Source organism: Paenibacillus sp. CMAA1364, from assembly GCF_054373195.1.
The window spans coordinates 57,672-144,734 of sequence record NZ_JBITNB010000007.1; the positions used below are offsets into that span (position 1 = coordinate 57,672).

The 87,063-nt window shown below is 40.1% G+C and carries 83 protein-coding genes, 1 pseudogene and 2 riboswitches (1 of these 86 cut by a window edge); of the genes and pseudogenes, 64 read left to right on the forward strand and 20 right to left on the reverse strand.

Going from position 1 to position 87,063, the window contains the following annotated elements:
* The 3 genes from ACH8E3_RS07095 to ACH8E3_RS07105 form a co-directional block, all read left to right on the forward strand.
* Positions 1 to 890 carry the 3' portion of a phosphodiester glycosidase family protein gene (locus tag ACH8E3_RS07095; protein ID WP_458631918.1) on the forward strand. The gene continues 226 nt to the left of window position 1, outside the view, so the window shows 890 of its 1,116 coding nt (coding positions 227–1,116); its start codon lies off the left edge, out of view; it ends in the stop codon at positions 888 to 890.
* Between the two features lie 20 nt (positions 891 to 910).
* Positions 911 to 1,792: an ROK family protein gene (locus tag ACH8E3_RS07100; protein WP_458631919.1), complete on the forward strand. Its 882-nt coding sequence runs from the start codon at positions 911 to 913 to the stop codon at positions 1,790 to 1,792.
* Between the two features lie 172 nt (positions 1,793 to 1,964).
* Complete coding sequence (locus ACH8E3_RS07105) at positions 1,965 to 2,975, forward strand: HRDC domain-containing protein (RefSeq protein WP_458632001.1); 1,011 nt, start codon at positions 1,965 to 1,967, stop codon at positions 2,973 to 2,975.
* A gap of 79 nt (positions 2,976 to 3,054) precedes the next feature.
* On the opposite strand, the gene corA is transcribed toward ACH8E3_RS07105, so the two are convergent.
* Positions 3,055 to 3,990: a magnesium/cobalt transporter CorA gene (gene corA, locus ACH8E3_RS07110; protein WP_458631920.1), complete on the reverse strand. Its 936-nt coding sequence runs from the start codon at positions 3,988 to 3,990 to the stop codon at positions 3,055 to 3,057.
* Between the two features lie 477 nt (positions 3,991 to 4,467).
* A riboswitch (SAM riboswitch) is annotated at positions 4,468 to 4,595 on the forward strand.
* Between the two features lie 113 nt (positions 4,596 to 4,708).
* Here corA and metA point away from each other — a divergent pair.
* From metA to ACH8E3_RS07210, 20 genes are all read left to right on the forward strand, one after another.
* The gene (gene metA / locus ACH8E3_RS07115) at positions 4,709 to 5,644 is read left to right on the forward strand and encodes a homoserine O-acetyltransferase MetA (RefSeq protein WP_458631921.1); all 936 of its coding nucleotides are present in this window, start codon (positions 4,709 to 4,711) and stop codon (positions 5,642 to 5,644) included.
* 21 nt (positions 5,645 to 5,665) lie between these two features.
* Positions 5,666 to 6,850 carry an aminotransferase class I/II-fold pyridoxal phosphate-dependent enzyme gene (locus tag ACH8E3_RS07120; protein ID WP_458631922.1) on the forward strand — a complete coding sequence of 395 codons (1,185 nt, stop codon included), beginning with the start codon at positions 5,666 to 5,668 and terminating at the stop codon, positions 6,848 to 6,850.
* Positions 6,847 to 8,031: a trans-sulfuration enzyme family protein gene (locus tag ACH8E3_RS07125; RefSeq protein WP_458631923.1), complete on the forward strand. Its 1,185-nt coding sequence runs from the start codon at positions 6,847 to 6,849 to the stop codon at positions 8,029 to 8,031. Before ACH8E3_RS07120 ends, ACH8E3_RS07125 begins: the two co-directional genes overlap by 4 nt.
* A gap of 109 nt (positions 8,032 to 8,140) precedes the next feature.
* Positions 8,141 to 9,274, forward strand: coding sequence for a cyclic dehypoxanthinyl futalosine synthase (gene mqnC, locus ACH8E3_RS07130; protein WP_458631924.1), 1,134 nt, complete (start codon positions 8,141 to 8,143; stop codon positions 9,272 to 9,274).
* Between the two features lie 112 nt (positions 9,275 to 9,386).
* Positions 9,387 to 10,289: a putative sporulation protein YtxC gene (locus ACH8E3_RS07135; protein WP_458631925.1), complete on the forward strand. Its 903-nt coding sequence runs from the start codon at positions 9,387 to 9,389 to the stop codon at positions 10,287 to 10,289.
* 388 nt (positions 10,290 to 10,677) lie between these two features.
* Positions 10,678 to 12,618, forward strand: a complete 1,941-nt coding sequence (gene thrS, locus ACH8E3_RS07140) for a threonine--tRNA ligase (protein WP_458631926.1) — start codon at positions 10,678 to 10,680, stop codon at positions 12,616 to 12,618.
* Positions 12,619 to 12,753: 135 nt separating this feature from the next.
* Entirely contained in the window at positions 12,754 to 13,404 is a 651-nt protein-coding gene (locus ACH8E3_RS07145) for a 3D domain-containing protein (RefSeq protein ID WP_458631927.1), read from the forward strand.
* A gap of 154 nt (positions 13,405 to 13,558) precedes the next feature.
* Positions 13,559 to 13,747, forward strand: a complete 189-nt coding sequence (locus ACH8E3_RS07150) for a hypothetical protein (RefSeq protein WP_458631928.1) — start codon at positions 13,559 to 13,561, stop codon at positions 13,745 to 13,747.
* A gap of 203 nt (positions 13,748 to 13,950) precedes the next feature.
* Complete coding sequence (liaF, locus tag ACH8E3_RS07155; protein ID WP_458631929.1) at positions 13,951 to 14,904, forward strand: cell wall-active antibiotics response protein LiaF; 954 nt, start codon at positions 13,951 to 13,953, stop codon at positions 14,902 to 14,904.
* 4 nt (positions 14,905 to 14,908) lie between these two features.
* On the forward strand, positions 14,909 to 15,967 hold the full coding sequence (locus ACH8E3_RS07160; RefSeq protein ID WP_458631930.1) for a sensor histidine kinase: 1,059 nt from the start codon (positions 14,909 to 14,911) through the stop codon (positions 15,965 to 15,967).
* A 2-nt stretch (positions 15,968 to 15,969) separates the two neighbouring features.
* Positions 15,970 to 16,620 (forward strand): response regulator, encoded by a 651-nt coding sequence (locus ACH8E3_RS07165; RefSeq protein WP_458631931.1) that lies wholly within the window; start codon positions 15,970 to 15,972, stop codon positions 16,618 to 16,620.
* Between the two features lie 153 nt (positions 16,621 to 16,773).
* Positions 16,774 to 18,330 (forward strand): S1C family serine protease, encoded by a 1,557-nt coding sequence (locus ACH8E3_RS07170; protein WP_458631932.1) that lies wholly within the window; start codon positions 16,774 to 16,776, stop codon positions 18,328 to 18,330.
* A gap of 146 nt (positions 18,331 to 18,476) precedes the next feature.
* Positions 18,477 to 19,166 carry a response regulator transcription factor gene (locus tag ACH8E3_RS07175; RefSeq protein WP_458631933.1) on the forward strand — a complete coding sequence of 230 codons (690 nt, stop codon included), beginning with the start codon at positions 18,477 to 18,479 and terminating at the stop codon, positions 19,164 to 19,166.
* Position 19,167: 1 nt separating this feature from the next.
* The gene (locus ACH8E3_RS07180; RefSeq protein WP_458631934.1) at positions 19,168 to 20,628 is read left to right on the forward strand and encodes a sensor histidine kinase; all 1,461 of its coding nucleotides are present in this window, start codon (positions 19,168 to 19,170) and stop codon (positions 20,626 to 20,628) included.
* A gap of 45 nt (positions 20,629 to 20,673) precedes the next feature.
* Positions 20,674 to 21,630, forward strand: coding sequence for a 4-hydroxy-3-methylbut-2-enyl diphosphate reductase (locus ACH8E3_RS07185; RefSeq protein ID WP_458631935.1), 957 nt, complete (start codon positions 20,674 to 20,676; stop codon positions 21,628 to 21,630).
* A gap of 270 nt (positions 21,631 to 21,900) precedes the next feature.
* Positions 21,901 to 22,959 carry a 3-deoxy-7-phosphoheptulonate synthase gene (gene aroF, locus ACH8E3_RS07190; protein ID WP_458631936.1) on the forward strand — a complete coding sequence of 353 codons (1,059 nt, stop codon included), beginning with the start codon at positions 21,901 to 21,903 and terminating at the stop codon, positions 22,957 to 22,959.
* A gap of 288 nt (positions 22,960 to 23,247) precedes the next feature.
* Positions 23,248 to 24,336, forward strand: a complete 1,089-nt coding sequence (serC, locus tag ACH8E3_RS07195) for a 3-phosphoserine/phosphohydroxythreonine transaminase (RefSeq protein WP_458631937.1) — start codon at positions 23,248 to 23,250, stop codon at positions 24,334 to 24,336.
* A 122-nt stretch (positions 24,337 to 24,458) separates the two neighbouring features.
* On the forward strand, positions 24,459 to 24,923 hold the full coding sequence (trmL, locus tag ACH8E3_RS07200) for a tRNA (uridine(34)/cytosine(34)/5-carboxymethylaminomethyluridine(34)-2'-O)-methyltransferase TrmL (protein ID WP_458631938.1): 465 nt from the start codon (positions 24,459 to 24,461) through the stop codon (positions 24,921 to 24,923).
* A 149-nt stretch (positions 24,924 to 25,072) separates the two neighbouring features.
* Positions 25,073 to 25,324: an AbrB/MazE/SpoVT family DNA-binding domain-containing protein gene (locus ACH8E3_RS07205; RefSeq protein ID WP_458631939.1), complete on the forward strand. Its 252-nt coding sequence runs from the start codon at positions 25,073 to 25,075 to the stop codon at positions 25,322 to 25,324.
* A gap of 323 nt (positions 25,325 to 25,647) precedes the next feature.
* On the forward strand, positions 25,648 to 26,877 hold the full coding sequence (locus tag ACH8E3_RS07210) for an aminotransferase-like domain-containing protein (protein WP_458631940.1): 1,230 nt from the start codon (positions 25,648 to 25,650) through the stop codon (positions 26,875 to 26,877).
* On the opposite strand, the gene ACH8E3_RS07215 is transcribed toward ACH8E3_RS07210, so the two are convergent.
* On the reverse strand, positions 26,874 to 27,614 hold the full coding sequence (locus ACH8E3_RS07215) for a DUF2161 family putative PD-(D/E)XK-type phosphodiesterase (protein WP_458631941.1): 741 nt from the start codon (positions 27,612 to 27,614) through the stop codon (positions 26,874 to 26,876). The genes ACH8E3_RS07210 and ACH8E3_RS07215 overlap by 4 nt on opposite strands.
* A 215-nt stretch (positions 27,615 to 27,829) precedes the next feature.
* On the opposite strand from ACH8E3_RS07215, the gene ACH8E3_RS07220 reads away from it, so the two are divergent.
* Positions 27,830 to 29,725, forward strand: coding sequence for a PrkA family serine protein kinase (locus ACH8E3_RS07220; RefSeq protein WP_458631942.1), 1,896 nt, complete (start codon positions 27,830 to 27,832; stop codon positions 29,723 to 29,725).
* A gap of 120 nt (positions 29,726 to 29,845) precedes the next feature.
* Here the strand turns inward: ACH8E3_RS07220 and ACH8E3_RS07225 are convergent, their stop codons facing one another.
* Positions 29,846 to 31,255 carry a SpoVR family protein gene (locus tag ACH8E3_RS07225; RefSeq protein ID WP_458631943.1) on the reverse strand — a complete coding sequence of 470 codons (1,410 nt, stop codon included), beginning with the start codon at positions 31,253 to 31,255 and terminating at the stop codon, positions 29,846 to 29,848.
* 188 nt (positions 31,256 to 31,443) lie between these two features.
* Here ACH8E3_RS07225 and ACH8E3_RS07230 point away from each other — a divergent pair, with 188 nt between their 5' ends.
* Positions 31,444 to 32,400 carry a 3'-5' exoribonuclease YhaM family protein gene (locus ACH8E3_RS07230; RefSeq protein ID WP_458631944.1) on the forward strand — a complete coding sequence of 319 codons (957 nt, stop codon included), beginning with the start codon at positions 31,444 to 31,446 and terminating at the stop codon, positions 32,398 to 32,400.
* 77 nt (positions 32,401 to 32,477) lie between these two features.
* Positions 32,478 to 32,975 (forward strand): CYTH domain-containing protein, encoded by a 498-nt coding sequence (locus ACH8E3_RS07235; protein ID WP_458631945.1) that lies wholly within the window; start codon positions 32,478 to 32,480, stop codon positions 32,973 to 32,975.
* Between the two features lie 69 nt (positions 32,976 to 33,044).
* On the opposite strand, the gene ACH8E3_RS07240 is transcribed toward ACH8E3_RS07235, so the two are convergent.
* From ACH8E3_RS07240 to ACH8E3_RS07255, 4 genes are all read right to left on the reverse strand, one after another.
* On the reverse strand, positions 33,045 to 34,061 hold the full coding sequence (locus ACH8E3_RS07240; RefSeq protein ID WP_458631946.1) for a polysaccharide deacetylase family protein: 1,017 nt from the start codon (positions 34,059 to 34,061) through the stop codon (positions 33,045 to 33,047).
* A 304-nt stretch (positions 34,062 to 34,365) separates the two neighbouring features.
* Entirely contained in the window at positions 34,366 to 35,067 is a 702-nt protein-coding gene (locus tag ACH8E3_RS07245; RefSeq protein WP_458631947.1) for a hypothetical protein, read from the reverse strand.
* Positions 35,068 to 35,198: 131 nt separating this feature from the next.
* A complete protein-coding gene (locus ACH8E3_RS07250; RefSeq protein ID WP_458631948.1) occupies positions 35,199 to 36,131 on the reverse strand; it encodes an L-lactate dehydrogenase in 933 nt (310 codons plus the stop codon).
* Between the two features lie 63 nt (positions 36,132 to 36,194).
* Positions 36,195 to 37,373 carry a MalY/PatB family protein gene (locus ACH8E3_RS07255; RefSeq protein WP_458631949.1) on the reverse strand — a complete coding sequence of 393 codons (1,179 nt, stop codon included), beginning with the start codon at positions 37,371 to 37,373 and terminating at the stop codon, positions 36,195 to 36,197.
* 112 nt (positions 37,374 to 37,485) lie between these two features.
* On the opposite strand from ACH8E3_RS07255, the gene ACH8E3_RS07260 reads away from it, so the two are divergent.
* From ACH8E3_RS07260 to ACH8E3_RS07290, 7 genes are all read left to right on the forward strand, one after another.
* On the forward strand, positions 37,486 to 38,112 hold the full coding sequence (locus tag ACH8E3_RS07260) for a TraX family protein (protein WP_458631950.1): 627 nt from the start codon (positions 37,486 to 37,488) through the stop codon (positions 38,110 to 38,112).
* Positions 38,109 to 39,488, forward strand: coding sequence for an ATP-binding protein (locus ACH8E3_RS07265; RefSeq protein WP_458631951.1), 1,380 nt, complete (start codon positions 38,109 to 38,111; stop codon positions 39,486 to 39,488). The genes ACH8E3_RS07260 and ACH8E3_RS07265 overlap by 4 nt, the downstream gene beginning before the upstream one ends.
* A gap of 60 nt (positions 39,489 to 39,548) precedes the next feature.
* A complete protein-coding gene (locus ACH8E3_RS07270) occupies positions 39,549 to 41,483 on the forward strand; it encodes an ATP-binding protein (RefSeq protein WP_458631952.1) in 1,935 nt (644 codons plus the stop codon).
* Between the two features lie 115 nt (positions 41,484 to 41,598).
* Positions 41,599 to 43,635 carry a peptidoglycan D,D-transpeptidase FtsI family protein gene (locus ACH8E3_RS07275; protein ID WP_458632002.1) on the forward strand — a complete coding sequence of 679 codons (2,037 nt, stop codon included), beginning with the start codon at positions 41,599 to 41,601 and terminating at the stop codon, positions 43,633 to 43,635.
* A gap of 52 nt (positions 43,636 to 43,687) precedes the next feature.
* The gene (locus tag ACH8E3_RS07280) at positions 43,688 to 44,434 is read left to right on the forward strand and encodes an HAD family hydrolase (protein WP_458631953.1); all 747 of its coding nucleotides are present in this window, start codon (positions 43,688 to 43,690) and stop codon (positions 44,432 to 44,434) included.
* A 5-nt stretch (positions 44,435 to 44,439) separates the two neighbouring features.
* A complete protein-coding gene (locus ACH8E3_RS07285; RefSeq protein WP_458631954.1) occupies positions 44,440 to 44,925 on the forward strand; it encodes a DUF456 domain-containing protein in 486 nt (161 codons plus the stop codon).
* Between the two features lie 60 nt (positions 44,926 to 44,985).
* Positions 44,986 to 46,620, forward strand: coding sequence for a putative polysaccharide biosynthesis protein (locus ACH8E3_RS07290; protein WP_458631955.1), 1,635 nt, complete (start codon positions 44,986 to 44,988; stop codon positions 46,618 to 46,620).
* A gap of 14 nt (positions 46,621 to 46,634) precedes the next feature.
* On the opposite strand, the gene ACH8E3_RS07295 is transcribed toward ACH8E3_RS07290, so the two are convergent.
* Positions 46,635 to 47,963 (reverse strand): DUF2515 family protein, encoded by a 1,329-nt coding sequence (locus ACH8E3_RS07295; protein ID WP_458631956.1) that lies wholly within the window; start codon positions 47,961 to 47,963, stop codon positions 46,635 to 46,637.
* 118 nt (positions 47,964 to 48,081) lie between these two features.
* On the opposite strand from ACH8E3_RS07295, the gene ACH8E3_RS07300 reads away from it, so the two are divergent.
* The 7 genes from ACH8E3_RS07300 (at position 48,082) to ACH8E3_RS07330 (ending at position 54,039) form a co-directional block, all read left to right on the forward strand.
* Complete coding sequence (locus tag ACH8E3_RS07300) at positions 48,082 to 48,420, forward strand: thioredoxin family protein (protein ID WP_458631957.1); 339 nt, start codon at positions 48,082 to 48,084, stop codon at positions 48,418 to 48,420.
* Positions 48,421 to 48,564: 144 nt separating this feature from the next.
* Positions 48,565 to 49,482 carry a COX15/CtaA family protein gene (locus ACH8E3_RS07305; protein WP_458631958.1) on the forward strand — a complete coding sequence of 306 codons (918 nt, stop codon included), beginning with the start codon at positions 48,565 to 48,567 and terminating at the stop codon, positions 49,480 to 49,482.
* Between the two features lie 28 nt (positions 49,483 to 49,510).
* Entirely contained in the window at positions 49,511 to 50,248 is a 738-nt protein-coding gene (locus ACH8E3_RS07310) for a Cthe_2314 family HEPN domain-containing protein (protein WP_458631959.1), read from the forward strand.
* 73 nt (positions 50,249 to 50,321) lie between these two features.
* Positions 50,322 to 50,466: riboswitch (SAM riboswitch) on the forward strand.
* A gap of 109 nt (positions 50,467 to 50,575) precedes the next feature.
* Entirely contained in the window at positions 50,576 to 51,598 is a 1,023-nt protein-coding gene (locus tag ACH8E3_RS07315; RefSeq protein ID WP_458631960.1) for a methionine ABC transporter ATP-binding protein, read from the forward strand.
* Positions 51,598 to 52,266, forward strand: coding sequence for a methionine ABC transporter permease (locus ACH8E3_RS07320; RefSeq protein ID WP_458631961.1), 669 nt, complete (start codon positions 51,598 to 51,600; stop codon positions 52,264 to 52,266). Before ACH8E3_RS07315 ends, ACH8E3_RS07320 begins: the two co-directional genes overlap by 1 nt.
* Before the next feature lie 89 nt (positions 52,267 to 52,355).
* Positions 52,356 to 53,147 carry a MetQ/NlpA family ABC transporter substrate-binding protein gene (locus ACH8E3_RS07325; RefSeq protein ID WP_458631962.1) on the forward strand — a complete coding sequence of 264 codons (792 nt, stop codon included), beginning with the start codon at positions 52,356 to 52,358 and terminating at the stop codon, positions 53,145 to 53,147.
* A gap of 127 nt (positions 53,148 to 53,274) precedes the next feature.
* Positions 53,275 to 54,039 (forward strand): SDR family oxidoreductase, encoded by a 765-nt coding sequence (locus ACH8E3_RS07330; RefSeq protein WP_458631963.1) that lies wholly within the window; start codon positions 53,275 to 53,277, stop codon positions 54,037 to 54,039.
* A gap of 90 nt (positions 54,040 to 54,129) precedes the next feature.
* Here the strand turns inward: ACH8E3_RS07330 and ACH8E3_RS07335 are convergent, their stop codons facing one another.
* On the reverse strand, positions 54,130 to 54,375 hold the full coding sequence (locus ACH8E3_RS07335) for a NifU family protein (protein WP_458631964.1): 246 nt from the start codon (positions 54,373 to 54,375) through the stop codon (positions 54,130 to 54,132).
* 82 nt (positions 54,376 to 54,457) lie between these two features.
* Between ACH8E3_RS07335 and ACH8E3_RS07340 the strand changes: the two genes are divergently transcribed.
* Positions 54,458 to 54,718: a YuzB family protein gene (locus ACH8E3_RS07340; RefSeq protein ID WP_458631965.1), complete on the forward strand. Its 261-nt coding sequence runs from the start codon at positions 54,458 to 54,460 to the stop codon at positions 54,716 to 54,718.
* Here ACH8E3_RS07340 and ACH8E3_RS07345 read toward each other — a convergent pair.
* Positions 54,715 to 55,776: an NAD(P)/FAD-dependent oxidoreductase gene (locus tag ACH8E3_RS07345; protein ID WP_458631966.1), complete on the reverse strand. Its 1,062-nt coding sequence runs from the start codon at positions 55,774 to 55,776 to the stop codon at positions 54,715 to 54,717. The two genes, ACH8E3_RS07340 and ACH8E3_RS07345, sit on opposite strands and share 4 nt — an antisense overlap.
* 40 nt (positions 55,777 to 55,816) lie before the next feature.
* A complete protein-coding gene (gene mqnE / locus ACH8E3_RS07350; protein WP_458631967.1) occupies positions 55,817 to 56,923 on the reverse strand; it encodes an aminofutalosine synthase MqnE in 1,107 nt (368 codons plus the stop codon).
* Positions 56,924 to 57,157: 234 nt separating this feature from the next.
* Here mqnE and ACH8E3_RS07355 point away from each other — a divergent pair, with 234 nt between their 5' ends.
* Entirely contained in the window at positions 57,158 to 57,520 is a 363-nt protein-coding gene (locus tag ACH8E3_RS07355) for a HesB/IscA family protein (RefSeq protein WP_458632003.1), read from the forward strand.
* Positions 57,521 to 57,637: 117 nt separating this feature from the next.
* On the opposite strand, the gene ACH8E3_RS07360 is transcribed toward ACH8E3_RS07355, so the two are convergent.
* On the reverse strand, positions 57,638 to 57,841 hold the full coding sequence (locus ACH8E3_RS07360) for a hypothetical protein (RefSeq protein WP_458631968.1): 204 nt from the start codon (positions 57,839 to 57,841) through the stop codon (positions 57,638 to 57,640).
* A 148-nt stretch (positions 57,842 to 57,989) separates the two neighbouring features.
* On the opposite strand from ACH8E3_RS07360, the gene ACH8E3_RS07365 reads away from it, so the two are divergent.
* Together ACH8E3_RS07365 and sda are read left to right on the forward strand one after the other, a co-directional pair.
* A complete protein-coding gene (locus tag ACH8E3_RS07365; RefSeq protein ID WP_458631969.1) occupies positions 57,990 to 58,652 on the forward strand; it encodes a YheC/YheD family protein in 663 nt (220 codons plus the stop codon).
* 230 nt (positions 58,653 to 58,882) lie between these two features.
* On the forward strand, positions 58,883 to 59,005 hold the full coding sequence (gene sda, locus ACH8E3_RS07370) for a sporulation histidine kinase inhibitor Sda (RefSeq protein ID WP_458631970.1): 123 nt from the start codon (positions 58,883 to 58,885) through the stop codon (positions 59,003 to 59,005).
* Between the two features lie 156 nt (positions 59,006 to 59,161).
* Here sda and ACH8E3_RS07375 read toward each other — a convergent pair whose 3' ends face one another.
* Positions 59,162 to 60,163 carry an NAD(P)/FAD-dependent oxidoreductase gene (locus ACH8E3_RS07375; protein WP_458631971.1) on the reverse strand — a complete coding sequence of 334 codons (1,002 nt, stop codon included), beginning with the start codon at positions 60,161 to 60,163 and terminating at the stop codon, positions 59,162 to 59,164.
* A 326-nt stretch (positions 60,164 to 60,489) separates the two neighbouring features.
* Here ACH8E3_RS07375 and ACH8E3_RS07380 point away from each other — a divergent pair, with 326 nt between their 5' ends.
* On the forward strand, positions 60,490 to 61,683 hold the full coding sequence (locus tag ACH8E3_RS07380) for an NAD(P)/FAD-dependent oxidoreductase (RefSeq protein WP_458631972.1): 1,194 nt from the start codon (positions 60,490 to 60,492) through the stop codon (positions 61,681 to 61,683).
* 1 nt (position 61,684) lies between these two features.
* Positions 61,685 to 61,921 carry a hypothetical protein gene (locus ACH8E3_RS07385; RefSeq protein ID WP_458631973.1) on the forward strand — a complete coding sequence of 79 codons (237 nt, stop codon included), beginning with the start codon at positions 61,685 to 61,687 and terminating at the stop codon, positions 61,919 to 61,921.
* 80 nt (positions 61,922 to 62,001) lie between these two features.
* Here the strand turns inward: ACH8E3_RS07385 and hemQ are convergent, their stop codons facing one another.
* On the reverse strand, positions 62,002 to 62,751 hold the full coding sequence (gene hemQ, locus ACH8E3_RS07390; RefSeq protein WP_458631974.1) for a hydrogen peroxide-dependent heme synthase: 750 nt from the start codon (positions 62,749 to 62,751) through the stop codon (positions 62,002 to 62,004).
* A 207-nt stretch (positions 62,752 to 62,958) separates the two neighbouring features.
* Between hemQ and ACH8E3_RS07395 the strand changes: the two genes are divergently transcribed.
* From ACH8E3_RS07395 to dnaI, 3 genes are all read left to right on the forward strand, one after another.
* Entirely contained in the window at positions 62,959 to 63,252 is a 294-nt protein-coding gene (locus tag ACH8E3_RS07395) for a YuiB family protein (RefSeq protein ID WP_458631975.1), read from the forward strand.
* 156 nt (positions 63,253 to 63,408) lie between these two features.
* Positions 63,409 to 64,917 carry a DnaD domain protein gene (locus ACH8E3_RS07400; protein ID WP_458631976.1) on the forward strand — a complete coding sequence of 503 codons (1,509 nt, stop codon included), beginning with the start codon at positions 63,409 to 63,411 and terminating at the stop codon, positions 64,915 to 64,917.
* Positions 64,918 to 64,960: 43 nt separating this feature from the next.
* A complete protein-coding gene (dnaI, locus tag ACH8E3_RS07405; RefSeq protein WP_458631977.1) occupies positions 64,961 to 65,917 on the forward strand; it encodes a primosomal protein DnaI in 957 nt (318 codons plus the stop codon).
* Positions 65,918 to 66,011: 94 nt separating this feature from the next.
* On the opposite strand, the gene ACH8E3_RS07410 is transcribed toward dnaI, so the two are convergent.
* The gene (locus tag ACH8E3_RS07410; protein WP_458631978.1) at positions 66,012 to 66,170 is read right to left on the reverse strand and encodes a YqzM family protein; all 159 of its coding nucleotides are present in this window, start codon (positions 66,168 to 66,170) and stop codon (positions 66,012 to 66,014) included.
* Positions 66,171 to 66,414: 244 nt separating this feature from the next.
* Between ACH8E3_RS07410 and trxA the strand changes: the two genes are divergently transcribed.
* Positions 66,415 to 66,732 carry a thioredoxin gene (gene trxA, locus ACH8E3_RS07415; RefSeq protein WP_458631979.1) on the forward strand — a complete coding sequence of 106 codons (318 nt, stop codon included), beginning with the start codon at positions 66,415 to 66,417 and terminating at the stop codon, positions 66,730 to 66,732.
* A 112-nt stretch (positions 66,733 to 66,844) separates the two neighbouring features.
* Positions 66,845 to 68,758, forward strand: coding sequence for an excinuclease ABC subunit UvrC (gene uvrC / locus ACH8E3_RS07420; RefSeq protein WP_458631980.1), 1,914 nt, complete (start codon positions 66,845 to 66,847; stop codon positions 68,756 to 68,758).
* Between the two features lie 22 nt (positions 68,759 to 68,780).
* On the opposite strand, the gene ACH8E3_RS07425 is transcribed toward uvrC, so the two are convergent.
* On the reverse strand, positions 68,781 to 70,400 hold the full coding sequence (locus ACH8E3_RS07425; RefSeq protein WP_458631981.1) for a CPBP family intramembrane glutamic endopeptidase: 1,620 nt from the start codon (positions 70,398 to 70,400) through the stop codon (positions 68,781 to 68,783).
* A gap of 344 nt (positions 70,401 to 70,744) precedes the next feature.
* On the opposite strand from ACH8E3_RS07425, the gene ACH8E3_RS07430 reads away from it, so the two are divergent.
* Complete coding sequence (locus ACH8E3_RS07430) at positions 70,745 to 72,085, forward strand: TrkH family potassium uptake protein (RefSeq protein ID WP_458631982.1); 1,341 nt, start codon at positions 70,745 to 70,747, stop codon at positions 72,083 to 72,085.
* A 41-nt stretch (positions 72,086 to 72,126) separates the two neighbouring features.
* Entirely contained in the window at positions 72,127 to 72,795 is a 669-nt protein-coding gene (locus ACH8E3_RS07435) for a potassium channel family protein (protein ID WP_458631983.1), read from the forward strand.
* A gap of 40 nt (positions 72,796 to 72,835) precedes the next feature.
* Here ACH8E3_RS07435 and ACH8E3_RS07440 read toward each other — a convergent pair whose 3' ends face one another.
* On the reverse strand, positions 72,836 to 73,741 hold the full coding sequence (locus ACH8E3_RS07440) for a LysR family transcriptional regulator (protein WP_458631984.1): 906 nt from the start codon (positions 73,739 to 73,741) through the stop codon (positions 72,836 to 72,838).
* A gap of 243 nt (positions 73,742 to 73,984) precedes the next feature.
* On the opposite strand from ACH8E3_RS07440, the gene ACH8E3_RS07445 reads away from it, so the two are divergent.
* The 6 genes from ACH8E3_RS07445 (at position 73,985) to ACH8E3_RS07470 (ending at position 79,590) form a co-directional block, all read left to right on the forward strand.
* Positions 73,985 to 74,647 (forward strand): succinate dehydrogenase cytochrome b558 subunit, encoded by a 663-nt coding sequence (locus ACH8E3_RS07445; protein ID WP_458631985.1) that lies wholly within the window; start codon positions 73,985 to 73,987, stop codon positions 74,645 to 74,647.
* A 19-nt stretch (positions 74,648 to 74,666) separates the two neighbouring features.
* Positions 74,667 to 76,412, forward strand: a complete 1,746-nt coding sequence (gene sdhA, locus ACH8E3_RS07450) for a succinate dehydrogenase flavoprotein subunit (RefSeq protein WP_458631986.1) — start codon at positions 74,667 to 74,669, stop codon at positions 76,410 to 76,412.
* Between the two features lie 93 nt (positions 76,413 to 76,505).
* Positions 76,506 to 77,270, forward strand: coding sequence for a succinate dehydrogenase iron-sulfur subunit (gene sdhB, locus ACH8E3_RS07455; protein WP_458631987.1), 765 nt, complete (start codon positions 76,506 to 76,508; stop codon positions 77,268 to 77,270).
* 80 nt (positions 77,271 to 77,350) lie between these two features.
* Positions 77,351 to 78,166: an AAC(3) family N-acetyltransferase gene (locus ACH8E3_RS07460; protein WP_458631988.1), complete on the forward strand. Its 816-nt coding sequence runs from the start codon at positions 77,351 to 77,353 to the stop codon at positions 78,164 to 78,166.
* Positions 78,163 to 79,017: a metallophosphoesterase gene (locus tag ACH8E3_RS07465; RefSeq protein WP_458631989.1), complete on the forward strand. Its 855-nt coding sequence runs from the start codon at positions 78,163 to 78,165 to the stop codon at positions 79,015 to 79,017. The genes ACH8E3_RS07460 and ACH8E3_RS07465 overlap by 4 nt, the downstream gene beginning before the upstream one ends.
* A 6-nt stretch (positions 79,018 to 79,023) precedes the next feature.
* Entirely contained in the window at positions 79,024 to 79,590 is a 567-nt protein-coding gene (locus tag ACH8E3_RS07470; RefSeq protein ID WP_458631990.1) for a GNAT family N-acetyltransferase, read from the forward strand.
* Positions 79,591 to 79,746: 156 nt separating this feature from the next.
* Here the strand turns inward: ACH8E3_RS07470 and ACH8E3_RS07475 are convergent, their stop codons facing one another.
* Positions 79,747 to 80,559: a histidinol-phosphatase gene (locus ACH8E3_RS07475; protein ID WP_458631991.1), complete on the reverse strand. Its 813-nt coding sequence runs from the start codon at positions 80,557 to 80,559 to the stop codon at positions 79,747 to 79,749.
* Between the two features lie 28 nt (positions 80,560 to 80,587).
* Positions 80,588 to 81,490 (reverse strand): LysR family transcriptional regulator, encoded by a 903-nt coding sequence (locus tag ACH8E3_RS07480; RefSeq protein WP_458631992.1) that lies wholly within the window; start codon positions 81,488 to 81,490, stop codon positions 80,588 to 80,590.
* A 348-nt stretch (positions 81,491 to 81,838) separates the two neighbouring features.
* Between ACH8E3_RS07480 and ACH8E3_RS07485 the strand changes: the two genes are divergently transcribed.
* The 5 genes from ACH8E3_RS07485 (at position 81,839) to ACH8E3_RS07505 (ending at position 86,630) form a co-directional block, all read left to right on the forward strand.
* Positions 81,839 to 82,297, forward strand: a complete 459-nt coding sequence (locus tag ACH8E3_RS07485) for a chemotaxis protein CheX (protein ID WP_458631993.1) — start codon at positions 81,839 to 81,841, stop codon at positions 82,295 to 82,297.
* Between the two features lie 40 nt (positions 82,298 to 82,337).
* Complete coding sequence (locus tag ACH8E3_RS07490) at positions 82,338 to 83,111, forward strand: SDR family NAD(P)-dependent oxidoreductase (RefSeq protein ID WP_458631994.1); 774 nt, start codon at positions 82,338 to 82,340, stop codon at positions 83,109 to 83,111.
* Between the two features lie 101 nt (positions 83,112 to 83,212).
* On the forward strand, positions 83,213 to 84,598 hold the full coding sequence (locus ACH8E3_RS07495) for a DEAD/DEAH box helicase (protein ID WP_458631995.1): 1,386 nt from the start codon (positions 83,213 to 83,215) through the stop codon (positions 84,596 to 84,598).
* 65 nt (positions 84,599 to 84,663) lie between these two features.
* The gene (locus ACH8E3_RS07500; protein WP_458632004.1) at positions 84,664 to 85,410 is read left to right on the forward strand and encodes an ABC transporter ATP-binding protein; all 747 of its coding nucleotides are present in this window, start codon (positions 84,664 to 84,666) and stop codon (positions 85,408 to 85,410) included.
* Between the two features lie 2 nt (positions 85,411 to 85,412).
* A complete protein-coding gene (locus ACH8E3_RS07505) occupies positions 85,413 to 86,630 on the forward strand; it encodes an ABC transporter permease (RefSeq protein ID WP_458631996.1) in 1,218 nt (405 codons plus the stop codon).
* Between the two features lie 110 nt (positions 86,631 to 86,740).
* Here ACH8E3_RS07505 and ACH8E3_RS07510 read toward each other — a convergent pair.
* A pseudogene (locus tag ACH8E3_RS07510) lies at positions 86,741 to 87,063 on the reverse strand (transposase); the annotation flags it as partial.

Genomic DNA, 87,063 nt, shown 5'->3' on the forward strand with positions numbered 1-87,063 from the left:
AGCGGAATGTTGGTTTCACTGATAACTTTAACTCGATTGTGAAATCCTATCGAGCAGAGGCAGCCATTAATGGTGCATTCTTTGAAGCTTATAATGGTGCACCAGATCCGTACGGACATCTCATTGTGGACGGAAAGGTCGCTAATATTGCTAATAAGGGAACAACAATTGGTTTCTTAGCAGATGGCACTGCCATAATGGATAGTCTTAGAATGAGTCTTACAGGTACGGTTAGTAGGGCAAATAAGGGACCTATCGGATGGTATGTTACTTTTATCAACCGTACGCCATCACCTAATGCGAATGTAGGTATTCTTTATACAGAGCATCGTGGTAGCCATGTGGGGTATAAGGGCGGCATTGCAGTAGTCATTGAAAACGGAGTAGTTACGAAGAAGTTAGTTAATGATAATATCGCTATTCCGAAGAATGGTTATGTTCTTGTATTTAGTGGAGGAGAGAAATTAACAGCGGATCGCTTTGAAGTTGGAGCCGAGGTTGAAATGAATCTTACGTATAAAGATGACAAGAACCAAGCACTTCCTTGGGAAGATATCGTTACGGCAGTAGGAGCAGGTCCACGGCTTGTGAAAGATGGGAAAGTATCATTATCACCAGCTGCTGAAGGATTCAAGGATCCAAAGATTCTAACGAGTGCTGCTGGACGAAGCGGGATAGCTATCATGCCGGATGGCTCTGTAATGATAGCTACAGTATCAGGTGCTACCATGAAACAATGGGCAGAAGTGATGCAGAAGCTAGGTGCCAAGCAGGCTATGAATTTAGATGGTGGTGCTTCCTCAGCGCTTTATGGCAACGGGAAAGTAATGACACCAGCTGGACGATTATTAAGTAATACGTTAGTATTTGGAAATAATCTGAATAGATAAACAGAAGGGATGATTACAACATGAGTATGTTGGGAGCAATTGAAGCAGGTGGTACTAAATTCGTATGTGGCATAGGGACGAAAGAAGGGAAAATCGAAGAAAGAATCAGTTTTCCGACAACCACACCTGAAGAGACGATGGCTCAAGTCGATGCCTTCTTTGCGGGGAAAGAAGTAGAAGCGATCGGCGTAGGTTCATTTGGCCCTATCGATCCAATTAAAGGAAGTCCAACCTATGGTTATATTACAACGACACCTAAACCACATTGGAGCCAATACAATATCATTGGACATATGAAATCGAAATTCAATGTGCCTATTGGATTTGATACGGATGTAAATGGAGCAGCGCTTGGTGAACATTTATGGGGTGCTGGACAAGGGTTGGATAGTTGCTTATATATCACCGTTGGAACAGGTATTGGAGCGGGTGCTGTTGTTAACGGACAAATGCTGCATGGTCTATCACATCCGGAGATGGGGCATATCATCGTTCGTCGTCATCCGGAAGATTCATATGAGGGAACATGTCCTTATCATGGCGATTGTCTAGAAGGGCTTGCTGCTGGACCTGCGATCAGTCGTCGCTGGGGTTTACAGGGTGTTGAATTGGGTGCTGATCATCTAGCGTGGAAGATGGAGGCCTATTATTTAGCACAGGCTTTAATGAACTATATATTAATTCTTTCTCCACAAAAGATTATTATGGGTGGTGGAGTTATGAAGCAAGAACAACTCTTTCCTCTCATTCATCGTGAGCTTCGAACGTTATTGAACGGCTATGTTCAACATCCAGCTATTCATAGTAATATAGAACAATATATTGTTTCTCCGCAACTAGGTGATAATGCTGGACTAAGTGGTGCTTTAGCACTTGCCAGGTTAGCATTGGAAGAGGCTTAATTGAAAAAAATAACATTAGAATGCAAGAAAATTATTGACGCTATGGAATGATATGGTATTATAGTGTCAACAGCACAACTATATTTATCAGGGGAAGCACCTCTCTTACAATCATGTAAGAGGGGTGCTTCCTTTTTGTATTGTGCTGATTAGACTGGAGGAATGATAGATGATGCAGATCGTGTTTATGAATCGCCTGATCAAAGGATCTGACAATGATGACGCAAGTGCACAGGTGTGGATAGGTGAGGAAGAAGGCGTGTGGCATTTGGGCTGGAGAAATTTATGGATGGATGGACAGACGGAAGATGTCTCATGGTATGAAGGCATTTCGTGGCAAGAGTTAATCTGTATTTATCGTCATAATCTTGCAATGAAGCTAGGTGAGGGATATCAACCCCTGATAGAAGGTATATTTCATGATAACGATAGTGTGCACATGCGTGGACAATCGGTTCAGATGTTATATTGTTATAGTGAACTGCATTCCAAAGAGGAGGTATTTGTAGAATTATGTGCTTGGAGACGTCGAAGAGCACATGCAGAACGAAAGGCACCGTATCTTATCGCCAGTAATAAGTTGTTACGATTAATTAGTGCCTACCTTCCTCATCATGTGGACGAATTGATACAATTGCCTGGCGTCGGTCAGAATAAGGTTAGTGATTATGGTGCTGATCTATTGGAAATTACAGCAAAAGTTGAACGTCACCATACATTCCCATTGAATTGGGTATATGGACAATTAAATGAAGAAGCATATAGAGCTTGGTTGTATAAGCAGAAAGAACAGAAATACAAACAAGAGCTTCATCAGTTCAAATTGCAACGAGTGATCCTAGAAGGTATATCAGAAGGAAAGAACATCGAACAACTACTTAGAGAATGTGAATCAACACGTAAGGAAATCATTGAAGTACTAGAACAACTCGAGAAGGACGGATACAATACAGAGCCATTGATCGAAAGTGAATTACAAGCGATCTCTCATGCTGAGCAGGAAGCCATTTGGACTGCATTCAGGGAGTTAGGAGACAGTTTATTGAAGCCCATTCTACTTAAGGTATATGGTGAGGAGAAAGATGCTGATTCACTGAAGAATATAGATATGCTATATGAAGGCATACGGTTCATACGTATCCAATTTAGACGTAATAAGTCGTTGGAGCGAAGTGTTAGCTAAATAAATGTGTAACATATCCATCTAAAAAGGACGAAAGATTCTCTACATACAGAGATTCCTTCGTCCTGATATGAATTCATTAAATCCAATCCTTTTTACGAAAAATCAAGAACATCCCAAAACCTAAAGTTGCCATGATTGCGATAATCATAAAGTATCCATATTTCATATCTAATTCAGGCATATTAGTAAAGTTCATACCATAGATCCCTGTTATCAATGTTAATGGGATGAAGATCGTGGTAATCGCTGTAAAAACTCTCATAATCTCATTCGCACGATTAGCAATACTCGATTGATATGCTTCACGTAAGTTCCCCATAAGATCGCGATACGTTTCAAATGTTTCAGCAATCTTCACTGCGTTCTCATAGATATCGCTGAAATACTTTTGCAATTGATCATCAATTAAGCGAAGGTCTTTCTTGTTCAGTATGTTAATCACTTCTTTTTGTGGTCCAAGGACTTTCTTCAGCCACAATATTTCGCTTCGAAGTCCAATGATCTCAATGAGATGAGATTTCTTCGTATGCATGAGAATATCTTCTTCTAATTTCTCTATTTTGGCTTCAATTCGATCACCAACCGTAAAATAATTATCGACAACTAAATCAATAAGCAAATATAAGAAACGGTCAGGTTCACTCACTTCTTGCTCCAAAAGAATAGGCTTGAGTATGCGTAGTTCATTTATTTTTTGGTTCGTTACTGTAATAATATAATTTCTACCTAAGAATACGCTAAGGCCACGCAGAAAAATTTCTTCATCATCAAATCGAATGCTGTTAACCACAATGAAATAATGGTCTTCATATATTTCAATTTTGGGACGTTGTTCCTCTTCGCTAAGACAATCCTCTACAGCTAAGTCATGTAATGAGAACAAGGGCTGTAAAGTAAGTAGGTCTTCTGCATCGGCGTCGATCCAGTAGAAACCTTCTGCAGCGGGAATTAAAGTTGTTTGAATATCATCAATAGGGGTAAAGATCCCCGAATTAACCAATCGAATCTTCATCTAGGTTCACTCCTTCATCCTGGGTAACGTAAGTTATACGCATTGGAAAGAGATCAGCACTGTCAGAGTAGTCTATTTACTAGAAAGAGGATTTGCTCTTGAGATCGGATGATTGCACCGTTCCCCTCATCAACAGGCTGGTATAAATCCTATGCAATTTTATTTCAAGTGTATTGAGTTGGGTACTCGGGTCACCGTCCATCTACCGTCTCACCTCTTCATTCATTATTGGCTATAACACTTGTCTAGTATAACTGTCCACTTAATTCCTTTCAAGAAGAAAATAAGGTGTATTCTTATTAAATACAGCATATGGTAATCTCTTGTTATAGGTGTGAGTTGAGGATTTTTTTAATTTAAGCTTGTCCTTTATCTTGCTAAAGTAAATAAAACATGTATAATAATGAACATATCCAAAATATTCAATGTTCGATAACTAAATATTCTAATTAGCAATATGTCTAATTAAACAGTTTTTTCTTATCAAGAGCAGGTGGAGGGACAGGCCCGATGAAACCCGGCAACCGGCGTTAATAACGCACGGTGCTAATTCTTGCAGGAAGTGTTGCTTTAAGTTATAAGCGATTCGTTCCTGAGAGATGAGAAGGGCGCATAGATTGACGATGATGACCTTTCTCCAGTGGATGATTTCCTATGGGATAGGTTATTTTTGTTAGCATAACAATGATCGGCTTTAAGCCAAAGGAGTGAAATTAGAATGCCAATTAAGATTCCAGACACGTTACCAGCAAAGGAGATTCTCACAAGTGAGAACATATTTGTTATGGACGACAGTCTCGCTTATCAGCAGGATATACGTCCACTTCGTATTGCAATTCTAAATTTAATGCCTACGAAAGAAACGACTGAAACGCAATTATTACGATTGCTAGGTAACTCACCATTGCAAGTTGATATCGTACTGCTCCATCCAGATTCGCATGTATCTAAGAATACACCAGAAGAATATCTAAGAGCATTCTATAAAACGTTTGACGAAGTGAAGAACAGTAGATTTGATGGTCTGATTATCACGGGAGCTCCAGTGGAAAAGATGGAGTTCGAAGATGTGAATTATTGGGATGAGTTACTGGAGATATTTGAATGGAGTAAGACGCATGTAACATCAACACTTCATATTTGCTGGGCAGCTCAAGCCGGGTTATATCACCACTTTGATGTTCCGAAGTGGGACTTGGACGAGAAAATATTCGGTGTGTTTAAACATACCGTTAACCAAGAGAATGTAAAGTTGTTAAGAGGGTTTGATGAAGAGTTTCAAGTTCCACATTCACGTCATACCGAAGTTCGTCGGGAAGATATCGAGAATATTGCCGAACTTGAGATACTATCCGAGTCAGATGAAGCAGGGATATACCTTGTTGCAACGAAAGACGGTAAGCAGATCTATGTTGCTGGTCATTCCGAATATGATCCATTCTCATTAAGATGGGAGTATGAGCGGGATGTTGACAGAGGAATGGAGATTAAGATTCCATCGAATTACTATCCCAATGATGATCCTGATCGGGTACCTCCTTCCACATGGCGATCACATGCTAATTTATTGTTTGCGAATTGGTTGAATTATTATGTATATCAAGAAACACCTTATGATATTGGGGATACACAAGAGATATGGCCGCAAATATAAAGGGATGAGGAGAAATTGAATATGGAGAAGAAAGCATTACGAATCGAGAGTAGATTAGCACAGATTGGATCCATCGAAGAACCAGTGACTGGGGCAGTTAATTTCCCGATTTATCAAGCGACAGCTTTTCGTCATCCTCAATTAGGAAAGAGTACTGGTTTTGACTACTCCCGTACCAAGAATCCGACACGTCAAGTGTTAGAGGACGCTTCTGCACAATTGGAATCGGGCGATGATGCTTTTGCTTGTAGCTCAGGAATGGCTGCGTTGCAGACCGTGTTTGCCTTGTTTGGACAAGGGGATCATCTTATTGTTTCGTTAGATTTATACGGTGGAACGTACCGATTGATAGAACGAGTCCTATCTAAATATGGCATTAGTGCATCGTATGTGGATACGAATGATATGGATGCGTTAGAGACTCACAGACGGTCCAATACCAAAGCCGTATTTATTGAAACACCAACCAATCCACTTATGATGATTACAGATATTCGAGCGGTATGTTCATGGGCACGTCAGCATCAATTACTGAGTATTGTTGACAACACGTTGATGACACCGCTATTCCAACGACCATTGGAATTAGGCGCAGATATTGTAGTTCATAGTGCCACAAAGTATTTGGGCGGACATAATGATGTGTTGGCCGGCCTAATTATTACCAAAGGTAAAGCATTGTCGGAAGAGATGTTCTTTTTGCATAATTCGATGGGTGCAGTACTTAGTCCATCGGATTCCTATCAATTGATGCGAGGAATGAAGACGTTAGCACTTCGTATGGAACGTCATGAGAGCAATGCGATTTCCATTGCTAAGTACTTAACGACACATCCTGCTATTGAGGCAGTATACCATCCGTATCTAGAAGGGCATCCGGGACGAGCTATTCAAGCGGAACAGTGCAGTGGCAACACAGGGATCTTCTCATTCAAAGTGAAAGATGCCCGCTACGTCGAGCCCATACTTAGACATATTCAATTAATTGCCTTTGCCGAAAGTCTTGGTGGCGTAGAATCCCTAATGACATATCCCGCCGTACAAACGCATGCTGATATTCCACTTGAGATTAGACAAGCTGTTGGCGTGGACGATAAGTTACTACGTTTCTCTGTAGGGATAGAGCATGTGGAAGATTTGATTGCAGATCTTGCAGGAGCATTAGAGGCGGCACGCGTAGAAATAGAAGGAGGGGAAAGCGTATGAGTGACCAACGGGATTCTGGAAATGAACAACCAACGAAGAAATTAAACTTTGCAACACGCTTGCTTCACTTTGGATCAGAAATCGATCGTACGACAGGTGCTTCCAGTGTTCCTATTTATCAAGCATCAACATTTCACCATGAGGATATATATAATCCACCAGAATATGATTATAGTCGATCAGGTAACCCTACACGTCAAGCGCTAGAAGATTATATCGCTGTGCTAGAGGGTGGAGTTCGTGGATTTGCATATTCATCGGGCATGGCAGCCATCTCAAGCACTTTTATGATCTTATCATCAGGAGATCATATTATTGTGACCGAGGATGTATATGGCGGCACATACCGTCTATTAACCTCTATTCTAAATAGACTTGGAATCGAGACTACTTTTGTAGATATGACGGATATAGAACTTGTTAAGAAAGCAATCAAGCCGAATACAAAAGCTGTATATATGGAGACACCTTCTAATCCGACGCTAAAGATTACAGATATAGCGACCATCACAGAATGGGCGAAAGAACATGAATTAATAACGATACTAGATAATACATTTATGACGCCATATTATCAACGACCGATTGAAATGGGTGTAGACATCGTATTACATAGTGCTACTAAATTTCTGAGTGGTCACAGTGATGTGTTAGCGGGTCTTGCCGTAGTTCGAACAGAAGCACTTGGGGCTTCGTTGAAGCAACTTCAGAATGGGCTGGGTACGGTGTTAGGTCCACAGGATTCATGGCTTCTTATTCGCGGAATGAAGACTTTGGAAGCTCGAATGAGACAAAGTGAGATCAGTGCAGGTCTATTGGCAACATGGTTGAGTGAAAGAACAGATATTACCAATGTATTCTATCCAGGACTAGCTGGACACCCAGGACGCGAAATCCATGAGACACAGTCTACTGGGTATGGTGCGTTGGTGTCCTTCGATGTAGGTTCAGGCGACCGAGCTAAACGAGTGCTTAACAAAGTTCAATTGCCATTAGTTGCGGTAAGTTTGGGTGCTGTCGAGAGTATACTTTCTTACCCAGCCATGATGTCACACGCCGCTATGCCTAAGGACGTTCGAGCAGAACGTGGGATCACAGATGGGTTATTACGATTCTCGGTAGGATTAGAGCACATAGACGATTTGATTGATGATCTCAATCAAGCACTTCAAGAAGAATAACAGTTTACAGCATCGCTCATAGTGGTGCTGTTTTTTCTTGTTATGAGTATGTTAATATATAGTAATGCACTAACATGTAGCTTAATTGAAATTAAAGGAGGTATCCTTCATGAATACGGTGGACCGTATCCTGGATAAAGCAATACAAGGCGAGCGTCTTAATCTCGAAGAAGGTGTAAGGTTATTTGAAAGTGACGAAATTGAGAAGTTGGGACATACCGCAGATATACTGATGAAGCGGATACATCCTGAACCCATTACGACCTTTGTTATCGGTCGTAATATTAACTATACGAATTTTTGTGATACATATTGTCGATTTTGCGCTTTTTATAGAGCCCCAGGTTCAAGTGAAGGGTATGTGCTATCTGATGATGCCATCTATCAGAAGATTCAAGAGACGCAGGATGTTCATGGTACAGAAATTCTAATGCAAGGTGGAACCAATCCAGACCTTCCGTTCGATTATTATACAAATCTTCTTAAAGGTATTAAACAACGATTCCCTAATATTACAATGCATTCCTTCTCACCTGCTGAGATTCGTAAGATGCAAGAGGTGTCTGGACTATCCTTAGAAGAAGTTGTTCGTGAACTACATGAAGCTGGACTTGACTCTCTTCCTGGAGGAGGTGCTGAAATTCTAGACGATCGTATTCGTAAGAAGATCAGCCGACTGAAAGGAACTTGGCGTGATTGGATGGACGTCATGCAAGTTGCCCATAAGCAAGGTATGAACACGACGGCAACGATGGTAATCGGATTCGGCGAGACGATGGAAGAACGAGCGTTACACATGTTGCGTATTCGTGATGCGCAAGATGAATGTATACACAATAAGTATAACTCCAAAGGCTTCACGGCATTCATTCCCTTTACTTTCCAACCGGATAATACGAACTTTGTAAGAGAACGTGAAACACCAGAGGCTTATCTCAAAACAGTTGCTGTAGGTCGTATTTTACTCGATAATGTACCGAATCTACAGTCATCATGGGTAACAATGGGCCCTGAAATTGGTAAGTTATCTTTAAGTTATGGCTGTAATGATTTCGGTAGCACGATGATGGAGGAGAATGTGGTGTCATCCGCAGGTGCAGTCCATAAAGTCAATATTGAATCCATCATTGGACTCATTCGTGAAGCAGGTAAAATACCAGCACAACGTAATACGAAATATGATATTTTGAAAATATTTGAAGAAGGAACTAAAGTCGATCGTGATTTCGTTATGCAAAATTAAGTAGTAACTTCACACATTTGAGAAATGTTAGCTTGTTTTCCACTAACCCCTTCCGTATAACCTTTGTTCTGGCACCATATACTTAACAAGGATAACGAAAGGAGTGATCTCCATGATTTTCAGCATATCAGCTTCGACAGTGACATCAGATGAGGAAATGACATTCCAACGGATAGTAACAAGATTCAATGAAGAATTACATAAGAAATACAAATCATTACAATTGAGTTGTGTTTCTAATGGAGGAACTTCATATTGGAACTGCATAGGAAATGGACAGAGATCATTCAAGGGTGAAAGTCTACTCTATATTTATCAACAAGCGGCAAAAGCTACTGCCGAACTTGTGTTAGAAATAAAGGAACAACACATCATTAGATCCTTGATTCGCAATGAGTTCAAGTTCTCGGAGAAAGAGGATTGTGAACAAATTGTTCAACATTGTATAGCTCAATTAGAGAAAGGCACGGATTCCTGGAATCCTTCATGGAACCGGCGATTCCTAATGTTAGCGAAGAGTCTGCAGAAATGCCTGCTTGAGAATAATGAATTAAATATTGATGGGTTTGTTTCGTTTCGACTTCAGGAATATGGTAAGGAACTAAGGGAAGTCGTGGAATATTCAGTGGATGAGTTCTTAGTGGATCAACAGTACGAAGAATTTGTTGGATTGCTTAAATATTATGTTTATTTTCAACAACCTCAAATACCTATGGCTCATGTTGTTTATACAGGTGGAAGAGAACTGTTGTTGTTCGACGAGAAGATGAATCCGCTGGAGTGTAACAATGATGAATCCGTGTTTCTAGAAAGAATAAATCAACAGGATATGGAAATGGAAGATGCTGTTGTGAATACACTGATATCTGTATCGCCTGCAAAATTAGTCATTCATACTCGAGATGTGCAAATGCCTGTTATTCAAACAATCATTCATATTTTTGAGAAAAGAGTGAAGATCTGTCACTATTGTCCCAAATGTCATGCTTTCTTTAAGGAGAAGGAGAAGATTTAACTTGACGTTCGGTGTAAGCTAGCACTATAATAATTGTTAAATTCATTAATGGCTTTGAGAAAGATATGGATGATCGAGATATGGACTGTTCAGAGAGAGGGAACATAGGCTGCAATTCCCTTCAGTAACCGACGATCATTTACCCCTTTGGAGCCGCGATTATGAACTTCTTCTTGAAGGAATGAGAAGAATAGTAAGAATCGCCGGATCATTACCGTTAAATAATGCTGATGAAGGACACGACTTTACATTCACATTTAATACGAATGTATATTCAACTGTTAAATTAGGGTGGAACCACGGGTATAAACACTCGTCCCTTGACCGGGATGGGTGTTTTTTTTGTTGTCTTTTTTTGAAGTCTAGAAAGAACTTAGGAGGAATTGAAATGGCAGTAAATATCAAGTTGCCGGACGGTTCAGTTCGGGAATACGCCGAAGGTAGCAGTATTGAAGATGTAGCATCATCGATTAGTAGCGGTCTGAAGAAAAGTGCCGTAGCGGGTAAACTTAATGGCGTTGTTGTGGATTTATCGACAGTATTAGAAGAAGGCGCACTTATTGAAATCGTGACGTTGGATTCGCCAGAAGGAATAGAAGTGATGCGTCATAGCACGGCACACGTGATGGCACAAGCTGTGAAGCGTTTGTACGGTAATAAAGAAGTACAGCTAGGTATTGGCCCCGTCATAGAGGATGGCTTCTACTACGACATGGATTTGGAACATGCCATTAATCCAGAGGATTTACAAAAGATAGAGAAGGAAATGGATCGCATCATTGGTGCGAACTTACCTATCACACGCAGAGAAGTTAGTCGTGAAGAAGCATTACAAATCTTTGGTGAACTTGCTGATCCATACAAGATTGAACTCATTAACAATCTGCCTGAAGATAGCGTCATTTCTATTTATGATCAAGGTGAATTCTTTGATCTATGTAGAGGTCCACATCTTCCATCGACAGGAAAGATTAAAGTATTCAAATTAATGAATGTTGCCGGGGCATATTGGCGCGGTGATAGTAAGAACAAAATGCTTCAACGCATATATGGTACAGTGTTTCCGAAAAAGGCTCAATTGGATGAGTATTTACACTTCTTAGAAGAAGCCAAAAAACGTGATCATCGTAAATTGGGGAAAGAACTTAAAATCTTTACCTTCTCACCATTAGTAGGTCAAGGTCTTCCAATGTGGTTGCCAAAAGGGGCAAAACTTCGCCGGACGCTTGAACGTTATATTGTTGACATGGAAGAAAGCTTAGGATATCAACATGTCTATACACCGGTGTTAGGTAATGTCGATCTTTATAAAACATCAGGACACTGGGAGCACTATCAAGACGATATGTTTCCTGCTATGGAGTTAGATAATGAAGAATTAGTTCTTCGTCCGATGAATTGTCCTCACCATATGATGATCTATAAGAGTGATATGCATAGTTACCGTGATCTACCGATCCGAATTGCAGAGCTTGGTACACAACATCGTTACGAGATGTCCGGAGCATTAACAGGTCTACACCGTGTTCGTTCCATGACACTGAATGATGCCCATATCTTCTGTCGTCCAGATCAGATTAAGGACGAATTCAAACGTGTCGTTACATTAATCCAAAAGGTATATGAAGATTTCGGAATCAAAGAGTACCGTTTCAGATTGTCATATAGAGATCCTCAAGATGTAGAGAAGTATTGGCCAGATGATGCTATGTGGGAAAATACACAACGAATTCTTCGTGAGGTTGTGGAAGAAATGGGTCTTCCTTTTTATGAGGCAATAGGTGAGGCAGCGTTCTACGGGCCTAAACTCGATGTACAGGTTAAAACAGCACTAGGCAAGGAAGAGACATTGTCTACAACACAGATTGATGTGCTATTACCAGAACGATTTGAATTAGAATATGTTGGTGATGATGGACTGAAGCATCGTCCTGTCGTTATTCACCGCGGTATCCTTGGAACGATGGAACGAATGACAGCATTCCTATTGGAGAATTTCGCAGGTGCGTTACCACTGTGGTTATCTCCTGTTCAGGTAAAGGTCATTCCGGTATCTACTGCCTTTGATACTTATGCGAATGAAGTTGTTGACAAGCTGAAGCTAAGCGGAGTTGCTGTTGAAGCGGACTTACGTAACGAGAAGCTTGGATACAAGATCCGTGAGAGCCAATTGGAGAAAACACCATATATGTTCGTTGTTGGTGAGAATGAAATGAACAGTCAAAGCGTTTCTATCCGTAAACGTGGCGAAGGTGACATTGGAGTTAACGCTTTGGATGAGGCTATTGCCATGCTGAGAGATGAAATAGACAATCATCGAATTTCTTAATTATTGAATAAGAATCACCGATTATCCTCTGTTATATGATGGACATTTGAAGCTGAACGTTCAATTTGTGAGTCCATCACATGTATAGTTATCTGTTTATTTGGGAACTCTCCATAGTAAGGGGGAGATTTTCAAATGAAACGGGTAACAACATGGCAGAGGATTTTGTTATGTGTAATGTTGATAAGTTTGTCTGTGGGGGAGCAGAGTTTGTATGCCTTGAGGAGTTATGCATCATGTTATGAGCTAGGTATACCTACGAATGTATGTTATGAGTACCAGCCAACCGAAAATGTAAAAGTGAAAACCAACACAACGATAGATAAGAAAGCCGTTTCCGTATCAGCACCTAATCAAGAGCAGGTTATTCGTACGGTAAAGGTTGTAGCTACGGGGTATACTGCTGGTTATGAATCAACGGGTAAAAAACCAAATCATCCGCAATATGGCATCACCTATTCGGGAGTTAAAGTACAGCGCAATAAGAACAAAGTATCTACTATTGCCGCAGATCCTAAAGTATTCCCTTTAGGAAGTATTCTGTATATTCCAGGTTATGGTTATGGCATCGTGGCAGATACCGGTTCGGCAATCAAAGGTCATAAGATAGATCTGTACTTTGCAACTACCAAACAGGTATATAAAGAGTGGGGAAAAAAGGATGTTCATGTGCAAGTCATTAAACGCGGGAATGGTAAATGTACTGAGACAATGATCAAAAGACTTGGGGCAGCCATTGAGACATATAAATCATTACCGGCTTCTGTGTTAGAAGAGGCTGTCTAATATAACGAAAAGGTTCTACCCAAGATCCACTCATGATGTGAGGAAATATAAATGAATAATCTTCTATGAGAATGACATACTAAGGACTGGGAAATGACACAAACCCAATTGAAGGTATCCATTAACACAACTCATCAGGAGGTGAATACTCATTATGAAAGATCAAAACCAAGGAATGAACTCGAAATCAAAAAAGGTTCAAGAGAACTACAAAACACCAAATGAAAAGTTCAATGCTGAATTTGCTGAAGAAAACGGAAAGATTCAGAAGAAAAGTAAAGTGCAAGAAAATTACAAAACTCCAAATGAAAAGTACAATGCGGAGTTCGAGTCTCAAAACTAAATGCTATGAATTGAAATGAAACATATTTAGTGTTGTAGCGGAAAATGTCCTGTCGGTTTACCGGCATGGGCATTTTTTGTTGTTATCCGCTTGTGTCTCCGTCTATAGACGGAGAACAAATCATACTTTGGCATGTTTGCGAAATGATGCGTCTATTGTACACTTGAAATAACAAACAACAAATGAGAAATGGGGAGTTGAATATGAGAAAAGGATGGTTCGATCAATTCTTCGGTGGTTTTGTACTTATTGCGATTGGAATCCTGTTTATTCTTCAACAAATGGATATCATAGATATTAGTATTGGGTCTATTGTTTCGACGTATTGGCCGCTTCTATTGATCTATGCAGGTATCAAACATCTAATGCCAAGTCGCAAGGAAGGAAATTCGATGTTGCTTGGATTTATATTTATTGCGGTTGGAGGTTATTTTCAAGCACGAGCATTGAATTGGATATACCTAACGCCAGGCGACTTTTTTAAATTTCTTGTTCCATGCTTTTTAATTATGGCTGGCCTAGTTGTCATGTTTAAGCCACAACATAAGGGTGCCAATGCAAAGAGATCTCCAGTTGATCGCTATATGGAGCCTCCTGAACCGAGTGAATTACCTAGTCTATCTTATATAACAGATCTACCTAAAGGAGAATCCCAATCATCCCTAGATCAGCAATTTGAGGAAAAGTTCGGTAAGTCCTTTGGAAATGATGATGCAGATACCTATCATGGGGATAACGACCCAAAACGTAGTTCTACAAATCATAGCGATGATAATGATAAAGTGAATAAGTCGACTTTTATTGGAGATATTCAAATGGGTCATGAATACTTCGAGCTGAAGCCTACGAATATATCCCAGTTCATTGGTGACACGGTACTTGATCTAACAAAAGCTCAGATCCCTTATGGTAAGACCAAGATTAACATTTCTGCATTCATTGGAGATATCAAAATATATATTCCAGACGATATGGATCTAGGTATCCGAATTAATGCCAGCTCATTCATAGGTGATATGTCCATCTTGTCTGAGGCGAAAAGTGGATTTATTAGCAACATCTCTTCTACCACACCTTATTATAAAGAAGCCAACAAGAAAATCGTTATTAATATTAGTGCTTTCATAGGTGATATTAAAGTGAATACGGTGGCTTAAATACATGATGAAAATAATGAGAAGCACGAAATGGTTACTATTGTTGTATTTCTTATTAAGTGGAATTGTGATGGCTGGAGTTATCTATGCTTGTAGTTATATGGGATATATTGTGATCAAGGATAGCAGGATGTGGATATATTATTTAATGGGAACGATTCTGTTCACGGTTATTATTGGTTATATGGCTGGACGACGTATTCAACGTGCGATTGATATATTGGAGCTTCATATGCTGCAAGTGGCGAAAGGCAACTTATCTATGCGTATGCCGCTTGCGGAAGATTACTCTTTTGCAAGGGTATATCACGAATTCAACATAATGATGGATGCCGTGGAGAAGAAGATGAGATTATTACAACGATTAGGTGAAAGAGAAGTGATGGAGAAGGAAAAGGCAGCAGAGAATGGCGTGATAGAAGAACGTCGTAGGATGGCGAGAGACCTTCATGATACGGTGAGTCAACAGCTGTTCGCCATACATATGTCGGCCTCTGCGCTACCAAGAGTCTTGGAACATAGCGAGGAACAGGGAAAGATGGTTCTGGCACAACTTATAGAAATGTCGCATATGGCGCAGAAACAAATGAGGGCGCTCATTGCTCAGCTCCGTCCTGTTGAGCTTGAAGGTAAGAGTCTTGCTGAAGCGCTTGAGAAGTGGTTCCCAGACTACTGTCGTCAGAATGGACTAAAAGGCATGAAGGAACTTGAGATGATAGGGAATATGTCGGAAGCGATTGAACATCAATTGTTCCTCATTATTCAAGAGGGTATGGCTAATATTGTTAAGCATGCCCAAGCGGATTTAGTGAGTATGTCCATACGTGAAGGCGTGAACCAAGTGGTTCTCAGTCTTAGTGATGACGGTCAGGGATTCCAGGGTGGCATACAGAAGCAGGGCTCCTACGGCCTAATTACAATGCGTGAAAGAGCTGAGAAGTTGGGCGGTCATGTAGATATCATTAGCAAAGAGGGCGCGGGTACAACGATTAGAGTACATATACCTAAATTCGCAACAACGCAAACAGAACTCGAAGATATTAAGATGAGGGGAGACGCGTGAGCATGGGAGAGAAGATTACAATATTGCTTGTTGATGATCATGATATGGTTAGAATGGGACTGAAGACATATTTAATGATGGATCCTAAATTCGAAATTGTAGGTGAAGCGAAGGATGGACAAGAAGCTCTTGACAAGCTAAGAGATGAATTGTCACAATGCCTACCTAATTTAATACTGATGGACTTAATGATGCCTGTTATGAATGGTGTTGAGACAACTAAGGCTGTGTTAAAAGAGTTTCCTGGATTGAAAATTGTTATTCTTACCAGTTTCCTTGAAGATCACCTCGTCGTAGAGGCTATTGAAGCTGGAGCAGTTAGTTATGTGTTAAAGACCATTTCAGCAGATGAATTAATCTATGCCTTACAGGGAGCGTATCGAGGTATGCCAGTCATGACAGGGGATGTATCCCAAGCCCTAACCCGAGGAGTACGTAAACGGATGGTTGAGGAGGATTCTTCACATCTAACAGAACGCGAGAAAGAGGTTCTTCTCTTAATTGCAGAAGGTACAAATAATAAGAATATTGCCGAAGAGTTACATATCAGTATTAAGACGGTAAAAACACATGTTAGCAATCTGTTAATGAAATGCGAATTGGATGATCGTACCCAACTGGCTATTTACGCACATCGAAATGGGATGGTTTAAGTATCATATAATCTACATAGTTTAAATGAACTATGTTTTATCTGCCGTTAAATTGTTTTTAATGTCACTTTAAGGTTCATAGTACATGATAAGAACAGTTAAATAATATCCCGCTCACGATCGTGGGCTTAGGGCTATAGGAGGCAATAAAACATGGACGAACGCGATAATAAATTTGGACAGTTGGATGACGAGTTGGATCGAGATATGGGAAAAGGTCACGAACCTTCAGATGCAGGTTCTTCCTATTATTATTCTCACGGACCATTTCAATCTATAGGCAAAGATAACCATGCCGATTCAGGTGAATATAAAGATCAACAGAATGTTGAGATCACACCTCCACAACCACTACGTCATTTGCCAGTAGAGGATTCGTTCCAATCACGTAATTCCCGAGGTGGGGGCAATAACAGTAATGGCTCTAATGGGAATTGGCAGTATAACCAAAAGCCAAAAAGTTCAGTCAAAACGATATTGATCTCATTCTTAGCGGGTATGGTAGTGATTACATCATTGATGTTTACGGCGGATCGTATGAACTTGTTCACGCCTGATTCGACAATCACAGCGATTGCACCCGTAGACTCGAATAAAGGTGTAGCCGCATCTCTTCCATTATCGAATCCAGGAGATGTCTCGACGGTATTTAAACAAGCTAGTCCAGCAGTGGTGAAAATTGCGACATTTGTGAAGTCTGGAAATGTGAAGCAGACGAATCCATATTCGAATGATCCATTCTCTTACTTCTTCGGTGACCAATTCGGTGGTAGTAGCCGTAACAAAGATGAAGGTTCTTCATCTGCAACCCCTTCAGATTCTGATAAATTAATTGCTTTTGGCATAGGATCAGGATTCATCTATAATGCAGAGGGTTATATCCTAACGAATCAGCATGTCATTGATGGTTCGGACGTGATTCAAGTCACGATTGAAGGCAATACTAAACCATATGAAGCTAAGTTGCTTGGGTCTAGCAAAGAACTTGATTTGGCTGTCTTAAAGATTGAAGGAGATAATAAATTCCCAATTGTTCCGATGGGTAATTCGGATACAGCAATGACGGGCGAGAATGTTGTAGCTATTGGTAATCCACAAGGATTCGACCATACGGTTACATCAGGTGTACTCAGTGCGAAAGAACGTACGATTGATATAGCTGAAAAAGATGGTAGTGGAACTCGTAAGTATGAACATTTATTACAAACCGATGCATCGATCAATCCTGGTAATTCAGGTGGCCCTCTTCTCAATCTAAATGGAGAAGTGATCGGGATGAATGTTGCAGTTAGTGCGGATGCACAAGGTATTGGATTCGCTATACCTACGAGTGTGATTACAAGCGTATTGGATAAGCTTGAGAATAATCAAGAGATTCCTAAAGAACCTATTCCATTCATTGGTGCATCTTTAATTACATTGACTGATGAAGTGGCTAAACAAATGGAAGCTACGGTAAAAGAAGGATCTGTCGTAGCAGAAGTTATTTATAAATCACCTGCTTATGTAGCTGATCTTAGACCGTATGATATTATTACTGGAATCAATGGTACGAACTATGCATCAAGCCAAGATCTCATTGACTTCATTCAGACACAAGCAATCGATACTGAAATCACACTTCATATTATAAGAGACGGCAAAAAGATTGAACTGCCTTTAAAGATTGGCGATCGTAACGGGTTTGACGTTTCTGCAACACGTAAATAAGAGGAATGGACCAAATAGCGAAAGGGATACTCCCCTTTCGCTATTTATACGCAGTTATATAGCAAGTTGGGTTGCACTTGGTTACAATAAATAGATGAAGATGATATAAGAATCACGATACGTTTATAGTAAAGGGGTAGTAATCCATGCGTTCGACTATTTTATTAATTGATGATGATGAGAAGATTATTTCCATGTTACGTAGAGGCTTAGCTTTTGAAGGATACGATGTATTAACAGCGGCTAATGGTGCAGATGGTTTGAATATGCTACTAAAGAGTGAACCAGATCTAGTTGTGCTCGACGTCATGATGCCCAAAATAGATGGGTTTGAAGTGTGTCGACGCATTCGTGAAGGAGGTAGTCACATCCCCATTCTCATGTTGACTGCTAAGGATGAGATTGAACATCGTGTGAAGGGATTAGATCTTGGCGCTGATGATTATTTAGTGAAGCCTTTTGCATTAGAAGAACTTCTTGCTCGTGTACGAGCACTCCTTCGTCGTAAGCCAGAACCTAATGAACAAGGTGGGCAAATACTGAGTTATGAAGATATTATAGTAGACTTGGATGCCAGAGAAGTGCTTCGGTCTGGTATTCGGTTGGAACTTACGGCAAAGGAATTCGAATTGTTATATTTATTTATGCAGAATCCCAAACGTGTGTTATCTCGGGATTTGATTATGGACAAGATATGGGGTTATGACTATAGTGGTGAGTCCAATGTGCTGGAAGTATATATTGCCATGCTTCGTCAAAAAGTAGAGGAACATGGAGGTAAGCGTGTTATCCAAACGATCCGAGGAGCTGGATACATTCTAAGAGGAGATACATAACATGTCCATTCGATTTCGACTAACCGCTTGGTATTCCGCCATTCTAGCGGTCACATTCATTATATTTGGATCTGCCATTTATGGTGTTATTTACTTCAATACCTACAATGAAGTGGAGAAACGAATTTATCAACAATTGAAAAAAATTGATCCATCTATTGTTGTAGATATCAAGACAGGAGAATTTAACTTTACATTTAAAACCCCTAGTAACTTTCAAGAAGCGCAAATCTTTGCCCAGATTTATGATTATTCTAGGGGTATGAATTTGCCGGATCATAACTTGAAGAGTTTCGGGATGGAGATTCCAATTCCACCTGGTGACCCTGAAGACATCGTGAACGAGATTCGTTCGGTGCAGATTGATGGGAAGCCATTCCTTGTATACCAGCAGCCTATTTCTGCCTATCAAGGTGGGCCTATCGTAGCCCTTCTGCAAGTCGCTGCATTTACAGGACCTGAACAGAATTTATTTAACTCGCTCAAGAGTATTCTTATTATGGGATCGGCGATTATGATCATAATTGCATCAAGCTTCGGCCTATTTCTGGCACATAAATCTATACGACCTATAGGCAAAGTAATTGAGGCTGCGAATCAGATACAAAAAGGTGCGGATCTTAGTTTGCGTATTGAATATAATGGTCCCCAAGATGAAATTGGTCAACTTATCGGCACTGTAAATGACATGTTAGGTCGTATGAATGGATTCTATAAAGAATTGGAAGATGCGTATGCGGCTCAACGGCGTTTCGTATCCGATGCTTCGCATGAACTTAGAACACCGCTAACCACGATTCGGGGCAATGTAGATTTACTTCAAAAGATATGGACGAATGAACCGGAAGATCGCCCTAATATAGATGAAGAGACGATGCAACTGATGTCTAGCGAGGCTCTAAGTGATATAGCGGATGAAGCTAAAAGAATGAGCCAACTCGTAAGTGACATGCTCTCCTTAGCGCGTGCAGATACAGGACAGACCTTTGATAAGTCGCCCGTTCCTCTAGAGCCATTGGTACAGGAGGTAGCGCGTCGCGTGAAGTTCCTTCCGCATGAAGCGGAGTGGATTGTAGGTAATTTAACGACTTTAAATGGTGTATACGTTCTCGGGAATAAGGACTATTTGCAACAAATGTTATTTATATTTATTGAGAATGCTTTTAAATATACGCCAGAAGGACAAGTATCTTTAGATGCTTTTCGCTATAAAGACCAAATAGGATTACGCATTGCAGATACAGGAATTGGAATGAATAAGGAAGATGTCCCCCTAATATTTGAACGTTTCTATCGTGCTGATCAATCTAGAGGTGTGACAGAGGGGATTGGATTAGGATTATCTATCGCCAAATGGATCATTGATGAAATGGATGGCTCTGTGGAAGTGGTAACGAGACATAATGAAGGAAGTACCTTTATTATCTGGTTGCCTATGATCTTTCCAGTCCCTTTGGAATAAGGTATACTTAATGAAAAGGTAAGCTAACGAAAAGAGGTTATTCGCATGGAAGTACTCAAAATTTCTCCAAGAGGATATTGTTATGGTGTTGTCGATGCCATGGTTCTTGCCCGTCAAGCTGCTCAGAATTTAGATCTTCCTCGTCCTATATATATACTGGGCATGATTGTTCATAACAGTCATGTTACAAATTCATTTGAAGACGATGGCATAATTACATTGGATGGTGCGAACCGTCTTGATATATTGGATAAAGTAGAGAGTGGAACAGTTATCTTTACGGCACATGGTGTTTCTCCAGAAGTGCGTAAAATCGCAAGAGATAAAGGGTTAACAACGGTGGATGCGACTTGCCCAGATGTCACTAGGACGCATGTCCTTATTGAAGAAAAGGTGAACGACGGGTTTGAAATTATTTATATTGGTAAAGGTGGCCATCCGGAGCCAGAGGGTGCGATGGGTATTGCTCCAGAGCATGTTCATCTTATTGAAAAAGAAGAAGATATTCCTCTTTTGAATCTAGATACGACACGTATTGTTATTACGAATCAGACGACGATGAGTCAATGGGATATTAAACATATTATGAAGAAGCTGATAGAAAAGTTCCCTACGGCTGAGGTTCACAATGAGATATGCTATGCAACGCAAGTACGTCAAGAGGCTGTTGTTGAGCAAGCAGGTCAAGCAGATCTTCTTATTGTAGTCGGTGACCCGATGAGTAACAATTCTAATCGCCTTGCACAAGTATCTGAGGAGATTGCGAAGGTTAAAGCCTATCGAGTAAGTGATGTAACCGAGGTGAAACTTGAATGGCTAGAAGGTATATCTAAGGTGGCCGTCACTTCAGGTGCTTCTACGCCAACACCGATTACGAAGGAAGTTATAGCTTATTTAGAACAATATGACCCAAGCAATCAGGAGACATGGGAAATCAAACGAACAGTGAATATGAAGAAGTTATTACCTCCTGTCAAAGCAAAGAGTAAACCTACAACCTAAACCATAAGTTAAATAATAAAGTGTAGGAGCCATTCTATCATGTGATGTTTACAGTGTAGAATGGCTCTTTGCTATATATGAATATTGTGAGTCATTTCCATAAGGGTCTTGACGATAAGAGGTTAGATCATGTATATTTACTTTACCACTTAAAAGCTTAAAAGCGTCTAAGCGTCTAAGTGTGTTAGCAAGTGAAGAGAAGTTAATTATTCATAATAAAGTTACGAGTGAATGTCGTTGCTTTTAAATAAAGGAAGGAAGTTGAGAATAATGATCGTTATTATGTCAAATGCAACACCTAGTGAACAAATTGAGGACATTGTGAAAGTGATTGAAAGAGAAGGATTAGCTGCGCATGTCTCTCAAGGTGAAGATCGTACGGTCATTGGTCTTATAGGGGGTGTAACCCCTAAGCTTGCGGAACATTTACGTCAGACGAAGGGAGTAGAGAATGTAGTTAAGATTTCTAAGTCGTATAAATTAGCTAGTCGTGAATTCCATCCTGAAGACACCGTTATTGATATTAAGGGTGTGAAGATTGGTGGGAAAGAGATTGTCATTATGGGTGGTCCCTGTGCTGTAGAGTCAGCCGAACAAATTGATGAGATTGCAAGATTAGTTAAAGCGGCTGGAGGCCAGGTGCTTAGAGGTGGTGCTTTCAAACCTCGCACCGGACCATACAGTTTCCAGGGTGTAGGTGTAGAAGGGCTTATCATGATGCAGGAAGCGGGAAAGAAACATGGCTTATTAACTATTACAGAAGTGATGACGCCAGAATATGTTGATGTTTGTGCGGAGTATGCAGATATATTACAGATCGGTACTCGAAATATGCAGAACTTCGACTTGCTTCGTAAGTTAGGCACTTGCGGGAAGCCTGTATTACTGAAACGTGGTTTCAGCGCAACATATGATGAACTACTAAATGCAGCAGAGTATATTCTTGCAGGCGGCAATCCAGATGTCATGCTCTGCGAACGTGGGATTCGGACGTTTGAACAATACACAAGAAATACACTTGATTTAACGGCGATTCCTGTACTGCAACATTTAAGTCATCTTCCTGTCATCTCTGACCCAAGCCATGGTACGGGACGACGTGAACTGGTTGAACCTATGTCTAAAGCATCTGTAGCTGCGGGTGCTAATGGATTAATTGTTGAAATGCATACGGACCCAGACAACTCCATGACAGGTGATGGTGTACAATCGCTATTCCCAGACCAATTCGCAGCATTGCTGAAGGATCTAGAGAAATTAGCCCCATTGGTTGGTAGAACCTTTAATACGGATAAAGAACCTGCTGATTTCTTTCTATCTAGAGTATAGATACAATAAGCCCATTCAATCTCGATTGATTATCGAAATGAATGGGCTTTTTAGCATATATATTACAGGAATTTATTTATATGCCTTTGCCCTATATTTAAGTTGACGATGTCTATATTCAGCTTTATAATGACCATATGCATGAGCAGAATGTGAACAATAATTATGATGTTCCATATAAATGTTCGGAAATAGGTAAGATTATGAGGAATAGACTTGCTGGGATGCTTCAAGACTGCTATTATAACGATATTAAATTAAAAGATAGAGAAAGGGTGGGGAGTACTAATGAATAAGAGAGCCTACAATTTTAATGCGGGACCTGCTGCACTACCAATCGAAGTTCTGGAACGCGCACAAGCTGAGTTTGTGGATTTTAGAAATACAGGAATGTCGATTATGGAGATGTCACATCGAGGTAAAGTATACGAAGAAGTTCACAATGAAGCGGAAAGTCGTCTGCTCTCATTACTTGGTGGAGTGAAAGGGTATAAGGTGCTTTTCTTGCAAGGTGGGGCCAGTACACAGTTCGCTATGCTTCCTATGAATTTACTATCTAAAGATAAGGTTGCTAGTTATGTCCATTCCGGTAGTTGGGCAGATAAAGCGATTAAAGAAGCTAAATTAATTGGTCAGACGCAAGTCGTTGCTTCCTCTGAAGCTAATAAATTCATGTCGATACCTGATCTGAGTCAGTTGCAACTATCTGATGAAACGGCATATCTACATGTCACATCTAATGAGACTATTGAAGGAACGCAATATCAATCTTATCCGGATACAGGAAAGATTCCGTTAATAGCGGATATGTCGAGTGATATTCTGAGCCGCCAGATTGATCTGAATCAATTCGGAATTATTTACGCAGGTGCACAGAAGAACCTTGGTCCTTCAGGTGTAACTGTTGTTATTGCAAGAGAAGACTTGATCACTGAATCACCAAAGGATATTCCAACGATGTTCCGTTACAATACGCATCTATCCAATAACTCGTTATACAATACGCCTCCTGCGTTCTCTGTATACATGGTAAATGAAGTACTGAAATGGATTGAAGAGAAGGGTTCGTTGGCTGGGATGGAGAAGCTTAATCGTGAGAAGGCACAATTAGTCTATGATACTATTGATAACAGTGGTGGATTCTATCGTGGTCCTGTTGAGATGAATAGTCGTTCTATTATGAACATAACATTCCGTCTAACCTCGGAAGATTTGGAGAAGCAATTCATTAAAGAATCGGAACAAGAAGGTTTCGTTGGACTTAAAGGACATCGCAGTGTAGGTGGTTTACGCGCTTCGATCTATAATGCTGTTCCTTACGAGAGTTGTAAGGCGTTAACAGACTTTATGATTCAATTTCAAAAGACAAACGGTTAATTGAAAACGATCATTCACATGATATTAAGTACTTTGTGCCCTTCACCTATGGTGAGGGGCTTTTGCATATCGGTCAAATGACGTTATAATAACTACAAATAGAAAAGGTGGAGGATGACATCATGGCATTACATATTGTGCTCGTAGAACCAGAAATACCAGCTAACACAGGCAATATCTCAAGAACATGTGCAGCAACAGGAGCTCATCTTCATTTGGTTCACCCGCTAGGATTTAATACCGATGATGCAGCAGTAAAAAGAGCAGGTCTAGATTATTGGCATGCTGTCCATATTGAGCATCATCAATCTTTTGAAGAAGTGCAAGAGAAGTATAAGGATAGTCGATTCTTTTACGCTTCCACAAAGGCAAAATTGAGATATAGTGACTTTAGATTTCAGGATGGAGACTTCTTAGTGTTTGGAAAAGAGACCAAAGGACTACCTGAAACATTGCTTGCAGCTAATCCCGATACTTGTATGAGAGTACCTATGGGCGACCAGGTCAGATCTCTAAATCTCTCCAATACGGCAGCAATTGTTGTTTACGAGGCGTTACGGCAACTTGATTTCTTTGATTTATATTAATTTTTTATATGTATAGCAGGATTCGACATAATTATATCGAACTATTAAATAATACCCATATTTTTAGATATGGCAATGTGATCTAGTACTTAAGAAGTGCTTTTTGTTCATATTATTATTAATTGTCGATAGGAGCGTGTGATACACCAATGAAACCTGCTGGAGTAGTACGTAAAGTAGATCAACTAGGGAGAATAGTCCTACCTAAATCACTGAGAAAGAGATATCAGATGAATGAGGGAGACCCTGTAGAGATTTTAGTCCAAGGAGATCATGTTATTCTAGAAAGATTTCGTCCCAAATGTGTGTTTTGTAATTCAAGCGAGGAAGTAAGCACGTATAAAGAAAAGTATGTGTGTGAACAATGCCAATCCGATATGTTGCAATTAATACAGGCCTAATATATAAAAAAGAAAGCATCGCGATATCGTCGCGATGCTTTCTTATGTACTTATGATTATAGACCTTTGGTTTTATCATCGTTATAGGATGATGTAAGGATGCCAGCCAAGAAGAGAACCAAGACTAGTGTAACAACCCAAAAAGTTAATGAAAAAGACATTAAGGACACCTCCCGTATAATTTCATTATACCTACAATGGTGATAAAAATAAACGATAGTCTAATAATAATTTTATAAATCATATAAATGGTATGATATCCGATATTTACGAATACTTTATTAATGCTGATGTCCTATAAAAAATGCATAGGAGGGCGGTATATGAAGTATTCTTTTGCAACCCGTACAGAACGTATTTCGTCATCATTAACGAACCAGATGAGGTTAAACTCTCAGCGTGGAACATTTATCTCACTAGCAGAAGACTGGCCGACGGCAGATATATTACCACATAGTGCTTTATCTGCTGCTACAAGAGATGTACTCAACCATGTATCACATACTTTAGAATGTGCTGATGTAGCGGGCTATACACCTCTTCGACAATGGCTACAGCTAGAATGGAAACAACATAAGCAGATGGATATAGACATGAATCAAATATTGGTTACCACGGGTAGTGAACAGGCGCTAGATTTACTAGCAACCACGTACATAAATGTTGGTGATACGGTTCTAATTGAGAATCCAACATCACCAAACAACTTGCAGATCTTAAGAATGAGAGGAGCAATTATTGTTCCGTTAGAGGTCGATGATGATGGCATACATATCCATCAGCTACTTGAATATATAGAAATTCATCATCCCAAATTCCTGCTGGTCACACCCAACTTTAATAATCCAACAGGCATGCTGTGGAGCTTGGAACGGCGCAAGCGAGTGCTAGAGATATGTCGAGAATATGAGATTCTCATTGTAGAAGATGACTCCTATGGAGAATTATATTATGAAGAGGGTAAGGAGAATGAATCGTTTGGCATAAGGTATCCTAGTCTATGTACACTGGATGATCACGGGAGAGGTGGACAAGTGCTCCAGATCGTATCCTTCAGTAAAATTGTCGCCCCGAGTCTCTCTACTGGCTTTGTCATCGGACCCAAAGAAGTCATCGAAGTGATGGCGGCTTCTAATCGATTCCTGAATCGGCAGTATGGCGATTTGAACCAACGCGTACTGTATGAATTATTGAAATCATCTACCTTTGATTGGCATGAACATTTAGCTGCCCTTAGACGTGAATTCCGTCATCGTCTAAAGTTAATGACGGAATTGCTGAAACGCCCAGCGTGGAGTAAAGCTACATATAAGCTTCCTTCGGGTGGGATGTTTCTATGGGTGCAACTGATCGATGGTCTGCCAAGTGACATTTTATTGAAATGTTCCATTAGCAAAGGAGCTACATTTGGTTTGGGAGAGCAATGCTATGTAGATCGAAAGAATGGATTGAATCTCATTCGTCTTAACTTTGCCCTTCCTAGACGAGATGAACTATTGCTTGGCATGCATCTTATTGGTGACGCAGTAACTGAATTCACGGCAAGAAGTTAACTTATATCCATATCCATCCCGTTGTCATTCGATGCTTTTATGACAGATTGATAAGTGATTAGATTCGTAACACCAGTGGGTGTAAGAACATACCGACCACGAGATACTCTTTCGAACCACCCATAGTAGTTCTTTTGCAAAATAGACGCTGCGTTGCCGATGCCTGTTGTATCACGTAATGAAGCGAGGGACAACCCGCTAGCATCCGCATCTCGTAGTGGAAGTGCGAGACGTAATGATTTCTCTCGATAAGAAGTGACTAGCTTCGTGCGATGGCTTCCGCCAACATTATAATCACCACTGCGTTCATGGAACTCATGGAGGATGCGTGATTGACGTTTGCTTTTCCTTTTCATAGTTGGAAGTTGGATGTTAGGCTCAATGAGTATCTCAACAAATGGGTTCTTAGTTTTATAAAAGGTAATCGTGATTAAACCGAGCCCTAGTCGTTCACAGAGCGCAGAGAGATCACTCCAACGTTGGTTAACAGCACCTCGTTTGGTTCGACTGCGTTCAACAGCTAAGTAGACGTTAGAGCTTATTTTGAGACGTTCCATCCCTTGCAGAAGTAGCGAGAGATTGAATGTCTTTTTCATTTCTATAATCAATGGATCGACGACCCCATCCTTTACACCAACCAGATCGCAATGGCGAACTTCGCCCTTAATGCTATACCCTTGTTGTTCAAAAAACATCTTCAAAGGTACGTATAATTCAGTTTCGTATTGTACAGCCATATCGATGCACCTCTCGAATTGATATCATCCGTCCGTAATAAAGAACCATTATACCATTTCACAAAAGACAAACTCCATATATTGAAAAAATAGGTCAACTAAAGCCGTTGTCTCGCATAGGTATGTAATACACTTTTTAAAAGAGATAGGATGTATGTCCATTCAGGTAGTTATACCAGGTCGAATTCACAACTTCGTTATAGGAGGTGCCAATCTTGGATATTTTTGAACGAGTGGCAGCGTATAAGGCAGAGACGGATCAGTTGGAATGGAGTGGCACGTGTAAAGAATATATTGAATTGCTACGTAAAGACCCAACACCGGCCATGACAGCACATGCCAGAGTGTATGAAATGATTAAATCGTATGGTTGTGTTGTCGTTAATGGGCATAAACGATATAAATTTTTTGAGCAGGAAATATTCGGTCTAGATATTGCGGTGGAGAAATTAGTGGAGGAATATTTCCATTCGTCTGCAAGACGACTAGATGTGCGTAAGCGTATACTTTTACTCATGGGTCCAGTAAGCGGAGGCAAGTCCACATTAGTAACCCTCTTAAAGCGTGGGATGGAGAAATTCTCAAAGACGGACCAAGGTGCTGTGTATGCTATTGATGGTTGTCCTATGCATGAAGAGCCCTTGCATCTTATTCCATTGGATCTTCGTCAGGAAGTCGAGAAGGAGCTAGGCGTGAGAATAGAAGGGAGTTTATGCCCTTCTTGTCAGATGAGATTGCAGACCGAATATAATGGTGACATCGAGAAGGTCAGAGTGAAACGAGTATTAATCTCTGAGGAAGGGCGCGTGGGGATTGGAACCTTTAGTCCTTCAGATCCCAAATCCCAAGATATAGCTGATTTAACCGGAAGCATAGACTTCTCCACCATTACGGAATTTGGTTCGGAGTCAGATCCAAGAGCGTATCGATTTGATGGTGAGTTGAATAAAGCTAACCGGGGGATTATGGAATTTCAGGAAATGCTGAAGTGTGACGAGAAATTCCTATGGAATTTGTTATCACTAACGCAAGAAGGTAATTTCAAAGCCGGAAGATTCGCATTAATTTCTGCGGATGAAATGATCATTGCACATACGAATGAATCCGAGTACAAATCATTTATTGGTAACAAAAAAAATGAGGCCTTGCAGTCACGTATGATCGTTATGCCGATCCCTTATAATTTGAAGGTAACCGACGAAGAGAAGATTTATGCGAAGTTAATAGATCAGAGTGATATGTTGCATATTCATATTGCACCACATGCTTTACGTGCTGCGTCGATCTTCTCGATCCTGAGTCGTCTCAAGGAGACAAAGAAACAAGGGATGGATCTTATTAAGAAGATGCGGATGTACGATGGTCAAGAAGTGGAAGGATATAAGGAAGCAGATCTTAGGGAGATGCAGAATGAATTTCTTGATGAAGGTATGTCTGGTGTTGATCCACGTTATGTCATTAACCGAATCTCCAGTGCGCTCATTAAACAGGATCTGCAGTGCATCAATGCGCTAGATGTACTTCGTGCCATCAAAGATGGGTTAGATCAACATGCCTCCATCTCCAAAGAAGAACGTGAACGATATCTTAATTTCATCGCGATTGCCCGGAAGGAATATGATGAATTGGCGAAAAAGGAAATTCAAAAAGCTTTCGTGTATTCTTTTGAAGAGTCAGCCAAAACATTATTCGAGAATTATCTAGATAATATTGAAGCATTCTGCAATTGGTCTAAGATTCGCGATCCGCTGACGGATGAGGAGATGGAGCCAGACGAAAGATTGATGCGTTCCATCGAAGAACAGATCGGTGTATCTGAGAATGCCAAGAAGGCGTTCCGTGAGGAAATCCTCATTAGAATCTCTGCTTATTCTCGTAAAGGTAGGAAGTTCGAATACAATCATCACGATCGGCTACGTGAGGCGATTGAGAAGAAGTTATTTGTTGATCTCAAGGATATTGTGAAGATTACGACTTCGACGAAGACACCCGATGCCAATCAGTTGAAGCGAATCAATGAGGTTAGTAAACGCCTCATCGAAGATCATGGATATTGCCCAACCTGTGCCAATGAGTTGCTGAAATATGTAGGAAGTCTATTGAATAGATAATAACATGGAATAGTCATTAAGAAACCCCGTAAGTACCTGCGTTACACAGGCTCTTACGGGGTTTCTTGTGTGCATATGGTTCGTAATACTTACTATACATCAGAGACGGTTACATGAAGTTTATATGAACCTGCGCAGACATTTTAATCCGTCCCAGCTGAATAATACAGTCTTTTCCTCCATCGTCGTCTCTAAATGAATTGATCTTCCCCAGAGCTTATGAACATAAGGTAGTGTGCGTTCCACATATTTCAGATCGAGTTCTGTTCCTTCATACATGTGTTTGATATATAATTCGCCGTTATCTAAGTAATTGCCATCTTGCACAACTAGATAGGGAAACCCACCATTCACACGAGAGTAGACAAGTTGATCTCGTATGTTCTCCCATGCTTTGTCCGTGATTTTCCATTCGACGCCTTTCTTCTCAAATACATATAGATCTAGATCGTTCACTAGATTTTCTGTCATGTAATTGCGAATAAAGGAAGTATCGGAATCTAACTCTCTGACTTCATAGATTTTAGCTCGACCTTTCCCTGCCCCCTCAGCTAAATCCCAGCGTTTCTCAATATCCTCGAATATCTTCAGGCCCAGGTAATACGGGTTCAAGCTGTTCTTTGAAGGTTGAACCACACCTGAATTCAACTTAGCATATTCAATCGTCTCATCCGCAGTCAGGTCAAGCTCTCGTAAGATACGTTGATGCCAGTACGAAGCCCAGCCTTCGTTCATGATCTTCGTCTCCATCTGTGGCCAGAAGTAGAGCATCTCATCTCGGAGCATGGTGAGGATGTCTCGTTGCCATGGTTCAAGATGTGAAGAGAACTCTTGAATGAACCACAGAATGTCCTTCTCAGGCTGTGGAGGGAATGGCGTAACTATGTTCTCGGAGACAGCATCCTGCTTGTGATCAATACCAATATCCCATAAATCCTCGAATCCTGTTTGTTGTGACTTGGTGTGATTAACGGTAGGTTCTGATGTACCAGAATCTTTGTCGTTGTACCGGTTCTGGCGGTAAGAGCGCATTAAGTCTGGATCGACATGTTCTTGAATCGCTAGGACGGCATCAAGGAACTCTTCGACGACTTGACTGCCATATTTCAACTCGTATTGGCTAATTCTCTCGGCTGTGGCTGACATACTCTCAACCATGGCTGGGTTGGTGTTACGAAACCGTGCATTATTCTTGAAGAAATCGCAATGGGCAAGGACATGGGCAACAATTAACTTGTTCTGAATTAAAGAATTTCCATCCAGTAGAAAGGCGTAACAAGGATTAGAGTTGATTACAAGCTCATAGATTTTAGATAGACCGAAATCGTACTGTGTTTTCATTTTGTGAAATGTTTTACCAAAAGACCAGTGTGAGAATCTACTAGGCATGCCGTATGCACCAAATGTATAGATAATCTCTGCAGGGCATATCTCGTATCTCATAGGATAGAAGTCGAGTCCAAATCCAGTGGCAACCTCGGTAATCTCAGCAATAGCACGTTCTAAAGCATGGATATCTTCTTGATGCATGGGAAGTTCTTTCCCCCTTTCTGTGAAGGAGACATTTAGATACGTTCTATGTTTATGAGGCGAAACAAGAAGTTATTCAACGCAACATTTGTGAGAACATAAGAAGTAAAAGTAAGAAGCATGTCTATTGATCGTAATAAGCGATATAATACAAGTAAGTGCTTTTATTTTATGTTGGAGGATATCTAATGACATTAATTAATACGTTAACGAATCAAGAAGAGTTTACTGGATATTATTTGTTGAAGGAATTAGAAGTGAAACAAACCAATGGAACGCCCCCCAAGGATTATTTCGATATCACTCTTGGTGATGCCAGTGGTCAACTCTCGGCGAAATACTGGGATGTGAAACCGATGGAGAAAGAGACATTGTTTGCGATGGATATGGTTAAGATCCAAGGGGTAGCCCATGTATATCGTGAAAGACTGCAAGTGAAGATTAACAAGATTCGGAAAGTAACCGAGGATGATCATGTGTCCATTACGGACTTCATACGTTCAGCACCCGTTCTTCCTGTGGATCTCATGTATGCAATAAAGCAGTCAATAGAGAGCATCACGGATACGAAGATGAGAACTATTGTAGAATATTGTGTTGATAAAGTAGGAGACAAATTAATGCATTATCCTGCTGCGAAGATGCATCATCACGCCTTTTATGCGGGTCTTACGTATCACATCGTACGGATGCTAGAATTAGGTGAGTTCATTTGTAAGCAAAGACCTTTTCTAAATGCGGATTTAATCAAGGCAGGTATTATTCTACATGACATAGCCAAGACAGAAGAAATGACTGCCGAGCTTGGTATCGTCAAAGAATATAGTGTGCAAGGAAAGTTACTTGGTCATATCTCGATGGCTTCGAATTGGATTACAGAAGCTGCTATTCGTAGCGACATCGATCTTCAATCGGAGCTGATTATCTGTTTGCAACATATGGTGTTATCTCATCATAACTTGGGTGAATGGGGAAGCCCCGTTCAACCACAGATGGCTGAAGCTGTAGCACTACATTTCATTGATGCCATGGATGCTAAGCTTCAAATGGTCGAAGATGCACTCGACACAACACCACAGACAGAAGAGTGGACGCCATTTATACGTGGATTGGAGAACAAAGCGATCTATCGTATGAAGTTGTAAAAAGGGAATAATATGATTGTAGTGATGGAACCCACGGATGATGAGTGGGTTTTGTCTTTTAGAAGGAGTTGACTAGCATGTCATTAGAAATAGAGAAGAAATATCTTCTATCTTCATTCCCGGATACACGGGTAGAAGATGGAACGCTTCGAATCATTTCGAAAGTACGAATATATCAAACGTATCTAGCCATGGATACAACGCAGGAATTGCGAGTTCGCAGATTAGAGAATCTGACAACAGAAGAAGTGTCATTTACGCATACTTTTAAGAGTGGCAATGGTCTCGTTCGTGAGGAAATTGAATACGACATCACTCAGGATATCTATGAGCAGGTGGTACAAGCCTTTAACGCGGTACCTCTGACCAAGATTCGTGTTACCGCAGTATGGCATGGTATCGTGGTTGAAATCGATTGTTATGATCAGATTGATCTGATGGTCGTTGAGGTTGAGTTCGAATCCGTGGAGGCTGCTGAGATCTTCGTAGCACCTGATTGGTTCGGTGAAGATATAAGCTCGCAGAAGCAATATAGCAACAAGAAAGTGTGGAGAGAATTACAAGGGAAAGTATAATTGATATCATAAAAATATAGATAAGAGCCGTCCATTATATAGAATGGTTGGCTCTTATCTATTGGTATATTAGTTCAAATTGACAATGTTGAGTTGCTGATTCTGCAAATATTCAATGATGGTAGGTAGAATCTGTAATGTTTCCTTAGATTCATGTAATAGGATAATGGCCCCTGTTGATCTAGTTTGGAAGATATAATCAAGTGTTTTCTGTGACTGTTTATGCCAATCTTCGGGATCGTTGTTCCATAATACCATCTTCATATTGTTCTTAGCGGTTAATTCGGATAGACTAACATCGCGCGAACCATAAGGAGGTCTAAACAGAAGTACAGGTTTGGATATGATGCTCTCAATTAATCGATTATTCCCCTCAAGCTCAAAACGTTGCTTCTCAATGGATAGGTTGGATAGGTTAGCATGCGACATAGAATGATTACCGATAGAGAAATCATAATCATCGACATACTTGACCGATTCAGGGTATTTCTTAACCTGAGTTCCTACAAAAAAGAACGTTCCACCAACATGATACTTTTCCAGAATATTGACGATATCCTTGGTATGAATTGAAGGCCCATCATCAAAGGTAATAGCAACAGATCCGCGTGGAATACTGAAGTTGACGGCTTTGTCCAATGTTACATTAGGTTTCTTGGGAACTTCATTTGAAGATTTGGATGCATTTGTTGTAGGTAAAAGGGCTGTATTTATATCTACACCAGTGGATGATTCGAACGGTTGTAACTCAAAGGTTACATCTCGAGCGGAATTCTGGGGCTGCGTTAATTTGGATTCTGAAGTATTGACTTTGGCGAACACTATCTTACTTATGTATGAATAACTAGGGATAAAGTAGAGAGATAGTATAGTTATGACCAATGTTACAGCGAATACCTTGGGTAGTGATGGATTCCAGTTGCCCTTTCCCCGCGGATAAAATATCTTATCTTCTTTAGACTCATGGTTAGTTCTCACTCCATCAACTTCAAATGCCGTAGCAGATGTAAAGATCATCTGATCGGGATTTTCCATATCTTTTAGCAATGATATCTTTGCTGCATAAGCCTCGGAACATAAAAACATTGTTTTAGTGCTTCGCCCGTGATTATATGCAGTGATATAGCTGTAATGAGAATCTTGTAATGTATTGTAGTAGCTATGTAATGAGAGTCTGAATTTGCTATGTTCAGTGGCTTCAGTTACAGCCGTGATATGCTCTAAAGTATATAAATCTATCTCCCATTGCTGAAGAAAGATCTGTTTAAATGTGAATTTGATTTGAATGAAATTAGTGGTGGGTCCTTTATCACAGGAGAGGAGTTCCAACCATTTCTCGTTAAATGTATAAATGTGATTACCCTCCCTAGTTGTAATGACTTAGTTATAACTATTCAGAAGGGGGGGAGAATGTAAATGACATACGCTCGGTGAAATCGGTGACAGTCTGTAGTAATTGTGCCTTTTCTTCCATCACTTTTTGGAGCTGGCTTGAAATGTGTACATTCTCCACCGCTGAATCTCTAATCATTTCTTCAAGTTCCTTAATCTTCTGCATGTTATCATACTGATGTTTTGTAGATTCTTCGTTCAATCGTGAATACTTACCTTTTTCTTTCTCTAGTTGATACTTCAAATTCTCAATGCCAGTATTTGAGGAACTTTGGTAATCTTTATAATCCTCCAATAGCTGATCATAACTCATTTGTTTGCTAGTTAATTTATCCTCTAATAGTCTAAACTCTTTTTCTTTCTCGAGGATCATGTGTTCCTTCTTATTTAAATCATTCTTCAAACGGTTAATTGTTTCATTAGCATTTAATAGTTGTTCTTCCGTGTCAGTACGTTTGAATTGAGACAATTGCCGGTCGTTCAGTAGGTTCTCCACAGCAACAACCAGATCAAGGGCTGTTTTGTCCTGCTCCAAAAATAAAAAGTCATCGTTCAAAGTATCTGCTTCAGACGCTTTCCAGTCATCTTCAGAACCCTCTATTGAGGACTTGCTCTCATATTCTGATTGAGAGCGAGCAGTTAGAACATTTTTAAACCATCCTCGTGACTTATTATTGGTATACGGCTTGTTAGCCATCATAATCATCTCCTATTGTAACGAATCTATTATATATTATCGGAATATATTGCTTATTAATTTAGTAAAAGATAATAAAAAGTCCTAGACCATTTGGTCTAGGACTCGAAAGTGAATAGGGTAGTATTTAATCACTATAAATTTAGTTTGGATATTTCGGATTTCATCTTATCGGCCGATTGTTGAAATAGTTCTTGTTCAATGCTGTTCAGTGGTAAATCTAACACTTCACGCACACCCGATCGATCTACAATACTAGGTACGCCAAGATATATATCCGAAATGCCATTGAAGTTATCAAGATGTGTAGACACGCTAAGAACTGCGCTTTCATCGAGAAGGATAGCAGACACGATTCGATCGAGAGCCAGTGCAATCGCATAAGATGTTGAACCTTTCGCCTCAATGATCTCATAAGCAGCATTTTTGGTGTTCTCAAATATTTCATCTTGCAGGTCTTTATCAAAGCCAATAGCCGTTCCTGCAATATTTGCAAGACTCCACACAGGTAACTCTGAATCCCCATGTTCACCGATGATATGACTATGGATACTTCTAGGATCAATGCCTTTGCGCGACCCAATGAGATAACGCAACCGAGCACTATCAAGCAGTGTGCCCGATCCGATCACGCGATGAGAATCCCATCCACTGAGTTTCCAGCTTACATATGATAAGATATCAACAGGATTGGTGGCGATCAGAAGAATCCCGTTCTTATTATATTTCGTGATTTGTTGGATCACCTGAGTGAATATAGCGACATTTCGATGAAGAAGATCCATTCGAGTCTCGCCAGGTTTCTGTGATGCTCCTGCCGTGACAATAATAATGTCTGCATCCGCGCAATCTGAATAATCCCCTGCCCACAACTTGACACCACCTACGAAGGGAAGACCATGGTTCATATCAAGTGCTTCACCAAGTGCTTTCTTATGATTCACATCAATTAACACTAATTCTGTCATACGATGTCTTAACAGAAGTGTGTATGCCGTAGTTGTTCCTACCGCACCCGTACCTACAATAACTACTCGACTAGGTTTATAAGTTGGATCTAACATCATGCGTACACTCCTTTGTAGAATTAGATAGCTTGCTATAGTGTACCCTAAATCAAATATAAGAACTCAGCTACGAGTTCTCCATGCTTGCACAGCTCCATCTAATCGTAACATAGCTTCTTCTATCATTTCACGTGGACAACCTACATTCATTCGCATATAACCTTCGCCGTCGGCACCAAATGCAATGCCAGAATTACATGCAATTTTAGCTTCATGAATCATAAAGGCATCCAATTCCTCAGCGTTCATTCCAAGTTCACTGAAATCAATCCATAATAGATAAGTCGCTTCAGGAATCGTTACTTTTAACTCAGGTAGAAGTTTGTCTATATACTCACCAATATAAGTCATATTCCCACGAATATATGCCAGACACGCATCTAGCCATTCTTCCCCGTCATTGTATGCTGCCTCTGTTGCGATCAGCCCAAAGGGTGTGATTGATCCCAATGAATATCGTTGAAGTGTCTCAACAAATGTACTTCGAATATCTGGATTAGGAATGATGATATTAGATGTATGAAGTCCTGCAATATTAAAAGATTTACTAGGTGCTGTGCAAATGATAGATTGGTTCTTAGCCTCATCGGAGAGAAGCGCGTATGGTGTATGTGATCCTTTGTTGAATAGTAGATCTGCATGAATCTCATCAGACACTACCAGAATGTTGTGACGCGCACATAGTTCTGACAAGGGGAGAAGCTCTTCCTTCGTCCAGACACGCCCTACAGGATTATGTGGACTACATAAGATCAATAGCTTCACTCGATCATCGATTTGGGACTCTAACTGATCTAGATCCATGGTATATGTTCCGTTTATTAAACGAAGTGGGTTCTGAATAAGTTCTCTTCCGTGATTCTTAACAACTTGATAAAATGGTGGATAGACAGGTGTCTGAATGATTACTTTATCGTCAGGCTGTGTGAAGGCTTGAACTATCAGACTAAGTGCAGGTACAACACCGGGGGAATATACAATCCAATCTTGTTCAATATCCCATTGATGACGCTTGTTCATCCAGTTCATAATCGCTTGGTAATAAGAGTCACACTGCAGTGTATATCCGAATATGCCATGTGCTAATCTTTCTTGTAGCGCTTCAAGAACAACTGGAGGTGCCAAGAAGTCCATATCGGCTACCCACATAGGTAAAAGGTCTTTTACTCCGAAGATATGTTCCATCCCATCCCATTTCATGGATGAGGTTTCGTTGCGTTGTATTATTTGATCGAAATTCAATGTGTTATCCTCCTAAGATTAAGCTGGTTGTCTAATTAACATTTATTATACTAAATGGAATTGATATATACTAATAGGATGCCATATCAGTAGATTGGTGAAGGAGAGATATATGATGCAGTGGATAGCCATATTAACGATGCTTATAGACCATATTGGATACGTATTTTTCCCGGATCAGCCATTATGGAGAATCGTTGGTAGAATTTCATTTCCTATATATGCGTATGCTCTTGTGCAAGGACATCTTCACACAAGCAATAAGTTTAAATATATAACTCGATTGTTGGGGATTGCCGTGGTGTCACAGATACCTTATCAACTTGCCTTAAATCCACATGGAATGAATATCGTATGGACTTTATGGATAGCCGTTATTGTTCTAAATATGTTTGATAAAGTGACCTCAAAAATGTTAGCTTCAGGTATTATTCTATGCGTGTGTATGATCATGGAGGTAATCCCATTTGATTATGGTTCATACGGACTTTTACTTGTGCTTATCTTCAGATATGCTACTAACCATACGTTGGTAATCGCGCATATGTTACTTAACATGGTGTATTTACTATCGAATCAATGGATATTGCAAACGCTTAGCGTTGTGCCAACGTTAATTATAGTGTATGGGCCAATACTATGGGAACGGTTAGAATCTGCACGTATATCTAAATGGTTATGGAGATCATTCTATCCACTTCATTTATGTGTAATTGCAATTTGGAAATGGGTGTTATGATGGTTGATATTATTCTTGGAGGCTTGTTTGTTGTTGTGTCTATGCTGATATTAATCTGCTCTATCTTTTTAAGAGAAAGATTATTGTCTATGTGCTTTTCGTTATTTAATATTATCTTTTGTACTGGTATTCTAATGATGACTTATTCTCAACTTGTACATGTCGTTTTTAAAGATCAAAAGGAAATGATTAACTTTTCCTTTGATGTTGCCCTACTGGTTTTAATGCCATCTTTGACTTACCTCTTTGAAATGATATTTGGCAGTGGGTATGCATCCTTGATAACCTATTTTCGAAGATTTCAAGTTGGGTATGCGATACTTTGTTTTATTTTTATAGTATCGAAACAATTATCCTCAGCATCATCTATTCAATATTATTATAAGCTTTCCATGCTGATTCTAGGATATACCATGCTCATCCAAATCGTGCTACTTGTTGCAACATTAATGTATTATGTTGCGAAAAGGGATAAGTCTGCTGTCATTCTATGTGTAGGGTTCAGTTGTATTATAGGTACTGTGCTTATGGAATGGATAACTTATTATGAGACAGGAACATATCACTTCTTTGCTTCGAAATGGGGTATCGTGGCATTTATCATTGCTCTTATTATTATGTGTGGGAACAGTTTCGTTCATAAGCATGATCAAGTTGTTCAATATTCCCGTGAATTAGAGATGTTCAGTGATGAACTACAGCGTTGTAAGAAGACGGATACACTTAGCTATGTGGCGGCTTCTGTAGCGGATGAAGTGAGAAATCCATTGCAGGTTAGTAAAGGATTCTTACAATTATTATTCCACAAATATAGACAAAAGCGGGAGCAACAATATTTGGAATTGGCGATTCATGAGCTGGATTTAGCATCGAGTGTTATTACGGACTATCTTACTTTTGGAAAGCCAACATTAGATTGTATTACAGACTTGAACATACGGGATGAAATAACCCATGTCCTATCTATTCTACAACCCATTGCTCATCTTTCCCGTGGTGATATTATGATGAATATTCCAACGCAACTTAAGATTAGAGGTAACGCATCTAAGTTCAAACAAGCGATCTTTAATGTAATTAAGAATAGTATTGAAGCTTGGAGTGAAGATGGAACGGTCAGAATATGGGCGTACCAAGAACATGCAGTGATCTACATACATATTCAAGATAATGGTAAAGGCATGCAACAGGAAGAAATAACAAAATTAGGAGAGCCTTATTTTTCAGGGAATAGAAAGGGCAGTGGACTCGGTTTAATGGTGAGTTTTAAAATTGTCGAAGTGATGTGCGGGAAGATTTATTATAAGAGTCAAAAAGGGGTTGGAACAGAGGCTATCTTAACTTTTCCATCTGCTAAGCCCTTATCTATGAAGTAGGGTTAGATAATTATAATAGTAATGAGAGAGAGTATGTCTATTCTACTTTGAGGTGCGTTTATGAAACGGATAGTTAAAAGTATACCTGTTGTCATGATCACAATTATTATTGTCGTTATTATCATTGTATCGTTAAATAATATATTCGCAGTTACATCTAAAGCACAGAATCATGATGCTGTTTGGATTGATGAATGGCAGTATCAGTGGGATGATAGTGGTCAGATCAACATTACAAATATCAATCAATTAGACGCATTGCACATGTGGACTTGGACGGACTCTCGAGCAAGCATCTCTAATCGTGTGAATTCAAATGATACGTTGTGGATTAGATTCAAAGTCCCAGACCTTGAGAAATCGCCTACAGCATTATTCATGAATAAGTTATATGCGAATACAATTCGTATTTATATAGATGGTGAATTGGCGTATACCGAAGATCGAGACTATATGTATGATATGAATACGATACTATTACCTTTACAGAACTCAACCGCGGACAAGGATATTGTGATGAATCTAAGCGCACATCATAATCGATTAGGGATGGCTAAGGAAGTCATCATTGGAGATTATCAGTCACTTTCAAAGAAATTTTTCACAAAAGACATCACAGATGTTGTATTAGGAAGCACTATTATTTTCATTGGACTGATTATGTTTATTTGTACATTCTTCTTTAGAACAACGCAATTAGCACACTGGGTATCATTAAATGCAGTTCTGCTCTCGATAGGTACAATTATGATGACATACTCTCCCTATTTATATACACACTTTGGTGATTATGGGGAGTTATATATCATTCTTTTTGATGTGGCTTTATTTATTTTCTTACCAGGTCTAGTCTATATATTCGAATCGATGTTAGATGTCGGCTTCGGAGGGTCTATTCGTATACTGCGTAAGTTCCAAGTACTGTACTCTATATTTTGTTGTTCACTCCTGCTAATAAATCTACTGCTAGATAATAAGATATTCTCAGTGTATTATTTCTGCACCGTCACTATTCTAGGTGTGATTATTATTATTGAAGCTATACTGTTGATTGCACATGCTGTAGTGTATGCCTTTCGTGGGGATAAAGATGCCATCATTATCTCCATTGGTTTTGCCATGTTTGCCCTACTCGTCATCATAGAAATGGTATGGTTCTATTTACAAGAAACGAACTATGAATTGGTGTTGTGGAAATGGGGATTATTACTGTTCCTAACATCTCTTATCGTCGTTCTGGGTAGGAAGCTTGCAACCAACCACCGACAAGTCATTGAATACGCGATGGAGCTAGAAAGGTTCAATAATGAATTACAACGTTCTGAGAAGATGGATATTATTAGTGAATTAGCAGCATCTGTCGCGCATGAAGTAAGGAATCCGCTTCAGGTTACTAGAGGATTCATTCAACTGTTGGAAGAGAAATCTCAGGATAAGGAAAAGGAATATCTGAGGCTTGCGCTTGATGAACTAGATCGGGCTTCGAATATTATTACGGATTTCTTAACATTTGCTAAACCGGGTAACGATCATGATAGCTTGATCGATATATGGGTAGAATTCAAACATATTGAGGGTATCTTATTACCGTTAGCTAATTACCAAGGTGGACGTGTGCACATAGGCATTCCAGCTGGATTAACTATTCGAGGGAATAATTCTAAATTCAAACAAGCATTCATCAATATGATCAAGAATAGTATTGAAGCATTGGATACGGATGGAATAATTAAGATCTGGGCTTATCGAGAACGCGAACAGGTTGTCATTCATATCTACGATAATGGAGAAGGAATGGAATCCGATGAGATTAAACGATTGGGAGAACCGTATTTCTCGAATAAATCAAGAGGTACGGGTCTTGGTCTGATGGTGACATTTAGAATTATAGAAGCAATGAATGGAACCATTGAGTTCATCAGTCAAAAAGGTGTAGGTACGGAAGTTGTGATTCGGTTCCCGGTAGCTGTTGATGATGCAGCGTCTGAAAAGTGAAGGGTTCACTAATTTATGTTAGAATAATAAAGACATTTTCCGTGAAAAGATACATCTTTTATGTGCGGTAGAGTTAAAGGGGGATCAACGGGTGAGTGATTACGTGCCAGATCGGATGCAAGAAGAATCACCTAAACATAAGAATAGTTTTAATCTGAGAATAAACTTGTTTTTTTTCAGTACATTTCTGATTTTTTGTATCATTATTGTAAGGCTTGCTATATTGCAATTTGTGGAAGGTCCTACACTTAAAGGCGAAGAAACAAGCAGAGATGTGAAGAATGTACCGATTGCGCCTGCACGTGGAAATATTCTAGATGCTACGGGTATTAAGTTGGCATATTCCAAACCAATTCAATCTTTATATATTACATTGCAAAGTAATTATAGTGATAAGCCCGATGGGGCAAAACGTGATAATTATCCGGAAATTGAGAAGGTTGCTAGCGATATTGCAGCAATATTTACGAAGTACGGAGATACAAACGAGGGTAAATTAACGAAAGAAGAAGTATTATCAGCTATGGATCTGAATAATAAACTATATTTCGGTTTTGTTCCTAGACGTATAAAGATGGGACTTACCAATCATGAGATTGCTTATTTCATGGAACATAAAACCGAATTCCCAGGGATAAGTGTCATTGAGGAGAATGAACGACATTATGATCTAGATACCGTTGCTGTTCAAACGATTGGGTATATTAAAGACTTCAAACGATCCAAAACGTTAGATAAATACCAAAATATTAATGAAGAGATGAGGAACGGTAAGCAGACGGACCCTGGTCTTATCTATGGCGAATCTGAGTTTGTTGGATTTGATGGTTTAGAATTGATGTACCAAGATGAACTGCGTGGAAAGAATGGCTATCTAAAGATACCTGTGGATGCACGCAATATGCCTGAAGGGGTGGATGAGATCGTTCCTCCAGAGAAAGGGCATGATGTATGGTCAACGATAAATAAGGAAATTCAAGTGAAAACAGAACAAGCAATTATGGACCAATTGGATTGGTTACATAAGAATCCTGTATCGGGTAAACTGCATCGTGATGCAACGACGGGCTTCGCTGTGGCTATGGAAGTGAAGACAGGGAATATTGTCGCTATGGCAAGTATGCCAGACTACGATACCAATGTATGGAGTTCCGGTAATATTTCTTCCGAAGATTGGTCAGGTAAGGTGGAGTATATCTATCAGAATGGAACCATTCGCTCCTTTAACCCGGGCAAGAAGGGGGCGCATCCCGAATCTGTGGTTCTATTGGGTTCGACGATCAAACCACTGTCTGTGTTAATTGGATTAAAAGAAGGATTCTTCTCGAAAAATTATACGTATTATGATAAAGGTGCAGCTTTTTTCGGTAAAGAAGGGCATCAGGCAAGAGTTCAAAATTCCGGCGGACATGTATATGGTATTATGAATCCTGCAATTGCCATAGAGAAATCATCCAATGCCTTTATGGTGGATATGATTGGTAAACCGCTATATAACAGATATGGTGCGGAATCAATCGATGTGTGGGATCGATACATGAAGGAATTTGGACTTGGTGTTGTAACAGGCAGTGGTCTACCTGGAGAATATCGAGGTTGGCGAGAGTACGTCAATGTGAAACAAGCCGGAAGCTCACAGGCCGCTATGGCTTATGCATCATTTGGTCAAGGAGGGAAATATACAACACTCCAGCTTGCGCAATATACAGCAACACTTGCGAATGAAGGTAAAAGGTTGAAGCCACAACTAGTTAGTAAGATAACGGATAGTAATGGTACTATCATCAAGGAATTTGGTCCGGAAGTGTTAAATGTTGTGGATTTCGATAAATCCTACTGGAAGCTTATTAAGAAAGGTATGAACAGTAGTGTGTCAGCTTTCAATGATTTCCCATACGATTTCGCTCGGAAGACAGGTACTTCGACACAGGATGTTGGTAATAAGTCTGTCGATAACGGTGTGTTTATCGCTTATGCACCAAGAGTAAATCCGGTATTGGCTGTAGCTGTTATGATACCTGAGGGTGGATTTGGATCCAATAGTGCGGCACCAATCGCACGACAGATTTTTGATGCTTATGATGAAGTATACGGTTTAGATGGTACACCTAAACCGAAGAAGAATGTTTCAGTTGATGAGGCGATCCAGTAATAAATAGTTCAATTGACTATATGTGGGGGATCCATATTGAGAGGAGTTAGCCATGAATACAAAGTATAAATTGTTAGCATTGGACATGGATGGTACGCTTCTAAATGATGAACAGCATATTTCATTAGAGACGAAGAAGTGGATTAGATTGGCCATCGAACGGGGAATACATGTATGCATATCTACGGGAAGAGCCTTTAATAGTGCATATCCTTATGCTGAACAATTAGGTCTGAATACGCCTATGGTTACAGTCAATGGCAGTGAGATATGGCGCGCGCCGCATGAACTACATCATCGGTCTCTATTCGATGTCGCACGGATCAAGGAATTACATGAAATTGCGATAGAGATGGACACATGGTTCTGGGCATACTCTGTTGATCAAGTCTATAACAAAGAGCGGTGGGTTCAGGGAGCGCTCGAAGATCATGAATGGCTGAAATTCGGTTATTATACTGAAGATAAAGACGTGCTACATGATATCCTTATGAAATTACAAGATATGAATGGACTTGAGATTACGAATTCTTCACCATCTAATCTTGAGATTAATCCTCAAGGTGTGAATAAAGCAACCGGAATTCTTGAAATATGCAAGTTACTCGATATCGATATGTGTGAGGTTATTGCGGTGGGTGATAGTCTGAACGATTTGGCTGCCATACAACAATGTGGGTTAGGTGTTGCGATGGGAAATGCACAGCAACAAGTCAAGGATGAAGCAGATATGGTTGTAGCTAGTAACAATGATGATGGTATTGTTGAAGTTATCAAAAAAGTTATTTTTCAGGAGTGATAACGATGATCATATTAGGATGGACTTTAATTATTATTTTATTTGGTGTGGGACTTGCAGGGGCGGTCTATCCTATTCTTCCTGGTGCGCTTGCTATATATCTAGCTTTCTTTGTATACGGTTGGTTCATTGGATTCGAATCCTTTGGAGTCATGTTCTGGATTATCCAGACACTGATTGTAGTCACTTTGTTCGTATCTGATTATGTTGTTGGTGCATGGGGAACTGCGAAGCTTGGGGGTTCTCGGGCATCCGTTATATGGAGTACAATTGGTGTGATTATTGGTCCATTTGTAATTCCTGCCTTTGGACTTATTATTGGTCCGTTCTTAGGCGCGTTTATCGGTGAACTTCTTTCAGGTTCAAGTGTGAAAAAGTCTGCAAAGGTCGGTATTGGTTCATTAGTAGGACTATTTAGTAGCATAGTCATGAAGATTATATTGCAAATTGCAATGATTGTCATTTTCTTTATATGGATTAATGTGTATTAATGAACAAATGTAATGATCGTCATAAGAGCTGTGTTTTGGTGAGAAAGTAGGGGGACTTGGTTGGTGAAGAAAGAATCGTTTGTTAAAGGAACACTTATTCTAGCGGCAGCTGCCTTGATCGCACGTGTTCTTGGACTGGCGCAACGTGTTCCGCTGGAACATATGCTTGGTGATGTAGGTAATGCATCCTTTACAATTGCTAACAACATATATTTGATGCTGTTAACTATAGCTACGGCGGGTATACCGAGTACATTAAGTAAAATGGTATCTGAACGTTATGCCCTAGAGAAACCACATGAGGCGCAACGAATCTATCATGCGGCCTTAATATTCTCTGCGGTCATGGGCGTGCTCATGACGATAATCTTGTATGTAAGTGCACCCTATTATGCAGCGAACACACACACACCAGAAGCGACGCTGGCTATTCGTACATTGGCACCTGCGCTATTGTTGTTTCCTACGATTGCAATGATGCGTGGGTACTTCCAAGGACGGAATAACATGATGGCAGGCGGTATATCACAGATTGTTGAGCAAATCGCTAGAGTAGGCACAGCGCTTGTACTAGCCTATATTTTGCTGCAAATGGATTATGACGATAGCCTCATCGCTGCGGGAGCTTCCTTCGGGGGTGTATTTGGGAGTGTCGGCGCCTTTGCCGTTATGCTCTATTTCACTTATAAGTTACGTAAACAAGATCGTGATGTGACTCTTCTGGATACCCAAGGTTCATCATTACCGATGATAAGGATCTATAAAGATATATTTGCATTATCTATTCCAATCGTATTGACTTCGTTAGCTGTTCCTGCGGTGAACTTTATTGATTCGTCTATTATTAAAGACTTGCTAATTGGTCAATCAGGTGATGCCTACGCAACGCAGGTTCTAGCTATTATCGGAAGTCGTGCACAACCCGTAGCGGGCATCCCACCGATTCTAGCTATTGCACTTAGCACTTCTTTGATTCCAATTATATCTGCTGCCTTTGCTCGACGGGATCAATCCTATTTGAAGCAGCAAATTACTTTAGCTATGAGAATTGCTATTCTTACGGGAATGCCACTCGTTATTGCATTATGTGTCGCATCCTATTCTGTAAACGGTCTGTTATTCAGTACGCTAGATGGTAGTGGCATTATCATGTTACTGACATTTGGTACGATATTTCAGATTACGATGATGACATCCAATTCGATATTACTTGGTGTAAGTAAAGCTAAGGTATCAATGATTAACGTCATGATTGGTGTTGTCGTGAAGCTGGTCGGAAGTTATGCCCTAGCTCCATTCCTTGGGATATACGGCATTATCGCAGCGACTGGTCTATGTTTCCTAGTTATCACATTACTCAACCTTAGAGTCCTGAAGGTGATCGTACCATTCACCATTCTAGGTAAACGCTGGGTCAACTTTGTGATTACAATTGCTATTTCTGCTGGGGTTGGATTTGGATTGAATCAGGCAGGAATACAACTGGTACATATCATGCCAGCAAGATTGGCTTTCTTAATCACCTGTCTAGTGGTAGGTATGGCTGTTGTGGTGATATATCTGGTGTTACTTATTGTATTAGGTGTACTACATCACGATGAATTGTCTAGTTATCCAAGAATGTTGCAGCGCGTATTCAGACCTCTTATGCGACTACAGCCTAGACGTATTCGTAATCGATCGAATCATGAATGAAGCTGATCAGCATGCTACGTCAAATTTCTAATGAAGTCATGAGCTAGTGCTGTCTTTTGTAGTGCAGCTCGATGATCGTGACTCATCTCTATTAGAAACGGTCTTGTGGGCTTAGATATATATTGGGTTACATTCTTGTTCTTCAGCCAATCGTATCGAGGGGTAGGGTCGTAAGGCATATCGAACCAGACGTTCTTAAGAATAGGACTGTAAATTCGTTGTCCTTCTGCAAGCCACTCATGCTGTAATAGCTGTGAGCTCTCTGTTGGAGAGTTCATAGCTTTTTGCTGATCCGTGGTAAATAAATTCGGCCAATACTCACTTCGTGAGCCCTGATGCGTCATGTTGGTTGCATATAAGGTGACTTGTCTCAAGATGTCATCATATCCGAATAGAAGTCCATACAATGACTTACCGATGTTGATCCGTTCTGAGATATTCTTGAAATTCTCTAAGACTAACCCGACAAGACCTGAAGGTGTTTGCAGTTGATGCTCTGGCCCACTAAAGGTATCGTTATTCGAATTAAGAGGAAAAATGACTTGATTCACATGCGCTAGGTGATTCATTGTGTAGGCAGTACTTTGGAAGACTTGTTTCTGGAAATAGGGCAGTTGGATCACACGATCTTCTATATAATGCTGTTCATTAATAATTAATCCAACAGCGAGCAGCGCACTATTTCGATCAAGCCAGAAATGATTCCAGAAGGAATGCATGAAATTGGACACATGAAATTGAGGTAGCAGATGAAAGAGGCTGGAACCTATGTGTTTGCTATGCATATAGAGTTGAAGCTGTGGGTAGGCATCTTGAAAGATAAGAGCATTGCAACGCTCCAACATCCGATAGAGGTCATCTCGCAATGAAGGACTGGTAAGATTGGCCATTAAGCCACCCTTCAAGTCGGTCATATTCCAACCACCATTGCGTGATACCATATGGGCGAGTAAAGCCCAATGTAGCTCAGGGTATGACTCGTAGCATTCAAGATACGCTTGGGTACGTGTTATATTACTGCGATTCGCAGCCTTTGTAGCCATCTGGATATCTAGAATGATACGATGATCTAATTCCGTCAAGAAAGGATGCAGTGACTTATCGTTGTGGTTACTGCCATCCTTATAACGATTCAAATCATCCACGGAACGTTCTACTTGCTTGCATATGCTCTGTGCGGTCAATTCATCCCATTCTAATATCCTGCGATTTCGGTGATAAGGTCGGGATAATCGAAAGCTCGCATATTTACCTTTTATATTTTCCGTAACCTGCTTAGGTAGGGTTGTTAATAGTTGTGCAATATGAGTGATGGATTGGGATACCGTATGCTTATCAGACATCAATGAACATCCTTTCTGAGATTAACCTCTATGCTCAGTATGGCTCAAAAATTTGACTTCCACACCCTAGTTTGGTTCACTAATATAGAAAACAGATCTCTTGAAAGGACGGATGTATATGAAAAAGATCACTTCTAAGGAGCAATTTGACGCCTCCATATTATCTCCCAATTTAACGGTAGCTATATTTAAAGCGGATTGGTGCGTTGATTGTAAGTATATTGAGCCGTTTATTGACGAAGTTGAAGAGAAATTCTCGGAACAATTAATGTTAGTACAAGTCGATATAGAACAAGTTGACACTGTGAGTGAGGAACAGAATATCATGGGAATACCAAGTTTCGTTGCATATGCGAATGGGCAAGAACTTGTTCGTTTCGTGAATAAGCAACGGAAATCTCGTGAAGAAATCGAGAAGTTTCTGCAAACAGCAATCGATGTGTACGAAGCGAAATAAGATGTTAGAATACCGCATCACTTCTATGACCAAGTAGAGGTGATGTTTTCGATTTGAAATTATGTTATTAAAGATGTATGTCATAGCTATATTTATCAGGTATAATTAAGAAGAGTAAATAAATAGATCAGCAGGTGAATGATATTGAATACGAAACAATTGAAATGGCTTAGTTATGTAACATTTTTTGTGATGTTTTTTGCTACGTTTGGAGGTACGGTGGTATCTAGAACGGGGTCTGGTCTTGGATGTGGTAATGAATTTCCGTTATGTCATGGTAAGTTCGTACCCGCACATACGGTTGAATCGTTAATTGAGTATTCCCACAGATTGGTAAGTGGACTAGCTGGTTTATTAGCTGTGGCCGTAGTTATTGCTTTTTGGTTATATAATAAACGCCGTGATTTGCGGGTATATGCTGTGATGACATTAATATTCGTACTCGTTCAAGCCATTATGGGCGCACTCACTGTTATCTATGATCAGTCCTCTGCCGTTAAAGCGTTACATTTCGGATTTTCATTGATTGCCTTTGCAAGTGCACTGATGCTTGCTTTAGGTATACGCAGAGAGCATAAATGGAAGAATGAGTATAGCTCGAATCTAACGAATCGGGTAAGTGCACCCTTGCGAAATATGACATGGCTAACGACAGGGTATTGCTATGCTGTTGTATATGTGGGTGCTTACGTGAGTCATTCAGGTTCAGCAGGAGGTTGTTCAGGTTGGCCTTTGTGTAATGGCGAATGGGTTCCAGAGCTATCAGGTGGCGTGGGAATAGCATTTATACATCGTTTAGCAGCATTATTATTATTTATAATGGTGGCAACACTGGCACATTTAGCTTACCATGGCAATCACGGCCTTCGTGAATTACAAATGTTGGGCATCTCTGCTGTAGTGCTATGTCTGATGCAGGTCTTTAGTGGTGCAGGATTGATGTACACGATGGGAAATGATCAACTCTATATATTTGCAGCTTTGCTTCATAATCTGCTCGTATCTTCATTATTTGGTGTATTGTGTTATCTATGCGTTAGAGTGTGGCAATTAAGAAAATAGCTTCATAATAGGTAGAGGGGGTATTACGATGTTAAAGACATTATTTGGAGACATTTCCGTTGAGAATAGTAATCCCCTTGTTAATACAGCTTATTTAACTTTGGACAAGTCAGTCCAATTACTGCAATCAGAGATAACACGATATGAAGATCCAACGCATAATTTGAGAAAAATAGAGATGTGGACACGCGGTCTGATATCTTCCTTAACAGAATTAGAGCAGAGCTACAGTGTCGCTGCCTATTTTAGGACCTTTATACAACCTGGATTTATGGATGAAATGACAGAGGAAGAGCAGATCTCCTATGCGCGATATGTGTATTTCTACAAAAATGGTTTCATACGTATCTTTGCCATCTTGGATAAGTTGGGGACCGTCTTGAATGAAATTTATGATCTGCGTACATCTAAAGTCAAATCACAGTATTCATATTTTACGGTATTGCGCCAATTCACAAGCCAACATAAGCATAGTGCGCTTGGTGTCGTGTTGAGCACGATTAAGGAAGAATATCGTGAACCTCTTAGAAGCTTAAGGAAACGAAGAAATTCGGAGATTCATTATATGAATATGGAAATGCAAGATGATCTGTGGCAAAGACATCACGGGCTACATGATAGGCTTGTATTAGAAGATGTGGATATGCATTTATTGGAATTGAGTCAAGGTCTGGATATGGTATGTCGAACGTTAACTACCGTTTTTGAGTATACGAATAAACAATGGTTGAATAAATCAATTCGGACAAAAGAACGATATCGCTGAGATGTAATTAAATACCTTTTGACAAACTTTCAGAAAGATCCTATAATTGCAATAATTAATTTCATATTATTATTTCTTATCAAGAGTGGCGGAGGGATAGGCCCGATGAAGCCCGGCAACCGGTTTGTATGAATAGGGATAGCTATATCCTCATTCTAATCAAATGTCATGGTGCTAAATCCTTCAGAGCGATATTAATCGTTTCTGACAGATGAGAAGGTTACGTCTTTATACAAAGAGCGCCCTTTTTCATACTGAAAATGGGCTTTTTATATTGTCCAGTATAATAATTTTGATTAGAGATTGACTTGAGAGGAGGGTCTGAGCTTGATTCAATTAAAGCAATTAACGAAACAATACGGTAAAGGTAAACAGCTAACCCATGCTTTGACTGGTCTTGATCTTTCAATCGACAAGGGTGAGATATTTGGGATCATTGGCCATTCCGGTGCAGGTAAAAGTACGTTAATACGATGTATTAACTTACTTGAACGACCAACCTCTGGTGAGGTGTGGGTTAACGGAGTCCAACTTACAGCTTTGAGAACGAATCGATTGCAAGCAGAAAGACGTAAGATCGGTATGATCTATCAACATTTCAATCTACTCTCTTCTGCGACGGTCTATAACAATATTGCCTTCCCACTGCGTCTAGTTCGCACATCCGAGAAAGATATCGAGAGGAAAGTGAATGACTTACTTGCTCTGGTAGGGTTGGAAGAACATCGTGATAAATATCCAGCGCAGCTATCTGGTGGACAGAAGCAACGTGTAGGTATCGCCCGTGCACTAGCAAGTGATCCAGAAGTATTGTTATGTGATGAAGCAACATCTGCCTTAGATCCGCAGACAACGAACGCTATTTTGAAGCTATTATTGGACATTAACAAGAAATTTAACCTAACAATTGTACTGATCACACATGAAATGCATGTTATTCAGAGCATTTGTGATCGTGTAGCTGTTATTCATCAAGGGGGAATTGTAGAACAGGGTATCGTCTCAGACGTTTTCCTCAAACCAATACATTCCATCACACGTGATTTCACTCGGGGGGAGATGGATCATAGTGAGTTACTGACACAAGCGGTAAATATGATCCCAACTCATCCTTTTACATCCCAAGTGGTTAAGATTACTTTTCTAGGTAGCAAAACCTATGAATCGATACTCTCAAGAACGGTAAGGGAGACAGAAGTAGATTTTGCTATACTGCAAGGAACGATCTCGACTTTGAAGGATACGCCCTATGGCCAGTTAATTGTAAGGTTTGAAGGAGAAGCAAAGGATATCACTAGAACGATCGATCAGTTGTTGAGTCAAGGTCTTGATGTGGAGGTGTTAGGCTGATGTGGGGATTAGACTTCTCTAAGGTTGGGTGGAATGAAGTAGGCGTAGCCATACTTGATACATTAATGATGTTAGGAGCATCCGCGGTATTCACTTTTATTATTGGGCTTCCACTAGGTGTCATCTTATATCTAGCAGCAAGATCATCTAATCGAAACGTACATGTCATATATTCAATTCTATCCGTTATTGTCAATATACTACGATCGGTCCCCTTTATTATATTAATTGTTGCCATGATTCCAATCACAAGACAGATTGTTGGGGTATCTATGGGGGTATTAGGGACAATACCACCGCTAGTTGTTGGTGCGGCTCCTTTCTTTGCAAGACTTGTCGAGACATCGCTTAGTGAAGTTGATCGAGGTGTAATTGAGGCTTCTGAAGGCATGGGTGCTTCAGTATGGCAGATTGTTATGCGCGTATTGTTACCTGAAGCCAGACCAGGCTTATTAGCAGCGATGACAATTACTATTGTAACTCTTGTGTCCTACACGGCAATGTCGGGTATGGTGGGCGGTGGGGGTCTTGGTGACCTCGCGATTCGATATGGATACCACCGTTATGAACTGGAAGTCATGATTATATCGATATTCCTAATGGTCGTACTTGTTCAATGTCTACAAATGATCGGTGACCGTCTAGTCCGCCATTATACACGGAAATAAGGGTTATATTTAATTAGGCATAACCCGAATAGATATTCGGATGCATATATACATTGTATTTATCAGATCACAGAAAAGGGGAAATTAAGATGAAAAAGTGGGCAATTGCTGTTCTAAGTCTTTCGTTACTGGTGGTACTATCTGCTTGTGGTAGTAAGTCTTCAAATGCATTGAAAATAGGGGCTAGTTCAATCCCTCATGCAGAGATATTAAAGCATATTCAACCAGCGTTGGAGAAAGAAGGTGTGAAGTTAGAGATTATTGAGTTCACGGATTATGTACAACCAAACACGCAATTATTTGAGAAACAATTAGATGCTAATTTCTTCCAACACCAACCTTTCCTTGATAGTGAAAATGAGAAACGTAAAATGGATCTAGTATCTATTGTAGGTGTACATATTGAGCCATTAGGTGGATATTCAAGTCGTATTAAATCAATTGATGAGTTAGCAGATGGAGCTAAAGTTGCCATTCCTAATGATCCTACCAATGGGGGACGTGCACTTAATTTACTGGCAGATAACGGCCTGATCACTTTGAATGAATCTAACAAAGTAGAAGCAAAGATAAGTGATATCACAGACAATCCAAAGAACCTGAAAATCACAGAGAGCGAAGCCGCTATTCTACCACGTCAATTGGAAGAAGTGGATCTTGCAATCATTAATACGAACTATGTTCTAGAGGCTGGGTTAGATCCTGTCAAGGATGCATTAATTATTGAAGGTAAAGACAATCCAAATGTGAATATTCTTGTTGCACGTCCAGATAATAAGGATTCTGAAGCGATTCAGAAACTGAAAAAGGCTTTGACTTCAGAAGACACGAAGAAATTTATTGAAGATGAATATAAAGGTGCAGTTGTTCCAGCTTTCTAATGGATGATTAAATCATGATTTGACCATAATCCCACAGAATGATTTCAATTCTGTGGGATTATATTTGTCGACGGCTACTAAATCTTCTATAATTAGTGGATGACCATGCTTTGAGGGAGGGAAAGCTATGAATGGTAGAGTAGCCTTGATTACTGGAAGTGCGAAAGGACTAGGTAAGAGGACCGCGCTAACCTTAGCAGACCAAGGATGTAATATCATTCTTAATTATGTCCATAGTGCTCATGAAGCAGAAGAATTAAGAGGCATGATTGAATACAAAGGTGTGCAGTGTATCGCGATTCAAGCCGATATCACAGACCTTAACCAAATTGAAAGTTTAGTAAAAGAAGTGAATACACGGTGTGGTGGCGCAGATATTATTGTGAATAATGCCGGACCTTTTATACGTGAACGACGCTTATTTGTAGAATATACGCAAGCCGAGATCATGTCACTTATCCAAGGGAATTTAATTGGTGCGATGATGCTGGATCATATGCTTATTCCTTCGATGCGAGAGAAGAAATGGGGAAGAATTATACATTTTGGATTTGGTCATGCAGGGGAAGCTAGAGCGTGGCCTCATCGAGCGGTATATGCTGCAGCTAAGACAGGCTTAGTCTCTTTCACCAAAACATTAGCGGTAGAAGAAGCGCCGTATGGAATTACAGTTAATATGGTATGCCCTGGGGATATTAGAGGCATGAATAAAGAGAAATCCATTGCAGATGTTGAAGGGATGGAGGACCTCGAGAGTCCGAATGGTAGACCTGGTAGTGGAGAGGACATCGCAAGGGTGATTCAATACTTGTGTCATAAAGACTCGGATTTCATTACAGGTAATATTATGGATATAACAGGTGGGCTTGATGCGATAAGACCTTGGGTATAATGAGGGACAAAAAAAGTCTTGGCCCCTTTACATGGAGGACCAAGACTTTCTTTAACATATGTTAGGCATTTCTCTATCTAGAAATTTGGTTTAGAATACTTGGATAACGTCTTGAATGTTGTCGACCTCTTCAAGGAGAGCACGTTCTATACCAGCTTTCAAAGTAATTGTGGAGCTTGGGCAACTGCCGCATGCACCCATCAATCTTAATTTTACAATGCCATCTTCTACATCGACCAATTCTACGTCACCGCCATCGCGTTGAAGGAACGGGCGAAGTTTATCTAATACGTCCAACACTTCATCATACATGGTGCTTTGTGCGTTTTCACTCATAGTGTTCAACTCCTTCCTATAGATTCATTATAGTACAGATACAGTTAAAATCAAAACATAAAAGTAAAGTAGGTGAATTACGTTGAGACCGATCATTGAATTCTGCACGAATAACTTGCATTTCGGTACAGATGAAGTCATGGAACTGTTAGAAGCTAACCTAGATTATGATGTTGTTGAGTATGGATGTCTTAGTAATTGCGGGCAATGTTATCTGATGCCTTACGCTATGGTAAATGGTGAAATCCTATCTTCGGATAGCGCAGATGAATTGTTGAACATGATTAGAGCCAAGATCAAGGAAGCTGAGGCATGGGAAGAACTTGATCTGGATTTGGATTAACCGAAATGGCGTTTAGACATCCATAGAACACCGCTCTTTAGAATACGGGGAACCCGTCCCATAACGGATGATTTCCCCATAAGACCGAATCCAGCCTTTTTACCAAGTGCGCCAAGCGTTCCTTTTAAATGAATAGGTAGTAATTTGGGGGTCTCACCGCGCCATAGGGCATGAATAATGGCTGCGACTTGCTCCGCTTGCGCTCCTGCCGCTTGTGCGCTTGGTGCAAATGGAAGACTTGCGCAATCCCCAATAACGTACACCTCAGGATGTTCTGCGATTTGAGAATAAGAATTCAGAATGACTCGACCACCGCCGTCTTTGGCAACTTCAAGGTCTTGAACGACACGTACAGGCTGAATACCTGCTGTCCATATCGTGACATCACTTTGTATACTTTCTCGTCCAACATAAATTCCCCCCTCATCTACCCGTTCAACCGATACATTGGAGTGTATGTCCACATTGTGCACTTTAAACCAATGCTCTACATAAACAGATAGCTTAGACGGGAAAGTCGATAGAATACGGCTTGGACGATCTAATATCGATATATTCAAATCAGGACGACTTTCTCGTAGTTCCGCTGCTAGTTCTACCCCGCTAAGACCACCGCCTACAATATTTACATGTCCGTAAGGGGATACATCATTTAGTTGTTGATATGTTTTGCGTGTGTTAGAGAAAGACTGGATACTATTAGTGTATTGTTCAGCACCCTCAATACCATGATAACGGTCCGTACAACCAAGAGCGATAATTAAATAATCATAAGAGATGTGTTCAGATTGCGTCATATGTACCATTTGATTCTCTAGATCAATCTTGGTAACTTCCCCATATTGAATGCTTAGCTGTGGATGCTTAGGAAATGCAACCCGAAGGTCGACATCTGCAGAAGTGCCCGCTGCTAACGTATAATATTCTGTTTTGAGACCCTGAAAGGGCATTCGATCAATTAATACTAATTCAATATCGCCAGGTAAAATATGATCCACAAGGCCTTGTATAATCGCAAGACCACCGTATCCACCACCAAGAATAACTACTTTTCGCATGGTTGCTTCGTCCCCCTTGTATACTTAATAATGGGTTAATTTAATCGAATATTTGGATTTCATTATAGAAAGTATCACGTTCTACTGGAATGCGCCCAGCCCCTTTTATAAGCCATATGAGCTCTTTGCGTGTTAGGCCCTCTGGTGTTAATGCGCCAGCGGCATGACTGATTCGTTCATTAATGATTGTACCGTGAACGTCAGACGCCCCGAAGCTTAATGCCATTTGTGTTAATTGCGCACCGATATTAATGAAATAAGCTTTGATATGGTCTATGTTATCTAACATCAATCGACTGATGGCAATGGTCTTAAGATCCTCATAAGCCGAATTACGACGCATAATGCCAGCATTCTTATTCTTAGGTTGCATGGATAAAGGAATGAATACCATGAATCCGTTCGTTTCATCTTGAAGTTCTCGAATCTGAACCATATGCCTAATGCGATCTTCATGCGTCTCAATCGATCCATATAACATAGTCGTGTGTGTCTTCATTCCTAATTCATGTGCCGTGCGATGGACATCTAAATATTGCTCGACATTGGCTTTATCTACTTTCATCTTTTCACGATATTGATCGGATAGAATCTCCGCACCACCACCTGTTAAAGTCTTCAGACCAGCCTGCTGAAGCTTCTGAAGAACTTCCTTCGTGCTAAGACCGCTAATGCGTGTGAAGAACTCAATTTCTGCTGCGGTATAAGCCTTCAAAGTCACATTAGGGAAATGTTCTGTCAATGTCTGTAAAGAATCTACATAGTATTGAAAAGGAACATGCGTATTATGACCCCCTACGATATGGAACTCTCGAATGCCTGGGTGTATATGCTGGTTCACATGTTGCACCATTTCTTCACCTGTAAGGGTGTAAGAACCATCTTCGCCTTGGTCTTTACGGAAGTTACAGAAAGCACAATAAGATTCACATACATTGGTAAAGTAGAGGCTCATATTCTCAATGAAATAGACCTTCTTGCCATTCTTACGAAGGTTCACTTCGTTTGCAAGTTGCCCAAGTGTTAATATATCATCTGTGTTATAAAGATAAATGCCATCCTCAATCGTTAAGCGCTCTCCAGATTGAACCTTTTCTATAATGGCCACCATGTGTTGATCTGTATTTGGTGTAATAAGGGTAGACAAATTCATTCCTCCTGTTTAGACGAATCTCGTATTCTAGTAATTGGTGAGTATAGTTATGTAAAAATAGCGACATTTCGATTCATGCCATACCTCTTATTATAGACCTGACCTATTGGAGTCGCAATAAGAATGAGAGGGAATATAGTGTAATAGATTTGCTCGTGATTCAAGGCTGACTTGAGGGGAAATGGGAAGTGCAGTATAATAATGTATGACTTAAAAGGAGGTTGAATGATGATTAATATAAGCGATATAGCTACCGACAGGCTAAAAATCATGTTATCTGAGCAAGAAACACCGAATATGTTCTTAAGACTTGGCGTACAACCGGGTGGTTGTAGCGGGTTCTCATATGCCATGGGATTTGATGATGAAGAGGCAGAGAATGACATATATATGACTGTAAATGATATGAAAATTGTAGTGGATAAGGAAAGCCTAGTGTATCTTGACGGCCTAGAGATCGACTTCGAAGAGTCTGGTATGTCAGGCGGCTTCACCATCAACAACCCGAACGCATCGGCTACATGCGGGTGTGGATCAAGCTTCCGTACTGCACTGGATGCAGGGAAGCCTGCAGCTGAAGGCGAGTGTTAGAGGATAAATTCTAACTAATATAGTTATATTTAATAAAAGCCATTTGATCCGGAGGAATGTAAACCCCTTCAATCAAATGGCTTTTAGCTGTTTATCTATGAATTCTGTCTATTTATCTTATGAAAGGAATGTATGGTTGACCATAAGTACAATCATACTAGCAGATGCTATAGAGAAGATGATGCAACCCGTACCTAATATATTTCGTTTAATCTTTATGAATTTGAATCCAATAGCAAAGATCATGATCGTAACTAGTGCGAGAACCGCTGACATCCCAACGATTGCGATCCAATATAATATTTCGAATAGCTGTGCCACAGTGTCATCCACCTCCTCGTCTTGTTAAAGTATATCTGATTTTATATGGCGTGTATACAAATTAGGGCACTTTCAAGGGCGAGCATCCAAGAATCACAGGCGTATCTTGAGTATGTTACCATATATGAGCCTGAAGGGATGGATGACTATGGCAGGAAGACAATTGGCAAGTAAGCTATTAAAGACACAGGCATTGTTGAGTAATGCTAGTGTAGCTAGGTATATTCCCATGACAAGACCGTTAACGCAGAGAGTCTTGCATACGATGCTTTATCAATTTCGGATGGTGGTCGTGAAGCCAGTTGTTGGTGGTGGTGGATATGGAGTTATTCGAATTCTTCGTGATCAGGGAGGTTACAGGTTGACGCATAGTTCTCGTACATGGAGGTTTGCAAGTTTTAATCAGATGTATAAGACGTTTGTTCGAATAAAAGCTCCACGTAGATATTTAATACAGCAAGGAATTCGCCTTGCAACCATTCAAGGTCGACCTATTGATTATAGGGTGAAGGTGGTTAAGACAGATGAGATATGGGTATTCAGATCAATGGTTGGACGATTAGCTAAAAAAGGACTGTTTATTACTAACCTCTGCAAAGGAGGTTCAATGGTTAGTTGTCGTGAGGGGTTGCGTCTTTCTATGCCTTCTAAATCTGCCAATGGTAAACGCGATGAAATGCGTCGCCTTACAAGAACTTGTACAACCATAATGGAGCAATATTTTCCGGGCATTGGTGAGTTGGGGTTCGATTATGGTGTAGATATAAATGGGCGAATATGGATCTTTGAAGTAAATACTCGACCACAGTAAAGACTAGAATCATAGAATTTATGATATATTTTTTTTAGCAAAAATGAATTATCAACCTGTGCATAACATTTATCCACATTATCCACTGTGATCTGACAAGTCTTTTCCCTATTATCAACAAAATGTCCACAGGTTCTCCACAGCGACCTGTGGATAAAGCGAACGCTTGTTCTACTATTATTAATTTGATATGATAGATTTAGGAAAAAAGAGGAAGGGATGTGATAATCATGTCTATATTAACAGATGAAATGTTGCTAGATTCCTATCAATTGGCTGTTAAGTTAAAGTTAGAGCGTGATTTCATTACGCTGTTACTAGCCGAGATTAACAAGCGAAATCTAGGCATTTAGGGAATAAGATTTACTCATACAGTTAAAATTATGGAGGTGTACATACATCTTTAACCTACAAGATTCATCATATCAGACAAATAGGGTATCCCCTTGACGATAAAGCATGTCGGTCAAGAAGGGATACCCTTATTTTTTGTGCCATTTGGAATTGAATTATAGCTTCATATTACTGCTATGACCTGGGGAAAGCTTGGCATCAGGATCTATATAGACTTTCGCATTATTTACAGCAGTTGGAGCCTCTCCGAATCCTACGGCAATAAGTTTCAGTTTCCCTAGATATGTCGTAATATCTCCTGCGGCGAAGATTCCTGGTATGTTCGTCTCCATCCGAGAGTCGACCATAATGGAATTGCCTTCAATCTCAATACCCCACTGTTCAATAGGTCCTAATGAAGATATGAATCCGAAGTTAACGATTACGTCGTCTACTTCGATTTCTTGCGTCTCCTTGGATTTAACATTAGTTAAAGTTACCTTAGTAATCTTCTCATCCCCATGGAGTTGTGTGATTTCTGTAGGTGTGATGACATGAACTTTGGAAGACTTAAGATTCTCAACACTGTGTTCATGTGCACGGAACTTGTCCCGACGATGCACAAGAGTAACTTGTTCTGCAATAGGTTCGAGCATAAGCGCCCAGTCCACAGCGGAGTCACCACCGCCATTGATAAGCACCTTTTTACCTTTAAAGGCATGAAGATCATTCACGAAATAATGAAGATTCGCTTTCTCGAATCGGCCTGCTCCATCCAGTTCTAATTTCCGAGGTTCGAAAGCCCCCACGCCAGCTGTGATGATCACGGCCTTAGAATGATATTCGCCCTGATCTGTGCTCACCATGAAATGACGCTCATCTTTTTTAATAACAGAGGTCACCTTTTCTTCTAGACGTAAATTAGGTTTGAACAGATCCAGTTGCTGTTGTAGGTTATCTACAAGCTCTTGAGCGGTAACTTTTGGAAAGCCTGCTACATCATAAATGTATTTCTCTGGATATAGAGCGGCGAGCTGTCCGCCGAGTTGTGGCATACTTTCAATGATGGTTACGGACGCCTGACGCATGCCACAATAGAATGCTGCAAACATACCAGCAGGACCGCCACCAATTATGATTATATCAGTCATTTCATCAGCTAATGGTTGGGAATTCATAGTGTAAAGCACCTCCACATAGTAATATATTGTTTAACGCATGATCTTATTCATTATAATCGCATCAACAAGATATGAAAAGTGTATTCATTTATAAATAGAACTTGATATTTACTTGTGAAATGGCTAGTATCTCTATGTATGTGTTAATATTTAGATGTAATGAAACAACGTTTTGTTTAAACGTCATAATAGGATTAGTATATATGTGATATATATATCATGACTAAGTACAACATGTTATATAAATCAGGTCTATACGATTAAAAGATGAGTTTTTATAAGTTATAAACTATATAAAGAGGAAATTTGGAAGGAGTACGATCATGAGTAACATACCTAAGATTGTCATTCTAGGTGCTGGATATGGAGGGATATTAACAGCACAAAGATTGCAAAAGGAATTAAAGTATAATGAGGCAGATGTAACGCTAGTGAATCGACATGAATATCACTACATTACGACACATTTGCATATGCCTGCCGCGGGTACAGATAGTATAGAGAATACACGCGTTTCGATATCCAACCTTATTGATGAATTCAAGATTGATTTGGTGAAATCGTCTGTATTGGAAATTCGACCACAAGAGAAAAAAATTATTCTTGAAGATGGCAAGCTATCTTATGACTATCTTATCATTGCTTTGGGAGGAGAGCCCGAAAGCTTTGGTATACCTGGTCTTGCTGAGCATGCGATGTCCATTCGCAGTATTAATTCAGTGCGCCTCATACGTAAACATATCGAATATCAATTCGCACAGTATAAGAATGAGAGGAATGCGCAAGAACGAATTAATTTCGTTGTGGGTGGGGCAGGATTCAGTGGTATTGAATTTGTGGCTGAATTAGCTGATCGCATCCCTAAGTTATGCAAAGAATATGATGTAGATCCCAATCTTGTCAATATATATAATGTAGAAGCTGCTCCAACGGCATTGCCAGGCTTTGCACCTGAATTGGTAGAATATGCGATGGAAGTGCTTAGAAAGAAAGGCGTAACTTTCAAAATGGGTGTTGCCATTAAGGAATGTACGAAAGAAGGCGTCGTGCTAGCGACAGATGAAGAGATCAAAGCTTCGACAGTTGTATGGACGGGTGGTATACGTGGTAATCGAATGATCGAAGCTGCTGGCTTTGAGACGATGAGAGGTCGCGTTAAAGTAGATGAGCAATTACGAGTTCCTGGTTATGATCATGTATTCATCATAGGAGACAACTCGCTTGTATTCAACCCAGAGGGTCGTCCATATCCTCCTACGGCACAAATAGCGATGCAACAAGGCATATGCTGTGCCCAGAATGTAGTAGCTTCTATACGCAAACAACCCCTTAGGAATTTTCAATTCAGCAACAAAGGGACAGTAGCTTCTCTGGGTAAAGGGGAAGGTATTGCTGTTGTTGGAAGCAAGACTTATAAGGGATGGTCCGCAGCGCAATTGAAGAAGGCTGTAGATATGAAATATCTCTTTACCATTGGTGGCGTGGGACTAGCGATTAGGAAGGGAAGATTCTTATAATATGAGACATTGCAGCGTTCAAGTTCGAGGACTGCTTACACGGGATGAATTGGATCGTTACAATGCACTGATCGAAGTTGGATCATATCTAGAATCACAAGATGCCTATGATTTAGCCTATACAATTCAGAAGGAGATTGATATTCTCATTGTGCCGGCTATTGAAAGGTTAAAAGATAAAGGTCGTGCACGAGATGCTGCAACGGCTGAATATTTAAGCGCTAGAAAAGAAGAATAAGAATCGTATTATAGAATGAAAAAAGGGAATTGTCACCCACTTGTGGATGTGACAATTCCCTTTTCTGTCATGGCTTATATTTATAATTTAAGCATGTCTTCAAATGATTGTTCATTCTGAAGACTACCTACGAAGAATGAACCGAATTCGCCATAACGCGCACTGACCTCATCGAATCGCATTTCATAGACAAGCTTCTTGAATTGAAGTGCATCGTCAGCGAATAGGGTTACACCCCATTCCCAGTCATCGAAACCAACAGATCCCGTAATGATCTGCTTCACTTTACCAGCATAGCTACGACCAATTAATCCATGGCTTCTCATCAGAGCCTTACGTTCGTCCATCGTAAGCATGTACCAGTTATCATTAAGCTCGCGTTTCTTGTTCATGGGATAGAAACAAATATACTGTTTCTGTGGCAGGATGGGCTTAAGGCGTTGGGACAATTCTGGATTATCCATCGGATCGCCACCACTTGAACTACCCATATAATTACTGAGTTCAACAACACTAACGTAGGAATAAGCTTTTGTTGTATATTTAGCGAACATGGTTTTATTAAAAGCAATCTCGACCGCGTTCAGGTCTTCTAATGTTTCACGTAGGTGCATAAAGATGAAATCTGCTTTTTGACCGATGATGGAGTACACTGTACTACTGCCTTTATTGGCAGATTCCACATGGGGCCATTGTTGTAGAAATTCATGAAGCTCATCTAGTGCCATTGCACGATCTTCATCATCAGCTGATTTCCAAGCTGCCCAATCAATAGAACGTAAATCATGAAGGGAATACCACCCCTCAAGTGTCTGTGCGACTTCACTCATTTGACTAATCACTCCTAATTTTGGTAAACGCTTAATACATTGCTTATATTGTATCGCATCTTGAAGTCATTGAGCAAACGATGTCACAATCAATTCATAGAATCTTCATTGCTTCGTGACAATTAATTTAGTAAGCTATCTATTAGAAGATCTTATCGTGATGTATTTCATTGAATTGTTGATCTGAAGAAGAGGTGACTGAGTCAAATGGGATTTATACCTGTAATTGTATTAATGGTCTTGTTCTTTGTCATGATGTTCGGAATTGGCTTTATTCTTAATATGTTAATGAAGACAACGTGGTTTCCTTGCTATTTATTTATTATCGTCATCTTGCCTGTAGTTGTATATTCAATGTGGGATCATAGCGTGTCGCTATGGACGCATCTTGGTTCATTTCATTTAGGAGATTATGTAACGGGCGTTGCAGGCTTGGTCGGAGCATATATTAGTGGCTGGGCAATTAAGAAATTACGTCAAGGTGGATATACAATGTTCTAAAAAAGTGATATGAATGACAGCTCTTCTTCTGGAAGGGCTGTTTTGCTGTAAATAGATTATGTAGAGATTTCAACTTTTACCACGAAATAGGTCGAACGTGATCTTGAAATTATGATAGAATGGAAGAAGTCTTCAGCAATGAGTGGGAGGTAAACCATGCGCATAAAGAATCTTCTACATTATACTGAGAATCATCAATATTACGTGTATCGTAATTTTTGTTTGAGCAACTTGGATGATAGAATGTTAAGTTCAATCTACCAACCTATGGTTGGGGCATTCGCAATAAGCTTCTATCGACTTCTGTTTCAACAGATACCTGTAGAGAAGATCGGATATTCCAATATAGATCAACAACGCCATTTATTCTTAACGCTAGGTATGGAGCCCAGTGAGACCGGACGTAAATATTTAATAGAACAGGCTTCGAAGTTGGAAGCGGTAGGTCTGTTGCAGACTAGTCGTATGCATATCCCGGACAATGATGATTATATGTATGAATATGAATTAACAGCACCATTATCTCCAGCAGATTTTTTTAACACGCAACATTTAACTTTATTATTACGTGACAAGATTGGCAAGTTCGCTGTTCTATCTTTAAGGGAAGAACTGTGGTCAGATGAACAAAACGGATGGTCCAACACACAACAGAATAAAGAGAATATTTCAGTGCCTTTCTACGAAATTTTTGAGTTAAACACTCATGTGATAGATTATGAATTGGAACAAGCACTATCAGAAGTATCTACGACAAGACAATCAGGATTACAGGTGAGTGAAGACAGCAATGGTCTGAATTATGCTGATCTTATTCTTCGGTTTCCGAAGGAATCTGATAATCGTCCATTTGTGGAGAAGCTTAGGTTTAACTTTGAACAGATGGGTATTGTAAATTATGTCGTTAATAAATACGAACTGAGCGTTCAAGATATATGTCGACTATTGGATGAGGATGGCATATTTAATGTAGAGGGTAATATCGACTTAGATGAATTGCAACATCAGGCGAATCTTCATTTTCGCCAAGGGAAGAAGAGAAAAGAACAACGGGAAGTTCAAGCAGGGAAGATCGTATCCATTAGGAAAGAGATGGATCCAACCTCAGGGACGCTCCAAATGGAACATGCTGTTCAAATGGAGTATTATGTTGAAGTGCCAATGCAATTCAAATCTAAATGCGACATTCATCAGTATAATATGATGCTTCGGAACGAACCGTATACGAAGTTGTTAAAGACATTATTCCCTGGTTCCGTACCCGATAATTTCGTGGATATATTCGAGAAAATTGATCTAAGCTACAAGTTACCAGGTGAAGTGATTAATATACTGATTCATTACTTAATCTCCTTGTTATCTTTAGGCGGAGATCAGCGAATCAACCGCAACTTCGTGGAAGCTATCGCATCCAATATGCTGCTGAAGCAGATTGACACCTATGAGAAGGCTGTTCAATACATTAAAGATCAATCGAAAGTAAAGGGTAAGCAGGCGCAAGCTTCTGCTGGTACTCGAACTCGAACATATAACAAGAACACAAAGTCGAAGCCGGAGATTCCTGTAGCCCAGTCTAACCATTCCTCTGACGAGGTCTCAGAAGCGGACTTTGAAGAAATGATGAGAATGGCTGCTGAGATTCAAGAGAATAAGAAACAAGGCTAAATGCGTATAGATTATATAATAATCAATGAAAGGGGGATTATGGATGGAGTCGTTAGGTGATCTTCTTAAACAAATAAAGAGTCCTTCTTTCAAACGTCAATCTCAAGAAATCGAAAAAGAATTATTTAATCATCCATTGATTAAGGAGTTACGTATATTACATCCTGAATTGGATGATGCTAAGTTAAGACTTAATATTAGTCGCTTATATCAGTATGTGGGCGACAAGCGTAACTGTGATCATTGTCCAGGGCTTGCAAATTGTCCTAATGATTTCAAAGGACATTACACTAAAATTGGAGTGCAGACGGTCAACGGAGAAGCTGAGATTAATGAGCGTAAGGCAGCTTGTTCACTTTTCATTACGAAACAACATGACGATCAAATAAAGAAACGGATTAAGAGTTTCTATGTAGATGAGAGAGCGTTAAATGAGGGATATAAAGAAGTAGAGATTATGGGTAAGGATCGTCTACGAGCACCTGCCGTGCAACAAGTGTTTCAATATATTCGTGCGACGAAAGAGGACGGACTATCCACCCGTGGATTGTATCTTTATGGGTCATTTGGAACAGGCAAAACATTTCTTATGAGCTATATGCTTCACGAATTAGCAATCGCTGGTTATACGGGAGTGATCGTCTATATGCCCGATTTCGTAGAGGATTTGAAATCGTTGATGATGGACAATGTGAAGCTGAAAGAAACAACAGAAATGATGAAGAACTGCGATTTACTTATTTTTGATGATATTGGTGCTGAGAACCTTAATCCTTGGGCTCGTGATCATATTATGGGATCTATTCTCAATTACCGAATGAATCGCAAACCAACCTTTTATACGTCGAATTATAATCTAGATGGTCTAGAGAAACATCTGAGCTTCACGAACAAGGATGGAGAAGAAGGAAATAAAGGCCAAAGATTGATGGACCGAATTTCGCCTTTTATTGATGTGGTTAGCTTGAATGGAGAGAATCATCGTAGTAGCAGTTCGTAATTGTAAGGATACCCAAAAAGAAGTTGCTTCCTAAGGTCAACTGAAGACCTTGAGAAACAACTCCTTTTTCGGTTTTGTCTAATGTAATCAAGGATCAGCCAGTAACAATGAACTTGATAATAACCATACCAAAGAATAATGCGGTCATGAGCAAGAACATACCACCAAAGCCAGCCATTAGATCGCCCAAATCATCACGTGGTTCTTCATTTATATGTTCACGTGGATCTTTGAGATGCACATTTGCTTCCATGATCAAATCCTCCTCATAAAGGTCGTATTTTTGTGCATGATAATAATCATAGACAAACAGACCTAACTTAACTCTAAGTATACTCAATAGCTAAGAAGCTTGTAAAGAATACTTGTAAAGATTATAAGGAAAAGGTGGAAGTGTTGATTTCGCATTGCCAATAAAATATGATATACTTATAACTGTCCACAAAGACATATCAGTTTGAAATCATGGATTGTTCCTAAATAAGGAGGAAAATATAATGGCTATTGTTAATGTATCAGATCAATCTTTCTCAACAGAAGTAGAAGGTACAGGAATGGTATTAGTTGATTTCTGGGCACCTTGGTGTGGTCCTTGTAAGATGATCGCCCCTATTCTTGATGAACTATCCACAGATCTTGGTGATTCCGTAAAGATCGCTAAAGTGAATGTTGATGATAATCCTGAAACAGCATCTCGTTTTGGTGTCATGAGTATTCCAACATTGATTTTCTTTAAAGATGGTCAACCAGTTGATAAAGTAGTTGGATTGAACTCTAAAGATGCACTAAAGAGTATGATTTCTAAACACCAATAAGAAATAAGATGTACTTTAAGCGTCTCCGACTATGGGGGCGCTTTATTATAATGCATGAACGAGATCATCCTTTCATGATACGATTCACGCTGGAGGGAGGGAATCATTATCTATGATGCGCAAATGTGATTCTGAACAAGAAGAAGATTATAAACAACATTTAAAGAACAAGTTAATGCTGTTACCCGACTCAGCGGGGTGTTATTTAATGAAGAATGATGAAGGAACGATTATTTATGTAGGTAAAGCTAAAGTGTTAAAGAATCGAGTTCGCTCTTATTTTACAGGGAGCCATAATGCGAAGACGCAAAGATTAGTATTAGATATCCGAGATTTTGAATATATTGTCACAAGAAGTAATATAGAAGCTTTGATTCTTGAGTGTAATTTGATCAAGGAACATCAACCCAAATATAACGTGCTGTTGAAAGATGATAAGACCTTTCCATATATTAAAATTACAAATGAACGGCATCCCCGGTTAGAAGTGACTCGTCGGGTGCTTAAAGATAAAGGGAAATATTTCGGCCCCTATCCCAATGCGTATGCGGCTCAGCAAACGAAGAGACTGCTTGATCGAATGTATCCCTTACGTAAATGTAATTCCAAGCAGAAAGAGCCATGTCTATACTATCATTTGGGACAGTGTATTGCTTGCGGAGCAGAGGAAGTGCCGCAGGAAAAATACGATGAAATTATACAACAGATCAGTTCCTTTCTAAATGGTGGCCATGAGGCGATCAAGAAGGAATTGCAGCGCAAGATGTTTGAAGCTTCGGAAGAGCTCTATTTCGAACGTGCGAAAGAGCTACGAGATCAGATTATGAGTATAGATACGATAATGGAGAAACAGAAAATCACAACGGCAGATGCGAGAGATCGAGATGTGTTGGGGTTTGCAGTCGATAAAGGTTGGATGTGTGTTCAACTTCTTTATATGCGTAAAGGTAAAATGATTCATCGTCACTCATCCGTATTTCCGTTCTATGGTGAGGCATACAATGATTTCATGACATATGTGACGCAATATTATCTCGATAATCCAGCATTACCTCAAGAGATTCTGCTTCCTGAAATACAATTAGAGCAGTCGATAGACCCAGTGAATAGTGAAGAGGGTCAGTTGGAACAAGCTAATACACTTGCATCTGCACTGTTATCAGAGAATTCTGATGCAATGAATATTGTCTCTTCCTTACAGGAGTGGTTAGGCATTAAAGTGCTTGTGCCCCAACGGGGAATGAAGAAGCATCTAATAGACATGGCAACGGAGAATGCATTAGTTGCGCTGGATGAGAAGTTTAGACTAATTGAACGGGACGAAGAAAGAACTTCAATCGCTGCTACTAACCTGGGAGAGGCGATAGGGATTGGCTCACTCCACCGAATAGAAGCCTTTGACAACTCCAATATTCAAGGGACGAATCCTGTATCCGCCATGATTGTATTTATTGATGGTAGACCTGAGAAGAAAGAGTATCGTAAATACAAAATTCGTACAGTCGACGGACCAGATGATTACAGTACGATGCGTGAGGTCATACGACGGCGTTACGAGCGTGTGTTGAAGGAGAACTTGGAGATGCCAGATCTTATAGTAGTGGATGGCGGAAAAGGGCAAATCTCGGTGGCTGTGGACGTGCTACATAATGAGTTAGGGTTATCCATACCTGTATGTGGGCTAGTGAAAGATGTGAAACATCGAACGTCACAGTTAATGATTGGAGATCCCGCACAGACCGTACAACTTGCACGAGATAGCCAGGAATTTTATCTTCTACAAAGAATTCAAGATGAGGTGCATCGTTTTGCGATTACTTTTCATCGAGAACAACGAGGGAAATCCATGGTTGTATCGCAACTTGATGCCATCCCAGGGATCGGAGAGAAACGTCGCAAGTTGTTACTAAAGCATTTCGGTTCTCTCAAAAAAATAAGAGAAGCCAAAATCGAAGATTTTAGCTCTCTATCTATAGGTGAGAAACTTGCCTCACAAATTATTGCAGCACTTCAGGAGGAGCCTTAACACAAGGCTTCTTTTTGCTATATCATATAGCTGATGTGCGTCGTTTGGGTAGAATAGAACGAGTCATATAAATAACATATGCAACCACAAATGGCATAATCATCGACACCACACCAGCGACGATGTTGATCGTGTCACCTAACATGAATAGACTGAATCCCATGAGGATGCTATTGAATACAACATGACTAAACATCACGGCAATATAACCATAGCGTAGGAATATGAAGCTAAACAGTAACCCGATAATAATGAGTTCTATTGGTCGTGAAATGACGGGATAGATCGGATACAGCGTGTGACCCAAGGCCCATATAATAGAAGGGATCAGACAAGCAAGAAAAGTGTTCTTAACCAGCTTCTTCATCATTTTTATACCGAATAAACGATACACTGCTTCTTCCGAGATCCCTGCCACCCAAGCTAATAGCGGGAACATCCAAGGATAGAACATGTTAAGTGGTGATTGTGATGCGTCCGTTGTCGACCAGCTGTGAAGCGTTAGATTTAAGGTGAAGAAGATAATAGACTGTAATCCTAATAGGATGAAGGCCCATAAATAACCTACGAACATGCTGTGAAGTACATAATGACCATAACCAGCCTCTTTAAAACGTGGCCATGGATTCATAAGGGCTTCCTTTCTCCATAATCCGTCTCCGCCTACAAGGGAGAAATACAATAACGCTGACATGACTAATGTGAGTGCTCCTTGAAATAATAATCCGAAGATGAGTGCGATACCTGTAATTCCTTGCGCTTCCAAAGCAGGTAGCATATTTAATGTACTCAATATAGATACGACGAAATAAAAGGAACTAAGGAAGATTCCTCTAACAAATGAGGTATGTTTCCTTGTCAATGCACTATACACAATAGCGAGTACGCCTAGTGCTAGAGTAAGCAGTCCATAGCCAACGATCGTCATCCACAGCGCTTTGGTATGTTCCTTATTCACATAAGTTATATGCTCTTCAGGAACTGCAAATGATGGTTGGAATGATGCCAATTGACCTGAATCGAAGTTGAATTTAATCTGAAACGGTGCTTTACCAATCATTACATTTGCATTAGCATAAGTGAGAGATGATTCATCGTTCGTAACGAGTTGGAAATCACTAGGATCATATCCCAATTGGACCAGCCATTGTGTAGCCATATCTTCTTTCACTTTTGACTGGATAGAAGTAACGGTTGAAGTAACCAAGAGCTGTTCTTTGGCAAAAGCTACGACCTCAGCTGTATTCATATGTAGATCAATATTATAGTATGTATTTGAATCAGCCGTCTCTACACGAACGCGATATACATCGTATGGATATTTGCTAGCGTAGTTATCCTGGTATTGTTGTACAAGCTTCTCTTTGGCTAAATAACCGTATAACTCAGAATACGAGTGGTATGTGACCAAGCTGTCCTCAGAAGATAGGACGTCAAGTTGAAGTGAAGATTCAGCAAATTGTGTTGCAGCGGCTCTAGCTTCATTCTTATGAATTAAATCACTGCTCTGCTGTTTAGCCGTTTCTAACGCAATACTGGGTAATACCTGTACCATTATAAATAGTAATAGACCAATCGAAGCAAGAATACTTAGAACTTTGTAATTGACTTTGAGTTTCAAGGGTTGCCCTAACGGATTCATTTATGTTCCTCCCAAGTTATATATATAGCCATTAGAATAGCTTAAAGATTACACAGGTACAAGTAAGTAAACCATTAATTGTAAGATGATGTCGTGAAAAAATGGTTAAACTAGAGTTAGGCATATGTACGCAGAGGGAATGACTTATTATACATACTCACTCACTATATTTGGGTATATATGTTACCATTTGTCCGAAATAAAGCTTTGTGAAGTTACCTAATAAAGATTATAATCGGAATGCTATTTAATTAGATATAGATTGAACAGATATTATACGATGGAACTAACCCAAGAAGTGGTTTTCCAATGTCTATTTTGTGGGTATAAAAGGGGTGGAGTTATTGAAAAAAAAGTTGAGCTGGTTCAGATTATCTCCTCCGCAAAATCTAGTATTGGGTTTCGCGAGTATTATTATGTTGGGAGCACTTCTTCTTACGCTTCCTATAGCTAATACAACAGGTGAGTCATTAGGGTTTATTGATGCATTATTTACGGCGACATCTGCAACATGTGTAACTGGGCTGGTCGTTCAGGATACTGGCGTATTCTTTAGTACCTTTGGTCAAGTGGTTATCATTGTGCTTATTCAAATAGGCGGACTTGGATTTATGACGATGGCAACGATGTTCACATTAGCATTAAAAAGGAAAATATCTCTACGTGACCGATTGCTTTTACAAGAAGCGATGAATCAGAGTGCTATGGAAGGAATAGTTCGTCTAATTCGAAAAGTTCTATTGTTCTCTTTTACGATCGAAGGCGTCGCAGCGATAATTCTAACGATTCGATGGTCATTCGATATGCCATTTGGCAAAGCGTTATATTTTGGGATATTTCATGCTATTTCTATGTTTAACAATGCTGGGTTCGATCTATTTGGTCATTTTCATAGTCTAACGGATTCGGTGAATGATCCCGTTGTGAATATCGTGGTGATGTTTCTAATTGTATCAGGTGGTATTGGTTTTGTAGTATTATCTGATATCGTTGATTTCCGAAGAACTCGTAGGCTTACACTGCACTCTAAAGTCGTTCTATCCATGACGACATTTCTAATTATATTCGGAGCCATCATTATATTTATATTCGAATTTAAGAATTCAAGAACATTAGCTTCATTAGACTGGAGTGGTAAGATTTTAAGTTCCTTCTTTCAATCTGTGACTACACGTACCGCAGGTGCGAATACATTACCGATCGGTGAAATGAGGCAAGCATCGCAATTCTTCATGGTCATCCTGATGTTTATTGGTGCTTCTCCTGGATCTACAGGTGGTGGAATCAAGACCACGACATTCACTATCATTATGGGTGCAGTTATCGCAATGCTTCGGGGTAGAGATGATATCGTGATGTTTCGTTATCGTCTTGCACAAGATCGGATATACAAGGCGCTGACCATTACGTTCCTATCTCTGTTACTAGTGATTACCGTAGTTATGGTGCTGTCCACGACTGAGGATAGTAACTTTCTGCCCATATTGTTTGAGACGACATCTGCCTTTGGTACGGTAGGGTTGTCGATGGGATTAACACCCGAATTAAGCCCTGTCGGAAAAATTATGATTACTTTTACTATGTTTGCAGGACGACTTGGTCTGATCACGCTTGCTTATGCGCTAGGACCTAAGAAAGAGAAAGAATTATATCGTCATCCTGAAGGTAAAATTATTATAGGATAGATTTATAAATTAAAGTAGGATAAAGGAGTACTTGACGAGAGATGAAAAGACAGCAGTTTGTTGTTATAGGTTTGGGGCGGTTTGGCTCAGCGATTGCGCTAGAACTTATGGAACTTAACTACGAAGTGTTAGGCATCGATAGGAATGAAGAGATCATAAGTCATATGAGTGAATTTCTTACGTATGCTGTTGTAGCAGATGCATCGGATGAAGAGGTACTGAAATCACTAGGTGTTCGTAATTTCGATTGCGGAATTGTAGCGATTGGTGATGATATCCAGATGAGTATTCTTGCGGCGATTTTATTGAAGGACTTAGGGGTAACTACAGTTGTAGCGAAGGCCATTTCCGTACTTCATGGGAGAGCACTCGAGAAGCTAGGTGTGGACCGAATTATCTATCCGGAGAGAGATATGGGGATACGTGTAGCACATCAATTAGTAACCCCCAATCTACTAGATTACATTGAATTAGCGAAGGACTATAGTATTGTAGAGATTAAAGTTCCGGTATGGCTCAATGGGAAGACATTGTCAGAGATCAATACACGTGCTCGATATAGCTGTAGTATTGTTGCATTACATCGTGCAAGTGGTATTATTGTAGCTCCAACAGCTATGGATCAATTACTTACAGATGATATTATGGTCATTATCGGATCTAACGATAGAATTGCACAGTTAGAGAATGAACTTATCAATTTTCATTAATATAAGATGCCTAACCCGGAACCAGTGAAGGTCATCCGGGTTATTGATGTTGCGCAGATGAATGAAATAATGATGTTGTTTCTTCAATCCATTGTTGGGCTGCTTTACTAAGCTCAGAATGATCTCCATAGATGAGAGAAGTCGTTCTCCTTGTCTCTTTGAGGTCTGGAATGTGTATGACCACTAACTCATTATCATCTAGTAATTGCTGATGTAAATAAGATTTGGGTAGTAATGTTACTGCCTTACAGGTAGGTAGCAATCGAACAATCGCCTCGAAAGAATCAATCTCCATTCGAATGTCAGGAATAATACCCGTGTTATGAAACAACTCATCCGTTAACTTTCGATACCATGTGCCACTAGAGAAGACAATCATCGGTAAGCCTTGCAAATGATTCATATAGACATCTGTGAGTTGGGCAAGAGGATGATTTCTAGGTAGAACTAATTCTAAATGATCTTCAAATAATGGGATGCAATGCAGGCCGTACTCATGGATAGAGGAAGCCACAATACCTACGTCGATTCTTTTCTCGCGAAGAGCTAATACGATCTCATGTGTTCTTCCAGTGACAACTTTGATTTCAGCTGTCGGATGTTTATCCATAAATGTATTGATTACGGGTGGGAGCGTCGTTTGTAAGGTAGTGAGGCTAGCGCCGAGAGTTACAGAGATTTGATTCCCATTCTGGTGTTGTGAAATCGTCTTAAGGAACTGTTGCTGGTATTGTCCTTGCTCTTTGGCAAAGCTATATGTTAATTTGCCGATGGAGGTTAACTCCAAACGCTTCCCACGCCGGTGAAATAGCATGACACCTAGATCGTTTTCTAATTTAGCGATCTTCCTTGAAAGTGCGGGCTGAGAGATATTTAATAGCTTGGAAGCTTTATTTAGACTAGACTGTTCTACCACAATTGCGAATACGTCCAAGGATTCGAACATCCTACACCTCCTCAATGCAAATTTTATTATAGCATATGCAATTTAGTTATAACTAATAATACTTATATTGCAATTCCATTATAAGATGAAATGGAGTAACATGAAAAGTGCCACAAGATGTTCACAATGTTGACTAAGAAACAGCATTTATTCACCTATCGCTGTGGAATATGTTATGTTACAAAGTAATTATAATTAAATTGTAAATGAAAACGCTGTTATGGAAAGGGGGATAATCGTCATATGAAAGGATATTATGCCAGAAAGCTTCACTCGTTACTTGGGGTTATTCCTTTAAGCTTCTTTATTTTGGAGCATGTAGTGACGAACTTTGGTGCATTTGAAGGAGGTCTTGAACAATTTAATGAGGGGGTAGCCTTTCTAAATGGCTTACCATTTGTATTCTTCATGGAGTTGTTTCTAATTTGGTTACCGCTTCTTTATCATGGGGTATTCGGCTTGTATATTGCTTATCAATCGAAGCCAAATGTAGGTTCATATCAATATGAGCGCAATTGGAGATACACGTTACAGCGCATCACCGGAATATTAACATTTATGTTTGTCATCTGGCACGTATATGAGACACGAGTACAAGTAGCGCTTGGAAATGTTACACATGAAGAGCTTGGTGGTGTGATTCACGCAGTGGTTATGAATCCAATTACTTTTACGTTATATCTAATTGGCGTATTGTCTACAGCGTTCCACTTCTCTAATGGTCTTTGGTCTTTCCTAGTAAGTTGGGGGATTACCGTTGGCCCACGCTCACAGCGTGTGTCCTCTATGTTGTGCATGGGGTTATTTGTAATCGTATCCGTATTATTCGTGTTGTCACTTATAGCTTTCCGTAGTATTGAATTCCAGACGGTATGGAACGTTATCGAAACATTAAAGATTGTCTAAAGTTAAGGGGTGAGTAATCATGGCTACATCAAATATTATTATTGTCGGTGGTGGATTAGCTGGGTTGATGGCAACCATCAAAGCAGCTGAATCAGGCACGCATGTACATTTATTCTCATTGGTTCCAGTTAAGAGATCTCACTCTGTATGTGCACAGGGTGGAATTAATGGGGCAGTGAACACAAAGGGAGAAGGCGATTCTCCTTGGGAACATTTTGATGATACTGTTTATGGCGGAGACTTCTTAGCGAATCAACCACCTGTAAAGGCTATGTGTGATGCAGCACCTGGTATTATTCATCTTATGGACCGTATGGGTGTCATGTTCAATCGTACGCCTGAAGGTCTTCTAGATTTCCGTAGATTTGGGGGTACGCAATACCACCGCACAGCATTTGCAGGTGCAACAACGGGTCAGCAGTTGTTATATGCATTAGACGAGCAGGTTCGCCGATACGAGGCAGATGGCTTAGTGACTAAGCATGAGAACTGGGAGTTCCTATCTGCTGTTGTTGATGATGAGGGGATATGTAGAGGAATATGTGCACAAGATTTGAAGAACATGGAGATTCATACGTTTGTGGCTGATGCAGTAATATTAGCTAGTGGTGGTCCTGGTATTATATTCGGTAAGACGACGAATTCCGTTATTAATACAGGTACAGCGGTAAGTGCGGTATATCAGCAAGGTGCTTATTATGCGAATGGTGAATTTATTCAGATTCATCCAACGGCTATACCAGGCGATGACAAATTACGTCTAATGTCCGAATCAGCTCGTGGCGAAGGTGGACGCATCTGGACATATAAAGATGGTAAGCCATGGTATTTCCTTGAAGAGAAATATCCTGCTTACGGGAACTTAGTACCTCGTGATATTGCAACTAGGGAAATATTCGATGTATGTGTTAATCAAGGCCTTGGTGTAAATGGTGAGAACATGGTCTATCTTGACCTCTCCCACAAAGATCCCAAAGAATTAGATGTTAAATTAGGTGGGATTATTGAAATCTATGAGAAATTCATGGGTGATGATCCGCGCAAAATTCCAATGAAAATATTCCCTGCAGTCCATTATTCCATGGGTGGAATATGGGTGGATTACAATCAAATGACGAATATCCCAGGATTATTCGCTGCTGGAGAATGTGAATATCAGTATCATGGTGCGAATCGCTTAGGAGCTAACTCACTTGTATCTGCTATATATGGCGGTATGGTCTCAGGACCTAAAGCGGTTGAATATATCAAAGGTTTGAAGAAGAAAGCCGAAGATGTTCCTACATCTTTATTTGATCGTTATAAGAAGGAACAGACAGATAAATATGAAGGTCTACTTGCAATGAATGGAACAGAGAATGCTTATGTTCTGCATAAAGAGCTAGGTGAATGGATGACGAATAACATGACGGTTGTTCGTTATAATGACAAGCTCGAAGCGACAATTGACAAGATTAAAGAATTGAAATTACGTTATCAGAATATCAATATGAATGATAAATCACGTTGGAACAATCCAAGTGTAGCGTTTACGCGTCAATTATGGAATATGCTAGAGCTCGCTCAGGCGATGACTTTGGGTGCGCTACTTCGTGACGAGAGCCGTGGTGCTCACTATAAGCCAGATTATCCAGATCGTAATGATGAAAAGTTCTTGAAGACAACCAAGGCGAAATGGACACCAGATGGTCCACAGATATCATACGACGAAATCGATGTATCCTTGATTCCACCACGGATTCGCGATTATTCAAAAGAAAAGTAGTAACGCTAAAAGACACAGATAATGCTTACGAGGTATGTCTTTCGAAGAATATCAAGTAGTAACGCTCAAAAACACGTGAGAGGAGGAGTTCATATGACGGAAACAGCTGCAGCAAAGAAAAATGTTAAATTTATTATTACTCGGCAAGACTCACCGGATTCGAAGTCATATACGGAGGAGTTTGAAGTTCCTTATCGTCCTGGAATGAACGTCATAAGTTCACTCATGGAGATTCAGCGGAATCCAGTAAATAGCGTAGGCGAAGATATTGCTCCTGTATGTTGGGATTCCAACTGTTTAGAAGAAGTGTGTGGAGCTTGTTCCATGGTGATTAATGGGAAGCCACGCCAGGCTTGTGCAGCTCTGATCGATAATCTTGAACAACCAGTGCGTCTGCAACCAATGAGTACATTTCCTGTTGTGCGCGATTTAGTGATTGATCGTAATCGAATGTTTAAGGCGCTCAAACAGGTGAAGGCTTGGATTCCTATTGATGGAACATATGACTTAGGGCCCGGACCGCGTATGCCTGAGAAGAAGCGTCAATGGGCGTACGAGTTGTCTAAGTGTATGACTTGTGGTGTGTGTCTAGAAGCATGTCCTAACGTAAATGAGAAGACGAACTTCATTGGACCAGCAGCTATCTCGCAAGTAAGACTTTTTAATGCCCATCCTACGGGTGAAATGAATGCGGAAGAACGTCTTGAGGCTTTAATGGAAGATGGGGGAATTGATGGTTGTGGTAACTCACAGAACTGTGTACGCTCCTGTCCAAAAGGAATCCCGCTAACGACTTCTATCGCTGAAATGAATAAAGACACTACCAAACATATGTTTAAACGCTGGTTAGGCGTATAATTTAATCTTACAATAAATAACACCTCTTCGATTCGCACTTAGCGACATCATAGAGGTGTTATCTTTCGGAATGGGAGGCAATGATATTGATTATAGATAGACCCATTACTAGCTCTGATATCATGGACGATTGTATGACACTTGGCATCCGTTCTGGAATGACATTACTCGTACATTCATCTATGAAAAGTATTGGTGGTTGGATTGTAGGAGGCTCTGAAGCGGTGATCCTGGCATTAGAGAACGCGCTTGGAGATGAGGGCACGTTGATTATGCCAACACAATCACCTAACCTTACAGATCCGCAGACTTGGATGAATCCCCCTGTGGATTCGCAGTGGTGGGAACTTATACGTGAGAGTATGCCACCATATGATCCGGACTTCACGGTAACGACAGGTATGGGCATCGTTGCAGAGACATTCCGCAAACAATCTGGTGTTGTACGTAGTGCTCATCCTCACACCTCATTTGCAGCGAGAGGAACATTAGCAACATACCTAATGAATCCCCACCCTTTAGATTATAGTCTAGGGGAGTGTTCTCCGCTCGCAAGAATGGTTGAGATGGACACATATGTCCTGTTGTTAGGTACGAGCTATGCGTGTAATACATCGTTTCATTTGGCAGAATATCGTTCCTCTTACCGAGGTAAGAAGCTGATTCAGTCTGCAGCACCCGTAGCTATCCATTCCCCTTCCCATACTCAATCACAATGGGTGCCATATGTGGATATCAATTTCCATTCAGATGATTTTCATAGGATTGGATTAGATTTTGAACGGGATTGTACAGGTCAATATACCCGTGGAAAGATAGGTCAATCTTCTTGTGTGCTGGCGAAACAACGCGATCTAATTGATTATGCGGTGCAATGGTTGGACAATCATCGATGATGGATAAGAAGATAACAAGAAGACAATTTCTGAGAGCATGTGGTGCAACGTTGTTAGGTGGTGGAATGTTGGTCGGTGGGTATGCTTGGTTATGGGAGCCTAAGCATCTCACTATTGAATATATAGAGTTGAATTTCAGTACATTCCCATCGTCCTTCAATGGTTTGAAGATTGTTCAATTTAGTGATGTACATCTAGGTTTTCATTTCGATGAGCGAAGTATTAAGAATCTAATGGAAGCCATATCAAGCCAATTACCGGATATGATTTGTTTTACAGGAGATATGGTAGATTACGATTCTGATGCGATGCGTAATGCCATTCCCGATTTATCTTCTCTTCACGCTCCTCTAGGTAAATATGCTGTCTTAGGGAATCATGATCATTGGGGTCAGCCTAATGAAGTTAGGCGTATGCTTGAGGAAGCGGGATTTACAGTTCTTCATAATTCACATGTAATCTTAACTAGAGAACATAGCTCGCTTGCCATTGTCGGATTAGAAGATGTTCTACACGGAATGCCTGATCCGCAAAAAGCACTAAAAGGAATACCCGAGGATACATTCTCCATCTTGATGGTACATGAACCAGATTATGCGGATATAGCTTCCTCTTTCCCCTTTAATCTGCAACTATCAGGTCATAGTCATGGAGGGCAGGTTAGGTTTCCTTTTGTTGGTTCTATAACAACACCCATTGGTTCAAAGCGGTATATACAAGGCCTTTATCATCTGGACAATAGTGATTTGTTGTTATACGTGAATCGAGGTGTTGGTGTTACGAAGTTGCCCATAAGATTTCTGTGTGCACCTGAAATAACCGTATTTAATCTGAATAACTCAGGAGAGTGAACAGATATGTTCGGCAGAGGTATTCCTAGCAACTTGTCTGGTTTATATAATGAGCGAATACAGCTTCGATTACTTGAACGATCAGACGAAGAACGATTATGGTCCATTCTATCTGATCAACAAGTATTTCTCAGCATTGCCAATGCGAAAGACGATACCTATTATCAAAAGAGAAAGTTACTTGGCCAAATACTTAGTCGTGATGTGGAGCAACATCTGCATTTGGGCATATGCTTAGCTCAAGAAGGATATCTTATTGGATTTGTTTCTCTTCAGAATTATAGTTCTTTTCGTTCGATGCCTTTGTTAGGGTATATGCTGGATAGATTATATTGGGGGCAAGGATTAACCACGGAGGCAGTAAGCATACTTATGAACTTCGGATTTAGCGAGCTTGGTTTGCAAAAAGTAGAGGGAAGATGTCGTGAAGATAATATTGCCTCAGAGAAAGTAATGAGGAAAAATGGATTCGTCTGGGATCGAATGCTTCCCCAGCGATATGGAGCCGATCTTGTAACGAATAAGATTAATATATTCCATCTGGATGCTTGTAATCATATCGTACGCATCTAATTGAAATTCATCATTGTTACACAAATGAAATGTTACTGATACGCAACTCTAACAGAGTGTGGTTATAATAAAAGCATAACCCCCTTTTAAAATATAAAAATTCCGGGACTCGTGAATAACGAGTCCTATTTTTTTGTGCAGATATGTGAAGGATAATTAATTGAACGGGACATTGACCTTTTGTTTGTCTTTATAATATACCCATTGCTTATATCCGATGTCCTGAAGTGTTGTGCGTACGTCCATGAATTCATCTCCTACACGGTCTGGAACATGGGCATCCGAGCCGAACGTGACGTCGACACCATAATGCAAAGCTCTTTCCAATAGAGCATTAGATGGATACCAACCGCCACATCGTTTTGTTTTTCCTGAAGTATTGATCTCAATAGCAACACCACACGCAGAAACAACCTTCATGGTATCGTCAATAACTTGATTCGCAGGAATATCGGAAAAGGCAGGATAATAACCTTTCATAGCATCAATATGTCCTAGAATTTGGAATATACCGCTTTTAGCAGACGCTTGAATTAAACGATAATACTCTTCCTTCACTTCGATTTGTTGGTTCTCATTCAAGTGATTCCATCGATTCTTGTTGAAGATACTAAGATCACGTACTTGATGGACAGATCCAATAATATAATCAAATGGATATTGTGCGAGGGTCCTTGCGTATAGCTCGGCTTGATTCACAAAGTAATCGGATTCAATGCCTAGAAGAACATCGATATTATCTTTATATTCCTCTTTAAGAGCAAGCACCTCTTGTACATAGTGGGTCAACTCAGATTTAGCCATTGTTATTTTGGGGAATGCACGATCTTCCTGTTCATAAAAATAGGGTGTGTGGTCAGATATGCCGATAACCTGAAGACCGGAGGAAATAGCTGATTCGATGTAATCTCTAATATTTCCATCGGCATGCCCACAACGATAATGATGTGTATGAATGTCGAATTTCATTAGATGAACACTTCCTTCGTCATATTTGTTATTCTGAGCTAATAAATTGTGTTTCTGGCATGCCCTTCAAGTCACTTAGAAATTGTTGCATCGCTGAAGTAAGATATCTGCCTGACTTATAAATGAGGCCAACAGGGTGTGTAACTTCAAGTTCGAAAATGGGAACGATTTTTAGTGTGCCCAAACGCAGTTCTCTAGAAACAGATAACTTGGATATGATCCCTGCACCAAGGTTAAGTTCCACCAAACGTTTAATTTCTTCACTACTGGAGAGTTCCATAATGACATTGGGAATTATCTTGTGTTTCTTACATATATCATCGACGAACTTCCGTCCAACTGTATCACCTGTAAGCAAGATGAGTGGCAAGTCACGAAGTGCATCAATCGTAGCGACAGGCATTTGCGATAGTGGATGATTAGGAGTAACGACAAGTTCAAAAGTATCATAGTACAAAACCGAAGTAATTAAGTTAGGATTGCGCTCAATAAGATAACCGATCCCAACATCAATCTGTCCATTCTCAACATTATTATATACTTCGCATGATGCCATGGATTGAATGGTTGTTTTGATGAGTGGGAATTGATCTTGGAAATAAGATAAAATACGAGGAAGGATCTGAATAGCAATTGAAGTGGTCGTTCCAAGTACAATATGTCCTTGCGGTGTATCATTTAGATCGTAGAGACGTTGCTTTAACTCTTCTACTATAGCGAGTATTCGTTCGGTATGATCTAGGAATACTCTTCCTCGATCTGTTAGTGTCACAGGTTGGTTTCGATCTACAAGAACGGTATTGAACTCATCTTCTAGGTTTTTTATTTGAGCGGAGACGGCAGGTTGCGTGAGATTAAGCACTTCTCCTGCTTTTCGAAAGCTCATTGTCTTAGAAATAGTTACTAGTGTCTCTAATTGGCTAATATTCACGGTACCCCTCCTTCAATTAACACTTCTCCACGGTATATTTACCAAGCGTTGTTTAAAATTATAGATGATCGTCTGATTCAGAGCAATGATATTGCAAATCACGTAACTTTTTTTTGTAAAACTTTATAAAATGGGTTTAAAGTCCGATAATTATAAATAGAAGATATCGACAGTTATTAACATTACGAGATTCAGATGAATAGTTAATAGGTAATAAGAACTATAATTAGATCTTTTAGCATATATTTGATGTCATATTGTTAGGTTTAAAGTATAATTATGTTATAGAAATATGAGGGGCTTTTGGCACTGTGCTGAACGTTCAAATGGAAAGAGGTATAAATCAACATGAAAGCTGAAATCATTAATCCATTTCTTGAGTCTGCACGGGGTGTCATTGAGCAAGTGATTCAAGTATCACCTTCGACTGGCAATTTGGGTATTAAGACAATAGAGTTTGTTAAAGGGGATATATGGATTCAAGTAGGTATGACCGGACAAATCTCAGGTAATGTGATATTTGGTTTGAAGGAGACAGTTGCATTAAAGATTGTTTCCGCAATGATGGGCGGATTTGTAATTACGGAAATGGATGAAATGGGTCAAAGTGCCATATCTGAACTTGGAAATATGATTAGTGGAAATGCGAGTACCATTCTTGCTAATCAAGGCGTAACCGTGGATATTACACCACCCAAAATCGTGACACCCGAGAATGATACGCTCTTTCAGTCTAAAAAGGCGCTTAGTATCCCATTGACAATGGATGGCATCGGTGAAATGGATATCCAAGTTATGATTTCTTAGAATAAGTGAAGAAAGTTCGCTATAACGAAAGGACTAGAAGATGCTAAAAGATAAAGTTATTGTAATTACAGGGGCCTCTAGCGGAATAGGTGCTTTAACGGCGAAAATGCTCTCTGAACAGGGTGCTGTTCTAATATTGTTGGCTCGTTCACAGACTAAATTACAGTCCGTTGGTATACAGTTATCAGGTACATTTGAGTTGATTGCTATGGATGTGACTGTGCAGGAGCAAGTACAATATGTGATGAATGATGTTTTACATCGTTATGGTAAAATTGATATTCTTATCAACAATGCTGGATATGGTAAATTTGAATCAATCGTAGATATGGAAGTGGACGAATTCAGCGATATGATGAATGTGAATTATATGGGAACAGTCAGATGTACAAAAGCGGTCTTACCGAGCATGTTGGACAGGGGAGAAGGCCATATCGTGAACGTTGCATCTATGGCGGCTAAGATTGGTACAGCGAGATCTACTTCCTATACAGCGACTAAACACGCCGTCTATGGGTTTAGTAATAGTCTGAGACAAGAACTACGAGGGAGCGGAATAACAGTCTCTACCGTTAACCCAGGGCCGATAGATACGCCATTCTTTGAATTGGCAGATCCTTCAGGTAAATATTTATCGAATATACGTTGGTTCATCATGAAGCCAACCTATGTCGCTCACAAAATGGTTAAGCTAATTGAACGTCAACAAGAAGAGTTGAACTTGCCATGGATGGCTTCAGTTGGTATACGACTGTATCAATTATTCCCTCGTTTGGCAGACAAGCTGACATATGGAATGATGAATAAGAAATAGAAGAACCGCCTCTCATGAGACGGTTTTTCTATTTATTTGGAAGGATTTGCGTTTTAGCATATAATGAATAAGAATGATTTGAACATAAAGGATGGACATACATGAATATAAATACTTTTACTGAGTTAGAGATTCCAATAGATATGGTCAATAAATTATCAGAATTCGAGATACACAAGCCTTCACCTGTCCAAGCAGAAGTCATTCCGGTAGTCATGCAAGGCAGGGATGTTCTTGCGCATTCGCAGACAGGGACGGGGAAGACGTTAGCTTATTTGCTACCTATTCTTCTAGGGATTGATCCTGAACTTAAATCGGTTCAAAAGCTAATTCTAGCTCCCACCCAAGAACTTGCTATGCAAATTGTACGCGAGAGTGAACGTTATGGTGAACATAGAGGCATACGTGTATTGGCGCTTATTGGTGGAGCTTCGACGAAGCGACAATTAGAGAAACTTCGTCTTCATCCACAATTAATTGTTGGAACGCCTGGTAGGATTAGAGAATTGATCGAAACGCGCAAACTCAAAATGCATCACGTCAACATGATTGTTGTAGATGAAGTGGACCAAGTATTTCAATTGGGTGCCGCAGGTGATGTAAGTCGTATTATTCGCAGTGCTATGCGTGATCGACAATTAATATTTCTATCTGCAACCATTAGTAAAGAATCAGCAGATCTGGTTAGTAGAGAGATGAAAGAACCAGCAATGATCGGTATCTCTCCAGAGCAGATGACAGCTTCAGGATTGGAACATTATTATTTCATATCAGAAGAACGGGATAAGCTGGATACATTACGTCGTCTTATCCGATATTACAATCCACAGAAGGCGCTCGTATTTGTGAATACGACGGAAGATATAGCAGAAGTGGAAGCTAAGATGAACCATCTAGGCATTAGTACTAAGGCCATCTATGGCGATGCTCATAAGTTGGCACGTAGTGGCGTGCTGGATGGTTTCCGTAAGGGCAAATTCAAAGTGCTTGTCGCTAGTGATTTAGCAGCACGTGGATTAGACATCGAAGGGTTAACGATGGTCATTAACTATGATCCTCCGACAAATTCTGAGCACTATGTTCATCGAGCAGGAAGAACAGGAAGAATGGGACGAAAGGGTATTGTTCTATCGATCATTACGCAACGTGAAGCATTTATCATTAAGAAATTCACAAAGGAGCTTGATACTCCAATTGGACTTAGAACCATGTCCGTGGGTAAAGTCATTGAAACGGGAAAAGAGAGCTCAAAACCAGATCGGAAATTATTCAATGAACCACCAGTGAAAGCACCAGTGAAACCACAAGTGTCAGAACACACTCAGTCAATGGATAATACAGAATCTATTGTGCCACCAGTACAGAAGCCGATTGCACCACGTAAATCAAGTAAATACAATGATGGAGCTAGTAAAAGTGAGCGCGAACGTGCACGTAAGAATAAGGGTGCACCGAAATGGTTGAAGAATAAGTCTTCACTTGATTAGTATTTACATTGTTGCTGCTATGAATCTCTTTATGGATGGCTGTTATCAAATTTGAGGTGATAATGATGAATGAAACGAAAGTATTAGACATTCAAGGATTAACCGGAGGATACAGTCAGAATCGTCCTGTATTACATGATGTTCAACTTCATGTGGGAGTAGGGGAGATGGTTGGCCTTATTGGACTCAATGGAGCTGGTAAGAGTACGACGATGAAGCATATTCTTGGACTGATGTCACCCCATAAGGGAGATATTCGAGTTCAAGGCAAGAAGCGGGAAGAAGATTCAGAGGCTTATCATAGTGCCCTTGCTTTTGTACCTGAATCACCGCTCCTGTACGAGGAAATGACGGTTAGAGAGCATCTTGAATTTACCGCGAGAGCTTACGGGGTTTCGAAGGAAGACTTCGAGAACCGATCCCAGAAGTTAATAGCCTTATTCCATATGGGAGATAAAATGGACAGCCTTTCTATCCATCTATCTAAAGGAATGAAACAAAAGGTGATGATCATGTGTGCCTTTGTTGCTCGTCCATCTCTATATATCATTGATGAGCCATTTCTTGGTCTAGATCCCCTTGGTATTCGTTCATTATTGGATTTCATGATGGAGTTAAAAGCTGGGGGAGCTTCGATTCTATTAAGTTCTCATATCCTATCGACCATCGAGAATTATTGTGATCGATTTATCGTAATGCATAAAGGCTGCATTATTGCCCAAGGCACGCTTGAACAAATTGCTCAACAAGTGGGCAAGCCAGACGCACCGTTGGAGGATCTCTTTTACACACTCGTACAGGGTAGGATTTGAGTATGGATCTCAATGGTCTTCGAATTCAACGACGTCGTCAATTCTGGGGAGAGGTTATTCCTTATTTAGGATATGTCATGCAAAGCGGTCTGGCTGTCATGCTTATCTTTCTATTTATTGCATTCTCGGCATGGTATACCTCATTAGTGCAACAAGTACCAGTAGGACTTCCTATTCGATCTATCATGCTAATTATATTACTTCCATTAAGTGTTCATAGCAGTTTCCGTACATACCTACAATTCCCCGACACTGTGTTTCTTCTGCCTCAAGAGTCGAAGATGCATCGTTATTTGAGGGGAAGTTGGCTAAGTGGTGTAGCTTATAAGATGATAGGCCTGACATTTGTATTCGTGACCTTGTGGCCATTATATATTAGAAGTGATATCTCACCTAAGCCTTTCTGGATATTCTTATTGCTACTATGGATGTTAAAGATGATATCGAGTTATGGCGGTTGGAATGAGACCCTAATGGTATCTAATGCTGCATCTAAATGGTATCGGATACTAAGATGGGCAGTCGTGGGACTAGCTTTGTCAGCATGGTTATGGCAACCATTAGGCAAAAGTCTTATTTACGTTCTTTTAATAGGAATAACATATATCGTGGCATTAACATTTCCTGTGAAGCATTTAGTGCCATGGGAGCGATTGATTGCTAAAGAACAGGCCCAGATTGGTCGAGTCATGTTGGTGTTGGGATGGTTCGTTAATGTGCCAGAGCGTCAACAACGGGTATATCCACGTCGAATACTCTCTAGACTAGGAAGTCAGATATCATGGCGCCAAAACACCGCATATCGATATCTTATGACTAAGAGCTTCATTCGTAGTGATATATTCGGAATTATTATGCGTGTCTTCGGGTTAGGGTTACTTCTGTTGTGGTGGACGCGTGGAAGCTTAGTTGGTAGTGGCATTTATTTGTCCGTGCTGTTCTTAATAGGGGTCCAATTATCTTCATTACAAGGGTATCATCGTGAATCCTTTTGGATGAATATTTATCCGATTCCAAAGAATAGTAGAGGGCATAATGTGAAGCTCTTTGTATTTCAAGTTCACTTATGGATGGTTATACTCTTATGGTTACCTTTTTGGGTTGATGGATGGTCACATATCACACTGAATTTTGGAACACTCATAGCGGGAGTAATGATGTCCTACCTGATCCGTGTTGTCATCTCGCGTAAGAATAATCAAGCTAATGATGAGGATTAGGTTGTGAACGAATGAAAGGGGGCTGTCCCAAAAGTAGATTTTCTACAAGCGAAGACAGACTCTCCGCATTCTCAAAACAATAAAAAGTTAAAAGAGCAGCGATTCTCCTGTTATTGGAGGATCGCTGTTCTGCGTTTTTGATCAATCGCGGCTTGTTTCAGTAGATTATGGGCAAGTGAAAGCCAACCGACCTCAAGCGTCACTTTTTTCATGCCGCGAAGTAGAAATCACCCGAATCCCCGGTTGTTCTTCAGTTGTCCAAATACACTTTCCGACTCCGTCATTCGGCGTACGGCCAAGGCGTAACCTTCCTCGCTTCGCAGAATTTCCCGTGCCTGTTTCTGGTACCTCAGTCGTTCCAAACTGACAACCACTTCCCGATTTCCTGTTGTCTTCGTACACCGTTCCTTCAGTGGACAGCCCTCACAGCTTC

Excerpts from the sequence above, each read along its gene's own strand:
- dnaI (WP_458631977.1), top strand. The coding sequence starts at position 64,961 with ATGGAGTCGTTAGGTGATCTTCTTAAACAAATAAAGAGTCCTTCTTTC.
- aroF (WP_458631936.1), top strand. The coding sequence starts at position 21,901 with ATGATCGTTATTATGTCAAATGCAACACCTAGTGAACAAATTGAGGAC.
- ACH8E3_RS07180 (WP_458631934.1), top strand. The coding sequence starts at position 19,168 with ATGTCCATTCGATTTCGACTAACCGCTTGGTATTCCGCCATTCTAGCG.
- ACH8E3_RS07250 (WP_458631948.1), bottom strand. The coding sequence starts at position 36,131 with ATGATGTTAGATCCAACTTATAAACCTAGTCGAGTAGTTATTGTAGGT.
- ACH8E3_RS07100 (WP_458631919.1), top strand. The coding sequence starts at position 911 with ATGAGTATGTTGGGAGCAATTGAAGCAGGTGGTACTAAATTCGTATGT.
- serC (WP_458631937.1), top strand. The coding sequence starts at position 23,248 with ATGAATAAGAGAGCCTACAATTTTAATGCGGGACCTGCTGCACTACCA.
- ACH8E3_RS07120 (WP_458631922.1), top strand. The coding sequence starts at position 5,666 with ATGGAGAAGAAAGCATTACGAATCGAGAGTAGATTAGCACAGATTGGA.
- ACH8E3_RS07445 (WP_458631985.1), top strand. The coding sequence starts at position 73,985 with ATGAAAGGATATTATGCCAGAAAGCTTCACTCGTTACTTGGGGTTATT.
- ACH8E3_RS07345 (WP_458631966.1), bottom strand. The coding sequence starts at position 55,776 with ATGCGAAAAGTAGTTATTCTTGGTGGTGGATACGGTGGTCTTGCGATT.
- ACH8E3_RS07400 (WP_458631976.1), top strand. The coding sequence starts at position 63,409 with ATGCGCATAAAGAATCTTCTACATTATACTGAGAATCATCAATATTAC.
- ACH8E3_RS07475 (WP_458631991.1), bottom strand. The coding sequence starts at position 80,559 with ATGAAATTCGACATTCATACACATCATTATCGTTGTGGGCATGCCGAT.
- trmL (WP_458631938.1), top strand. The coding sequence starts at position 24,459 with ATGGCATTACATATTGTGCTCGTAGAACCAGAAATACCAGCTAACACA.
- corA (WP_458631920.1), bottom strand. The coding sequence starts at position 3,990 with ATGAAGATTCGATTGGTTAATTCGGGGATCTTTACCCCTATTGATGAT.
- ACH8E3_RS07300 (WP_458631957.1), top strand. The coding sequence starts at position 48,082 with ATGAAAAAGATCACTTCTAAGGAGCAATTTGACGCCTCCATATTATCT.
- ACH8E3_RS07440 (WP_458631984.1), bottom strand. The coding sequence starts at position 73,741 with ATGTTCGAATCCTTGGACGTATTCGCAATTGTGGTAGAACAGTCTAGT.
- ACH8E3_RS07470 (WP_458631990.1), top strand. The coding sequence starts at position 79,024 with ATGTTCGGCAGAGGTATTCCTAGCAACTTGTCTGGTTTATATAATGAG.
- ACH8E3_RS07105 (WP_458632001.1), top strand. The coding sequence starts at position 1,965 with ATGCAGATCGTGTTTATGAATCGCCTGATCAAAGGATCTGACAATGAT.
- ACH8E3_RS07385 (WP_458631973.1), top strand. The coding sequence starts at position 61,685 with ATGAGACATTGCAGCGTTCAAGTTCGAGGACTGCTTACACGGGATGAA.
- ACH8E3_RS07125 (WP_458631923.1), top strand. The coding sequence starts at position 6,847 with ATGAGTGACCAACGGGATTCTGGAAATGAACAACCAACGAAGAAATTA.
- ACH8E3_RS07275 (WP_458632002.1), top strand. The coding sequence starts at position 41,599 with ATGCAAGAAGAATCACCTAAACATAAGAATAGTTTTAATCTGAGAATA.
- thrS (WP_458631926.1), top strand. The coding sequence starts at position 10,678 with ATGGCAGTAAATATCAAGTTGCCGGACGGTTCAGTTCGGGAATACGCC.
- ACH8E3_RS07150 (WP_458631928.1), top strand. The coding sequence starts at position 13,559 with ATGAAAGATCAAAACCAAGGAATGAACTCGAAATCAAAAAAGGTTCAA.
- ACH8E3_RS07270 (WP_458631952.1), top strand. The coding sequence starts at position 39,549 with ATGAAACGGATAGTTAAAAGTATACCTGTTGTCATGATCACAATTATT.
- ACH8E3_RS07280 (WP_458631953.1), top strand. The coding sequence starts at position 43,688 with ATGAATACAAAGTATAAATTGTTAGCATTGGACATGGATGGTACGCTT.
- ACH8E3_RS07225 (WP_458631943.1), bottom strand. The coding sequence starts at position 31,255 with ATGCATCAAGAAGATATCCATGCTTTAGAACGTGCTATTGCTGAGATT.
- ACH8E3_RS07435 (WP_458631983.1), top strand. The coding sequence starts at position 72,127 with ATGAAAAGACAGCAGTTTGTTGTTATAGGTTTGGGGCGGTTTGGCTCA.
- ACH8E3_RS07205 (WP_458631939.1), top strand. The coding sequence starts at position 25,073 with ATGAAACCTGCTGGAGTAGTACGTAAAGTAGATCAACTAGGGAGAATA.
- ACH8E3_RS07235 (WP_458631945.1), top strand. The coding sequence starts at position 32,478 with ATGTCATTAGAAATAGAGAAGAAATATCTTCTATCTTCATTCCCGGAT.
- ACH8E3_RS07495 (WP_458631995.1), top strand. The coding sequence starts at position 83,213 with ATGAATATAAATACTTTTACTGAGTTAGAGATTCCAATAGATATGGTC.
- ACH8E3_RS07485 (WP_458631993.1), top strand. The coding sequence starts at position 81,839 with ATGAAAGCTGAAATCATTAATCCATTTCTTGAGTCTGCACGGGGTGTC.
- ACH8E3_RS07175 (WP_458631933.1), top strand. The coding sequence starts at position 18,477 with ATGCGTTCGACTATTTTATTAATTGATGATGATGAGAAGATTATTTCC.
- ACH8E3_RS07325 (WP_458631962.1), top strand. The coding sequence starts at position 52,356 with ATGAAAAAGTGGGCAATTGCTGTTCTAAGTCTTTCGTTACTGGTGGTA.
- ACH8E3_RS07165 (WP_458631931.1), top strand. The coding sequence starts at position 15,970 with ATGGGAGAGAAGATTACAATATTGCTTGTTGATGATCATGATATGGTT.
- ACH8E3_RS07380 (WP_458631972.1), top strand. The coding sequence starts at position 60,490 with ATGAGTAACATACCTAAGATTGTCATTCTAGGTGCTGGATATGGAGGG.
- sda (WP_458631970.1), top strand. The coding sequence starts at position 58,883 with ATGTCTATATTAACAGATGAAATGTTGCTAGATTCCTATCAATTGGCT.
- ACH8E3_RS07320 (WP_458631961.1), top strand. The coding sequence starts at position 51,598 with ATGTGGGGATTAGACTTCTCTAAGGTTGGGTGGAATGAAGTAGGCGTA.
- ACH8E3_RS07145 (WP_458631927.1), top strand. The coding sequence starts at position 12,754 with ATGAAACGGGTAACAACATGGCAGAGGATTTTGTTATGTGTAATGTTG.
- ACH8E3_RS07410 (WP_458631978.1), bottom strand. The coding sequence starts at position 66,170 with ATGGAAGCAAATGTGCATCTCAAAGATCCACGTGAACATATAAATGAA.
- liaF (WP_458631929.1), top strand. The coding sequence starts at position 13,951 with ATGAGAAAAGGATGGTTCGATCAATTCTTCGGTGGTTTTGTACTTATT.
- ACH8E3_RS07335 (WP_458631964.1), bottom strand. The coding sequence starts at position 54,375 with ATGAGTGAAAACGCACAAAGCACCATGTATGATGAAGTGTTGGACGTA.
- hemQ (WP_458631974.1), bottom strand. The coding sequence starts at position 62,751 with ATGAGTGAAGTCGCACAGACACTTGAGGGGTGGTATTCCCTTCATGAT.
- ACH8E3_RS07135 (WP_458631925.1), top strand. The coding sequence starts at position 9,387 with ATGATTTTCAGCATATCAGCTTCGACAGTGACATCAGATGAGGAAATG.
- sdhA (WP_458631986.1), top strand. The coding sequence starts at position 74,667 with ATGGCTACATCAAATATTATTATTGTCGGTGGTGGATTAGCTGGGTTG.
- ACH8E3_RS07185 (WP_458631935.1), top strand. The coding sequence starts at position 20,674 with ATGGAAGTACTCAAAATTTCTCCAAGAGGATATTGTTATGGTGTTGTC.
- ACH8E3_RS07355 (WP_458632003.1), top strand. The coding sequence starts at position 57,158 with ATGATTAATATAAGCGATATAGCTACCGACAGGCTAAAAATCATGTTA.
- ACH8E3_RS07460 (WP_458631988.1), top strand. The coding sequence starts at position 77,351 with ATGATATTGATTATAGATAGACCCATTACTAGCTCTGATATCATGGAC.
- ACH8E3_RS07490 (WP_458631994.1), top strand. The coding sequence starts at position 82,338 with ATGCTAAAAGATAAAGTTATTGTAATTACAGGGGCCTCTAGCGGAATA.
- ACH8E3_RS07240 (WP_458631946.1), bottom strand. The coding sequence starts at position 34,061 with ATGTTTTTATGTTCCGAGGCTTATGCAGCAAAGATATCATTGCTAAAA.
- metA (WP_458631921.1), top strand. The coding sequence starts at position 4,709 with ATGCCAATTAAGATTCCAGACACGTTACCAGCAAAGGAGATTCTCACA.
- ACH8E3_RS07395 (WP_458631975.1), top strand. The coding sequence starts at position 62,959 with ATGGGATTTATACCTGTAATTGTATTAATGGTCTTGTTCTTTGTCATG.
- ACH8E3_RS07500 (WP_458632004.1), top strand. The coding sequence starts at position 84,664 with ATGAATGAAACGAAAGTATTAGACATTCAAGGATTAACCGGAGGATAC.
- ACH8E3_RS07505 (WP_458631996.1), top strand. The coding sequence starts at position 85,413 with ATGGATCTCAATGGTCTTCGAATTCAACGACGTCGTCAATTCTGGGGA.
- ACH8E3_RS07215 (WP_458631941.1), bottom strand. The coding sequence starts at position 27,614 with ATGGCTGTACAATACGAAACTGAATTATACGTACCTTTGAAGATGTTT.
- trxA (WP_458631979.1), top strand. The coding sequence starts at position 66,415 with ATGGCTATTGTTAATGTATCAGATCAATCTTTCTCAACAGAAGTAGAA.
- ACH8E3_RS07210 (WP_458631940.1), top strand. The coding sequence starts at position 25,648 with ATGAAGTATTCTTTTGCAACCCGTACAGAACGTATTTCGTCATCATTA.
- ACH8E3_RS07245 (WP_458631947.1), bottom strand. The coding sequence starts at position 35,067 with ATGATGGCTAACAAGCCGTATACCAATAATAAGTCACGAGGATGGTTT.
- ACH8E3_RS07375 (WP_458631971.1), bottom strand. The coding sequence starts at position 60,163 with ATGAATTCCCAACCATTAGCTGATGAAATGACTGATATAATCATAATT.
- ACH8E3_RS07425 (WP_458631981.1), bottom strand. The coding sequence starts at position 70,400 with ATGAATCCGTTAGGGCAACCCTTGAAACTCAAAGTCAATTACAAAGTT.
- ACH8E3_RS07230 (WP_458631944.1), top strand. The coding sequence starts at position 31,444 with ATGACATTAATTAATACGTTAACGAATCAAGAAGAGTTTACTGGATAT.
- ACH8E3_RS07285 (WP_458631954.1), top strand. The coding sequence starts at position 44,440 with ATGATCATATTAGGATGGACTTTAATTATTATTTTATTTGGTGTGGGA.
- ACH8E3_RS07260 (WP_458631950.1), top strand. The coding sequence starts at position 37,486 with ATGATGCAGTGGATAGCCATATTAACGATGCTTATAGACCATATTGGA.
- ACH8E3_RS07465 (WP_458631989.1), top strand. The coding sequence starts at position 78,163 with ATGATGGATAAGAAGATAACAAGAAGACAATTTCTGAGAGCATGTGGT.
- mqnC (WP_458631924.1), top strand. The coding sequence starts at position 8,141 with ATGAATACGGTGGACCGTATCCTGGATAAAGCAATACAAGGCGAGCGT.
- ACH8E3_RS07330 (WP_458631963.1), top strand. The coding sequence starts at position 53,275 with ATGAATGGTAGAGTAGCCTTGATTACTGGAAGTGCGAAAGGACTAGGT.
- ACH8E3_RS07365 (WP_458631969.1), top strand. The coding sequence starts at position 57,990 with ATGGCAGGAAGACAATTGGCAAGTAAGCTATTAAAGACACAGGCATTG.
- ACH8E3_RS07160 (WP_458631930.1), top strand. The coding sequence starts at position 14,909 with ATGATGAAAATAATGAGAAGCACGAAATGGTTACTATTGTTGTATTTC.
- ACH8E3_RS07310 (WP_458631959.1), top strand. The coding sequence starts at position 49,511 with ATGTTAAAGACATTATTTGGAGACATTTCCGTTGAGAATAGTAATCCC.
- sdhB (WP_458631987.1), top strand. The coding sequence starts at position 76,506 with ATGACGGAAACAGCTGCAGCAAAGAAAAATGTTAAATTTATTATTACT.
- uvrC (WP_458631980.1), top strand. The coding sequence starts at position 66,845 with ATGATGCGCAAATGTGATTCTGAACAAGAAGAAGATTATAAACAACAT.
- ACH8E3_RS07170 (WP_458631932.1), top strand. The coding sequence starts at position 16,774 with ATGGACGAACGCGATAATAAATTTGGACAGTTGGATGACGAGTTGGAT.
- ACH8E3_RS07295 (WP_458631956.1), bottom strand. The coding sequence starts at position 47,963 with ATGTCTGATAAGCATACGGTATCCCAATCCATCACTCATATTGCACAA.
- ACH8E3_RS07265 (WP_458631951.1), top strand. The coding sequence starts at position 38,109 with ATGATGGTTGATATTATTCTTGGAGGCTTGTTTGTTGTTGTGTCTATG.